The sequence below is a fragment of the Stenotrophomonas sp. NLF4-10 genome, assembly GCF_022359915.1.
GTDB classification, from domain to species: Bacteria; Pseudomonadota; Gammaproteobacteria; order Xanthomonadales; family Xanthomonadaceae; genus Stenotrophomonas; species Stenotrophomonas daejeonensis.
Genome location: NZ_JAKSEE010000003.1, coordinates 2028169 through 2141880, shown reverse-complemented (window position 1 = coordinate 2141880; position 113712 = coordinate 2028169). Strand labels below are relative to the sequence as shown.

Below are 113712 nucleotides of genomic sequence, written 5' to 3'. Positions count from 1 at the left end.
CCCCGCAGGCAGGGGCTACACCCCCGGCGCTCCGTGCATCACGGCGTCGGGGCATGGCCCCGACCTACCCGGATTTTTCAGATCACGAATCACCCATAACGAATCACGGCCTCCATGAACGACCTCCGCATTTCCCTCGTGCAAGGCGACACCCGCTGGCACGACCCTGCCGGAAACCGCGAGCACTACGCCGCACTGCTGGCGCCACTGGCCGGTGTTACCGACCTGGTGATCCTGCCGGAAACCTTCACCAGCGGCTTCTCCAACGACGCCATCGACAAGGCCGAGGACATGGACGGCCCGACCGTGGCCTGGATCCGCGAGCAGGCACGCGTGCTGGGCGCGGCGGTCACCGGCAGCGTGCAGCTGCGCGTCGGCGGCGAGGTGTTCAACCGCCTGCTGTGGGCCACGCCGGACGGCGGGCTGCGGCACTACGACAAGCGCCACCTGTTCCGCTATGCCGGCGAGCACAAGCGCTACGCCGCCGGCCGTGAACGCCTGTGCGTGGAGTGGAAGGGCTGGCGGATCAACCCACAGGTCTGCTACGACCTGCGCTTCCCGGTGTTCTGCCGCAACCGCTTCGACGTGGAGCGGGCGGGACAGATGGATTTCGACCTGCAGATATTCGTCGCCAACTGGCCGTCGGTGCGCGCGCATGCGTGGCGCACGCTGGCCCGCGCGCGGGCGATCGAGAACCTGAGCTACGTGGCGGTGGTCAACCGCGTCGGCACCGATGGCAACGGCCTGCATTACGCGGGCGACAGCGCGGTGATCGATTTCCTTGGCCAGCCGCAGGTCGAGGTCCGCGAGCGCGAGCAGGTGGTCACCACCACCATTTCCGCCGCCGCACTGGCCGCCCACCGCGAGCGCTTCCCGGCGATGCTCGATGCCGACGCGTTCGAACTGGCCGGCCCCGCGGCCGGCTGAACGGAATCCGGACGCGGCGCCGCGCCATCGCATGCGCTGCACCGGCGGGCTGCTAGGCTCGGCGCATCTTCGACGGACGAAGGGAGTTGCAACCATGAAGAGAACAACGACGGCACTGCTGGTGCTGGCCGCGATGCTGGCGGCACCGGCCGCGCAGGCGGCGGGCAACATCGACTGCGAACTGAACTTCAACCTGAGCGGCTGGTCGATCTTCTACAAGACTGCCTCCGGGCAGGGCACCATCACCTGCGACAACGGCGCGTCGATCCCGGTCAGCATCCGCGCCAAGGGCGGCGGCCTGACCGTGGGCAAGTCCAACGTCATCAACGGCCGCGGCAAGTTCACCGGCGCCTACAGCCTGAACGACCTGATCGGCACCTACGGCGGCGCCGAGGTGCATGCCGGCGCGTCGCGTTCGAGCAACGCGCAGGTGGTGACCAAGGGCGACATCTCGCTGGCGCTGGCCGGCACCGGCCGCGGCTGGGACCTGGGCATCGGCTTCGGCAAGTTCGAGATCAAGCGCCGCTGAACCGACGGCGCGGGATACCGGTAGTGCCGGCCGCTGGCCGGCAACTGCAATGGCAATGATTCTGCGGTTGCCGGCCAGCGTCCGGCCCTACCCGGGGGCGGCAGCACTGCAACAAGGCGGGGGCCGACCGTTGGTCGGCACTGCCGGGCCATGTGCCGCCATCGCCCGGCCAACGGCCGGGCGCCACCTTCAAGAAGCCCCCACGTTCAATACAGGATGCGGGTCCGCAGCGTGCCCTCGATGGCCGCCAGTTCGTCGCGGATCGCGTTGGCCTGCTCCTCGGTGGCGGCGATGTCGATGACCACGTAGCCCAGCTTCGGGTCCGTGCGCAGGAACTGCCCGTCGATGTTGAGGTTGTGGCGCGAGAACACCTCGTTGATCTTCGACAGCACGCCCGGCACGTTGCGGTGGATGTGCAGCAGGCGCTGGCTCTGCGCGTGCTCGGGCAGCGTGACCTCGGGGAAATTGACCGCCGACAGGGTGCTGCCGTTGTCGCTGTAGCGCACCAGCTTGGCGGCCACTTCAAGGCCGATGTTGTCCTGCGCCTCCAGCGTGGAGCCGCCCACGTGCGGGGTCAGGATCACGTTGTCGTGCGCGGTCAGCGGCGATTCGAAGCGGTCGCCGTTGCCCTTGGGCTCGACCGGGAACACGTCCACCGCCGCGCCACCGATATGGCCCGAGCGCAGCGCCGCGTCGAGCGCATCGATGACCACCACGGTGCCGCGCGCGGCGTTGATCAGGTGCGCGCCGGGCTTCATCTTCGCCAGCTGCGCCGCGCCGATCATCCACTGCGTGGAGGCGGTCTGCGGCACGTGCAGGGTGACGATGTCCGAGCGCGAAAGCAGGTCGTCCAGGCTGGCGGCCGCCTGCGCGTTGCCCAGCGACAGCTTGGCCTCGATGTCGTGGAAGATCACGTTCATGCCCATCGCCTCGGCCAGCACGCCGACCTGGGTGCCGATGTGGCCGTAGCCGACGATGCCCAGCGTCTTGCCGCGCACCTCGTGGCTGCCGGTGGCGGATTTCGACCAGCCGCCGCGATGGCATTCGGCATTCTTCTGCGGCACGCCGCGGGTGAGCAGGATCGCCTCGGCGATCACCAGCTCGGCCACCGAGCGGGTGTTGGAGTAGGGCGCGTTGAACACCGGGATGCCAGCCAGCTCGGCCGCCTCCAGGTCCACCTGGTTGGTGCCGATGCAGAAGCAGCCCACCGCGATCAGGCGCTTGGCCTGTGCCAGCACCTCGGCGGTGAGTTGGGTGCGCGAGCGCAGGCCGACGATGTGCGCCTCGGCGATGCGCGCCTTCAACTCGTCTTCCGGCAGCGCCTTGGCGTGGTATTCGATCTGCGAATAACCGGCCGCCTTGAACGCATCCACCGCCGTCTGACTGACGCCCTCCAGCAACAAAACACGGATGTCCTGCTTCGGGAACGAGGTCTTCTTGGGCGACATGGCAGTGGCGGCTTGGTGGGGGAAGGGAGTTGCCGACTATGCCAGAAGGGAAGGGGTTTTGTGCACTGCGACAGTTGGTAATGTCTTGATAACCCGAAGGTTTCAGGTGAATCGATTGCGTCCGGTTACGGCTGCTGGACGTGCCGCGTCGTGGCTGTCAGGCTTTCCGGTCCCCCATCATGCCTCTGCCACCGCCATGACCGATCCGCGCCTGGAAACCCTGTTGCAGTCCTGCCCCGGGCTGCGCCTGAAGACCGAGCCGGCGGACCTGGAGCATTACGGCCGCGACTGGACCCGGCGCTGGACGCCGGCGCCGCTGGCGATCGCATTGCCGGGCAGCGTCGAGGAAGTGCAGGCGGTGCTGCGCTGGGCCAACGCGCACAAGGTGGCGGTGGTGCCGTCCGGCGGCCGCACCGGCCTGTCCGGCGGCGCGGTGGCGGCCAACGGCGAGCTGGTGCTGAGCCTGGAGCGCATGAACAAGGCGCTGGACTTCGACGCGGTCGACCGCACCCTGACCGTACAGGCCGGCATGCCGCTGGAAGCGGTGCACAACGCGGCGCTGGAGCACGGCCTGATCTACCCGGTGGATTTCGCCGCGCGCGGTTCCTGCACCATTGGCGGCAACATCGCCACCAATGCCGGCGGCATCCGCGTGATCCGCTATGGCAACACCCGCGAGTGGATCGCCGGGTTGAAGGTGGTGGCCGGCAATGGCGAGCTGCTGGAACTCAACAAGGGCCTGATCAAGAACTCCAGCGGCTACGACTTCCGCCAGCTGCTGGTCGGCTCGGAAGGCACGCTCGGCGTCGTCGTGGAAGCAACTCTGAAGCTCACCGACCCGCCGCCGGCCAGCAACGTGATGCTGCTGGCGCTGCCCAGCTTCGAGGTGCTGATGCAGGTGTTCGCCGCGTTCCGCGAGCGGATGCGGTTGGAGGCGTTCGAGTTCTTCACCGACCGCGCGGTGCACCACGTCACCGCCCACGGCGCGCAATACCCGTTCGCCGAAACCTACCCGTACTACGTGGTCACCGAGTACGCGGTGGCCGACGAGGCCGGCGAGGCCGCGGCGCTGGCCGCGTTCGAGCACTGCATGGAACAGGGCTGGGTGCTCGATGGCGTCATCAGCACCAGTGAGGCGCAGGCGCAGCAGCTATGGCGCCTGCGCGAGGGCATCACCGAATCGCTGGCGCGCTACAAGCCGTACAAGAACGACGTGTCGGTGCGCATCTCGGCGATGCCTGCGTTCCTTGAAGAAACGCAGGCACTGATCGGCGATGCCTACCCGCATTTCGACGTGGTCTGGTTCGGCCACATCGGCGACGGCAACCTGCACATCAACGTGCTCAAGCCCGACGACACCAGCGACGCCGAGTTCCTCGGCCAGTGCGAGCACGTCACCAAGCTGCTGGCGCAGGTGCTGCAGCGCTTCCACGGCAGCATCTCGGCCGAGCACGGCATCGGTCTGGTCAAGAAGCCCTACCTGTCCAGCACCCGTGACGCGGCGGAAATCGCGCTGATGCGCGGGGTGAAGCAGGCGTTCGACCCGAACGGGCTGCTGAACCCGGGCAAGCTGTTCGATTGAGTTTCCAACCCCCTGCATTTCGATGTCCGACTGCCTCACTTCGTCGTGAGCAGGAGTAAAGCGCGGGCTGTCACAAGCGAACACGGCATGTAGTGCAAAATGCGCTACAATTTCGTCATCCACCGGAGAGCGTGCCATGTCCTTTGCCACCGATCGCAGGGATCACCCCTTGTCGATGCGCCTACCCGATGCCGATATCGCGGTGATCGACCGCGCCGCCTATCTACGCGGGCGCTCGCGTACCGATTTCGTGCGCGAGGCGGCGGTGCGTGCGGCCGAGGAAGTGCTGATGGAAGCCATGCCGGTACGGATGACCGCCGAAGGCTTCGAAGCGTTCATCCAGACGCTGTCCAGCCCGGCACAGGCGGTGCCGGAGATGATGGAGGTGCTGCAGCGGCCCGCGCCGTGGGAACGGCAGGGCGAAACCGGGCACGAGGCTTGAGGCGTGGCGCTGTCCGCGCCGGAGCCATTGACCGAAGCCCATGACATGGCTTCGTTCTCCTGTGGCAAGCCGGGGCTGGACCACTGGCTGTGGACGCGGGCGCTGGGCAATCAGCAAAAGGGCTTCACAGCGGTAATGGTGGTTCACGAAAGCCTGCGGGTGGTGGGCTATTACGGCCTTGCCCCGACCGCCATCGTGCCGGGGCGGCTGCCGCGTTCGATCCGCACCGGGCAGCCACCCGATCCGGTGCCATGCCTGCTGTTGGGGCAATTGGCCACCGATACCGGTTGGGCCGGGCAGGGCATCGGTACCGGCCTGCTCAAACATGCGTTGCAGCGCTGCGTGGCGGCTTCCATCCTGGTGGGTGGACGGGCATTGCTGGTGAATGCCATCGACGAGGAGGCCGCCGCGTTCTGGCGGCGGCGTGGATTCGTGGCGACCCGTGATGATCCGTGGATGCTGTTTCGTTCGATGGCGGACATTGCCGCCTCGATCGAAATGGCGGGGCAGGCTTGACGTCGTCTTGGGCCGTGCAAGCTGTTCGATTGAGCCGGCAGCCGCTACGCTTGCCTGCCTTCCCATCGATTCCCGACCGCCGATGATCCGTCCGCTCCTGTTCTGCACCCTGCTTGCCGCCTCCGCTCCGCTGCCGCTGCTGGCCTCCAGCTTCGCCGGCACCACCGCCGGCTCGGCCAGCGGTGCCTCGTCGCAGGGGTCGAGCAGTTCGTCGGACGACGACAAGGTCGTCCAGGCCGCACGCGAGGAAGCCGCCGGTTTCGTTGCCAGCGATGGCCAACTGCGCGGCGCGCGCCTGCAGGCGGCGCTGCTGCACCTGCGCCAGCACGATGCCGATGCCGCCACTGCCAGCGACATGGAACTGGCGCGGGCGATCCTCGCCCGCTGAAATGCGCCTGAGCGCATGGCTGGCCGTCGCGCTGCTGCTGGCCAGCGGCAGCGGCCATGCATTGGAATTGCGGCTGGACCCGGCGGGCCTGAACCCGCTCCAGCAACGGCAGGCCAGCGACTTGCTGGCGCGCGCGCAGGCGACGTTGCCTGAACGCTGGCGCGCCGATCCGCGACATTTTTCGCTGCATTTCGATCCACACCTGCCTGCCGACGTCGCCGGCAGGCACCGGCGCGGCGACCTGCGGCTGTCGCCGAATCTGCTGCAAATGACGCCCGCCGGCGAGACGCACGATCTGGCGCGCGCCACCGTGCTGCATGAAATCGCCCATGCCTTCGACCGCGGCGAAGGCGGCGGCTGGTCGCGGCAAGCGCAGTTCCGCCGCCTTGCCGGCTGGGATCGGCGCGGCGCCAATCCCTACGCATTGCGCAGCCCCGACGACTACGAGCGCCACAGCCCGGCCGAGGCGTTCGCGGTCAACCTCGAGTGGTATCTGCTCGATCCGCAGTACCGCTGCCGGCGGCCGGCGCTGGCGGCGTGGTATCGCCAGCAATTGGGGCCGGCGCCGCTGCCGGAAGCGGCCTGCACCGATGCGCTGCCGCTGCTGGTGGCCGGCACCGGCGCGGCGCAACTGGAACTGGAAACACTGGACCCGACCCGCGTGTACGCGGTGGATTACCTGCTGGCCGGCAGCGGCGACGCGGCGATGAGCCGCTTCGGCCACGCCATGCTGCGGCTGGTGGTCTGCGCGCCGGGCCGCATTCCCGGCCCGCGCTGCCGGATGGACCTGGCTTACCACCGGGTGCTGTCCTTCCGCGCCTTCGTCAACGACGTGCAGATTTCCAACTGGCTCGGGTTGAGCGGTGCCTATCCGGCGCGGTTGTTCGTGCTGCCGCTGGACCAGGTGATCGAGGAATACACCCGCACCGAGCTGCGCGACCTGCAGGCCTGGCCGCTGGCCTTGTCGCCGGCGCAGATCGACGCGCTGCTGCAACTGGCTGCCCGCGCGCACTGGAGCTACGACGGCCGCTACCGCTTCATCGGCAACAACTGCGCGGTGGAAAGCGGACGACTGCTGGATCTGGCGCTGACGCCGCAACGGCGGCGCTTGCAGGCCATCACCCCGCGCGGCGTGTTGCATCGGCTGCAGGCTGCCGGCCTGGCCGACGTGCAACCGCCATCGGCGCGCAGCGGGGACGGCCTGTATTTCGCTTCGGCCCGCGAGGATTACCGGCAACTGCTGCATGGCCTGCAACAGGCCGGGCTGGCGCCGCCACTGCCGCTGGAGCGCTGGCTGGACAGCCCGGCACGGCAACGCGGCACGCTGCCGCCGGACCTGCCATTGCAGCCGACCGCGGCGTGGTGGGTGCTGGAAACCGCCGCACTGCGCCGGGCCGAGCTGCGCACGCTCGCACAGCTGAAGCGACGGCTGGGGCAGGGCGCCCCAGAGCTGCAGGCACGGCTGACCGACTGGCAACACTTCAGCGGCCTGTTCGACGCGCCGGCATCGCTGCTGCCGGCGGCAGGCTACGGCATCGTCCAGCCCGAGGAACTGGCCGCGCTGGAACAGGCACTGGCCCGGCACGGCGAGGAGGCGCAGGCGCGCTGGCAAGGCCTGCACGAAGCCGCCGAACAGGCCTTGCCGCGCGCGCAGCGGCTGGAACTGGAGCAGGCTCGGCAGCGCGTGCAGTGGCTGGCCACGCGCATGCGGCAACTGGCCGCCGCGGCGGACTGAGGCCGGGGACGGGCGGCATCAGCGGCGTTCTTGACCTTGGTCAGGGCGATGGCCGGAGCGCGGCCTAGCATGGAACGCGTTTCCCACGATTGGAGTTCCCGATGAATGCCTCGCTTGATCCCGCTCCCAACGTCCATGTCTTCGATGCCCGCGGCGTGGCCCGCCGCTTCCGCCATTCTGCGATCTTTGGCGCGCTGGGCGCGTTGCGCAACGGCGAAACCATGCGCTTCGTCAACGACCACGACCCGATCCCGCTGCTGGGCCAGCTGACCCAGCGCTTCGGCGAACACCTGTCGATCAACTACCTGCAGCGCGGGCCGGAGGCGGTGGTGATCGACTTCGGCATCCAGGGCCTGCCGGAGGAGTGAGCCGTGGCCTTCCCCGAGTTCTTCGAACAGGCCCCGCGCATCGCCGTGCATGACGCACTGGCGCGCCTCCTCGGCGCCAGCGACGACGGCCGGATCGAATACGGCTACGCCGATGCGGTGAAGCTGGCCGGGCATTCCTGCCCGACCGTGGCCGGGGCCTGGCTGATGGTGCGCGCGGCGCTGCAGGCGCTGTACCGCGGGCAGTTGCCCGAGCGCGGCGGGGTCCGGGTGGATATGGCCGAAGCCGAGGATGCCGGCACCACCGGCGTCGTCGCCCAGGTCTTCACCTTCATTACCGGTGCGGCGGCCGGCAATGGCTTCCAGGGCGTGGGCGGCCAATTTTCGCGCCACAACCTGCTGCGTCACGGCGCCGGGGGCAGCGGCACGGCCCGTTTCACCCGCATCGACAGCGGCGCGGCGGTGGAGGTGGGCATGGACCTGTCCGGGGTGCCGGCCGACGTGCCGCTGCGGCCGCTGCTGGCCAGTGCGCTGGCCGACGATGCCAGCGACGCCACCCGGGCCGAATTCGCCCGGGTCTGGCAGGGCAGGGTGCGCCGGTTGCTGCTCGAACATGCCAACGACCCGGCGGTGATCCAGGTCCGTCCGCTGGCCTGAGCCGGCCTGCGGCGGTCGGCTTGCCGCGCGTGAAAGGCGGGCCGCCGGGCGGGCCGCCTCAATAGTCGTAGTTAAGGGTCAGCCGGTTTTCCCGGTAATCGACACGGTGCCGGCGTTGCTGCTGGACCGCGAAGGCGTTGTGCACGCTCCAGCCCTTCAATGCCCCCTCGAAGCGGTAGCTGGCGAAGACCATGTATTCGCGCTGGCCGATGGACGGCTGGCCTGCGGCCGGGCTCAGGTCCATGTACGACCAGCGTGCGCCCCAGCGCAGTTGCCGGCTGGCCGCCACCTCCAGGTCCAGCGACCACGCATCGCCGGTTCCCAGGTCCTGGGTGCTGGTCAGGTAAGGCTGGGCGAACAGCGGCCCGGAGGTCTGGTAGCTGGCATAGGGCGTCGCCACCGCGCCATTGTGGAAGGCGCCGGCCCGGTGCGGCATGTGGTTGTGGTTGAGCGTGGCCGTCAGCCGGGGGCTGCGCATACCCACGCGCAGGCCATAGGTACGGTTGTCCACCGGCCCCAGCAGGGCCGCGCCCTGTTCGTGCTGGGCGATGAACTGCACGGCCGCGAACGGGCGCAGCGGGCCGTGGCCGGCGGCCAGTTCGGCCTGCCCGAAATACAGGTCGGCATAGTCCAGGTAGCGGATCAGCCAGATCTGGCCACTGGCATCGGCCGCGCCCAGCGTGGTCTTTCCTGCGCCGCCCATTGCCCAGAAGCCGTCGGTGGCGGCATCGCCGGCATTGGGCGGATGGGGCGAGAAGCGGCGGTTGTAGTTGGTGCTGCGTGAGAACGATTCGTCGATGCGCGACTTGTAGCGGAACATGCGCACCGCGGTGAAATGGTTGCCGCCTTCGCCAAGGCGCAGGCGCACGCCCTGATAGAGCTGCGGCACGATGCGGAAATCGAAGCTGGCGGTGAAGGGCACCTCGTCCAGTCGCTGGTTGCCCGCGCGCAACGACAGCTTTTCGCCCTGCCATTGCAGCCAGGTTTCGCCCATCGCGGTGAGATTGCGGCCGAGGTCGCGTTCGCGGCCCGTGCCGGCGTGCACCAGGTTGCGTTGCAGGTAGACGCTGGCGCGCAGCGAAACGCCATGCAGCGGCGCGGTGATGAAGCCGAGCCGGCCGCCGGCCGCGACGGTGTCGCGATCGACGCCTTCGGCGAAGAACGCATTGCCGGTGGCGTAGTACAGGCCGCGCAGGTTGGCGTCCACATGGCCCTGGCCGAACATCTGCCGCAGGTCCTGCGCCGGCTGCGGCTCGGCGGCGAAGGCGGGGGCGAAGGCCGGGGCCAGCAGGAGCGGCAGCAGGTGGCGGAGGGGCGGGGCCATGCCGGCTTATCGGCATGGCACGGCCGATCTTCACAGACGACGACGGCGCCTTGTGGGCGCCGTCGCTTGCCTTGCGGGTATCGCCCGGTCAGTCGGCGCGGCCGCCGAACTCACCGGTGGTGGTGTTGACCAGGATGCGCTCGCCGTTGGCGATGTATTCCGGGACCATGATCTCGATGCCGGTATTGAGCTTGGCCGGCTTCGGGCGCTTGGTCGCGGTGCCGCCCTTCAGCTCTGGCGGGGTCTCGACCACTTCCAGGGTGACGTGCTGCGGCAACTGGATCGCCACCGGCTGCTCGTCAATCACCTGCACGTAGATGCCGGCCAGGCCCTCGGTGATGTAGCCGGCGTCATCGCCGACCACGTCCGCGTCCAGCGTGTACGGGGTGTAGTCCTCGTCGTCCATGAACACGAAGGCGTCGCCGTCCATGTACGAGAAGGTGGACTGGCGGCGCAGCAGCTCGACTTCCGGCAGGTTGTCGTCGGCGTCGAAGCTGGCGTCGAGCTTGTTGCCGCCCGGCACGCTGTACATGATGAAACGGAAGCGGACATTGCCGCCGCGGCCCTGCGGCGAGCTGCGCTCGATGTCGCGGATCTGGTAGACGCCGTTGTTGTATTCGACGACGTTGCCTTTCTTGATGTCGGAGGCTTTCATGCTTGGAAAGTCGGTTGGGGTAAGGGGTGAATTGAAACGGGCGCCTTGTGGGCGCCCGCGGGTGGGTTACTTGGGCGCCAGGCGCACGGCGCCATCCAGGCGGATGGTTTCGCCGTTGAGGTAGGGGTTGGAGATGATGTGGCCGACCAGCGTGGCGAAGTCCTCCGGCTGGCCCAGCCGCGACGGGAACGGGATCGAGGCGGCCAGCGACTCCTGCACGTTGGCCGGCATGCCGTCCACCATCGGCGTCCAGAACACGCCCGGCGCAATGGTCACCACGCGGATGCCGAAGCGCGCCAGCTCGCGCGCCATCGGCAGGGTCATGCCGACCACGCCACCCTTGGACGCGGAATAGGCGGCCTGGCCGATCTGGCCCTCGTAGGCGGCGACCGAGGCGGTGTTGACGATCACCCCGCGCTCGCCGTCGGCGTTGGCCTCGTTGTGCTGCATCAGGTCGGCGGCGGCCTTGGCGACGTTGAAGCTGCCGACCAGATTAACCATCACCGTGGTCTGGAAATTGGCCAGCGGCATCGGTGCCTCGCGGCCGAGCACGCGGCCGGCGCCGAGGATGCCGGCGCAGTTCATCACCATGTTCAGCCCGCCGAGGAACTCGCGCGCGGCGGCCAGGTTGGCGGCCACGCCGGCCTCGTCGGTGACGTTGGTGGTGAAGTAGCGGGCATTGCCGGTGCCAAGTTCGGCCACCGCGGCCGTGCCTTTCTCCTCGTTGAGGTCGAACAGCGCGACCTTGCCGCCGTTGGCGACGAGGAAGCGGGCCACGCCAAGGCCGAGGCCGGAGACACCGCCGGTGACGACGGCGCGGACGGAGGACAGCTGCATCGGGACGATCCTGCGGTGGATGAAAGCGGCAATTCTAGCCGATGGTGGTTCAAAGCCCCCTCCTTCGCGGAGAGGGCCGGTGATGCTGAGCTACCGATCGTAGGTCGGGGCTACGCCCCCGACGCTTCATGCATACAGCCGTCGGGGGCGTAGCCCCGACCTACCAGAAACCTTCTCCTCCCCGTGGCAATGGGGAGGACACGTCACCCCGCCATCGCCTTGCCGACCTTGCTGCCGTTGTCGCGCCCCAGCACCGCTGCCAGCCAACGCCCGGTTTCCGCCAGCGCCGGCAGGTCGATGCCGGTGTCCATACCCATGCCGTGCAGCATGTAGACCACGTCCTCACTGGCAACGTTGCCACTGGCGCCGCGTGCATACGGACAACCGCCGGTGCCGCCAACTGCCGAGTCCACAACGCGCACGCCTTCCTCCAGGCAGGCGGCGATGTTCGCCAGCGCCTGCCCCCAGGTGTCGTGGAAATGCACCGCCAGCGCCGCCATCGGCACTTCCGCGGCGACCGCGCGCAGCATCGCGCGCGCCTTCAGCGGCGTGCCGACGCCGATGGTGTCGCCCAGCGAGATTTCATGGCAGCCCATCGCGTGCAGCGCCCGCGCCACCCGCACCACGTCGGCCAGCGGCACTTCACCCTGATAGGGGCAGCCCAGCACGGTGGAGACGTAGCCGCGCACCTTGACGCCATCGGCCTTGGCGCGCGCCAGCACCGGCGCGAAGCGTTGCAGCGATTCGTCGATGCCGGCATTGGTATTGGTGCGGTTGAACTGCTCGGAGGCGGCGGTGAACACCGCCACTTCGTCGGCGCCGGCCGCCAGTGCGCGCGCGTAGCCCTGTTCATTGGGCACCAGCACCGGGTAGGCGATGCCGGGGCGGCGGTGGATGCCGGCCATGACCTCGGCGGCGTCGGCCAGTTGCGGCACCCACTTCGGGCTGACGAAGCTGGTGGCCTCGATGCTGCGCAGGCCGGTGGCCGAGAGGCGGTCGATCAGCGTGATCTTGTCGGCGGTGGCGACCTGCTGCTTCTCGTTCTGCAGGCCGTCGCGCGGGCCGACCTCGACGATGCGGACGAAATCGTTCATGTCAGTGCGCCGCCCAGCGCGGCGCGCGCTTTTCGAGGAAGGCCGACAGGCCCTCGCGGCCCTCGTCCGAAGCGCGCAATACGGCGATCAATCCGGCGTTGGCGCCGTCCAGCGCGTCACGGTCGGCGCCGAGTGCCAGCACGTCGCGCACCAGCACCTTGGCCGAGGCGGCGGCCACCGGGCCGGCCTTGCCGAGCAGCGCCAGTTGCGCCTGCACCGCCGCGTCTAGCGCATCGGCGGCCACCACCTGGTGCACCAGCCCGATCCGCTGCGCGGTGGCGGCGTCGAAATGCTCGCCGCTGGCGAACCAGCGCCGCGCCTGGCGCGGGCCGATGGCGGTGATGACGTAGGGCGAGATCACCGCCGGCAGCAGGCCGAGGCGGCTTTCGGTCAACCCGAAGCGCGCGCCCTCGGCGGCGATGGCGATGTCGCAGCAGGCCACCAGCCCGACGCCGCCGCCGAACGCGGCGCCATGCACGCGGGCGATGGTCGGCTTGGGCAGTTCGTCCAGCGTGCGCATCAGCCGCGCCAGCTCCAGCGCGTCGCGACGGTTCTCCTCCTGCGAGGCGTTGGCCATCGCCCGCATCCATTGCAGGTCGGCGCCGGCCGAGAACGAGGGGCCTTCGCCGGCCAGCACCACCGCGCGCACCGCCGGGTCGGCGCCCAGTGCTTCGAGGCTGGCGGTCAGGCTGGCGATCAGGCCGGCGTCGAAGGCGTTGTGCAGCTCGGGCCGGTTCAGGCGCAGCGTGGCCACCGCACCGTCGTGGTCCACGCGCAAGGCATTGCTCATCAGGCAGTTCCGCGGATTGTTTGCAATGCAACGAATGATAGCGGGGCGGCCGGCGGGCGCCATGACGCGGCGCGGCGATGGTACTATTGATAACCATTCTTGATTAGCAACATGAGCGCCCATCCAGTGACGTTGTCGGATTTGCCACTGCACGCCGCCGCGCAGGTGGAAGAAGTGCAGGACATGCATGCCAATGATGCGATCGCCCGGCGGTTGCGCGAATTGGGTTTCGTCGGTGGCGAGGACGTGCGCATGGTGGCCCGGGGGCCGCTCGGCGGCGAACCGCTGCTGGTGCAGGTCGGCTTCACCCGTTTCGCGCTCCGGCGCAGCGAGGCCGCGCGCATCCGGGTACGCAACGGAGGCACGGCATGAACGCGGCGACGGCGGTGACCCGGCTGGCCCTGGTCGGCAACCCGAACTGCGGCAAGACCGCGTTGTTCAACCAGCTCACCGGCAGCCGCCAGAAGGTGGCCAACTACGCTGGCGTGACCGTGGAGCGCAAGGAAGGGCGCATGCGCGGGCCGTCCGGCCGCGAATACGCGGTGCTCGACCTGCCGGGCGCCTACAGCCTGCAGCCGGCCAGCCTCGACGAGGCGATCACCCGCGACCTGTGCCGCGGCTTCTACCCCGGCGAGGCCGCGCCAGACGCGCTGGTGTGCGTGATCGACGCCACCAACCTGCGCCTGCACCTGCGTTTCGCGCTGGAAGTGCGCGAGCTGGGAAAACCAATGATCGTGGCGCTGAACATGGTCGACGCCGCGCGCCGCCGCGGCATCGAGATCGACGTGGCGGCGCTGGAACAGGCGCTCGGCGTGCCCGTGGTGGAAACCGTGGCGGTGCGCCGCAACGGTGCCGCCGAACTGGTCAGGCGCATCGACGCGCTGATGCCGCAGCCGGCGGCGATGCAGCCGCCGGTGGTGGAAGCCGGCGGCGACCACCATGCGCAGGTGCGCGACATCCTCGCCAGCGCGGTGAAGATGCCCAGCCGCACGGCGAAGATCGACGATGCGCTGGACCGCTGGCTGCTGCACCCGGTGTTCGGGCTGCTGACCCTGGCGGTGGTGATGTTCCTGATCTTCCAGGCGGTCTACGCCTGGGCCACGCCGCTGATGGACGGCATCGAGGCCGCGTTCGGCTGGCTGGGCGAAATGGTCGGCGAACACCTGCCGGAAGGGCCGCTGGCCAGCCTGCTCACCGACGGCATCATCGCCGGCGTCGGTGGGGTGGTGGTGTTCCTGCCGCAGATCCTGATCCTGTTCTTCTTCATCCTCGCGCTGGAGGAGTCCGGCTACCTGCCGCGCGCGGCGTTCCTGCTGGACCGGATGATGGCCGCCGCCGGCCTGTCCGGGCGCTCGTTCATCCCGCTGCTGTCCAGCTTCGCCTGCGCGGTGCCGGGCATCATGTCCACCCGCAGCATCCAGGACCCGCGCGACCGGTTGGCGACGATCCTGGTCGCGCCGCTGATGACCTGTTCGGCGCGGCTGCCGGTGTACGCGCTGCTGATCGGTGCGTTCATCCCGGAAAAGACCGTGTGGGGCGTGTTCAACCAGCAGGGGCTGGTGTTGTTCGGGCTGTATGTGGCCGGCATCGTCAGCGCGCTGGCGATGTCGTGGACGATGAAGAAGTTCCGCCGCGACAAGAGCGAGCACCCGCTGCTGCTGGAGCTGCCATCCTACCGCCTGCCGCACCCGCGCGACCTGGCCGTGGGCCTGTACGAACGCGGCATGATCTTCCTCAAGCGCGTGGGCGGCATCATCCTGGCGCTGACCATCCTGCTGTGGTTCCTGCTGTCGTTCCCCGGCGCGCCGGAGAGCGCGACGCTGCCGGCCATCGACTACAGCTTCGCCGGCCAGATCGGCCATGCGATGGCGGTGTTCTTCGCGCCGCTGGGCTTCAACTGGCAGATCTGCATCGCGCTGATCCCCGGTCTGGCCGCGCGTGAAGTGGCGGTGGCCTCGCTGGCGACGGTGTACGCGCTGTCGGCGGCCGACGACGATGCCGCCACCCAGGCGCTGACCCCGCTGATCAGCGACGGCTGGTCGCTGGCCACCGCGCTGTCGCTGCTGGTCTGGTACATCTACGCGCCGATGTGCATCTCGACGTTGGCGACCATCAAGCGCGAAACCAACTCGTGGAAGCAGATGGCGTTCGCCACCTTCTACCTGTTCGCCGCGGCGTGGCTGGCCTCGCTGGTGACCTACCAGCTGACCGTGGCGCTGGGAGGCGGCTGATGCAGCGGGGGCTGCTGCTGCAGTACGCGATCATCGCGCTGGCCGTGCTGGTCAGTGCGTGGGTAGTGCTGAAGAAGCAGTTCCCCGGTGTGGTGCGGCGCCTGCGTGGCAGGCTGGCGCTGTGGCTGCTGAAACCGCAGCGCTCGCCGCGCCTGCAGGCGCTTGGGCAGCGGCTGGCACCGCCGGCATCGGGCGGCGACAGCGCCTGCGGCGGCTGCGACGGCTGCGGGCCGAGTCCACCCAAGCAGCATTGACGCCGAGGGACGTGGCGGCGGCTCGTCGATGGGTAGGTCGGGGCTACGTCCCCGACGGCGGAAATCCAAAGCGCCGGGGATGTAACCCCGGCCTACAGCTGTGGACCGAAGCCCCGGTAGTGCCGGCCGCTGGCCGGCAACTTCGCATATCCGGCCTCCTTTCCAACATCCTTGCGGATGCCGGCCAACGGCCGGCACTACTTGTTTCCCGCCGCGCTTGAACGTAGCGTTCCGGGCATGAACCAGACCCCCACGCGTTTGTTGATCCACGGTGCTTCCGGCCGCATGGGCCAGGCCCTGCTGCGGCTGGCGGCCGAAGACCCGTCGTTGCAGGTGGTGGCCGCGGTGGTGCGCAGGCCGCCCGCGCAGCGCGTGATCGACGGCGTGCCGCATTTCGCCGCCAGCGAATTGTCCGGCGTGCCGCCGTTCGACGTCGCCATCGATTTCAGCCTGCCGGAAGGTTTCGACCCGGTGCTGGCGTTGTGCGTGGCGCGCGGCGCCGGCTTCGTCTCCGGCACGACCGGCATCGACGCCTCCCGACAAGCGGCGCTGGACGCGGCGGCGGCCGGCATCCCGCTGGTGTGGGCGACCAACTTCAGCCTCGGCGTGGCGGTGCTGGCCGAGCTGGTCGAACGCGCGGCCGCCAGCCTGCCGGGCTGGGACTGCGACATCGTCGAATCGCACCACGTGCACAAGAAGGACGCGCCTTCGGGCACCGCGCTGACCCTGGGCGAATCGGCGGTGCAGGGCGGGGCCGCGCCGCGCTACGCCAGCCTGCGCGCCGGCGACATCATCGGCGAGCATTTCGTCCAGTTCAGCGGGTTGGGCGAGCGGGTGGAACTGGTCCACCGCGCCAGCAACCGCGACATCTTCGCCCGCGGCGCGCTGCACGTGGCCCGCCAGCTCTCCGGCCGTGCGCCCGGCCGCTACCGGGTGCGCGACCTGGTCGGCGCCTGAGCGGTCGGCCGTCCCCCGCGGGTTCAAATGGTTGCATGACGAAGTGAATGCGCCGCATTGCGGCGCTGGCGCAGGGGCCGCCGTTGCCTTTACAATTCCCGCTCGCCGAATCACGTCAGCCGGACCGGTTTAACACCGCCGTCCGCGCTTTTTTGCAACCGGTTTTTGCCGTGAGCGCAGGCGTGGCTTCGGAGCCCCCTCGGTAGCCAAAGTGAGATTCCCGTGACCCAAGCCGCAATCCTCGTGCTCGAAGACGGCACCGTATTCGAGGGCGAATCCGCAGGCGCGCCCGGCCTGTCCGTGGGTGAGGTGGTGTTCAACACCGCCATGACCGGTTACCAGGAAATGCTGACCGATTCGTCCTACACGCGGCAGATGATCACCCTGACGTACCCGCACATCGGCAACACCGGTACCAACGAACAGGACAACGAGGCGTCGCGGGTCTGGGCTGCCGGCCTGATCGTGCGCGATGTGCCGCGCCGCCCGAGCAGCTGGCGCAACCGGCAATCGCTGCCGGACTGGCTGGTCCAGCGCGGCGTGGTCGCCATCGCCGGCATCGATACCCGCAAGCTGACCCGCCTCCTGCGCGAGCGTGGCGCGCAGAACGGCGCGCTGATGGCCGGCGACGACATCGACGTGGAAAAGGCGCTGGAAGCGGCGCGCAAGTTCCCCGGCCTGAAGGGCATGGACCTGGCCAAGGTGGTCAGCACCGACAAGCCCTATCCGTGGCGTGAAGGCCAGCTTGACCTGGACAAGGGCCAGTTCGTGCAGGCCGAACCCAAGTTCAAAGTGGTGGCCTACGACTTCGGCGTGAAGACCAACATCCTGCGCATGCTCGCCGAGCGCGGCTGCGAACTCACCGTGGTGCCGGCGCAGACCCCGGCCGCCGAGGTGCTGGCGATGAACCCCGACGGCGTGTTCCTGTCCAACGGCCCCGGCGACCCGGAGCCGTGCGACTATGCCATCGCCGCGATCAGGACGTTCGTCGAGAAGAAGATCCCGACCTTCGGCATCTGCCTCGGCCACCAGTTGCTGGGCCTGGCCTCGGGCGCGCGCACCATGAAGATGGGCCACGGCCACCACGGCGCCAACCATCCGGTGCAGGACCTCGACAGCGGCCGGGTGATGATCACCTCGCAGAACCACGGCTTCGCCATCGACGAGGCCACGCTGCCGGCCAACGTCCGCGTCACCCATCGCTCGTTGTTCGACCAGACCATCCAGGGCATCGAGCGTACCGATGCCCCCGCTTTCAGCTTCCAGGGTCACCCTGAAGCTTCCCCCGGCCCCCACGATGTCGCGCCGCTGTTCGATCGGTTCGTCGCGCTGATGGAGAAGAACTGACATGCCAAAGCGTAGCGACCTCAAGACCATCCTCATCATCGGCGCCGGCCCGATCGTCATCGGCCAGGCCTGCGAGTTCGACTACTCCGGCGCGCAGGCGTGCAAGGCGCTGCGCGAGGAGGGCTACCGCGTGGTGCTGGTCAACTCCAACCCGGCCACGATCATGACCGACCCGGAGATGGCCGACGCGGTCTACATCGAGCCGATCAACTGGCAGACGGTCGAGAAGATCATCGCCAAGGAGAAGCCCGACGCGCTGCTGCCGACGATGGGCGGGCAGACCGCGCTGAACTGCGCGCTGGACCTGGCCGACAACGGCGTGCTGGAGAAGTACGGCGTCGAGCTGATCGGCGCCAAGCGCGAGGCCATCCGCATGGCCGAGGACCGCGAGCTGTTCCGCGTGGCGATGGGCGAGATCGGGCTGGAATGCCCCAAGGCGGCCGTCGCCCACACGCTGGAAGAGGCACTGGAAATCCAGACCCGCGTCGGCTACCCGACCATCATCCGCCCGAGCTTCACCCTCGGTGGCAGCGGCGGCGGCATCGCCTACAACCGCGAGGAGCTGGTCGAAATCGTCAACCGCGGCCTCGAACTGTCGCCGACTACCGAAGTGCTGGTGGAAGAATCTGTGCTGGGCTGGAAGGAGTTCGAGATGGAGGTTGTGCGCGACACCGCGGACAACTGCATCATCGTCTGCTCGATCGAGAACCTCGACCCGATGGGCGTGCACACCGGCGACAGCATCACCGTCGCGCCGGCACAGACGCTTACCGACAAGGAATACCAGCGCCTGCGCGATGCCTCCATCGCGGTGCTGCGCAAGATCGGCGTGGACACCGGCGGCTCCAACGTGCAGTTCGGCATCAGCCCGACCACCGGCCGCGTGGTGGTGATCGAGATGAACCCGCGCGTGTCGCGTTCCTCGGCGCTGGCCTCCAAGGCCACCGGCTTCCCGATCGCCAAGGTCGCGGCCAAGCTGGCGGTGGGCTACACGCTGGACGAACTGAAGAACGAGATCACCGGCGGCCTGACCCCGGCCTCGTTCGAGCCGAGCATCGACTACGTCGTCACCAAGATCCCGCGTTTCGCCTTCGAGAAGTTCCCGGCGGCCGACGCGCGCCTGACCACGCAGATGAAGTCGGTGGGCGAGGTGATGGCGATGGGCCGCACCTTCAAGGAATCCCTGCAGAAGGCCCTGCGCGGGCTGGAAACCGGCAAGATCGGGCTGGACCCGACCGGGCTGGACCTGTCCAGCGAGGACGACATCACCACGCTCAAGCGCGAATTGAAGGCCCCCGGCCCGGAACGCCTGTTCTTCGTCGGCGACGCCTTCCGTGCCGGCATGAACGTCGATGACGTCTACGGCCTGTCCTTCATCGACCCGTGGTTCCTCGACCAGATCGAGGACATCGTCGCCGACGAGAAGCAGGTGCAGGCCGAGGGCATCGACGCGCTGGATGGCAAGCGCCTGCGCGCGCTCAAGCGCGCCGGTTTCTCCGACGCGCGGCTGGCGCAGCTGACCGGCACCAACGAGGCCGCGATCCGCGCCCTGCGCCGCGCGCACAAGGTGCGCCCGGTGTACAAGCGCGTGGACTCGTGCGCGGCCGAGTTCGCCACCGGCACCGCCTACCTGTATTCGACCTACGAGGACGAGTGCGAGGCCAACCCGACCGACCGCGACAAGATCATGATCCTCGGCGGCGGCCCCAACCGCATCGGCCAGGGCATCGAGTTCGACTACTGCTGCGTACACGCGGCGCTGGCATTGCGCGAGGATGGTTACGAAACCATCATGGTCAACTGCAACCCGGAGACGGTTTCCACCGACTACGACACCTCCGACCGCCTGTACTTCGAGCCGCTGACGCTGGAAGACGTGCTGGAGATCGTCGAGCTGGAACAGCCCAAGGGCGTGATCGTGCAGTACGGCGGCCAGACCCCGCTCAAGCTGGCCCGTGCGCTGGAAGCCAACGGCGTACCGGTGATCGGCACCAGCCCGGACTCCATCGACCTGGCCGAGGATCGCGAGCGCTTCCAGAAGCTGGTGCAGGACCTCGGCCTGAAACAGCCGCCGAACCGCACCGCCCGCACCGCCGACGAGGCGCTGGCGCTGGCGCGCGAGATCGGCTACCCGCTGGTGGTGCGCCCGAGCTACGTGCTCGGCGGCCGCGCGATGGAAATCGTCTACGGCGAGGCCGACCTGGCGCGCTACGTGCGCGATGCGGTCAAAGTGTCCAACGATTCGCCGGTGCTGCTGGACCACTTCCTCGACGCGGCGGTCGAGGCCGACGTGGACGTCATCTGCGACAAGGACGGCAACGTGCTGATCGGCGGGGTGATGGAGCACATCGAGGAGGCAGGTGTGCACTCGGGCGACTCGTCCTGCTCGCTGCCGCCGTACTCGCTGTCGCCGGCCACGCAGGAAGAACTGCGCCGGCAGGTGCGCGAGCTGGCCAAGGCGCTGAACGTGGTCGGCCTGATGAACACCCAGTTCGCGATCCAGACCGATGCCGACGGCAACGACGTCATCTATCTGCTGGAAGTGAACCCGCGCGCCTCGCGCACCGTGCCGTTCGTGTCCAAGGCCACCGGCGTGGCGCTGGCCAAGATCGCCGCCCGCTGCATGGCCGGCATGACCCTGGCCGAGCAGGGCGCGACCTTTGAGGTGGTGCCGGATTACTACTCGGTGAAGGAGGCGATCTTCCCGTTCGCCAAGTTCCAGGGCGTGGACCCGATCCTAGGGCCGGAAATGCGCTCCACCGGCGAGGTGATGGGCGTGGGCCGCAGCTTCAGCGCCGCCTTCGCGCGCGCGCAGGAAGCCGGCGGCATCAAGACCCCGCCGCTGGGCAAGGCCTTCATCTCGGTGCGCGACGCCGACAAGCTGCGCGTGCTGCCGGCGGCGCAAGGTTTGGTTGAGCGCGGCTATTCGCTGGTCGCCACCCGTGGCACCGCCGCGTGGTTGCAGCAGCAGGGGCTGGCCTGCGAAGTGGTCAACAAGGTGGTCGAAGGCCGCCCGCACATCGTGGACAGCATCAAGAACGGCGAGATCGTCTACATCGTCAACACCACCGAAGGCCGCGCGGCGATCAACGACTCGTTCTCGATCCGCCGCGAGGCCCTGCAAAACCGCATCACCTATTCGACCACGGTGGCCGGCGCCAAGGCGCTGGTGCAATCGCTGGAATTCCGCGGCACCGGCCCGGTGTGGTCGCTGCAGGAACTGCACAAGGAACTGAACGCATGAGAGCCCCCATCACCCTGAAAGGCGCGCAGCGCCTGCGCGAAGAGCTCGAACACCTGAAGTCGGTGAAGCGGCCGAAGGTGATCGCCGCGATCGCCGAGGCGCGCGAGCACGGCGACCTGAAGGAGAACGCCGAGTACCACGCCGCGCGCGAGGAGCAGGGCTTCATCGAAGGCCGCATCAAGCAGCTGGAAGGCGAGCTGTCGCATGCCGAGGTCATCGACATCAGCAAGCTCAACGCCGGCAGCAAGGTGGTGTTCGGCGCCACGGTGACGCTGGCCGACGTGGAAACCGACGAGGAGAAGCGCTACCAGATCGTCGGCGACCTGGAGGCGGACATCAAGCTGGGGCTGATCGCCATTTCCTCGCCGGTGGCGCGGGCGCTGATCGGCAAGCTGGAAGGCGACAGCGTCGCCATCGACGCCCCGGCCGGCCAGCGCGAGTACGAGATCGTCAGCGTCGAATACCTTGATTGATCCGGTAGGTGCGGGGCTTGCCCCGCACGACGCCTTCCCGGTGACGCCACATGCGGGGCAAGCCCCGCATCTACATTGAGTGTCCCGACGGGAAGCAGAGCCAGCCATGACCCACGCCAAAGCCACCCTGCTGCTTCCCGCCCGCAACCGTTTCCCGAACGGTGCATTGCCGGCACAGGTGGCGAATGCCCTCGGTCGTGCTGACCACAGCGAAGGCGAAGCCGGCGAACCGGCGCAGCTGCGCCGGCATTTCGACGTGCGTCCGCAGGCATGGTCCGCCGCCGCGCTGACCCGCCAACACGATGCCAACGACGCCGGCGACAGCCTGTGGCTGCGCGCCGACCCGGCCAACGTGGCGCCGGACATGCAGGGCGCGCGCCTGATGGCATCGGCCGAAACCCTGCGGCTGGAGCAGGACGACGTGGATGCGCTGGTGCCGGCCCTGCAGCCGCTGTTCGCCGGCTTCGGTTTCCGGCTCGACGCGCCCACGCCCTCGCGCTGGTACCTGCGCCTGCCCGACGACACGCCGTTGCCTGCATTCGCCGCGCCGGAAACCGTGCTCGGCGACGATCTGTTCGAACACCTGCCTGAAGGCGAGCACGGCCGCCGTTGGCGCAGCCTGCTGACCGAAGCGCAGGTGCTGCTGCACCAGCATCCGTGGAATGAACAGCGTAGCGCGCAGGGCAAACGTCCGGTCAACTCGCTGTGGTTCTGGGGCGCGGGTCGTCTGCCCGGATCGGTGCAGACCGGGCACGCACAGGTACGCAGCCGCGACGCGCTGCTGCAGGCGCTGGCGCAGCTGGCCGGCGTGCGCGTCGATGGCGAGCATGCCGTCGATGCGCTGGTGGACCTGCGCCAGCTGCGTTCGCTGGAACAACTCACCCGCGATGCCATCACGCCGCTGCTCGACGCCATCGCCCGTGGCGAACTGCGCGAACTGCGGCTGGATTTCGAGGATGGCGCGCAATACCGCATCCATCGTGGCCAGCGCTGGCGCTTCTGGAAGAAACCGCTGGCGACGCTGGCCAATGACTGACGCGTTGAAGATCGTCCGCCGCGCCAGCGTCGAGGGCGGGCAATGGGACGAGCAGACCCTGCCGCTGCTGCGCCGTATCTACGCCGCGCGTGGCGCGCTGTCGCCGGAACAGGCGCAGCCGAAGCTGGCGCGACTGCATGCGCCGGAACTGCTGGGCGGCATGCCGGCGGCGGTGGAATTGCTTGCCGCCGCGATCGCCGGCGGCAAGCGCATCCTCGTCGTCGGTGACTTCGACTGCGATGGCGCCACCGCCTGCGCGGTCGGCGTGCGCGGCCTGCGCCTGCTCGGCGCGCGCGACGTGGTGCACGCGGTGCCCAACCGCATGGTGCACGGCTACGGGTTGTCGCCGTCGCTGGTGGCCGAACTGGCCGTACTGGAGCCGGACCTGCTGGTCACCGTCGACCACGGCATCGCCTGCCATGCCGGTGTCGCCGCGGCCAAGGCGCTGGGCTGGCAGGTGCTGGTCACCGACCACCACCTGCCCGGCGAGCAGTTGCCGCCGGCCGACGCCATCGTCGATCCCAACCTCGGCGGCGACGCCTTCCCGAGCAAGGCGCTGGCCGGCGTCGGCGTGATCTTCTACGTGCTGATGGCGCTGCGGCGGCACCTGCGCGAACAGGGCGCGTTCGCCGACCAGCCCGAGCCGGACCTGCTGGCCCTGCTCGACCTGGTCGCGGTCGGCACCGTCGCCGATCTGGTTGCGCTGGACGACAACAACCGCGCTCTGGTCGCCGCCGGCCTGCGCCGCCTGCGCGCCGGCAAGGGCTGCGTCGGGCTGCGCGCCCTGATCGAGGCCAGCGGCCGCGATGCGCGCCGGCTGACCGCCAGCGACATCGGCTTCGCGCTGGGGCCGCGCCTGAACGCCGCCGGGCGGCTGGAAGACATGGCACTGGGCATCGAACTGCTGCTGACCGAGGATGCTGCGCAGGCGCGCGAGATCGCCGCGCTGCTGGAGGAAATCAACAGCGAACGCCGCGCGATGCAGCAGCTGATGACCGACGACGCCGAGCTGGCGGTGTCACGCGCCTTGCTGGCCGACGATGGCCAATGTCCGGTCGCTGCGTGTCTGTTCGACGCCGAATGGCATCCCGGCGTGGTCGGGCTGGTCGCCTCGAAGATGAAGGACCGGCTGCACCGCCCGGTGATCGCTTTCGCCCCGGCCGAACCCGGCGCGGCGATGCTGCGCGGTTCGGCGCGCTCGATTCCCGGCTTCCATGTCCGCGACGCGCTGGCGGCGGTCGATGCGCGCCATCCCGGCCTGATCGACAAGTTCGGCGGCCATGCGATGGCCGCGGGCATGTGCCTGCCGCTGGAGCGGCTGGACGCCTTCCGCAGCGCATTCGAGCAGCAGGTATTGGCGACGCTGGACCCGGCGTCGCTGCAACGGCAACTGCTCAGCGACGGTGAACTGTCCGCGGCCGAACTCGACTTCCGCCATGCCGAGGCGCTGCGTCTGGCCGGCCCGTGGGGGCAGGGCTTTCCCGAACCCTTGTTCGACGGCCACTTCGAGGTGCTGAAGTGGCGCGTGCTGAAGGAGCGCCACCTGAAGCTGGAGCTGCGCTTGCCGGGCATGGCCGCGCCGCTCAACGCCATCCACTTCGGCGGCTGGACCGGCAACGATCCGGGCCGCCACGTGCACCTGGCCTATCGGCTGGTCAGCGACGACTACCGTGGCGGTGGCGCGATCCAGTTGATCGTCGAGCACTGCGCGCCAGCATAGGGTGGGGCTTGCCCCGCATGGGGGCTTCACCGGTAGAGCCCCGTGCCGGGCAAGCCCGGCACCTACGAAGATGGTAGCGCCCGACCGTTGGTCGTGGCGACGGTGCGCGGCGCCGGGGCATTGTCGCAACCGACCAACGGCCGGGCCATCATTCCTCCGTATGGAGCGAGGCAAGTCGTATCGGCTCAACCTGCGGATTGCGGAGGGGCGATGGCTTTCGCTTGAGGCCAAACAAGGGCCGCAGCCAGCCGGTGCGGCGGATCAGGCATTCGTGCAGCAGCAGGCAGCCGGCAACCGTGCCTGCGACCACCAGCGAGGCTTCGGTGGCCGCACCAAGCTTCACCGGCATCAGCCAGTAGGCGAGGGCGACGATCAGGGTCTGGTGCAGGATGTACCAGGAGAACACCGCCTCGCTGGCATAGGGCAGCCAGCGGAACGGGCGGTCGAGCAGGGCGCGGCCCCAGCCGAAGATCGCCAGCAGCGCCATCCACGTGTAGGTGACGCGGGCGATGCGCTCGATCGTGTACCACGGGACGTGCGGTGCCCATTCCGGCATCGGCCCGGCGGGCGGGTGATGGCCGAGCCAGCGCAGGCCGAGTTCCACGCCGATCGCCACCATCGCCACCCCCAGCGTTCGCCAGCGCAGCCGCCGCGCCCAGTTCCAGAACCCCGTGCGGGTCGCCAGCACGTAGCCCAGCAGGAACAGCGGCAGCGATTCCGCATGGACGGTCCAGTCATCGAACAGGGCATGGGTTTCAAGGAAATGCGGGGCCAGCCAGAGGCGGACGCCCAGCAGCCAGAGGATCGGCAGCACCAGCAACAGAACGGCCGACAGCCGCGTGGGCTCCGCATTCCCCAACCGTTCCCGCACCCATCGCAGCAGTGGAACCGCCGCCAGCAACAGCAGGGTGTAGGGCAACAGGTAGGCCAGGTACCACAGATGGTTCCAGGTCGGCGTGAGCATGCACTGGCCGGCGCGGCACAGCCCGTGGGTGAGGTAGAGCGGGTAGAAGTGCGCGAGGCTGCCGGTGTAGCCGTATTGCGCGATGATCTGGAAGAAGGTCTGCGGCGGCACCACCACCAGCATGCCGAATGCCAGCGGCAGCAGCAGGCGCAGGCTGCGCGATCCGGCGAAGCGCCATCGGCGGCCTTCGATCCCGGCCAGGCCGAGGGCGATGCCGGAGATCATGAACAACAGCGACATCCGCCAGCGGTTCAGCGCGATCATCGGGTACTGCAGCCATTCGGCCTGGTACGTGCTCTTGATATGGAAGTCCCAGTCGGCCACGTAGACCATCGCCGAGTGGTAGAGGATCAGCAGGGAGAAGGCGATGACGCGCAGGGCGTCGATGTCGTGGCGGCGTTGCATGCGGCAGGGCCGGTAGCGGGAGTGCCGCCAGCGTTCGCGTTCGCGGGCCGTCCTGCCACCGGGAAGTGACCGTGCGACAAGGGTTTGGGACAAGTCGTGGATAGAAGGGACGAGCCGGGGGCGGGCGGCGCAGGCCCGCCCCTACAATGCGCGGATGGATCCGACGCCCCCGAACCTGTACCAGCGCTACCGGCCGTGGCGTCGCTCCTTCGAGATCGGGTTCTGGGTCGTCCAGTACCTCGTCGGCGCACTGGCCAACAGCATCACCGTGAACATGGACGTGCGCCGGGGGCATCTGGATTTCAGCGCCTGGCAGCCGGTCGTGTGGGAAACCAGCTCTGCCGTGACGGCGCTGGCGCTGGTGCCGGCCGTGGTCTGGTTCACCCGCCGCTTCCCGTTGCACCTGGATGACTGGCGGCGGCTGTTGCCGCTGCACCTGCTGGGCAGCCTGGCCTGGTCAGTCCTGCATGTGGCCGGGATGGTCGCGATCCGCAAGCTGGCCTATGCCAGCGTCGGCGACAGCTACGACTTCGGATCGTGGTGGCGCGAGTCCGGCTACGAATACCTGAAGGACGTGCGCTCCTACGCCGGCATGGTGCTGACCATCGAGGGCTACCGCCTGCTGCTGCGCCGCCTGCAGGGCGAGGCCATGCTGCTGTCGCTGCCCGACGAGGGCCCGCCGGTGGAGCCGGTGGAGCGCCCCGAGCGCTTCCTGGTGCGCAAGCTCGGCCGCGAATTCCTGGTCGCCGCCGCCGACATCGAATGGCTGCAGGCGGCCGGCAACTACGTCAACCTGCGAGTGCGCGGCCATGACTACCCGCTGCGTAGCACCATCACCGGCATCGAGGCGCGGCTCGACCCGGAGCGCTTCGTGCGCATCCACCGCAGCTACATCGTCAACCTCGCACAGGTGGCCTCGATCGAGCCGCTGGACAGCGGCGATGCCCGCGTCCACCTGCGCGACGCCACCGTGCTGCCGTGCAGCCGCCGTTACCGGGCCAATTTGCGTTCGAGGTAGGGCCGGCAAAACCCGCAGCCGTAGATGCGGGGCTTGCCCCGCATGGGGGGCTTCACCGGCAAAGCCCCGTGCCGGGCGAGCCCGGCACCTACGACGGCGGTAGCGCCCGACCGCTGGTCGTGGCGGCGGTGCGTGGAGCCGGGGTATTGCCGGATCGGGCCAACGGTCCGCACCCATCGGGCCATCGCACCCATGGAATCCATGCGCCAGCCGGCATTCAGTCAGGGTATGCGTGTGAAAGTATGTATAATTTTCGCATACTTTGGAGGGCCGCCAATGGAAGCCACCGTAGCCGAACGCGGGCAGATCACCCTGCCCAAGGCCGTGCGCGACGCGCTGGGCCTGACCAAGGGCACGCTGCTGAAGGTCGAGCTGGACGGCAGCCGCATCATCCTGCGCAAGAGCGTGGACGACGCCATTTCCCGTGCCCGCGGCAAGTTCGCGCTGGATGGCTTCGAGTCCGCGGAAGCCGCCGTGCGCACCGTCCGCGACGAGGCCGGCGAGGCATGATCGCCATCGACTCGGCGGTGCTGATCGAGCTGCTCAGCGACGGTGCGCGCGCCGACGCGGTGGAATCCTGCCTGCGGCAGGCGCTGGTCGGCGGCCGCGTGGTCGTCTGCGGCACCACGCTGGCCGAGATCTGCGCCTCGCTGCGCGGCGGCGCGCAGGTGCAGGAGGCGTTGGAGGAAATGGGCATCCATTTCAGCCCGCTGGAAGCCAAATCCGCGCTGCGCGCCGGCGAGATGCACCGCCGCCACCGCCAGCGCAACGCCGGCGACACCCGCCGCATCGACGATTTCATGGTCGGCTCGCACGCACTGCTGCAATGCGACGGCCTGATCACCTGGAACGACACGTTTTACCGCGACTACTTCAAGGGCTTGAAGCTGATCGTGCCGCAAGCCTAGCCCCATCCTTTACCTGTCCGTACCACCGGGAGTTGTCATGTTGGAAGCCTACCGCCACCACGTAGCCGAGCGCGCCGCCCTCGGCATCCCGCCGCTGCCGCTGTCCGCACAGCAGACGGCCGACGTCATCGAGCTGCTGAAGAACCCGCCGGCCGGCGAGGCCGGGTTCCTGCTCGACCTGCTCACCCACCGCGTGCCGGCCGGCGTCGATGACGCCGCCAAGGTCAAGGCCTCGTACCTGGCCGCCATCGCCTTCGGCAGCGAGAAGAACGCGCTGATCAGCCGCGCGCGCGCCACCGAACTGCTGGGCACCATGCTCGGCGGCTACAACGTCGCCCCGCTGATCCAGCTGCTCGACGACGCCGAGGTGGGCACCATCGCCGCCGATGCGCTGAAGAACACGCTGCTGGTGTTCGACGCCTTCCACGACGTGGAAGAGAAGGCCAAGGCCGGCAACGCCAACGCCAAGGCCGTGCTGCAAAGCTGGGCCGATGCCGAGTGGTTCACCGGCAAGCCGGAAGTGCCGCAGAGCCTGACCATCACCGTGTTCAAAGTGCCGGGCGAGACCAACACCGACGACCTGTCGCCGGCCCCGGACGCCACCACCCGCCCGGACATCCCGATGCACGCGCTGGCGATGCTGAAGAACGCGCGCCCGGACGCCCCGTTCCAGCCGGAGGAAGACGGCAAGCGCGGCCCGATCCAGCAGATCCTCGACCTCAAGGACAAGGGCCACCTGGTCGCCTACGTCGGCGACGTGGTCGGCACCGGTTCCTCGCGCAAGTCGGCCACCAACAGCGTGCTGTGGTGGACGGGCGACGACATCCCGTACATTCCCAACAAGCGCGCCGGCGGCGTCTGCCTGGGCGGCAAGATCGCGCCGATCTTCTACAACACGATGGAAGACGCCGGCGCGCTGCCGATCGAGCTGGACGTGTCGAAGATGGAGCACGGCGACGTCGTCGAGCTGCGCCCGTACGAAGGCAAGGCGCTGAAGAACGGCGAGGTGATCGCCGAATTCCAGGTCAAGTCCGACGTGCTGTTCGACGAAGTGCGCGCCGGTGGCCGCATCCCGCTGATCATCGGCCGCGGCCTCACTGCCAAGGCGCGCGAGGCCCTCGGCCTGCCGGCCACCGACCTGTTCCGCCTGCCGGTGCAGCCGGCCGATACCGGCAAGGGCTACTCGTTGGCGCAGAAGATGGTCGGCCGCGCCTGCGGCCTGCCAGAAGGGAAGGGCATGCGCCCGGGCACCTACTGCGAGCCGAAGATGACCTCGGTGGGTTCGCAGGACACCACCGGCCCGATGACCCGCGACGAGCTGAAGGACCTGGCCTGCCTGGGCTTCTCGGCCGACCTGGTGATGCAGTCGTTCTGCCACACCGCCGCCTACCCGAAGCCGGTGGACGTGAAGACCCACCACACCCTGCCGGAGTTCATCTCCACCCGCGGCGGCATCTCGCTGCGCCCGGGCGACGGCGTGATCCACAGCTGGCTCAACCGCATGCTGCTGCCCGACACCGTCGGCACCGGCGGCGACAGCCACACCCGCTTCCCGATCGGCATCTCGTTCCCGGCCGGCTCCGGCCTGGTCGCCTTCGCCGCCGCCACCGGGGTGATGCCGCTGGACATGCCCGAGTCGGTGCTGGTGCGCTTCAAGGGCCAGCTGCAGCCGGGCGTGACCCTGCGCGACCTGGTCAACGCGATCCCGCTGTACGCGATCAAGCAGGGCCTGCTGACCGTGGCCAAGGCCGGCAAGAAGAACATCTTCTCCGGCCGCATCCTCGAAATCGAAGGCCTGCCGGACCTGAAGGTGGAGCAGGCGTTCGAACTGTCCGACGCCTCGGCCGAGCGCTCGGCCGCCGGCTGCAGCGTGCGCCTGAACAAGGAGCCGATCATCGAGTACCTCAACAGCAACATCGTGCTGCTGAAGAACATGATCGCCGAGGGCTATGCCGACGCCCGTTCGCTGGCGCGCCGCATCGAGAAGATGGAAGCGTGGCTGGCCGACCCGCAGCTGCTGGAGCCGGACGCCGACGCCGAATACGCCGCGGTCATCGAGATCGACCTGGCCGACGTGCATGAACCCATCGTGGCCTGCCCGAACGATCCGGACGACGTGAAGACCCTGTCCGAAGTGGCCGGCGCGCAGATCGACGAAGTGTTCATCGGTTCGTGCATGACCAACATCGGCCACTTCCGCGCCGCCGCCAAGCTGCTGGAAGGCAAGCGCGATCTGCCCACACGCCTGTGGATCGCGCCGCCGACCAAGATGGACGCCAGCGAGCTGACCAAGGAAGGCCACTACGGCACCTTCGGCAACGCCGGCGCGCGCACCGAGATGCCCGGCTGCTCGCTGTGCATGGGCAACCAGGCGCAGATCCGCGAAGGTTCCACCGCGATGTCGACCTCGACCCGCAACTTCCCGAACCGGCTGGGCCGCAACACCAATGTGTACCTGGGTTCGGCGGAGCTGGCGGCGATCTGCGCGCGCCTGGGCCGCATCCCGAGCAAGGAGGAGTACATGGCGGACATCGGCGTGATCAACGCCAACGGCGACACCATCTACCGCTACATGAACTTCGACCAGATCGAGGAATACCGCGAAGTCGCCGATACCGTGGCCGCCTGATCCACGGCAACTGCTGAACGACGAAGCCCGGCGCACGCCGGGCTTCGTCGTTTCCGCCGCCACTGCCAGGTCTGATACCGGCGAGCGCGGCGCGCGGTTGCCGGCCAGTCTCCGCACTCCATCACCAAGGAGCAGGACATGAAGGCATTGCACGGCAAGACCATCTTGATCACCGGCGCCAGTTCCGGCATCGGCCACGCCACGGCGTTGCTGTTCGCCGCCGAGGGCGCACGCGTGGTCCTCGGCGCGCGGCGTGGCGACAGGCTGGAAGCGCTGTCGTCGCGGATCCGGGCCGAGGGAGGTTCGGCCACCTGGCTGGCCGGCGATGTGCGCGAGGAGGCCTATGCGCAGGCGCTGGTGCGGCATGCCGAGGAAACCTATGGCCCCCTCGACGCGGCGTTCAACAATGCCGGCACGCTCGGGCCGCTGCAGCCCACGCCCGACGTCGCGCTGCACGACTGGCAGAACGCGCTGGACGTCAACCTGACCGGCGCCTTCCTCGGCGCGAAGCACCAGATTCCGTCACTGTTGCGCAATGGCAATGGCGGCAGCCTGGTATTCACCTCGACCGTCGTCGGGCACACCACGGGCTTCCCGTGCACGGCCGCCTATGCGGCGAGCAAGGCCGGCGTCATCGGCCTGGTGCATGCGCTGGCGACCGAGTTCGGGCCGGCCGGCGTGCGGGTCAACGCGCTGTTGCCCGGCGGCACCGACACGCCGATGGCACGCGAGATGAACCCCGACGAGGCCGCGCTGGGCGCGGTCGCGCGCCTGCATGCGCTGCGGCGATTGGCCCGGCCGGAGGAGATCGCGGCCGCGGCATTGTTCCTGGTATCGCCGGCATCCTCGTTTGTCACCGGCAGCGCGATGCGGGTCGATGGCGGGGTGTCGGTCCAGCGCGGTTGAGCCGCGCGCTCCGCGGCGGCACCCGCCTGCACCGGAGACGGGTGCCGTCAGCGGTTCGGATCGCGCTCCGGGCTGGGCCGCTTGAGCAGCTTGCGTTGCAGCGAGCGGCGGTGCATGCCGAGCAGGCGCGCGGCGGCGGAGATGTTGCCGCCGGTTTCGTGCAGGGCCTGCTGGATGTGTTCCCACTGCAGCCGGCTGATCGGGGTCATCGCGTCGGGGGGCTCGACTTCCTCGTGCTCCTCGCCGCCGTCCTCGTCGGTTTCGCCGAGGGCGCGCAGGATCATCTGCACCGTCGCCGGCTTGGGCAGGTAGTCGTCGGCGCCGAGCTTGATCGCCTCCACCGCGGTGGCGATCGAGGCGTAGCCGGTGACCAGCAGGATGCGCATGTCCGCGCGCAGTTCGCGCAGCGGCTGGATCAGCGCCAGCCCGGATTCGCTGCCCAGCTTCAGGTCGATCAGGGCGAAGGCCGGCGGCGCCTGCGTGGCCTGTTCCAGCGCGCTGGCGATGTCGTGGGCGGTGACGGTCTCGATCTCGCGCCGGGCGAGGCTGCGTTGCAGGGTGCGCAGGTACAGCGGGTCGTCATCGACCAGCAGGCCGTGGGTGGGCAGGTCGGTCATGCGTTCGCTTCCAGGTTGGCAAGGGGCAGGCGGAAGCCGACGCGGGTGCCGCGGCCTTCGGCCGGGCGCATCCACAACTCGCCATGCAGTCGTTCGATGGTGGCATGCGACAGCGCCAGGCCTACGCCCATGCCGTGGGTCTTGCCGCTGTTGAACAGGGTGCCGGGCAGGGCGGCCTGGTTGGCGTTGAAGCCGGGGCCATAGTCGCGCACCTGCCCGTGCAGCTGACCGTCGTGCACGCGGATGTCGAGGTCTACCTGCGCCTGCCCGGCCTGTTCGCCGGCATCGGCGGCGTTGTTCAGCAGCACCTGCAGCAGGTGGCCGACGCTGGCGTCCAGCGTCAGTTGCAGCGGTGCGTCGGCGTTGCGCTGCAGCTGGACGGTCGGCCGCACCAGCCGCCATTGCTCCAGCACGTTGCCGATGGTGGTGCGGGCGCGGTTGCGCGCGCCTTCGGCCGGCGCGGCCAGCGCCAGCACCCGTTCGCGGCATTGCACCAGCAGCCCGCTCAGGGTTTCCAGGTCGTCGCGCAGTTCGGGGGTGTCGGCGCATTGCTCGGCGATGTCGTCGGTGAGCAGGGTCATCGTCGCCAGCGGCGTGTTGAGCTCGTGCGCTACCGAGGCGGCGTGGGTGGCCAGGGCGACGATGCCCTCGTTGCGGACGAAGCGCTCGCGCAGCAGCGCCAACTGGTTCTCGCGCTCGCGCAATGCCGCGGCCAGCCGCGTGGCGAACACCAGCACGACCACGCTGGACAGCAGGAAGTTGGTCGCCGTGCCCCACAGCAGCAGGTGCACCGCGTCGAGATGGCCGCCGTGCAATGGCCGCCCGAACGCCGCGCTCGCCGCATAGCCGGCCACGCAGGTGGCGGCCACCGCGTGGGTCCAGCGCCGGGGCAGGGCGAGGGCGGCCAGCGCGATCAGGATCAGGAACAGCGAGCCGAACGGATTGGCGATGCCGCCGCTCCAGCCCACCATCCAGGTCAGCATGATGACGTCGACGAGGATGTGGCCGAAGGCGGTCAGCGGCGCCGGGTTGCTGCCGTGCACGCGCAGCTGCACGTACAGGTTGAACAGCGCCAGCGCGCAGACCCCGCTCCACAGCGGCAGTTGCGGCAGGTCCAGCCCCAGCAGCCATGTGGCGATGACGATGGCGATGGCCTGGCCGGCGGTGGCGAGCCAGCGCAGGCTGCACAGGGTGCGCAGGAAGGAGGTGTCCGGGGAATCCATCCGTACTATCGTATGCGCTTGCGGCCCGCGCCGCGCGGGGTTCATGCCGCGGGCGGAAGCGGCGCGCTAAAATGCGCGCCATGCACGACGCCGTCACCCGCCCGACACCGCCCGCCGACGCCAGCGCCTGGCCCCGCCGCATCACCCACGCCGTGGACATCGGCGGGGTGAAAGTGGGCGGCGGCCACCCGGTGGTCGTCCAGTCGATGACCAATACCGACACCGCCGACGTCGCCGCCAGCGTCAAGCAGGTGGCCGAGCTGTGGCGCGCCGGTTCGGAAATGGTGCGGCTGACCGTCAACAATGCCGAGTCGGCCGCGGCCATCCCGCGCATCGTCGAGAAGCTGCGGATGATGGGCGTGGACGTGCCGCTGATCGGTGATTTCCACTACAACGGCCACCAGCTGCTCGCCGGCGAGCCGGCCTGTGCCGAGGCGCTGGCCAAGTACCGCATCAACCCCGGCAACGTCGGCTTCGGCAAGAAGCGCGACACCCAGTTCGCGCAGTTGATCGAATTCGCGATCAAGTACGACAAGCCGGTGCGCATCGGCGCCAACTGGGGCTCGCTGGACCAGTCGCTGGCGGCGAAGCTGATGGACGAGAACAGCCGCCTTGCGCAGCCGCTGGACGCCGCGCGCGTGCTGCGCGAGGCGCTGATCCGCTCGGCGCTGGATTCGGCGCATACCGCGGTGGAGCTGGGCCTGCCGCGCGAGCGCATCGTGCTGTCGGCCAAGGTCAGCGGCGTGCAGGAGCTGATCGCGGTGTACCGCGACCTCGCCAGTCGTTCCGATTTCGCCCTGCACCTGGGCCTGACCGAGGCCGGCATCGGCAGCAAGGGCATCGTCGCCTCGTCGGCGGCGCTGGCGGTGCTGTTGCAGGAAGGCATCGGCGACACCATCCGCATCTCGCTGACGCCCGAACCCGGCCAGCCGCGCACGCAGGAAGTGATCGTCGCGCAGGAGTTGCTGCAGACCACCGGCCAACGCGCGTTCACGCCGATGGTCACCGCCTGCCCGGGCTGCGGCCGCACCACCTCCGAGTTCTTCCAGGAACTGGCGAAGGTGGTGCAGAACCACGTGCGCGAGAAGATGCCGGTGTGGCGCGTCAGCCACCCCGGCGCGGAGAACATGACGCTGGCGGTGATGGGCTGCGTGGTCAACGGCCCCGGCGAATCGCGGCAGGCCAACATCGGCATCTCGCTGCCCGGCACCGGCGAGGCACCGGCCGCGCCGGTGTTCGTCGATGGCGAAAAGAAGGTGACATTGCGGGGCGAAAACATCGCGCAGGAGTTCGTGGCGCTGATCGACGACTACGTCGAGACACGCTATGCGCGCAACGCCGGCTGAGTCGCGCCGCGAGGCCGCCGGCCTGCGCGACTGGCTGGCCCACAACGCATGGCGCATCGCCGTGCTGTTCGTCGGCCTGCTGCTGCCGCTGGCCGGTTTCGTGATGCTCGCCGAGGAAATCCACGAGGCCGAAGCGCTGCATTTCGACGATGCGCTGCTGTGGCGCATGCGCGGGCTGGCATCGCCGCCGCTGGACGCCTTCTTCGTGCTGGTGTCGAAGCTGGGCTACCAGTGGGGCGTGATTCCGCTGGACGTGCTGGTCGTGGCGCTGCTGGCGTGGCAGCGGCATTGGCGCAATGCCCTGTTCGCCGCCACCGCCTTCGTCGGTTCGGCGGTGCTGAACCTCGGCAGTAAGCAGCTGTTCCAGCGTGAGCGCCCGGGCCTGTGGGAATCGATCGCGCCGGAGAGCACCTTCAGTTTCCCCAGCGGGCACGCAATGGGCGCGATGACGCTGGCCGCCACCGTGGTGTTCCTGGCCTGGCCCACGCGCTGGCGCTGGCCGGCGCTGCTGGCCGCCGTGCTGTTCGTGCCGCTGGTCGGGCTGTCGCGCGTCCACCTGGGCGTGCATTACCCCTCCGACATCCTCGGCGGCTGGTGCGCGGCGCTGGCCTGGGTCTGCGGCGTGCACGCGCTGATGTTCCGCCGCCACTGGTCACCGCCGCCCGCGACGCACTGACCCCCGCGCGGCTTGTGCCGCCCGTCCATCATCCCCATGCTGGTGCCATGACCGACAACGCCCTTGCCCTCGCCGAATCCCGCCTGCTGCTGCCCGCCGGGCTGGACGCCAACCGCCTCGAACGCACCTTCGGCACCCTGCTGGGGCCGGGCATCGACTTCGGCGACCTGTATTTCCAGCATTCGCGGCGCGAGAGCTGGAGCGTGGAGGACGGCATCGTCAAGGACGGCGCGCACTCCATCGAACAGGGCGTGGGCGTGCGCGCCATCGCCGGTGAGAAGACCGGCTTCGCCTATTCCGACGACATCCAGCCGGCGGCGCTGCTGGCGGCGGCGCAGTCGGCGCGGGCGATCTCGCGCGATGGCGGCACCTGCAACGCCAATACGCTGGTGCGCGGCAACGGCCGCGCCCTGTACCCGGCGCTGGACCCGGTGGACAGCCTCGGCAACGAGGCCAAGGTCCAGGTGCTCAAGCGCTTGGACCGCTACCTGCGCGCGGCCGACCCGCGCGTGCAGCAGGTGATGGTGAGCCTGTCCGGCGGCGTGGACACGGTGCTGGTCGCGCGCAGCGACGGCGTGCTGGCCGCCGACGTGCGCCCGCTGGTGCGGCTGAACGTGCAGGTCATCGTCGAGCAGGACGGACGCCGCGAATCCGGCTATGCCGGCGGCGGCGGCCGCTACGGCTACGAGGAATTATTCGCGGGCGACCGCCCCGAGGCCTTCGCCCGCGAGGCGCTGCGGCAGGCCTTGGTCAACCTCGACGCGATCCCGGCGCCGGCCGGGGTGATGCCGGTGGTGCTGGGGCCGGGCTGGCCCGGCGTGCTGCTGCACGAGGCGGTCGGCCACGGCCTGGAGGGCGACTTCAACCGCAAGGGCACCAGCGTCTACGCCGGCCGCATCGGCGAGCGGGTGGCGTCGAAGGGCGTGACCATCGTCGACGACGGTACCCTCGACGGCCGCCGCGGCTCGCTGAACATCGACGACGAGGGCACCCCGAGCCAGTGCACCACGTTGATCGAGGACGGCATCCTGGTCGGCTACATGCAGGACACGCTCAACGCGCGGCTGATGGGCGTGGCGCCCACTGGCAACGGCCGCCGCGAGTCGTTCGCGCACATGACCATGCCGCGCATGACCAACACCTACATGCGCGCCGGGCAGCATGACCCGCAGGAAATGATCCGCTCGGTGAAGAAGGGCCTGTACGCGGTGAACTTCGGCGGCGGGCAGGTGGACATCACCAGCGGCAAGTACGTGTTCTCGGCGACCGAGGCCTACCTGATCGAGGACGGCAAGGTCACCGCGCCGGTGAAGGGCGCCACCCTGATCGGCAATGGCCCGGAAACCATGCAGAAGGTGCGCATGGTCGGCAACGACCTGGCGCTGGACGAGGGCGTGGGCATCTGCGGCAAGGACGGCCAGAGCGTGCCGGTGGGCGTGGGCCAGCCGTCGCTGCTGATCGACGGGCTTACCGTGGGTGGTACGCAGGCGTAGGCCGCCTGTCGTGGATGCGGGGCCCGCCCCGCATGGCGCATCCGCGGGAAAGCCTCGTGTGGGGCAAGCCCCATACCTACGATTCGTCGGCCTCGTCATCGACGTCGTGCCCGGCGTCTTCGTCATCCAGTCCGACCGCCGCCTGCGCCGGCAGCATCAACTCGCGCAGCACCTGGTAAATCTCGCGGAACGCGCGCGGCGGCTTGTTCTTCGCTTTTTCCGCCAGCGCATTGCGCACCAATGTACGTAGTTGCTGGCGGTCGGCTTGCGGGTATTCGTCCAGCAATTCGGCCAGCGCCGCGTCGCCTTCGGCCAGCAAGCGCTCACGCACGTGCTCGATGCGATGCATCAGCGCCACCGCGCGCTTGGAGGTTTCGCTGTTGGCCTCCAGTGCGTCGCGGATGGCTTCCAGCACCGCGTCGTCCTCGCGCCGCATCTGCTTGGCCAGGAACGCCAGCTGGCGCTTGCGCGCGCCATGCGCGGTGATGCGCTTGCTGTACTCGATGTGCTCCAGCAGGTCCTCGGGAATCGGCAGGCGCGCCAGCTGCGCGGCGGTCAGCTCCACCAGTTTCTCGCCCAGCGCCAGTACCTCCAGCGCCTCGCGCCGGTTCTGGCTGCGGCTCTCGCTGAAAAATTCGCCGGTTTCCTCGTCACGTCCGCGCATTGCCTTGTTACTCGATTAAAGTTCGTGTGTACCGCAGCCTGCTTTGGAAAGCCCCTCTCCCTCCGGGAGAGGGGTTGGGGTGAGGGTACGGGCGAAGCCTCGTGCCATCAGGTAGTGCGAGGCTTCGCCCGTACCCTCATCCGGCGCTTCGCGCCACCTTCTCCCGAGAGGAGAAGGAAATCATCGGCTTCGGCTGGATTTTCGAAAGGATAAAGCATTGAACACCAACCCCACCGAAACCCGCGCCACCGACGACAGCCTGCAACGGCTGGAGCAATTGGCCGGCATCTCGCAGCGGCTGCTGGAAAAGGCCCGTGCGCTCGGCGCCAGCCAGGCCGAAGTCAGCTGCAGCGAAGACCGCGGCATGGACGTGAACGTACGCCTGGGCGAGGTGGAGACGGTCGAATCCACCCATGACCGCGGCATCGCCGTCACCGTCTATTTCGGCCAGCGCAAGGGCAGCGCCAGCACCGCCGACCTGCAGGAAACCAGCCTCGACGCCACCGTCGCCCAGGCCTGCGCCATCGCCCGCCATACCGAGGACGATCCGGCCGCCGGGCTGGCCGATGCCGCGCTGATGGCGCGCGAATTCCCCGACCTGGACACCTGGCACCCGTGGGCGCTGGACGCACGCCACGCGGTCGACCTGGCGCTGGCCTGCGAGGCGGCCGGGCGCGAGGCCGATGCCCGCATCGGCAACTCCGATGGGGCCTCGGTGGCGACCGCGCAGAGCCTGTCGGTCTATGCCAATTCGCACGGCTTCATCGGCCGCGAGCGCAGCAGCCACCATTCCATCGGCTGCGCGCTGATCGCCGGGCAGGGCGACGGCATGCAGCGCGACGGCTGGTACAGCAGCGCGATCGCCCATGCCGACCTGCAGGACCCGCAGGCCATCGGCCGGCGCGCGGCCGAGCGCACCGTCGCCCGCCTGCAACCGCGCTCGCTGCCGACCGGGCAGGTGCCGGTGCTGTTCGCCGCCGAGGTGGCGCGCTCGCTGGTCGGCCACCTGCTCTCGGCCGTTTCCGGCGGCGCACTGTACCGCCGCGCCAGCTTCCTGCTCGACAGCGTGGGGACGCGGCTGTTCCCGGAGTGGTTCGCGATCGACGAGCAACCGCTGCTGCGCCATGGCCTGCGCTCGACCGCGTTCGACGGCGAGGGAGTGGCCACCCGCGATTCGGCGCTGGTGACCGGCGGCGTGCTGCAGCGTTACGTGCTGGGCAGCTATTCGGCGCGCAAGCTGGGCCTGCACACCACCGCCAATGCCGGTGGCGTGCACAACCTGAAGGTGGCGGCCAACGCCGGCGACCTGCCATCGCTGCTGTCCGGCATGGGCAGCGGCCTGCTGGTCACCGAACTGATGGGGCAGGGCGTCAACGGCGTGACCGGCGACTACTCGCGCGGTGCCGCCGGCTTCTGGGTCGAGAACGGGCAGGTGGCCTATTCCGTGGACGGCGTCACCATTGCCGGCAACCTGAAGCAGATGTTCGCCGGCATCGAGGCGGTGGGCAGCGACGTCGATCCGCGCTCGCACGTCGCCACCGGCTCGATATTGATCGGAAAGATGACCGTGGCGGGCAACGATTGAAGTATCCTTTCGCTGCTGCGGAACCAGCATGATCGGTACGCGGGAGATTGCAGTTCACCACCCACATACGGACCAACAGGAAAAGGGGAGTTTCATGAGCGATTTCGACAACCTCACCACGCCGCCGCCGGCACCGGCACCGGAGGGCGAGGTGCCGCAGGACCAGCGCACGATGGCGCTGCTGGCGCACATCCTCGGCATCTTCACCGGCTTCATCGGCTCGCTGATCATCTGGCTGGTCAACAAGGACAACCCGGAAAAGGGCTTCGTCACCGACCAGGCCAAGGAGGCGCTGAATTTCCAGATCACCCTGATCATCGCCTCCTTCGTCTCCGGCATCCTGACGCTGGTGCTGATCGGCTTCCTGATGCTGGTGGCCATCGGCATCGCCAACCTGGTGCTGTGCATCCTGGCCGCGATGAAGGCCAACAACGGCGAAGCCTACCGCTACCCGTTCGCGCTGCGCCTGATCAAGTAATCCAGCGGCAACGCGAAACGAAAAGGCCCGGGATTCTTCCCGGGCCTTTTTCGTTCACGGCTTTTTGTTTGTGCTTTTGTAGGAGCGACGTCACGACCGGAGCTTCACCGGAAAAGCTTCGTCGCGACTGACGTCGCTCCTGCAAACACAGAAGCAGATGCATGAAACGAAGCCCCGTTTCCGGGGCTTCTTTTCGCATGCGGGTCAGCCGCCGCGCGGGCCGCCACGGCGATTGCCGCCGCCCGGCGGACGGCCACCGGGGCCGCCATTCGGGCGGTTGCCACCGCGCGGGCCACCCGGGCCACGATTGCCGCCGCCGGGACGACCGCCCGCCGGGCGCGCGCCATATGGACTGAACGCCGGGGTGGCATGGTCGGACGGGAAGCTCGGGGCATTGCCCGGATGCCCATAGGGATGCTTGCGCTGGCCCTGCTGCGCACCGGCTGCGGCGCCGGGGCCGCGCCCCTTGCCCTGGCCTTGGCCCTGACCGGCGAAGCCGCCACGGCTCTGGCCGCCACCGGCACCGGGCTTGCCACCCTTGCCGCCACCCGGACGGCCAGTGCCGCGTGCGCCGGGACCGGCGTTGCGGTGGCCGCTGGGGCCGGTGCTCACGCCCTCGGGCACGTACCAGGTACGGAATGCGGCGGGGTTGCCTTCCGGCAGGCTGCGGTCACCCTTGACCTTGCGCTGCTTGAACGGCTTCTGCGACTGCTTGGCCGCCGCTTCGCCACTGACGGTCAGGCCGCCCTTGAAGCCGCCCTTGCCGCGTCCACGGCCGCGGTCCTCGCGCACATTGTCGAAGCGGCGCAGCTCGCGGCCTTCGTCGGCGGTGTTGTGGCCGTTGACGTAGGCATTGCCGTGGCCACCCTCGCGGCCGACGCGCACGGTGGTCTTGGCCGCCCTGCGCTGGCCGATCACCGGCTGCAGGGTCAGCGCCGACGGCGTGCCTTCCTCCAGCTTCAGCTCGGCGCGCAGTGCCTCGACCTGGGCGGCCGGCAGTTCCTGCGACTGGCCGCGCAGCAGTGGCTGCGGCAGGCCGACCTTGCCGTAGCGGGTACGCTTGAGGCGGCTGACCTGGCAGCCCTGCGACTCCCACAGGCGGCGCACCTCGCGGTTGCGGCCTTCCTTGACCACCACGCGGAACCAGTCGTGCGAATCGGTGCCGCCGATGCGCTCGATCTCGTCGAACCTGGCCGGGCCGTCTTCCAGCGCCACGCCGCGGGCGAGGCGGTCGACGATGTTGTCCGGCACCTTCTCCTGGCCTTCCGGGGCACGCACGCGCACCACGTATTCGCGCTCGACCTCGAAGGACGGGTGCATCATCGCGTTGGCCAGCTCGCCGTCGGTGGTCAGCAGCAGCAGGCCGGTGGTGTTGATGTCGAGGCGGCCGATGGCGATCCAGCGGGCGCCCTTGAGCGTCGGCAGCGCCTCGAACACGGTCGGGCGGCCTTCGGGGTCCTCGCGGGTGGTCACTTCGCCTTCGGGCTTGTTGTAGATCAGCACGCGCGCCGGCTCGGTCAGCGCGCTGGCGACGAAGCTGCGGCCGTCGAGGTCGATCCTGTCGCCGCTCTTGACCGACATGCCGGTCTGCGCGGTCTCGCCGTTGACCTTGACCAGGCCGTCGGCGATGCGCTGTTCCAGCGCACGGCGCGAGCCGAGGCCGGCCTGCGCCAGCACCTTGTGCAGGCGTTCTTCCAGCCTGGGCTGTTCGGCGGCGGCTTCGCGCTTGAGCGAGAGCTTGTTCAACGACAGCTTGCGGGGGGTGTCACTCATTCTGTTTGGCTCCGGCCGGCATCTGTCTGCTCGGCCTCTGGTTCGGGATCGGCTTCGTCAACAGCCACGGTCGTCGTCGCGACGGCGTTGTTTCCGGTGTCTTCCACTTCCGCCGCGCGCTCTCCCGGCGCGGCGTCGGGTTCGCCCGTGGGGGCGGTGTCTTCATCGGCATCCCCGGCGGGCGGGGTGGCCTCGGTATCGTCATCGGCTTGACCGGTGGCGTCGGTGTCCGTACCGGCGTCTTCCGGCGTACCCGCGCCGGCGGCCAGCGGCGCGGCCGGCTGGCCGTCGTCGCCCAGCGGCAACTGCGGTTCCAGCTCGCCGATGTCGCGCAGTTCGGACAGCGGCGGCAGTTCGTCCAGCCGCTTCAGGCCGAAATAATCGAGGAAGCCGCGGGTGGTGCCGAACAGCGCCGGCCGGCCCGGCACGTCGCGGTGGCCGACCACGCGGATCCACTCGCGTTCTTCCAGCGCCTGGATGATGTTGCTGCTGACCGCCACGCCACGCACCTGCTCGATCTCGCCGCGGGTGATGGGCTGGCGATAGGCGATCAGCGCCAGCGTTTCCAGCGTGGCGCGGGTGTAACGGGTCTTGCGCTCGGTCCACAGGCGGCTGACCCAGCCATGCACCTCGCGGGTGACCTGGTAGCGGAAGCCGGAGGCGACCTCGACCAGTTCCACGCCGCGCCCGTCGCAGGCCTCGCGCAGCTGTTCCAGGGCGCGTTCGACGCTGCCCGGCGGCGCCGGCTGCTCCTCGGGGAACAGCTCCTGCAACTGCGCCAGCGTCAGCGGCTGGCTGGACGCCAGCAGCGCGCCTTCGACGATGCGGTTGATCAGCGGTTGATCCATGTGTCGGGGATGGGCTCAGGTGGCGTCGGGGGTGTCGTTGTCGTCGAACTCGCTCGAAAACTGCAGCGGTGCGTTGGTGTTGCCGGAAGCCAGCGACTTCACGTAGATCGGCGCCAAAGGCTGCCGTTCACCCTGAACGTCGGGGGCGTGCTCCTGCACGATGTCCAGCAACTGCTCCTTGGCCAGCTCCAGCAGCGCCAGGAAGGTGACCAGCACGCCGAGCTTGCCTTCCTCGGCGGTGAACAGGCTCTCGAAACGGTGGAACCGGCCATCCTCCAGCTGTTCCAGCACCTCGCCCATGCGCTGGCGCACGCTCAGCGCCTCGCGCTTGATCGCGTGGCCGCTGAACAGCTCGGCGCGCTTGAGCACGTCGTGCAGGGCCAACAGCATTTCCTTCAGGTCCACCGGCGGCGGCAGCTTCACCGTGGCGCGGTCGGGCACGAAGGCATGCGCCAGCGTGGTGTCGCGGTCCTGCCGGGGCAGGGCGTCGATGTCCTCGGCGGCCTGCTTGAAGCGCTCGTACTCCTGCAGGCGCCGCACCAGCTCGGCGCGCGGGTCGGCTTCCTCGCCGTCCTCGCTGGGCGGGCGCGGCAGCAGCATCCGCGACTTGATCTCGGCCAGCATCGCGGCCATCACCAGGTACTCGGCCGCCAGCTCGAAGCGCAGCTCCTGCATGACGTTGATGTACTCGACGTACTGCTTGGTGATCTCGGCCACCGGGATGTCGAGGATGTCCAGGTTCTGCCGGCGGATCAGGTACAGCAGCAGGTCCAGCGGGCCCTCGAAGGCGTCGAGAATGACTTCCAGCGCATCCGGCGGGATGTACAGGTCCTGCGGGATCTGCAGTACCGGCTGGCCATGCACCACCGCCAGCGGCATTTCCTGCTGCTGCGGAGCGGTGGGCGGCGCTGGCGGATTCGCGACGGACGCGAGTTCGGAAGTCATCAGGGCGACATCGGGTGTTGCGAGCCTTAGTGTTCCGGGTTCCCGCCCGGAGCAGGGTCCTGCCTTCAGCAATTGCGAATCGTGCGCACCGGCCGGCGCGCGTGCACATCAACAACGCGACATGCCGCTGGGTCAATGCGGCAACGTCATCACGAGGAGGTCGTCATACGCAGGCCGGGGAGGGAGGCGGAACGGTCGGACGGCGGTGGCCTTGCCTGCCGCCGCACCGGGCCGCTACGGGCCGGCTGCGTGCAATGCTGCAAAGAGTAATCGCCCCGGGCCGCCGGTGTCCAGCCTTGGCGCTAGACTGGCCGCCTTCGCATTCATCAGTGGCAAGGAGAGTGGACCGGTGTGGTACGTGATCGAAGGGCGTGACGGCAAGCAGGTGCTGGCCGCGCGCATGCAGGCAAGGGCCGCCCATTTGGAACGGCTGCAGGCGCTGCTGGACGCGGGCAGGCTGCTGCTGGCCGGCCCGTGCCCGGCCATCGACGCCGAGGACCCCGGCGAGGCCGGCTTCAGCGGCAGCGTGGTGATCGCCAGCTTCGACGACCTGGCCGCCGCCCGCGCCTGGGCCGATGCCGACCCCTACGTTGCCGCCGGCGTCTACCACCGCGTGGACGTGCGCCCGTTCCGCAAGGTGTTGCCGTGAGCCGGGTGGAGCGGATCGAGGCGGCCCTGCGCGCGGCCTTCGCGCCGCAACGGCTGGAAGTGGAGGACGACAGCCACCGCCACGCCGGCCATGCCGGTGCACGCGACGGGCGTGGGCATTTCAACGTCAGCATCGTCAGCGAGGCCTTCGCCGGCAAGGCGCCGCTGGCGCGCCACCGCGCGGTCTACGCGGCCCTGGGCGAGATGATGCAGACCGATATCCATGCGCTGGCGATCAAGGCGCAGACCCCGGCGGAAGCGGGGACCTGACCCGTCTTGTAGATGCGGGGCTTGCCCCGCATGGGGCATTCCCGGGAAAACCCGTGCCGGGCAAGCCCGGCACCTGCGAAGCAATCTTGTAGATGCGGGGCTCGCCCCGCATGGCGCTTTGCCGGGAGAGCGTCATGCGACAAGCCCCGCATCCACGGTCCGCGAGGGAGAGACAGATTTGTCCTTGTCGGGACAAAATGCGTCCTCCTCGTGACTTCAGCGTGTAACGAATCGTTTACAACCTGCGTTGGAAACGATTACAGTCGCCGCGACCCCGGCCTGCGGAGGGCACAGCGGTGGCGAAACCGGCAATCACCATCAAGGATGTTGCCCGCGAGGCGAAAGTCTCGGTCGCCACCGTGTCGCGCGCGCTCAACGGCCACGACAACGTCGCCGCGCCGGTGCGTCAGACGGTGCTGGAGGTGGCCCGCCGGCTGCGCTACACCCCGCATGCCGCCGCGCGCAGCCTGAGCAGCCGCAGTACCCAGACCCTCGGCTTGGTGCTGCCGGACCTGCACGGCGAATTCTTTTCCGAACTGATGCGCGGCATCGACGGCGTGGCGCGTGCGCACCGCCGGCACCTGCTGGTATCCAGCTACCACGGCGATCCGGAGCAGCAGGGCGCCGCATTGCAGGCCATGCGCGGGCGGGTCGATGGCCTGCTGGTCATGTCGCCGGGCACCGCCGCCCCCGGTTTCCTGGTGGACAACCTGCCGGCGCTGCCCACGGTGCTGATCAACACGCCGATGCCGGACGGGCAATACCCGGTGTTCGGGATCGACGACCATGCCGGCGCGATGGCCATGACCCGCCATCTGCTCGACCTCGGCCACCGCCGCATCGCCTTCATCGCCGGCCCCGGCCACAACCACGACGCCCGCGGGCGCCTGCGCGGCTTCCGCGATGCGATGGCCGCGGCAGGCGCGGACGCGGAAGGCCGGGTGCTGCCCGGCGGCTTCGACGAGGCCTCCGGGCACCGCGCCGGGCTGGCGCTGCTGCAGGACGGGCCGCTGCCCGATGCGGTGTTCGCGGCCAACGACATGATGGCGCTCGGCTGCCTGTACGCCTTCAACCAGGCCGGGGTGAAGGTGCCCGCGCAGGTGGCGCTGGCCGGCTTCGACGATATCCCGCTGGCACGTTTCGTTCACCCGTCATTGACCACGATGCGGATCAGCATTGCCGATCTCGGCGAGCGGGCGACCTCGCACCTGCTGCAGTTGATCGACGATGGCGCAGCGATGCCGCCCGTCCCCGCCGCGACGATGGTTCCGACCCTGGTCACGCGCGACTCGACGGCTGTCCAAGGACCGCCCTGAGCCGGTGCCCGCCAAGGGCACCGCACCACCGAACCGAATGGCAGCCCTGCTGCCGCACCCGGAGAGCAGCACATGAACCGTCACACCACCCGCAAGACCCGTCCGTCCCGCAAGCTGCTCGGCTGCGCGCTGGCCAGTTGCCTGCTGCTGGGCGCCGCACCCGCGTTCGCGCAAAGCACCGGCGCCACCATCCGCGGCCAGGTGACGGCCGATTCAGCGCCGGCCGGGCAGGCCCGGGTGACCGCCACCAACCTCGCCACCGGCCTGAGCCGCAGCGTGCAGAGCACGGCCAGCGGCAACTACGCGCTGGCCGGCCTGCCGCCGGGCACCTATCGCGTGGACGTCGAGGCCGGCGGCGCGAGCAGCAGCCAGAACGTCACCGTGCAGGTGGGCCAGACCGCGACCATGAACCTCGGCGTCGGCGGCGTCGCCGAAAGCGGGCAGGGCGGGGCGGCCACCACGCTGGATGCGGTGCAGGTGACGGCGCAGGCGCCGATCGAGACCCGCACCTCGGAAATCGCCACCTACATCACCCCGCAGCAGATCCAGGCGCTGCCGCAGGGCACGCGCAACTTCCTGGCCTTCGCCGACACCGTGCCGGGCATGAGCTTCGAGCAGAACCCGTCCAACGGCGCGACCAAGCTGCGCGGCGGCGTGCAGAGCGCCAACAACGTCAACGTCTACATCGATGGCATCGGCCAGAAGAACTACGTCACCCAAGGCGGCCTGACCGGGCAGGATTCCAGCCGCGGCAATCCGTTCCCGCAGCTGGCCATCGGCGAGTACAAGGTCATCACCTCCAACTACAAGGCCGAGTACGACCAGATCAGCTCGGCGGCGGTGACCGCGGCGACCCGCTCCGGCGGCAACGATTTCTCCGGCTCGTTCTTCTGGGACTACACCAACCAGGACTGGCGCGAGCCACGCGAAAGCGAGAAGAACGGCGTCGGCAAGACCCGCTCCAGCGAGAAGCAGTACGGCGCGGCGTTCGGCGGGCCGATCGTCAAGGACAAGGCGCACTTCTTCGTCACCTACGAGGCCAAGGAATACAACGCGCCGCAGGACCTGACGCCGGGCGAGGGCCTCGCCGCGGCGGACCTGCCGCCGGCATGGCGCGACCAGCTTGGCGCGGCCAGCACGCCGTTCAAGGAAGACCTGTACTTCGGCAAGCTGGACTGGTCGATCAACGACGAGAACCTGGTCGACCTGAGCTACAAGCGCCGCGAGGAAAGCGACATCGGCAACGTCGGCGGGCAGAGCGCGCGCAGCTACGGTACCGACGCCGGCGTCGACGAGGACCGCTACGACCTGCACTGGCAGTTCTCCAACACCAACTGGCTCAACGACGCCCACCTGACCTACGAGAAGGCGTTCTGGAGCATGGCGCCGGCCAACTACGGCAACGGCATGGTGCTGACCGACGGCTCGTCCAACGACGGCAAGCAGATCTTCCGCATCGGCGCCGGCAACGGCGGCCTGCAGGACAAGGGGCAGAAGGGCTGGTCGTTCCAGAACGACACCACCTTCTTCGGCTGGGAAGGGCATACCGTCAAGGCCGGCGTGAAGTACAAGCAGGTGGACCTGGACACCACCGAGCAGCAACCCTACAACCCGCAGTTCTACTACGACATCAACCAGGGCGGGGCGGTGCCGTATTTCGTCCGCTTCGGCAGCCCGGCGGCCGGCACCAGCGGCGGCACGGTCACCTCGAAGAACAAGCAGTTCGGCCTCTACATCCAGGACGACTGGGAGGTCACCGAGCGCCTGACCCTGAACCTCGGCCTGCGCTGGGACTACGAGGAAACCCCGTCGTACCTGGACTACGCCACCGATGCCGACGTGCTGGCCGCGCTCGCCACCCAGGACCCGCAGGACGGCGCGGCGGCGGGCCAGACCTATGCGCAGACGCTGGCGCTGGGCGGCATCGACATCAACCGTTTCATCAGCACCGGCAACAACCGCAAGGCGTTCAAGGATGCCATCCAGCCGCGCCTCGGTTTCTCCTACGACTTCACCGGCGACGAACGCCACGTGCTGTTCGGCGGCATCGGCCGCTCCTACGACCGCAACCTGTTCGACTACCTGCAGCTGGAACTGACCAAGGCGACGTTCCCGACCCGCGAGTTCAAGATCAACTCGCCCGGCCATGCCTGCGACCCGGCGGCCAGCGACTGCCTGGACTGGAGCACGCAGTTGCTAGACCGCGACTACCTGATGTCGCTGGTGGATTCGTCGCAGGCCGGCCGCGAAGTGTGGATGTTCGACAACGACCTGAAGACGCCGTACTCGGACCAGATCAGCCTCGGCATGCGCAACACCTTCGCGCTGATGGGGCATGACTGGAACACCTCGGCCACCCTGCAGCACATCCGTTACAAGAACGGCCTGCTGATCATGCGCGGCAACCGCCGCGGCGACGGCAGCTACTACAACGATGCGGGCAGCCCGTGGAGCGGCGCCAACCCGCCGGGGCTGGGCGGGCTGATCCTGGCGACCAACGGCTTCGAGTCGAAGAGCAACGCACTGCTGCTCAGCGCCGACAAGCCCTACACGGCCGAGAGCCCGTGGAATTTCAACGTCGCCTATACCTTCACCGATGCCAAACAGAACATCCACGAGAAGGACCCGGTGTACGGCTGGTACTTCCCGGGCGGTGGCTGGTACGACGGTGCGTGGGCGCCCCGCCACCGGCTGGTGATGAGCGGCTTCACCGACCTGCCGTGGGGCATGAACGTGTCCGGCAAGCTGACCCTGGCCAGCAAGATCAAGCGCTGGGACGTCGACGGCACCGGCGGCTACGAACACCCGCGCAGCTGGGAGCCGGACGGCAACCTCGGCTTCAAGCAGTTCGACATGTCGCTGACCAAGACCTGGGATACCGGCACCGACCTCAAGCTGAAGGTCCGTGCCGACGTGATCAACGTGTTCAACTGGACCAATTGGGGCGGCTATGGCATCAACTGGAATACCGGCGTGATCAACAGCTGGGACCAGTATGCGACCCGCACCTTCAAATTGTCCTTCGGCCTGGACTGGTAAGGCCCGGCGCCCGGCCGCCCTTGGCGGCGGCCGGGGCGCTCGCCTGCCGGCATCGGCATTCTCCAACGGCTCCACCCAACGGAAAGCGTCTTGAGCAACCCGCGCACCACCCAACTGCTGTCGTGTACCGCCGCCGGCCTCGCGCTGGGCCTGCTCGGCGGGTGCGGCAAGCCACCGCCCGAGCCGGCCACTCCCAAGGTGCCGCCACAGGTGATCCTGATCGAGGCCGACCTGCCGCCGCGGCCGATGAAGCCGGAGCTGCCGCCGCTGTTCGACGACATCGAGCGGCGCACCTTCCAGTTCTTCTGGGACACCACCAACGAGCAGAACGGGCTGACCCCGGACCGCTACCCGTCGCGGCCGTTCGCGTCCATCGCCTCGGTGGGCTTCGCGCTGACCGCCTATCCGATCGGCATCGAGAACGGCTGGGTCAGCCGCACCCAGGCGGTGGACCGCACCCTGGCCACGCTGCGCTTCTTCCGCGACGTGCCCACCGGCCCGCAATCCACCGGCAAGGCCGGCTACAAGGGCTTCTACTACCATTTCCTGGACATGCGCGACGGCCGCCGCTACGACAGCTGGGTGGAGCTTTCCAGCGTGGACACCGCGCTGCTGATGATGGGCGTGCTGTTCGCGCAGTCGTACTACGACGGCAACGACCCGCGCGAAAAGGAGATCCGGCAGGTCGCCGACACGCTCTACAAGCGCGTGGACTGGCAGTGGCTGCAACGCAACAAGCCGCTGGTGTCGATGGGCTGGTTCCCCGAGAGCGGCTTCATCCAGCACGACTGGATGGGCTACAACGAGGCGATGATGCTCTACGTGCTGGCGCTGGGCTCGCCGACGCACCCGGTCGGGCCGGATGCGTGGACGGTGTGGACGCGTACCTACGACAACGACTGGGGCGTGTTCCAGGGCCAGGAATACCTTTCCTTCGGGCCGCTGTTCGGGCACCAGTACAGCCACGTATGGATCGATTTCCGCGACCTGCAGGACGCCTACATGCGCGAGCGCGGCATCGACTATTTCCTCAACAGCCGCCGCGCCACCCTGGCCCAGCGCGAGTACGCCATCGCCAACCCGATGCAGTGGAAGGACTACGGCGAGAACGTGTGGGGCCTGACCGCCGGCGACGGCCCGCAGAACACCACCCAGGAATACAAGGGCGAGCAGCGCCAGTTCCGCCATTACTCGGCGCGCGGCGCCGGCCTGCGCGAGAACTTCGACGACGGCACCATCGTGCCCTCGGCGGCGATCTCCTCGCTGCCGTTCGCGCCGGAGGTGGTGATCCCGGCCACGCAGGAAATGCACAAGCGCTACGGCGACTACCTGTATTCCAGCTACGGCTTCCTCGATTCGTTCAACCCCAGCTTCAACTACGACATCCCGCTCAAGACCGGGCGGCTGATCCCGGACCGCGGCTGGGTGGCCAGCGACTACATCGCCATCGACCAGGGGCCGATCCTGGCCGGCATCGCCAACTACCGCGACGAATTCGTCTGGAACGTGATGAAGAAGAACCCGTACATCCGCAAGGGCATGGAGCGGGCCGGCTTCAGCGGCGGCTGGCTGCTGCCGGAAGGCAAGGACTGGCAGCCGTTGCAGAAGGACGAAAAGGCCGCCTCGGCGCGCGCGGTGGGCATCGCCGAGTCGCGCGCGGCCGCCGCGCAGGAGCAGAAAGCGGCCACGCCACGGCCACAGCAATAGGGAATGACGATGCTGCGCCTGGCCACGTTGCTGTGCCTCGCCCTGCTGGCCGCCTGCGCGCGGCCGCAGCAGGGCACCACGCTGCGCTTCTGGGCGATGGGGCGCGAGGCCGAGGTGGTCGGCGAACTGGTGCGCGAGTTCGAGGCCGAGCATCCCGGCATCCGCGTGGAGGTGCAGAACATCCCGTGGACCGCCGCGCACGAGAAGCTGTTGACCGCCTATGCCGCCGACGGCCTGCCGGACCTGTGCCAGCTCGGCAATACCTGGGTGCCCGAATTCGCCACGCTGCAGGCGCTGACGCCATTGCAGCCCTGGGTGGATGCTTCCGATGAAGTCGCGCCGCAGGATTATTTCCCCGGCATCTGGAACACTAATGTCATCGACGGGCAGCTGGTCGGCATACCGTGGTACGTGGACACGCGGCTGCTGTTCTACCGCAAGGACCTGCTGCGCGAGGCCGGCTACGACCACCCGCCGCGCGACTGGGCCGAGTGGGAACGGATGAACGCCGCGCTGAAGCAGCGCATGGGGGCGGACCGCTACCCGGTGCTGATGCCGCTCAACGAGTTCGAGCCGCAGCTGTCGCTGGCGCTGCAGCAGGACGACCCGCTGTTGCGCGACGATGACACGCGCGGCAACTTCCGCAGCCCCGGCTTCCGCCGCGCGTTGGGCTTTTACGCCAACATGTACCAGCAGGGCTGGGCGCCGAAGATGTCCGAGACGCAGATCTCCAACGTCTGGGACGAGTTCTTCCGCGGCTTCACCGCGTTCTACCTGTCCGGGCCGTGGAACATCCGCGAGTTCAACAAGCGCCAGCCGCCGTCGCTGCAGGGCGAGTGGGGCACCGCGCCGCTGCCCGGGCCCGATGGCCCCGGCGCCGGCATCGCCGGTGGCACCAGCCTGGTGGTGTTCCGCTCCTCGCGGCACAAGGAAGCGGCATGGCAGCTGATCGAATTCCTGTCGCGGCCGGCGATGCAGCAACGCCTGCACGCCATCATCGGCGACCTGCCACCGCGCCGCAGCGCCTGGCATTCGCCGCAACTGGCCGACGACCCGCTGGCCGCGGCGTTCCGCGACCAGCTGGAGCGGGTCAAGCCCACGCCCAAGGTGCTGGAATGGGAGCGCATCGCGCAGGAGATGCGCATCGTCACCGAGCAGGTGGTGCGCGGCGGGCTGGCGCAGGACGCCGCGGCCGCGCAACTGGATGACCGCGTGGATGACATCCTCGCCAAGCGGCGCTGGATCGTCGAGCAGCAAGCGCAGGAGACGCCACGATGAAGCGTGGCAGGCTCGCCGGCTGGGTATTCGCCGCCCCCGCGCTGATCGTCATCGGCGTGTTCTTCGGCCTGCCGGTGCTGTCGGCGCTGGCGCTGAGCCTGACCGACTTCGATCTGTACGCGCTGGCCGACCCGCACAACCTGCGCTTCATCGGCCTGGACAACTACCTGGACCTGCTGCGCACGCCGATATTCTGGAAGTCGCTGGGCAATACCGCGTACTTCGTGGCGATCGGCGTGCCCCTGTCGATCGCCGTGTCGCTCGGCGCGGCGATGCTGCTCAACGCACCTGTGACGCGCTGCAAGGCGTTGTTCCGCACCGCGCTGTTCGCGCCGGTGGTGACCACGCTGGTGGCGGTGGCGGTGATCTGGCGCTACCTGTTCCACACCCGCTACGGGCTGGTGAACTGGACGCTGGGGCAGGCGGGCATCGACCCGGTGGACTGGCTGGGCGACCCGCACTGGGCGATGCCGACCATCATCCTGTTCGCGGTGTGGAAGAACTTCGGCTACAACATGGTGATCTTCCTGGCCGGCCTGCAGGCGATCCCGAAGGACCTGTACGAGGCCGCGCGCATCGACGGCGCCTCGCGCTGGAAGCAGTTCCTGCACATCACCCTGCCGATGCTCGGGCCGGTGCTGCTGGTGGTCGGCGTCATCACCGTCTCGGGCTACTTCCAGCTGTTCGCCGAACCCTACGTGATGACCCGCGGCGACCCGCTGCAGAGCACGGTGAGCGTGCTGTATTTCATGTTCGAGGAAGGCTTCAAGTGGTGGAACCTGGGCCGCGCCTCGGCGGTGGCGTTCCTGCTGTTCCTGATCATCCTCGGCGTGACCACGCTGATGCTGCGCTTTGGCCGGCGCAAGGAGCTGGTATGAGCCGCGAGATCGGCCAATCGCGCGGATACGGCTGGTGGGTCAACGGCGCATTGCTGGTATTGGCCGTCGTCAGCCTGGCGCCGCTGGCGTGGATGCTGTCGGTGTCGTTCATGCCCGGCGGGCAGGCGTCGCAGTTCCCGCCGCCGCTGCTGCCCTCGCGCATCACCGCCGACAACTACCGCGAGCTGTTCGCGCGCACCGGCATGGCCGGCAACTTCCTCAACAGCCTGGGCATGTCGCTGGGCATCACCCTGGGCTCGCTGCTGCTCAACACGCTGGCCGGCTATGCCTTCGCCAAGCTGCGCTTCGCCGGCCGCGAGCGGGTGTTCCAGCTGCTGCTGGCGGCGCTGGTGATCCCTTCGCAGGTGGCGATGCTGCCGCTGTTCCTGCTGATGAAGCAGTTGGGGCTGGTCAACACCTGGGGCGGGGTGGTGGTGCCGGCGCTGGCCAGCGTGTTCGGCATCTTCCTGGTGCGGCAGTACGCGCGCTCGATCCCCGACGAACTGCTGGAGGCCGCGCGCATCGACGGCGCCAGCGAGGCGCGCATCTTCTTCCGGATCGTGCTGCCGATGCTCAAGCCGGTGCTGGTGACGCTGGCGATCTTCACCTTCATGGGCGCATGGAACGACTTCATGTGGCCGCTGATCGTGCTGACCGACCAGCAGCACTACACCTTGCCGGTGGCGCTGGCCTCGCTCTCGCGCGAGCACATCATGGACGTGGAGATGATGATGGCCGGCGCGGTCATCACCGTGCTGCCGGTGCTGCTGCTGTTCCTGCTGCTGCAGCGCTACTACATCCAGGGCCTGCTGCTGGGCAGCGTGAAAGGGTAGGAGCGCACCTTGGTGCGCGATGAAACTTTCCCGGCGAATCCCATCGCGCACCGAGGTGCGCTCCTACTAGAATCCTGCGACGCCGTATCAAGACTCCCCGCGATGAAGAACCTCCTCGCCATCTTGCTGCTCCCCACCATCGTCCTCGCCGGCAATGCGCCAGCGGCCGACGGCGGAAGCAGGGTGCTGGCGAAATTCGACGACATCGGCGCATGGCAGCTGATCACCTCGCCGCAGGTCAGCGGCTCGCTGCGGCCCGTGAGCGGCAACAATGGCCGGGCGCTGTGCCTGGATTACGACTTCCACGAGGTCTCCGGCTACGCCGGCATCCGCCGCCCGCTGGATGTGACCTGGCCGGAGAACTACCAGGTGTCGTTCAACCTGCGCGGTGATTCGCCGGCCAACGACCTGCAGTTCAAGCTGGCCGACGCCAGCGGCGACAACGTGTGGTGGGTGAACCGCACCGGCTACGACTTCCCGAAGAACTGGACGCGGGTGAGCTACCGCAAGCGCCACATCGGGAAAGCCTGGGGCCCCGACCCGGACACGCGCCTGCGCCGCAGCGCCTCGGTGGAATTCATCGTCTACAGCAAGGTGGGCGGCAGGGGCACGGTCTGCTTCGACCAGCTCACGTTGCGGCCCTTGCCGAAGGAAGACACCTCGGCGCTGACCACCACCGTCATCGCCGACACCGCCACCGCCCTGCAGCAGCGCATCGCCGACGGCAGGCCGGACACGGTATGGATCAGCGGCGGGGTCAAGCAGCAGACCGTCAGCCTCGACCTCGGCAAGGTGCGCGAGTTCGGCGGCGCGGTGATCCAGTGGGCGCCGGGGCTGGAAGCCTCGCGCTACGTGGTGCAGGCCTCCAGCGACGGCCGCGACTGGCGCAAACTGCGCGACGTGACGGCCGGCGGCGGCGGCCGCGACTGGCTGGCGCTGCCGGAGACCGAGGCGCGCTACCTGCGCTTCGACCTGGTCGACGGCCCCAACTGGCGCTACGGCATCCGCGACATCAGCCTCAAGCCGCTGGATTTCGCCGCCACGCCCAATGACTTCATCCACTCGGTGGGGCGCGACCTGCCACGCGGCTCGCTGCCGCGCGGCTTCAGCGACGAGCAGCCGTACTGGACCCTGCTGGGTCTGGATGGCGGCCGCGAACAGGCCTTGATGGGCGAGGACGGCGCGCTGGAGTCGGTGCGTTCCGGGTTCAGCGTGGAGCCGTTCGTGGTGCTGGACGGCAAGGTGCTGGGCTGGGCCGACGCGAAGGCCAGCCAGAGCCTGCTCGATGGCTACCTGCCGGTTCCCACGGTGCAATGGCAACACGACGATTTCGGCCTGCAGGTCACCGGCTTCGTGCAGGGCAGGGCGGAGCAGGCGCAACTGGTCGCCCGCTACCGCCTGCACAACACCGGCAAGGTGACGCGCGACTACCGGCTGGCGCTGGCCGTGCGCCCATTGCAGGTCAATCCACCGCGGCAGTTCCTCACTACGCCTGGCGGCGTCAGCCGCATCGAGCGGTTGGCGATCGACAACGGCACGGTCAGCGTCAACGGCCAGCCCCGCGTGTTCGCGCAGACGCCTCCGGACACCGCATTCGCCACGGCCTTCGACAGCAAGCTCGCCGTCACCCATCTGGCGGACAAGCGCCTGCCGGGCATGCATGAAGTCCGTGACGCCACCGGGCTGGCGTCCGGCGCGCTGGTCTACGACTGGAAGCTGGAACCGGGGCAGAGCAGGGAAGTGGTGCTGGTGCTGCCGCAGACCGGCACCTGGGCCGCGCCGGCCGCCGGCTTCGACGCCGACACCGCGCAGCAGCAGGTGGCGGCGATGTGGCGGCAGAAGCTCGACCGGGTCAAGCTGCAACTGCCCGAGGCCGGCCAGCCGCTCGCCGACACGCTGCGCACCGCATTGGCGCACATGCTGATTTCGCGCGTCGGCCCGAGCCTGCAACCGGGCACCCGTTCCTATGCCCGCAGTTGGATACGCGATGGCGCGATGATTTCCGAAGCGCTGCTGCGGCTGGGCCGCGGGGATGCGGTGCGCCAGTATCTGGAATGGTATGCGCCGTACCAGTTCGACAGCGGCATGGTGCCGTGCTGCGTGGACGCGCGCGGCAGCGACCCGGTGCCGGAAAACGACAGCCACGGCGAACTGATCCACGCCATTGCCGAGTACTGGCGCCACACCGGCGACGACGCCTTCCTGCAACGCATGTGGCCGCACGTGCAGGGCGCGTGGCGCTACATGGAAAAGCTGCGCCTGGACGAGCGCACCGAAGAGAACCATGCGCGCAACCCCGGCTTCTACGGGATGATGCCGGCATCGATCAGCCACGAAGGCTATTCGGCCAAGCCGGTGCATTCGTATTGGGACGATTTCTGGGCGCTGCGTGGTTACAAGGATGCCGCCGACCTGGCCACTGCGCTGGGGCTGGAAGAAGAAGCCCTCGCAATGGCGGCCTCGCGCGACGAATTCCGCCAGGACCTGGACGACTCGCTGCGCTCGGCGATGGCTGCGCACAGGATCGACTTCCTGCCGGGCTCGGTGGAACTGGGCGATTTCGACGCCACCTCCACCACCATCGCGCTGGCGCCGGGCGGCGAACAGGGCAGGTTGCCGCAACCGGCGCTGGACAACACCTTCGAGCGCTATTGGCAGCAGTTCGTCGCGCGCCGCGACGGCAAGCGTGAATGGAAGGATTACACGCCCTACGAATGGCGCAACGTTGCCGCGTTCGTGCGCCTGGGCTGGCGCGAACGCGCCTGGGAGGCCAGCGAGTTCTTCTTCAAGGACCGTGCGCCGCCGGCATGGAACCAATGGGCCGAGGTGGTCTCGCACACCCCACGCGAACCCTTCTTCCTCGGCGACCTGCCGCACGCCTGGGTGGCCTCGGATTTCGTGCGCTCGGCGCTGGACATGTTCGCCTACGAGCGCGAGATCGACGCCAGCATCGTGCTCGCCGCCGGCGTGCCCACGGCGTGGCTGGCGGGCAAGGGCATCGCCCTGGACGGCCTGCGCACCACCCACGGCCTGCTTGGGTATTCGCTGGCCCGCGGCGACCGGCAGCTGACCCTGCAGATCGCCGCCGGCCTGCAACCGCCAACGGGGGGGCTGGTGCTGCCGTGGCCCTACGAAGGTGCCCCCGGCGCGGCGACCATCAACGGCGAACCCCTCGAGTGGGATGGCAACGAACTGCGGATCATGACGTTGCCGGCCAAGGTGGAGATTGCGATTCCGGCGGAGTTGCGGCGTAGCGAGCGTGGGCGCCGTTGAAGGCTGTCCAGAAGACATCCAATCAGCCATAAAAGCGTGCAATTTAGGCGACGTTTCCGGTAATTTCCGGTCATTTATATACTTCCGATAAGTGATAGACGTCCGAAATTAGCCGGGGCGGTGCTTTTTCAGTGATTTTCGCCCCTTGCGTCACCTCGATGCCCAGCTGCATCGGGTCCATTGCGAATGCCGGTGAAATCGTCCCGGCCGCAATTGCCACCACCAGTGCCGTCGATGCCAGGCGCTTGTAGAGCTTCGCCCACTCGCGTCCCAGCTCGCCCTGGTCTTGCTCCGAATGGATCAGCAGCAGCCACGGGCCGGCGTCCTGTCCGGCGATCTTGGCCAGCTGCTGGATGCGGTCATCAGGGATCGGGCGCTTACCTGTGTTCCATTCGCTGAGCGACGCGACCGTCACCCCGATCTGCTCAGCGAGTCCCCGCATGCTGTTCCTTAATGATCGCTGAACAGCCAGCGCAATAAGCGTTTTAACGTGCATTTTGTCAGGCCTATGCCTTGCAGTGTCAGGCAAATACCATATACTGGGATTGTCTGGCGCAGGCCTGACACCGCCCACCGGCTCCCCCGGCCGGGCCCCTCCGACGGGAGGGGCAGGGGCGGCACCTACGGCACGGGGGCAGGGGGTTACGCCATGTCGGAGTTCGCGGTTCTTGTCTGGAATACGCTAGCGCAAGCTTGGGAAGTCTGGAGCGACGGTTACGACACCTACAGCGCAGCGAATCGGGATGCTGCCGATCTTTGCCACTCGGGCCGCCACGCCATCGTGCGCCGCTCGCCGGTCGTGTTCCCCGCTGCTGCGCAGGTGGCCGCATGATCGCCACCGAAAAGGGCCTGCGCCGCACCGTCGCCAAGGCCATCCGCCTGCATAACGCCTTCATGCTCTTTCGCCGGCTGGGGCTGGAATACTCGGCTTATGCCGCCAAGCGTGACCGTGACAACGCGATGTGGCAGGCCCGCATGGCAAAGCGCCGCATCACTTCGCGGGCCACGTCATGATCGGCCCGTTCCTCTTTTTCTGCTGCGTCGCGCTGATCTGCATCGGTGTGGCGCGGCTGTATGTGTGGGTACTGGACTGGCGCGACGCGCGCCGCCTTGCTGCATTCCGCGCTGAACAGCTGCTGGTTGCGTCCAGGGCGATGTTGAGGCCGCGCCCATGAGCCGCATTGCCGACACCGAACGCGGCGCGCGCATCGCGTTCCGGCATGCCAATGAAGTGCTGGCATCGGCCGATGGCTCGGACCTGTTTCCGCAGCGCCTGACCGCCAAGCAACGCCAACTCTGGCTGGGGATCAAGCGCGTTTCGCAGGAGCATTTGGACGAATGCTCCGCGCTGCGTAGTGCATTGGCAGGGCAGGGTGATGGGCCATGAACGAGCACCACTCGAACCGCCCTTGTTACCACTGCGGGGGCAGCATTCAGACGCTGCGGGCGACGGATGCGCACCTGACGGTCTGCACGTGCTGCGGCCTGCTGATTTGCAAGCGCAGGGATATGCCGAGCTACTCCAGCGCATCCCCTGGCAACAGTTCTGGACGCTCACGTTTCGGCTCAACAAAACAGGGCGTAACGGTGGTGTCCACGAGGAAGCGGCTGATAAAGCGTTTCGCTACTTCGTCAGCTGCATCAACCGCGAACTGTTCGGCCCGAAGTGGGCCACGCGATGGCATGGCGGCATCCAGTGGGCGCGAGGGCAAGAGTTCCACCGCGACGGCCGGCTGCACTTCCACGCCGTCGCAGCAACTGCGACTGACGATTTGAACCGTCTGATGAACCGCTATCAGTGGCACGAGTTCTGGTATCGGGAATTCGGGCGGAACCGAATAGAGGCACCACGCAGCCAGATGGATATCACCGGCTACGTGTCGAAGTACGTAACCAAGGGCGGGACAGTCGATTTCAGCCGGAATTTCGGCGCGTGGCAGCCGCCACCGATCGACTACACCCGCCGACCAGAGCAGGACGCCATGACCGGGGTGTAGGGGCGAGCCCCTACGGTCTGGACAGCGGAACAGCCGGGGATCGATCCACGGCCATTGCAACACCCGCCAGCGGTCTTGGCGGTGCCGGAAGCCGGCCACCTGGACGACATGCCCAGACGGCCGGCGAGGGCAGACAACCATCCACTGAAAACCCGCTTTTGGTTTTCGGATGGTTGGAAACACGGCCTCGCCAGCCGAACCAGCAACACCCGGCGACCGGGCGGACTGATGCAAGCATCGCGCAACGGGGACAAAGCAAGGCTCTACCGACGTCCTCCGTGAGGGGGGGTAAGGGGGGGTCTTAGCTTGACCCCACAGTACCGCCCGAATTTTTCAGCACACCTCACCGCAAGCCGATCAAACCAACGAAGAGAGAAAACGAAATGAACACTCCCAAGATCACGATTCTGTCCGGCGTCGAAACCCGCACCGTCACCACGTCGAAGGGCATGCAGAAGGCCATCTACAGCCAGCGCGCCAGTTTGGAAACGGAAGCCATGCGCATCCAGATCGACGTCGAAGTGGACGGCCTGGATAAGGGCTATGCGGTCGGTGCGGTGAAGGCATGGGACGTCACCAGCGATCTTGTCCCGGGCCGTTTCGGTGTCGAGCTGGCGCGCCGCATGACGCTGGTCGATCCGGCGACGGCGTCGAAGCCGCAACCGCAGCAACCGCAATCCAAGGCGGCTTGATTCGTGGCCGTGCTTGTGCCCGCCTGTTTGGAAGCCGATTTCAACGCGGCGACGGGCGAGTGCACGGCCGTGATCTGGATTCCTCAACCGTCACTGCTGCCGGAACTGGCGGTTGAGGATGCCAATGCCATTGGGTCGGCAATCGCCTACCTGCTGGCCGTGGCGTATGTGTTCCGGCTCATCCGCAAAGCTCTGAAACAGTCCTAGGAGGACAGCATGCAGAAGTTCAAGAACGCCCTGCGGGGCAAGTTGCCGGCCGTTGCCGGTGTGGGTTCGGCCGCGCTGGCCACCGGTTCGGCGTTCGCGTCGGGCGGCGGCGGCGTCGATGTGAGCGAGGTGATTTCCGCAATTTCAGCTGCGGCGGTGCCCATTGCCAGCATCGGCTCGGCGGTGCTGACCGTGCTGGTCGGCATCAAGGTTTACAAGTGGGTGCGTGGCGCGCTGTAACCACCAGGGCGGGAAGGGCCGACACCCTCCCGCCCATCTTTTTCGGGGAACGGTATGGAAGGTTGGATCGTCTTGGTCGCGTGGGTTCTCGCGCTCGCCATCATCTTCGTGGATTTCGACTAATGCGGTGGGTTGCTCGCATTTTCGCCAATGCGATTGCGCGGCGCGTGGCTGCGCTGCTGGTTGCGGCTGCATTGGCGTGGGTGGGTGTCGGCTCTGCTGCCGCTGCTAACTGCAAGCTGCAAAGTGATCATTGCGATCAAGGCGAAGCTTATTCGCAGGCTCTCGCTCACGTTTCTACGCTGCTTGAAAATGAGTCAAGGGAGCGCTGCATTCTTCAGAATGGCACGTCTACTTTCGGTGTTTACTCTGCTGGCACAGTTTCGCCCGGTCGATGCTCGGGCACCCCCACTTGGCATAACGGAACCAATGCGTCTTTCCGCTACGACCAGTCTTGCTCTTCTCGTCCGGATCAAACAACTTCTGGAAGTTTGCAGTGGGCCGGAACAATGGGTAGCGGTGCGCGCGATGGTTCGATCCAGTGTAATCAGGGGTGCGAAACTGGCTATCTGCGGAACTCGGATGGCACGTGGAATGCTACTACTTCGATTTCCGGGCAGGTGTGCAGTGACATTGGCGGCGAGGCAATGTGTGACAAGTTCGCCGCGTCCGGTTACTACTGGAACGCGTATCAGCAGGCATGCGAGCTGCCGCAGGTAGATTGCGACGCTGGTGAAGAGCCAGATGGCGCGGGCGGCTGTCAAAAGCAATCTTGTCCGGCCGGCATGGTGCTGAGTTCGCAAGGTACGTGCGATTCGGAAAAGAACGAGTGTCCAGCCGGTAACGTGAAGGCTCCATCTGGCGAATGCTTGCCCGGTGACGGCCAGTGCGCCCAGGGCGAAGCGCGCGGCAAGGACGGCACTTGCAAGCGTGACGCCGATGGCGACGGCCAGCCGGATGATGGTGAGAATGAGGGGGACACCGACGAAACTTTCGCCGGCGGCGATAACTGCAATGCGCCGCCATCGTGTAGCGGTTCGCCAATCCTGTGCGGTCAGGCGCGCATTCAATGGCGCATTGATTGCAATACCCGCAAGAATCGCAACATCACTGGCGGCACGTGCAACGCAATCCCGATCTGTACGGGTGAGAACTGCGATGCCGTGGAATATACCCAGCTGCTGATGCAATGGCGCACGGCCTGTGCGCTTGAAAAGCTGTCCATCGGTGGTGGTAATGGTGGTGATGGTAGTGGCGAGGATGTTGCAGCCATCCGCAATGCCCTTACAGGTGATGGTGGTTCGCCCGACATTGGTGCCGAAGGTAATCCGGCCGATTCGTGGGCCAGTAGCGGCGGCAATGGGAGTGCGATTGAGCCGGATACGTCGGGCTATGGCTGGGGTGGCGGCAGCTGCCCGAGTCCTCCCGCGATCACCGTTCTAGGTGCTGTCATTCAGTTCGATGCGACGCCTGTCTGCAATTGGCTCGGGCTTGGCAGCTACTTCGTGCTGGGTCTGGCTGCGCTTGCATCGTTGCGCATTGTTGCGTCGAAGGAGGCTTGATCGTGCCGTTTCTTGCGCCGTTGTTGAGTGGGCTTATATCGGGTCTCGCGTGGGTTTTTCGGTCCCGCCTTGGTTCGTGGATTGCTGGCGCGCTGGCGTGGTTTGGGTTGTCTTGGGCAACGCATGAATTTGCAGTTGAACCGTGGATTGACAGCATGCGCCAGCATATCCAAAGCGGCGTTCCGGGGGGCGAGTGGGGCAGTGTGCTTGTCGCTTATCTCGGCATCATGAAATTCGATCAGGCTTGCACCATGATTGCGTCGGCAGTCGCTGCGAAATTCGCCATTGGTGCTGCCAAGGCTTTTTTGGTGAAGAGGGCCTAATATGCCAATTGAGCTTTACACCGGCCAGCCTGGCAACGGCAAAACCGCGCTGATGATGGAGCGGCTTCTCGATGAAGCGAAGCGCGGTGAGCGGCCGATCTTCGCTGCTGGCATTGATGGTTTGCAGCCGGGCCTTGCAACCGTTCTGGACGATCCGCGCAAGTGGAACGATCACGATCCTGATGGCGATCCCACGTGCAACTGCCACGGCGACGGCCAACTGCATGCGCATCGCATCCCGGACGGCTCGCTTATCTTCGTTGACGAAGCTTGGAAGTGGTTCGGTCATTTGCATGATGCAGGTCGGCAGGCGACACCTAAACATGTTCTTGACCTTGCCGAGCATCGGCATCGCGGCCTGGACTTCGTTTGGACTACCCAGCAGCCCAACCAGCTTTATCCTTTCGTTCGGGGTTTGATCGGCTCGCACTCGCACGTGGTCCGCCGTTTCGGAACCAAGATGATTGATGTATTCCGTTGGGGTGAACTTAACGAGGAAGTGAAGTCGTCGGCGAAACGTGGCATTGCTCAACGCACTACGCGTTTGCTTCCCTCTGGTGCGTTCGGTTCGTACAAGTCTGCCGAGGTGCACACAATCAAGCCACGCGTGCCGTTCAAGGTGTTGGCATTGCCGGCGATGGTCGTGGCCGCTGCCATTTTCGTGTTTTTTGCCTATCGCAATCTTAAGCCTGATGCCTACGCCGAAAAGTTGAAGGGGCCGGGAACGACGGCGCAAGCCGGCGTCCCGACCCCTTCAACCGCTGCGCAGGGTGAACAGCCGAGGGAGTCGAGGTTCAAGAACGCCACGGATTACGCCCGGCAACACCTTCCCCGGTTTGGCACCATGCCCTGGACTGCGCCGATCTTCGATGATCGGCAAGTGACGGCCGATCCGCAGCTGGTTTGTATGTCCTCGCTTGGTGGCGCGGATGCATACGGCAATCACTCGGAGCCGTCTTGCACATGCTTGACGGAGCAGGGCACCCGTTACGAATTGAGCCAGCCGGAATGCCGCACGTTGGCCCGGTATGGATCGGTCTACAACCCCTATAAGGAGCGGCGCGAGTTTCAATCCCAGCAGTTCCAGCAGCAGCCCGGAGTTGCGCAGGGTGGGGCGGTGCTGCCGGGTGTTGCTATTGGCCGTGGTACGCGCGTTCAAGGCACGTTCCCATCTAACCCGAGCTATAGCGCCAGCAGTTCAGTGACGCCGGCAACGGGGATCGACCTGTGACCAGTAGCGGCCGCGAATTGGTCAAGTGGATCGCGCTGGTCCTGATGACCGGGGACCACGTTGCCAAGGTGTTTTTCGGCGGATACGTGCCGGTGGTGTCCGAGCTGGGCCGCGTTGCATTCCCTGCGTTCGCGCTGGTCATGGCCTACAACCTTGCTCAGCCGCAGGCGGACGTTTCCAAGTCGGTGAAGCGGCTGGCGCTGTGGGGCGTCATTGCGCAGCCCGCCCACGCTCTGGCGTTCGGCTACTGGCTGCCGCTGAACGTGCTGCTGTCGTTCGCGCTGGCGGCTGCGTGCATCCTGTGCATGCAGCGCGGCCGCTGGTGGCTGCTCGCGCTGCTGGCCGGGCCTGCGCCGCTGTTCGTGGATTATCAATGGGCTGGTCTTTTCTTCGTTCTCGCCTGGTGGTGGGCTCTAAGTTCGCCACCGGTTATTCGAGGGGATAACTCAATCTGGGTTGTCTACTTCCGGGGGCTTCTTGCAGTTGCTGCTTACGGGCCGTTGCTCTTGTATAACGGCAATGGTTGGGCCTTGGTTGCCTTCTTTCTTGTGGGTTGGCTATCCGATCCGCTCAGGCGCTTGCCGGCGATCAGGCGCATGCGCTGGGCGTTCTACGGCTATTACGCGGTGCACTTGTTGCTTCTAGCAGGGCTTTTGCACTTGCACCCATCCATTGTCTACTCGCCGGAACCTCTTGCCGCTGATGCATCGTTCACCGGGCTGTAGCGCTCGTTCTCTTGCTTCTTGCCGCTGGCGTTCCATTTGGGCTTTTCTCCAGCCCATAGGGTCGGGATCATTGATTGCCTTTTGGAATTCCTTCATGGCTTCTTCTGCCTGCCGAGCTTGTTCCTGTTGTACGGCACTGCCGATCACGATCAAGCCGCTACAGGTAACAAGGCCGAACAGGCAAAGCCCGGCGAACACGCCCAGGGCAATTTTCCAGATGATCCCGTTTCCGCCTTGCTGTTGTGGCGGTCGGCTTGGTCCCCGGTAGGATTTGGGCCTGAACTCGATGTTCGTCAGATCGCCCAATTTCGGTTCTTGCCGGTCCATGTTTCCCCCTGAATGGCTTCCTGCGCGCATTCTAGCCGGGGTGCCGGGGCCGAGGCCCCGGCGGTGACGCGATCATCGGAGACGCGTCTATCGACAGGATGTTAGGCCCATGTGAAGTGTTTCCGAGGCAAAGATTTCCACCATGCGGACCTGATTTCTCCAAAGATACGCGCGATAAACCGAAAGATGGCTGCAAATTTCCGCCATTTCGATACTTCCGATAAGTGATAGTTATCGGAAGTATTATATGGTAGAGTCGAAAAACAGCCCTGACCCCGCCTTGTCCACGTCCATGAAATCCGCCGCTCTCGATCTGTTTCCTTCCGCGCTTTTACCCGAACAGCTGGCCAGCAGTGCCGCCGAAGCCGTACGGGAAATCTTCGACGAAGCGGCTTCGGTCAACACCGCGCGCAGCTACCAGACCGCGCTGCGTTACTGGACCGCGTGGTATCAGGGCCGCTACGGTCGCACGATCGAATTGCCGATGCATTCGAGCACGGTCGTGCAGTTCATCGTCGACCACCTGGCCCGCAAGGGAAAAACCGGGCTGACATGGGAGCTGCCGGAGACGCTTGATGAAAAACTGGTTGCGGCCGGACTGAAACAGCGCCCCGGACCATTCAAGCTCAGCACCATCATCCACCGCATTGCCGTACTGTCGGCCGCGCACCAGTTCAAGAAGCTGCCCAATCCCTGCGAAACGCCCGAAGTTCGCCAGCTGCTTGCCAAAGGCCGCCGCGCGGCCCACAAGCGCGGCGAACGTCCGCGCAAGAAGACCGCCATCACCGGCAACGAACTGGAAGCCCTGATCGCCACCTGCGACGACACGCTGGAAGGGCTGCGCGACCGCGCCCTGCTCTACTTCGCCTTCGCCAGCGGCGGGCGCCGCCGCAGCGAAGTCGCCGCGGCCGATCTGGCCGACCTGCGTCGCATTGCCCCGGATGCCTATCTCTACCGTCTGGAACACGGCAAGACGCTGCAGGATGGCCCCAAGGCCAACGCCACGCCAGACAAGCCGATCCTCGGTGTCGCCGCCGATGCGCTCACCGCGTGGCTGGAGGCCAGCGGTCTGCAGGAAGGCCCCATTTTCCGCCGTCTGTGGGGCGACACCATCGGCCCCGGCATTTCGCCACGGGCGGTGGCCGACATCGTGCAGCGCCGTGCAGCGCTGGCCGGACTGGACGGGGATTTCGGCGGACACAGCCTGCGCTCCGGCTTCGTCACCGAAGGTGCGCGCCAGGGCGTCGCCCTACCCGCGCTGATGGCGATGACCGACCACCGTTCCGTCGCCAGCGTGGTCGGCTATTTCCAGGCCGGCAGCGTGACCGACAACCCGGCCGCCAACCTGCTGGCCAGGCGCAAGGCCGGAACCGGGCAGGACAAGGACAAGCCGTAAATCCGAGCGGCTGGATGAAGAAAGCGCCGGCAATGCCGGCGCTTTCTTCTGTCATCGCGAAGCCCGTGGATCAGGCTTCAGGTGGCGTGGCGGGCTGTTCGGCACCGCTCTCCTCCACGGCTTCCTCGTCGGCAAGGTCATCCCCGGATTCCAGCGAGGCATCCAGCCGTTCGACCGCCTGGAGCTTCTCGCCCTTGGACAGTCGGATCAGGGTCACGCCCTGGGTATTGCGGCCCACGCGCGAGATCTCCGAGCCGCGGGTACGCACCAGCGTGCCGCCGTCGGAAATCAGCAGCACTTCGTCGCCGTCGCCCAGCAGCACCGCGCTGACCAGCTTGCCGTTGCGTTCGCTGGTCTGGATGCCGATCACGCCCTGCGTACCGCGGCCCTTGCGCGGGTAGTCGGCCAGCGGCGTACGCTTGCCGTAACCGTTCTCGGTGGCGGTGAGGATGTACTGCACGCCGGCATCGTCCATGCCCGCATCGATGGTCTCGCCACCCTCGCCCGCCAGGCTCTCACCCGAGACGTCCTCGACGCCGTTGTCGTCTTCGTTCTCGTCCTCGGCGCCGCCGGCGCTTTCGGCCACGATCAGGCTGACCACTTCCTCGCCCTTGGCCATCTTGATGCCGCGCACGCCGGTGGCGGTACGGCCCATCGAGCGCACGCGGTCCTCGCCGAAGCGCACGGTCTTGCCGTTGGAAGCGAACAGCAGGATGTCGCGCTCGCCGTCGGTCAGGCCAACGCCGACCAGCGCATCGCCCTCGTCGAGGTGGATGGCGATCTTGCCGCGCGCAAGGCGGAACGCGAATTCGCTCAGCGGGGTCTTCTTGACCGTGCCGTTGCGGGTGGCGAAGAACACGAAATGGTTGTCGTCGTACTCGCGCACCGGCAGCACCGCCTGCACGCGCTCGCCGTTCTCCAGCGCGATCCAGTTGATGATGGGGCGGCCGCGGGCGTTGGAGCCGGCCTCCGGCAACTGGTGCACCGGCAGCCAGAACACCTTGCCGGAACTGGTGAAGGTCAGCAGCGTGTCATGCGTGTTGACCAGCCACAGCTGCTCGATCGAATCCTCGTCCTTGGTCGCCGCCGCACTGCGGCCGCGGCCGCCGCGCTTCTGCGCGCGGTAGGCCGATACCGGCTGGCGCTTGACGTAGCCGGCGCGCGACAACGTCACCACCACGTCTTCCGGCGCGATCAGGTCGAGGATGTCGAGGTCTTCCTCACTGTGGCGGATCTCGGTGCGGCGCTCGTCGCCGTACTCGGCGCGCACGGCCTCCAGTTCCTCGCGGATCACCTGCAGCAGCACGTCCGGGTTTTCCAGGATGCGGATCAGCCCGGCGATGGTTTCCAGCAGCTGCTTGTATTCCTCGGTGAGCTTGTCCTGCTCCAGCCCGGTGAGGCGGTGCAGGCGCATTTCCAGGATCTGCGTGGCCTGCACGTCGGACAACTGGTAGTTGCCGTCGACCAGGCCAATCCCCTTGGGCAGGTCCTCTGGGCGCGACGCCTCGGCGCCGGCGGCGCCCAGCAACGCGCCGACCAACCCCGGCTCCCACACCTTGGCGAGCATGCGCTCCTTGGCCTCGGCAGGGTTGGACGAGGTCTTGATCAGCTCGATCATCTCGTCGATGTTGGCCAGCGCGACAGTCAGGCCTTCCAGCACGTGGGCGCGCGCGCGCGCCTTGCGCAGTTCGTAGATGGTGCGGCGGGTGACGACCTCGCGGCGGTGGCGGACGAACGCCTCCAGCATCTGCTTGAGGTTCATCAACTGCGGGCGGCCATCGACCAGCGCCACCATGTTGATGCCGAACACCGACTCCATCTGGGTCTGCTGGTACAGGTTGTTCAGCACGACCTCGGCCGATTCGCCGCGCTTGACCTCGATGTAGATGCGCATGCCGTCCTTGTCGGACTCGTCGCGCAGCTCGCTGATGCCTTCGAGCTTCTTCTCCTTGACCAGCTCGGCGATCTTCTCGATCAGCCGCGCCTTGTTCACCTGGTAGGGAATTTCGGTGACGATGATCGACTCGCGGCCGTTGTCGGCCACCTCGATGTCGGCCTTGGCGCGGATGCGCACGCGGCCGCGGCCGGTGCGGTAGCCGGCGATGATGCCGGCGGTGCCGTTGATGATGCCGGCGGTCGGGAAATCCGGCCCGGGGATGTATTCCATCAGGCCATCGACGTCGATGGCCGGGTTGTCGATCAGCGCGATGCAGGCATTGATCGACTCGGTCAGGTTGTGCGGCGGGATGTTGGTGGCCATGCCCACCGCGATGCCGGCCGAGCCGTTGACCAGCAGGTTCGGGAAGCGCGTCGGCAGGACCGTCGGCTCCAGTTCCTTCTCGTCGTAGTTGGGCTGGAAATCGACGGTTTCCTTGTCGATGTCGGCCAGCATCTCGTGGCTGATCCGCGACAGGCGCGACTCGGTGTAACGCATCGCCGCCGGGCTGTCGCCGTCGACCGAGCCGAAGTTGCCCTGGCCGTCGATCTGCATGTAGCGCAGCGAGAACGGCTGCGCCATGCGCACCAGCGTGTCGTAGACCGCGCTGTCGCCGTGCGGGTGGTACTTGCCGATGACGTCGCCGACGATGCGCGCCGACTTGTAGTACGGCTTGTTGGCATGCGCGCCGAGCTCCTGCATCGCAAAAAGGACGCGGCGGTGGACCGGCTTGAGGCCGTCACGTGCATCGGGGAGTGCGCGCCCCACGATCACGCTCATGGCGTAATCGAGGTAGCTCTTGCGCATCTCGTCTTCCAGGTTGACCTGGATGATTTCCTTGGCGGTTTCTGCCATTCGGATTCCGTCTTCTGGTAGCGGTCCGGCCCGGCGCGCGGGCGCCCCGGAGGGCCACTGCGCCGATGCTCGATTCAAGCGACGGATTCTATCACAACGGCCGCTTTCACGCCTGTATTTGCAGGGGTTTTGCCTGCATGAACCAAGGATTTAGCAGCCACACCCGGCAGCCTGCAGAGCAGTGGCAAACGGTGTCGGCGGCAAGGCCCCGCCGCACCCGGCTTCAGCCGCCGAACGCGGCCTGCATCGCGTCCCGGTCCGGGTTCTGGATCACGCCCTTCTCGGTCACGATGGCGTCGATCAACCCGCCCGGGGTCACGTCGAACACCGGGTTCCAGGCGGAGATGCCCTCGGCCACGGTGCGCACGCCGCCGACGCCGAACAACTCGCCGGGATCGCGCTGCTCGATCTCGATCGCATCGCCATGCGCGGTGTCCATGTCCACGGTCGAGGACGGCGCGACGACCATGAACTTCACGCCGTGGTGGCGCGCTGCAATCGCCAGCTGGTAGGTGCCGATCTTGTTGGCGGTGTCGCCGTTGGCGCAGATGCGGTCGGCGCCGACGATCACCCATTGCACCGCGCCGGTCTTCATCAGGTGCGAGGCGGCGGAGTCGGCGACCAGGGTGGCGTCGATGCCGTCCTGCTGCAGTTCCCACACGGTCAGCCGCGCGCCCTGCAGCCACGGCCGGGTCTCGCCGGCGAACACGCGCTCGACGTGCCCCTGCGCCACGCCGGCGCGGATCACGCCCAGCGCGGTGCCGAAGCCGGCGGTGGCCAGCGAGCCGGTGTTGCAGTGGGTCAGCACGCCGCTGCCCGGCGCGATCAGGCCGGCGCCGAGCATGCCCATGTGGCGGTTGGCGGCCAGGTCCTCGTCGGCGATGGCCTGCGCTTCCAGCGCCAGCACCTGCTTCCAGTCCTGCCCTGCCCCGGCCAATGCGCGGCGCATGCGCGCCAGCGCCCATGCAAGGTTGACGGCGGTCGGACGGGCGGCGTTGAGCCGCGCCATCGCCGGCTCCAGTGCCTGCAACGCGCTGCCGCCGTCACCAGCCTCGACTTCACGCGCGGCCAGCACCATGCCCCAGGCCGCGGCGATGCCGATGGCCGGTGCGCCGCGAACGGCCAGCGAATGGATGGCCGCGGCCACCGCGTCGCTGTCGTGGCAGGCCACGTGCTCGACGACGAACGGGAGCTTGCGCTGGTCCAGCAGTTCCAGCGCATCGCCGGTCCAGCGGATCGGGCGGATGTGGTCGTAGCGGGCGTAATCGATGGCGGTGGTGTCGTTCATCGCGCCATTGTAGCCGGCCGGAAACCTCGCATCTCCCGGCGTTCCTGCGCTTGCCGGCCAGTGGCCGCCGGGCATGTTCAATCGGCGGAAAACTCGGCGCGGCAGCCCTTGTCCACCCAGATGCCGTTGCGGCTCCAGCCCCAGCTGCGGCCTTCTTCGCAGGGGGCGTTCGATAACTGCTTGACCAGGGTGGCCCTGCGTTCGATGGTCACCCCGCATTCCCGGCGCATTTCGCTCTTCGATTCGCAGGTGACCTGGCGCGGGATGTCCACGAAGCCGGAGCCGTCCTCGGCGCCGACCTCGAACTGCCCCTGGCAGCCACGGCTCACCCAGATCTCGTTGCGCCCATACCCCCAGGTGTGCCCTTCCCTGCACGGCAGCAGCGATTGCTGGCGCAGCAGGCGCACCGGCGCACCGCGCAGCAGGACCGGGCAATTGACCACGCGCCCCTTGGACTCGCAGCGGACGACGCGCCGCACCTTCCGCCCATTGGTGGACGAAGCCGCCACGGCGGAGAACTCCGCATCGCACCCACGGCTGACCCAGATGCCGCCATCGTCCACGCCCCAGCTGGTTTCGCGGATGCAGGGTGCCTCGGAAACCTGCCGGACCAGCTGCACGCCGCGCGATACGTCCATCGGGCAACGCTCCAGGGCGCCATCGGATTCGCAGCGCACCACCTGCACCCCGGCATCGGGGGTCTCGCGTTGCGCCCACGCCAGCACGGGCGCCAGCGACAGCAGCAGGCCACACACACGTTTCATCCGAAGTCCCACCCCGGCAACCATGACGAACATCGCAGGCGGCACAGGCGCGCCCGCTGGAACGATCAGAGCATCAATGCCGACGACATGGCAAGCCGGTACGGCCGCATGCCGGTTCAGGCATGCGCGAAGTCGAAGGCCAGCACGTCGGCGATGCGGCCGGTGCCGGCCAGCGCCATCAGCAGCCGGTCCACGCCCAGCGCCACGCCGGCGCAGTGCGGCAATGCCGGCAACGCGGCCAGCAGCGGTTCGTCCAGCGGCGGCAGCACGTCGCCGCGCGCAGTGCGCACGGCGAGGTCGCGCTGGAAGCGCCGGCGCTGTTCGTCGGCATCGTCCAGTTCGTGGTAGCCGTTGGCCAGCTCCACCGCGCCCAGGTACAGCTCGAAACGTTCGGCCAGCGACGGCTCGCCCGGCCGGACCTTCGCCAGCGCCGCCTGCGTGGCCGGCCAGTCATGGATCACGGTGATGCGGTCGGCGGGGAAAAACGGCTGGATGCGGTGGGTCATCAGCAGGTCCAGCCAATCGTCGCGGGTCAGTCCGTCGGGGGTGATGCCGATGCCGGCCAGCGGCGCGCGCAGTTGCGCTTCGTCGGCGGCAAACGGGTCCACGCCCACCGTGTCGATGAACAGTTCGCGGTAGGTCAGCACCTGCAACGACGCCTCGCGCCCGACCATCGCCAATGCCGCGCGCACCAGCTCGACCGTTTCACCGATCAGGCGATGGTGGTCCCAGCCGACCCGGTACCACTCCAGCATGGTGAACTCGGGGTTGTGGCGGCCGCCGGCCTCGCCATTGCGGAACACCCGGCCCAGTTCGTAGCAGTCGCCGACGCCGGCGGCGAGCAAACGCTTGAGCGGGTACTCGGGCGAGGTGCGCAGCCAGCGCACCGGCGAGCCGGCATCGACGTGGCCGCTGAAACGGGTCTGGAAGCTGTCGATGTTCGGCTCGGTGTTGCCGGCGGCCGACATGATCGGCGTTTCCACTTCCAGCACGTCGCGGCGGGCGAAGAAGTCGCGGATCAGCGCATTCAGCCGTGCGCGCCGGCGCAGGGCCTCGATCATGGCGCACACCTGACCGCCACGGATGGCGGGAATGCCGGTTTTGCAGGAGCAAAAACCGGCCGTGCGCCACCCTGCGGGCGGCTTCGCCGTGAATAACGCCTGTCCTGTCGTTTTTTCATGGCGCACCTCCCTGTGCGCCACCCTTCGGGCGGCTTCGCCGTGAAAAACAGCTGTCCTGCTGTTTTTTTCATGGGTGCAGCCCCTTCGGCACGGCGGCCAGCGGCAGGGTGAGGATGTCGCGTGCATCGTCGCGATAGCCCTCGGACAGGTACAGCGCCTTGGCTCGCGCATTGTGGTGGTTCACTTCCAGCCGCATCACGCTGGCGCCCTCGACGATCGCCCAGTCGCGCGCCAGCGCCAGTGCCTGCCGGCCCCAGCCACGGCCGCGCGCGGCCGGCGCCAGGTACAGCTCGTCCAGCAGCACGAAGCGGCCGCCCTGCTCCACGCTGAAGCACCAGCCCAGGGTGATGTAGCCGGCCTCGGCCACGTCGTCGCCTTCCAGCAGCAGCACCGCGCCGCAGGCCGGTTCGGCCAGCAACTGGCGCAGGCCCGGCTCGACCAGCACCGGGTCATAGGCGATGCGGTCCTCGTCGTAGAACGCGCGCAGCATGGCGATGATGCGCGGGAAATCCGCAGGCGCGGCAAGCCGGAAGCGCAGGTTCATGGTTGTTGTCCGTGTTCGGCGAGAAAGGCGAGCAGGCGCTCTTCGTCCCACACCTCCACGCCCAGCTCGACGGCCTTGTCCAGCTTGGAGCCGGCCTCGCTGCCGGCCACGACGAAGGCGGTCTTCTTCGACACGCTGCCGGCGACCTTGGCGCCCAGCGCCTCCAGCCGCGCCTTGGCGGCATCGCGGGTCAGCCGCACCAGCGTGCCGGTCAGCACCGCGGTCCTGCCGTCCAGTGGTCCGGCCGGTTGCGCGGCCAGTTCCGGCGCCAGTTGCAGCAGTTCCCGCATCCTTTCCTCGCCCTTGAGCAGCAACTGACCGTGGTTGTCGCCCTCCAGCCATTGCGCCAGCCCGCGCGCGGTGTCCTCGGGCAGGCCGGCGGCGACGAAATGTTCCGGCTCGGCGTCGAGTATCTGCTGCGCCGACGGCATCGCCGCCACCAGCTTCTCGGCGCGCAGGCGGGTGATGCCGGGGATCTCGGCCTCGACCAGCAACTGCGCCAGGTCCAGCCCGTCGCGCAGCTTCGCCGATGGCAGGTGGCTGTCGCGGATGCGCACCTGCCCGACCTTCAACAACGCGTCGAGGGCCTGCTGGTTGCCTTCCTGTTCGAAGAAATGGCCGAGCGAACGCGCCACCTCGCCGCCGATGTCGGGCACGCGCTTGAACAGCGGCCACGGCAGCTGGCGGATCAGCTCCAGGTCGCCGAACCATTGCGCCAGCGCCTTGGCGGTGCTTTCGCCGACGTGCTCGATGCCGAGCGCGAACAGCAGCCGTTCCAACGTGGCGTCGCGGCTGGCGTCGATGGCGGCGATCAGGTTGTCGGCCCACCTGGTGGCGATCTTCTTCGTGTTCCATTCGAAGGCCACCGGCAATGCCAATGCCTGCGCGCGCCAGTTGGCGGCGTCGCCGTCAAGCCGGAGAACGGCGTTGAGCACCGCGCCGCTGCCTTCGGCCGGCAGGTGCGGCTTGAGGCTGGCCGCCAGCGCCGACGGATCGGCGGCATCGAGCACCAGCTTCAGGTGCAGCAGCTGGTCACGGCTGAGCCGGTACAGGTCGGCCACGCCGCGGACGATGCCGGCATCGACCAGGGTTTCGATGTAGCGGTCGCCCAGCCCATCGATGTCCATCGCCCGCCGCGAGGCGAAATGGGCGATGGTTTCCTTGCGCTGCGCCGGGCAGCTCAGCTCGCCCGAGCAGCGCCACGCCGCCGCGCCCTCCTCGCGCACGATCTCCGCGCCGCATACCGGGCAGGCCGCCGGCATCGTCCACGGCTGCGTGCCCTCGGGGCGGCGTTCGGCAATCACGCTGACCACTTCCGGGATCACGTCGCCGGCGCGGCGCACGATCACCGCATCGCCCACGCGCACGTCCAGCCGCGCGATCTGGTCGGCGTTGTGCAGGGTGGCGTTGGTGACGGTGACGCCGGCCACCTGCACCGGCTGCAGGCGCGCCACCGGCGTGGCCGCGCCGGTGCGGCCGATCTGGATCTCGATGGCCTCGACCGTGGTGGTCTGTTCCTGTGCCGGGAACTTGTGGGCGATGGCCCAGCGCGGCGCGCGGGCGACGAAACCCATCGCCTGTTGGCCGTCGCGGTCGTCCAGCTTGTAGACCACCCCGTCGATATCGAACGGCAGGCCATCGCGGCGCGCGCCGATGTCGCGGTAGTAGTCGAGCAAACCATCCGCGCCTTCGACCACCCGGCACAGGTCGCTGACCGGGAAGCCCCAGCGGTCCAGCTGCGCCAGCGTGGCCGAATGCGTGGCCGGCAGCTCGCCGCCGCCGACCTCGCCGGTGCCGTAGGCATAGAAGCTCAACGGCCGCTGCGCGCTGACCTTCGGATCGAGCTGGCGCAGCGAGCCGGCCGCGCCGTTGCGCGGGTTGGCCAGCACCTTGCCGCCGTGCAGGCGCGCCTGCTCGTTGTATTTCTCGAAGTCGGCGCGCGGCATGTAGACCTCGCCGCGCACCTCCAGCACCGCCGGCCAGCCTTCGCCGTCGAGCCGGTCGGGGATCACCCTGATCTGGCGCAGGTTGGCGCTGACGTCCTCGCCGGTACTGCCATCGCCGCGGGTCGCGCCCTGCACGAACACGCCGTTCTCGTAGCGCAGGCTGATCGCCAGCCCATCGAGCTTGGGCTCGGCCGAGAACAGCAGCTGCGCCCGGCCAAGGCGCTCGTCGATGCGGCGCACGAAATCGCGTACCTCCTCCTCGCTGAAGGCATTGCCCAGCGACAGCATCGGCACCGCGTGCACCACCTCGGCGAAGCGCGAAGACGGCCTGCCGCCGACCTGGTGGCTGGGCGATTCCACGCTGTCCAACTGCGGGTGCGCCGCTTCCAGCGCTTCCAGTTCGCGCATCAGCGCGTCGTATTCGGCGTCGGGGATCAGCAGTTCGTCGCGCTCGTGGTAGGCGCGCGAGGCCGTGGAAAGCTGCTGGCGGAGCTCGCTGATGCGCTGGCGGGCGGTGGCGTCGGAAGTCATGCGCCGATTTTAACCGCGCGGCGTGATGCATCGGCCACGGCGTAGGTCGGGGCTACGGCCCCGACGTTCCATGTCCGATATGCAGAGCGTCGGGGCCGTAGCCCCGACCTACTCGGGCATCAGGCATGGGGGCCGGTCCCGGCCCTACCAGCGCGGCGGCTTGCTCAGCGGCGGCGCCTGGTGCTGGCGGTCGTAGGCGCGCAGTTCGTCGCGGATGTGGGCGATGCGCTGGCGGCCCAGCGCATTGCGGCTGTCATCCAGCACCACGCCGTCGAGCAGCTCGGCCATGCGCTGCACGGTGGGCAGCATCTTTTCCCAGGCGTCGAGCGCGGTCAGCGGCGCCGGCAGGGTCAGGAAAAAGGCGATGGCCGGGGTTTCCATCTCGCGGATGCGGGCCATGTCGAAGCTGCCCGGCTTCATGATGCTGGCCATGCTGAACACCGGCCCGCGCTCGGGATGGCCTTCCAGCAGCCGGTGGAACACGTTCATGTAGCCGAACACCAGCCCGGTCTTCTCCGCGGCGACCACGATGTCCTCGCCACGCAGCACCTGCCCGGCGCGCGCGGCCACGTACAACGAGACGATCTTGTCGAAATCCTGGTTGGCGCGCTTGCCCAGCTCGCTGCCCCCGGATGGCTCCACTTCCGGCAGCCCCAGTTCGGGCTGGGTCACGTCCCCGTCCGGACCGGCACCTTCCCCGCCTTCGGCGGGTTCGCCATCGCCGTCGCCGGCGAACATCGGCTCGCGGCGCGTCCGCTCGCTTTCGGCAGGCTCGCGGCGCTTGCCCTGCGCCGGCTTCTTCGGCCGGCCGAACAGGAAGATCGCCGCGATCAGCAGCAGCCCGGCAGCCAGGATGCCGATGCGCAACAGAGCCATGTCGGACATGCGGTGGTGTCTCCGGTGAACGTGTTCAGGTCGGCAAAGAATGGCACGTCAGGCCGCGCCCGCCAAACGCGCGGCCTCTTCCAGATCGACGCTGACCAGGCGGCTGACGCCCGGCTCGCGCATGGTCACGCCGGAGAGCTGGTGCGCGGCCTCCATCGTCGCCTTGTTGTGGCTGACGAACAGGAACTGCACCTTCTCGCTCATCTCCTTGACCATGTTGGCGAGGCGGCCGACGTTGGCCTCGTCCAGCGGCGCGTCCACCTCGTCGAGCAGGCAGAACGGGGCCGGGTTGAGCTGGAAGATGGCGAACACCAGCGCCACCGCGGTCATCGCCTTCTCGCCGCCGGACAGCAGCGAGATGCTGGACACGCGCTTGCCCGGTGGCCGCGCCATGATCGCCACGCCGGTATCGAGCAGGTCCTCGCCGGTCAGCTCCAGATAGGCGTGGCCGCCGCCGAACAGACGCGGGTACAGCGCCTGCACGCCGGCGTTGACGCGGTCGAAGGTGTCCTTGAAACGGCCGCGGGTCTCGCGGTCGATCTTGCGGATGGCCTCTTCCAGCGTTTCCAGCGCGGTGGTCAGGTCCACGTTCTGCGATTCGAGGTATTCCGAACGCTGCGAGGCCTCGCCGTATTCGTGGATGGCCGCCAGGTTGACCGGTTCCAGCCGGCGCATGCGCGCATCGATCTGCTGCACCGCCTGTTCCCACTCGCCGATGCGGGCCTCGTCGGGCAGCGTGTTGACCACGTCTTCCAGCACGAAGCCGGCCTTCTCCACCGCCTGCTGCAACTGCTCGGCGCTGAGGACCAGTGCCTGCTGGTCGAGCTTGCGCTGGGAGATGCGCTCGCGCTGCGCCAGCGCCTGTTCGTCGCGCTGGTGGCGGGTCTGTTCCAGCCCGCGCAGTTCGGCGTCGATGCCGTCCAGCTGCGTGCGCGCCTCGGCCAGCACCCGCTCCACGCGCACGCGCTCGCCCAGTGCGTTCTGGTGCTCGACCTCCAGCGCCTGCACCGGGGTATCGCCCTGGTCCAGTTGAGAGTGCAGTTCGCCCAGCCGTGAATCCAGCTGCCCGCGCTGGGTGCTCATGCGCTCCAGCGACTGCGCCAGCGAAGTGATCTGCGCGCGCTGCGATTCCAGCGTCAGCGCCAGCGCATGCATGCTGTCGCGCACGTTGCGCGCGGCGTCGCGGGCCAGGTCGCGGGCCTCGGTCAACTGGCGGCGCTCAGCCTCCAGCGCCTGCCGGGTGGTTTCCAGGTCGCCCATGCTGGAGACGGCGTCCTCCAGCCGCACCCGTGCCTCGCCGGCCTGCTCGCGGCAGTTGTCCAGCGTTTCCAGCACCTGCGCCATCTCGCCTTCGATGCGGTCGATGCGCGCGCGCGCCGATTCCAGCTTGCCGCGCTGGCCCTGCAACTGCCCGGCCAGTTCCGACACGCCGCGATGGGCCAGGTACAAGGTGCGCTGCGCTTCCTCGCGCTGCTGCTCGGCGGCCAGCAACTGTTCGCGGAACGTGCCGAGCTGGCGCTCCAGTTCGCCTTCGCGCTCGTGCAGGCCCTCGATCTGCTCGCGCAGGGTGACGATCTCGCGTTCGCGCAGCAGTGCGCCCTGCTTGGCCGCACCCGAGCGCGACACCCGCACCCAGCCTTCGCCGAGGCGTTCGCCACCGCGGGTGATGACCGAATCGTTCTCGCCCAGCGTGCGTTGCAATTCGCGCGCGGCGGTCAGGTCCTCGGCGCCATGCAGGCGCGCCAGCAGGCGGCGGATCGCCAGCGGCCCCTGCACCCGCGCGGCCAGCGAGGTCGGCACGAAGTCGGCCTCGCCCTCGGCGCCGGATACCAGCGCGATGCGGCCTTCGCCGAGTTCGCCCAGTGCATCGACCAGGGTTTCCGGCGCATCCACCAGCACGCCCTCGATCAACTGGCCGAGCGCGCTTTCCACCGCGTTCTCCCAGCCGCTTTCGACGCTGATGCGCTCGCCGACGCGCGCGGCCGAATCCAGCCCGCGCGCCTTCAGCCATGCCACCGCCGCGCCCTGCTCCTGACCCAGCGCGGCCTGCTGCAGGGTTTCCAGCGACGACAGCCGGCCGCGTGCAGCCTGCGCCTGCTTGCGCACCTCGGCCAGTTCGGCCTGGCTGGCACGCTGCCGTTCCTGCAATGCCGTGGCCGCTTCCTTGCGTTGCTCGACCTGCTCGTTCAGCTCGTCCAGCGCCGCGGTCTGCGACTCGTGCTGCAACTGCAACTGCTCGAATGCCTCGGCCAGCGCGTCAACATCCAGCCCGGCGCGTTCGCCGGCCAGCGCCTCGCGGCGGCGGTCGGCTTCGAGGATCTGCCGGTCGAGGTAATCGACGCGGGTACGTTCCACCTCGCCCGAGCGGGTGGCCTCGGACGCATTGCGGTTGTGCGCCTCCCAGCGCTGCTGCCAGTCATGCAGCGCGGTTTCGGCCTCGCGCAGCCCTTCCTGACGGAACTCGTTCTCTTCCTGCAACTGCTCCAGCTGCGGCTCGGCATCGGCCACCGCCTCGCGCAGCACCACCAGCCGCGCCTCGTCGCTGCCGATGTGCTGGCCCAGCTCGGCCAGCGCCTGCCGGGTTTCGTCGCGCGCCTTGTGCAGGCGCTGCGCCATCTCGCGCTGGTGCTGGATCTGCTGTTCCAGCCGCGCCAGCGTGCTGCCGACCTGGTAGACGTCGGCCTGCGCGCGGGCCAGGGTTTCGGACGCCTCCTCGCGGCGCAGGCGCCCGGTCTCGATGCGGCTCTCGGCATCGCGCTGCTCGGCGATCAGCTGCTGGAGCTTGGTCTCCTCGCGCGACAGGGCTTCGCGCAGGCCGCCCAAACGGCCATCCAGGTTGCGGTATTCCAGCGCCTTCCACTCGGCGTCCTTGACCCGGCGTTCTTCCTGCAGGGTCTGGTACTGCTCGGCCTGCCTGGCCTGCCGGCGCAGGTGTTCGAGCTGCTTGCCGATCTCCTCGCGCAGGTCGTTGAGTCGGTCGAGGTTCTCGCGAGTGTGGCGGATGCGGGTTTCGGTCTCCTTGCGCCGCTCCTTGTACTTGGAGATGCCGGCGGCCTCTTCCAGGTAGACGCGCAGGTCCTCGGGCCGGGCCTCGATGATCTGGCTGATCATGCCCTGCTCGATGATCGAGTAGCTGCGTGGGCCGAGGCCGGTGCCGAGGAACAGGTCGGTGATGTCGCGGCGCCGGCACTTGGTGCCGTTGAGGTAGTAGTTGCTGCTGCCGTCGCGGCTGACCAGGCGCTTGACCGAGATTTCGTTGAACGAAGCGTACTCACCGGCGATGGTGTGGTCGGAGTTGTCGAAGATCAGCTCGACCGTGGCCTGCGACACCGGCTTGCGCCCGGCCGAGCCGGAGAAGATCACGTCGGTCAGCGAATCGCCGCGCAGGCGGCTGGCCGAGCTTTCGCCCATCACCCAGCGCACCGCGTCGATGATGTTGGACTTGCCGCAGCCGTTGGGGCCGACCACGCCGGTCATGTTGGTCGGCAGGTGCAGGGTCGTGGGATCGACGAACGACTTGAAACCGGAAAGCTTGATCGTGGATAGGCGCATGGGGCAACAGGGTTCCAGTGCCGGGCCGGTCGGGCGGCACCGTTGGGTTTTCCGGGGGGAATCAGGGCTTGGGAAACAGCAGTCTGCAGGGAGTATAAGCCCCTCTCCCGCCGGGGCGAGGCCGCACGGCTTGCGCACCAAGAGGTGCGCGTGCGGTTGAGCGCCCACGCCGCTGGCGTGGGCCGGGGCGCGGAGCGGGGGTTGGGGTGAGGGTACGGGCAAAGCCCCGCAATGCCCGCTACACGGGCTTCGCCCCAACCCTCATCCGTCCCTTCGGGACACCTTCTCCCAGAGGGAGAAGGGATAAAAAGAACGGGCGCCTTTCGGCGCCCGTTCCGGTACAGCGTGCTTCCGCGGGGATCAGGCGTCGGCTTCGACGATGACCTTGACGGTGGCTTCCACGTCGGCGTGCAGCTTGATGACGACGTCGTACTCGCCGACGGCACGGAAAGCGCCTTCGCCGAGGATGACTTCGCTCTTTTCCAGCGGCAGGCCGGCGGCGGTGAAGGCCTCGGCAATGTCGCGCGGGCCGACCGAGCCATACAGCTTGCCTTCGGTCGAGGCGTGCGCACCGATGGTGACGCTGGCATCGGCGAACTTGGCGGCGCGGGCCTCGGCCTCGTCGTGGGTGGCCTTGGCCTTGGCTTCGTACTCGGCACGCTTGGCCTCGAAGGAAGCGACGTTGGCCTCGGTGGCCGGCACGGCCTTGCCCTGCGGCACGAGGAAGTTGCGGCCGTAGCCCGGCTTCACGTCGACCAGGTCGCCGAGGTTGCCGAGGTTGGTCACTTTCTGCAGGAGAATCAGCTTCATGGTGGTGCTCCGTTATTCGTTAGCGGGGCGCATGACCCCGCAACGCTTGCTGTCCGAATGGACGGGGAAAGATGCACGGGAGACGGAAGGCGCAATGCCCCGCCTCTCGTTGCCGCACTCAGACGTCGTGGTTGTCCGTGTACGGGATCAGCGCCAGGAAACGGGCACGCTTGACCGCCGTGGCCAGCTGACGCTGGTACTTGGACTTGGTGCCGGTGACGCGGCTCGGCACGATCTTGCCGTTCTCGGTCAGGTACTGACGCAGGGTGTTGAGATCCTTGTAGTCGATCTCCTTCACACCTTCGGCGGTGAACTTGCAGAACTTGCGGCGACGGAAGAACTTGGACATGGGTGTGCTCCTTATTCGGCGGAAGCGGCTTCTTCGCCGGCTTCGTCATTGGTGGAGGAAGTGGCACCCTCTTCGTCGTCGCGACGACGGCGCTCGCCACGCTCGGGCTTGTCGCCCTTCTCGTCCTTGCTCTTCATGATCAACGACTGCTCGGTGTCGGCCTCGTCACGCTTCATGACCAGGTTGCGCAGCACGGCGTCGTTGAAGCGGAAGCTTTCGGTCAACTCGTTCAGCACCGACTGGTCGGCCTCGATGTTCATCAGGACGTAGTGGGCCTTGACCAGGTTCTGGATCGGGTAGGCCAGCTGGCGGCGGCCCCAGTCTTCCAGACGGTGGATGGTGCCGTTGCCGTTCTCGACCAGCGCCTTGTAGCGCTCGATCATGGCCGGGACCTGTTCGCTCTGGTCCGGATGGACCAGGAACACGATTTCGTAATGACGACTCATGTTTTTCTACCTTTCGGATGTGGCCCGCGCGGGCCGGACAGCCCCCCGCCGTGGATCGCGGTGGGGCAAGGACTCCCGCACCGGGGCGCAGGAAGCCGGTAATTATCCACTGGAAAGTGGTTCCAGGCAAGTTCGCCGGGCCGGCGGCATTGCCGGCTCGCGCCCGGCCCTAGCGGTGGGCGGCGTCGGTGGTGAAGCTTTCGCCGCACCCGCACTCGGCCGAGGCGTTCGGGTTGCTGAAGGTGAACGCCTCGCTCAGCCCCTGCTTGCCGAAGTCGATCTCGGTGCCGTCCACCAGCGGCAGGCTGTCTGCATCGACGTAGATGCGCACGCCGTCCTGCTCGAACACGGTGTCGCCCTCGCGCTGCTCGCGCGCCAGGTCGGTGACGTGGCCCCAGCCCGAGCAGCCGGTGCGGGCCACGCCGAAGCGCAGGCCCAGCGCGCCCGGCGTCTGTTCGATGAAACGCTGCACGCGGGCGAAGGCGACGGGGGTCAGGCGGACGGCCATGAGCAAACGACTCCAGCTAATGAGGTGGCAATTATAGGAAAAGCCGGCGGCCACAAGCCCAACGGACCGGAAACACCTCGCCTGCCCGGCCACGCAACCGCTAGAATCCTGCCTCTACAGATCGAGTCGTTCAGCAGAGGATTCAAGTCATGACGGTGGTCAGCGTTGCACATGCCCTGGCCGGGAAGATCCCGGAAGGCGGAGAAGTCACGGTCCGTGGCTGGGTGCGCACGGTGCGCGGCTCGGCCGGGCTGGCCTTCGTCAACGTCGGCGACGGCTCCGGCTTCGCCCCGATCCAGGTCGTGGCCACCGATGCGCTGGCCAACTTCGACGACATCAAGCGCTTGACCCCGGGCTGCTCGGTCATCGCCAGCGGCAGGCTGGTCAAGTCGCAGGGCAAGGGCCAGGGGCTGGAGATCCAGGGCGAGAGCCTGGAGATCGTCGGCTGGGTCGAGGACCCGCTGACCTACCCGATCCAGCCCAAGCCGATGTCGCCGGAATTCCTGCGCGAGGTCGCCCACCTGCGCCCGCGCACCAACCTGTTCGGCGCGGTCACCCGCATCCGCGACTGCCTGGCCAAGGCGGTGCACCGCTATTTCCACGAGAACGGCTACTACTGGATCAGCACGCCGATCATCACCACCTCCGACGCCGAGGGCGCCGGCCAGATGTTCCGCGTTTCCACGCTGGACATGGCCAACCTGCCGCGTACCGGCGATGGTGAAATCGACTTCAGCCGCGACTTCTTCGGCAAGGAAACCTTCCTGACCGTGTCCGGCCAGCTCAACGTCGAGGCCTACGCGCTGGCGCTGAGCAAGGTCTACACCTTCGGCCCGACCTTCCGCGCCGAGAACAGCCACACCACCCGCCACCTGGCCGAGTTCTGGATGGTGGAGCCGGAAATCGCCTTCGCCGACCTGGCCGAGGACGCGCGGGTGGCCGAGGAATTCCTCAAGTACCTGTTCCGCGCGGTGCTGGCCGAGCGCGGCGACGACATGGCCTTCATCGCCGAGCGCGTGCAGAAGGACGCCATCACCCGGCTGGAGGCGTTCGTCAACGCGCCGTTCGAGCGCATCGAATACAGCGACGCCATCGCCCTGCTGCAGAAGTCCGGCCGGAAGTTCGACTACCCGGTCGAATGGGGCCTGGACCTGCAGACCGAGCACGAGCGCTGGCTCACCGAGGAACACGTCGGCCGCCCGGTGGTGGTGACCAACTACCCCGAGCACATCAAGGCGTTCTACATGCGCCTGAACGACGACGGCAAGACCGTCGCGGCGATGGACGTGCTGGCCCCGGGCATCGGCGAGATCATCGGCGGCAGCCAGCGCGAGGAGCGGCTGGACGTGCTCGACGCGCGCATGGCGCAGTTCGGCCTCGATCCCGAGCACTACCAGTGGTACCGCGACTTCCGCCGCTACGGCTCGGTGCCGCATGCCGGCTTCGGCCTCGGCTTCGAGCGGCTGGTGGTTTACGTGTGCGGGCTGAGCAACATCCGCGACGCCATCCCCTACCCGCGCGCGCCGGGTTCGGCGGAATTCTGAGGAATTGAACGTGAGGAGTGAGAGGAATACGAACCCTGCACCCGTGAGCAGCCCCGGCTGTTCTTCGCTCCTCGTTCTCCTTCACTCACCGCTGCCCTGATGGTCCTGTTCTTCGCCCTGTGCTTCGTCGGCGTCGCCATCGCCGGCTTCAGCGCGTTCCTGATCTTCTGGCCGCTGACGCTGGTCCATGTCCGCGACCGCCATCCCGTCCTGGCCAGCGAATTCGGCGAAGGCGCCTTCCTCAAGCCCGGCTGCCTGCGCTGGCTGCTGGCCGGCGGTTTCAAGGCAGTCGCCGACCGCTCGCTGAGTGGCCTCGCCACCCCCGCGCGCATCGCGCTGCTGGTGATGCTCGGCGGGCTGGGCATGGCCCTGTTGTTGTGGATCCTTTCGCAGGTAATCAAATGAACGATTCCGACACCTCCACCGACCAGTGGTGGCTGGCCAGCCTCGGCACCACCCTGGTCTGGGCCCGCCTGCGCGTGCGCCCGGCCGGCACCGCCGAGGTGCTGGACAGCGACGGCACCACCCTGAGCTACGACAGCGAGGACACCGCCCGCGCGCAGCTGTTCGACGCCGAGTTCGTCGCCTTCGACGGCCTGGACGAGGAAGACGCGCTGATGCGCGGCTTCTCGCTGCACGAAGTGCAGCCGCCGCGGGCCGCCAGCGACGAGGAACTGCGCGCGCGCATGGTGCAGTCGCTGGGTGGGCGCGCTTGACGGCCGATGTTCACCCCGCGCGCCTTCGTCGAGCATGACCTGGCCTGGCTGGACCGCCTGCTGGCACGCGACCCGTTCGTCACCCTGCTGACCACCGGCGCCGATGGCCTGCCGGAGCTGACCCGCCTGCCGGTGCTGTACCGGCGCGATGGCGAGCACATCGAGCTGCAGGGGCACTGGGCCCGGGCCAATCCGCAGGCCCGACATGCCGGCATCGCGAAAGTGCTGGTCGATGGCCCGCATGGCTACGTGTCCGCAAGTTGGTATCCGGACAAGGAAGCGGCCGCACGCGTACCGACCTGGAACTACGCCAGCGCCGAGCTGCGTGGCCACTTGCAGCCGTTCGACGACGAGGATGCACTGGCGACGCTGGTCGCCTCGCTCAGCGACCGCTTCGAGGCCAGCGTCGGCCAGCATTGGCGCTTCGAGCCCGAACGCGACGACCAGCGTCGCCAACTGCGCGGCATCGTCGGTTTCCGCTTCCGGGTCGAACAGGCCCAGGTCAAGCTGAAGCTGAGCCAGAACCATCCGGACGCCAACCGGGAGGCCGTGATCGCCGCGCTGGAACGACAGCCGGCCCCTGCTTCCCGCGAACTGGCGCAATGGATGCGCTGGCACCAGAGCACCGGCTGAAACCGGAGCGCTCTCCCACGACGACGCGACCGGGTGTGCCGCGCCATTCCCCCACCCCACCACAGGGACAATCGACAATGAAAGACATCCGCATGCTGCTGCAGAACAACCGCGACTGGGCCGACCGCATCGAGCAGGAAGACCCGGAGTTCTTCAGCCAATTGTCCCGGCAGCAGCACCCCGAGTACCTGTGGATCGGTTGTTCGGATTCGCGCGTGCCAGCCAACCAGATCATCGGCATGGCGCCCGGCGAGGTGTTCGTCCACCGTAACATCGCCAACGTGGTGGTGCATACCGACCTGAACTGCCTGAGCGTCATCCAGTACGCGGTGGACCAGCTCAAGGTCAAGCACATCCTGATCGTCGGCCACTACGGCTGCGGCGGCGTGCATGCCAGCCTCAACGACGTGCGCATCGGCGTGGCCGACAACTGGCTGCGCCACGTCGGCGACGTCGCGCAGAAGCACTCGGCCATCCTCGACGCGATCGACGACCCGACGCTGCGCCATGCCCGCCTGTGCGAGCTGAACGTGATCGAGCAGGTGGTCAACGCCTGCCGCTCGACCATCGTGCAGGACGCGTGGGCGCGTGGACAGAAGCTGATGGTGCACGGCTGGGTCTACAGCCTGAAGGACGGCCGCGTGCGCGAGATGGGCATCGACGTCGGCGGCCAGGAGGAACTGCAGCCGGCCTACGAACGGGCGCTGTCCTTCGTGCCACGCCAAGGCCGCCGCGACTGACCCTTCCCTGCCCGGAGCCGACCATGCTTGCCTCGCCGATCAACCTGCAGGGCTGGATCGAGGAACACCGCCACCTGCTCAAGCCGCCGGTGGGCAACCGGATGATCGACAACGGCGACTTCATCGTGATGGTGGTCGGCGGCCCCAACTCACGCACCGACTTCCATTACGACGAAGGCCCGGAGTGGTTCTACCAGCTCGAAGGCGAGATGGTGCTCAAGGTGCAGGAGGACGGCGCGGTGCGCGACATCCCGATCCGCGCCGGCGAGATCTTCCTGCTGCCGCCGCGGGTGCCGCATTCGCCGCGGCGCCCGCCCGGCGGCATCGGCCTGGTGGTCGAACGCAAGCGCCTGCCGCACGAACTCGACGGCGTGACCTGGCATTGCGAGCAGTGCAACCACAAGCTGTACGAGGAGTTCTTCCACCTCGGCAACATCGAGATGGATCTGCCGCTGGTGTTCGAGCGCTTTTACTCTTCGCTGCAACATCGCACCTGTGAGGAATGTGGCGCGGTGCATCCGTTGCCATGACCCATCCTTCTCCCTCCGGGAGAAGGTGCCCGAAGGGCGGATGAGGGGCGAACGCAGTTCATGATGGTTGAACCATCGTGACTCCGTTGCCCCTCACCCCAACCCCTCTCCCGCAGGGAGAGGGGCTACCTCGCACTCCCAGCGTTACACTGCCGCATCATTCTCGATGCCCATGCAGCAATGAACGACCTCCTGTCCCCGGCCCATGCCGCCGCGCTCGATGCGGCCGATCCGCTGCGCCAGTTGCGCGACCAGTTCCTGATCCCGCAGCACGACGGCGCCGACCAGGCCTATTTCGTCGGCAACTCGCTCGGCCTGCAGCCGCGCGGTGCGCAGGCGATGGTGCAGGAGGTGCTGGACCTGTGGGCGCGGATCGCGGTCGAAGGCCACTTCACCGGCCCCACGCACTGGATGAACTACCACCGGCTGGTGCGCGACTCGCTGGCGCGCGTGGTCGGCGCGCTGCCGGTGGAAGTGGTGGCGATGAACACGCTGAGCGTGAACCTGCAGCTGATGATGGTCAGCTTCTACCGCCCCACGGCCGCGCGCCCGGCGATCCTGATGGAAGCCGGCGCCTTCCCCACCGACCGCCATGCGGTCGAGTCGCAGATCCGCTTCCACGGCTTCGACCCGGCCGCCGACCTGATCGAGGTGCAGCCGGACGAGGCCAACGGCACGATCTCGATGGGCGCGATCGAGCGCGCCATCGCCGAGCACGGCAAACGCGTGGCGCTGGTGCTGTGGCCGGGCGTGCAGTACCGCAGCGGGCAGGTGTTCGACCTGGACGCGATCACCCAACTCGCACGCGCGCAGGGCGCAAACGTCGGCTTCGACCTCGCCCATTCGGTCGGCAACGTGCCGTTGACCCTGCACGATACCGCGCCCGACTTCGCGGTGTGGTGCCACTACAAATACCTCAATGGCGGCCCCGGCGCGGTGGCCGGCTGCTTCGTGCACGAGCGCCACGCGCGCGATGCATCGCTGCCGCGCTTTGCCGGCTGGTGGGGCCACGAGCAGGCCACGCGCTTCCAGATGGCGCCGGAGTTCGTGCCCGAACTGGGCGCCGAGGGCTGGCAGCTGAGCAACCCGCCGGTGCTGGGGCTGGCGCCGCTGCGCGCCTCGCTGGAACTGTTCGACCAAGCCGGCATGCCGGCGCTGCGCGCCAAGTCGCTGCAGCTCACCGGGCACCTGGAAGCGCTGGTGCTGGCGCGCCTGTCCAACGTGCTGCAGATCGTCACCCCCACCGAACCGGAACGCCGCGGCTGCCAGTTGTCGCTGCGCGTGGCCGGTGGCCGTGCGCAGGGCCGGGCCCTGTTCGAGCACCTGCAATCGAAGGGCGTGCTCGGCGACTGGCGCGAGCCGGACGTGATCCGCATTTCCCCGACCCCCATGTACAACCGCCACGACGACATCCTCCGCTTCGTCGCGGAGGTGGAAGCCTGGGCAGGCCTCTGAACCCACGGAACCCTCGACTTGACCGCTTCCCCCCCGCGTCACCTGACCCTGATCGGCGCCGGCCTGGCCGGCTCCCTGCTCGCTATCCTGCTGTCGCGCCGTGGCTGGCGCATCACCGTCTACGAGCGCCGCGGCGATCCGCGTGTCGCCGACTACGAGAGCGGCCGCTCGATCAACCTCGCGCTGGCCGAGCGCGGCCGCAACGCGCTGCGCCAGGCCGGCGTGGAAGAAGCGGTGATGGCACGCACGGTGATGATGCGCGGGCGCATGGTGCACCCGCGCGACGGCGGCACGCCGCAGTTGCAGCGCTACGGTCGCGACGATAGCGAAGTGATCTGGTCGGTGCACCGCAGGGACCTCAACATCACCCTGCTGCAACTGGCCGAGGACGCCGGCGCCCGCTTCCATTTCCACCGCCGCCTGCACACGGTGGATTTCGACGCCGGCTATGCGCGCTTCATCGACGACCGCGACGACAGCCCGCACGACATCCACTTCGACACGCCGCTGGTTGGCGCCGACGGCGCCGGCTCGGCGCTGCGCGCGGCGATGAACCGCAAGTCGCCGCTGGGCGAGCGCACCGAATTCCTCGACCATTCCTACAAGGAACTGGAAATCCCGCCCGCGGCCGATGGCGGCTTCATGATCGAGGCCAACGCGCTGCACATCTGGCCGCGCGGCCGCTACATGTGCATCGCCCTGCCCAACGACGAGGGCACCTTCACCGTCACCCTGTTCCTGCCCAACGAAGGCGACCCCGGCTTCGCCACGGTGCGCAGCGGCGCCGAGGCCGAGGCCTTGTTCGCCCGCGAGTTCGCCGACGCCCTGCCGCTGATCCCCGATCTGCGTCGCGACTGGGAGCGGCACCCGCCCGGCCTGCTCGGCACCCTGCACCTGGACCGCTGGCACCTCGGCGGCAAGGCGGTGCTGCTGGGCGACGCCGCGCACGCGATGGTGCCGTTCCACGGCCAGGGCATGAACTGCGCGTTCGAGGACTGCGTGGCGCTGGCGAACCTGCTGGAAGCGCACGACGACACCGCGCACGCCTTCGCCGCGTTCGAAGCCGAGCGCAAGCCCAACGCCGCGGCGATCCAGCAGATGGCGCTGGACAACTACCTGGAGATGCGCGACCACGTCGCCGATCCCGCGTTCCTGCTGCAACGCGAGCTGGAGCATGAACTGCAGCGGCGCTGGCCGACCCGCTTCGTGCCGCACTACACGATGGTCACCTTCCTGCACACGCCCTACGCGGTGGCGCTGCAACGCACACGGCTGCAACAGCGCATCCTCGCCGAAGCCACCGCCGGCCACGCCACGCTGGAACGCATCGACTGGGCCGCGCTGGAAGCCATCATCCATGCACGCCTGCCAATACTCGAAGGCGCCCATTGAAGACCCTGCCCACCGCAGGTCGGGGCTACGCCCCCGACGCCGCGCACCGGCATGGCGAAAGCCGTCGGGGGCGTAGCCCCGACCTGCGAAACAACGCATCCTTTCCCTGTCTGACGCTGCATTCCTCCGGCCATGCCTGACACCTTCCTGTTCTACGACCTCGAGACCTTCGGCCAGGACCCGCGCCGCACCCGCATCGCGCAGTTCGCCGCGGTGCGCACCGACGCGCAGCTGCAGGTGATCGACGAGCCGGTCAGCTTCTTCGTCAAGCCCGCCGACGACCTGCTACCCTCGCCCATCGCCACGCTGATCACCGGCATCACCCCGCAGCGCGCACTGGCCGAAGGCATCAGCGAGGCTGAGGCCTTCGCCCGCATCAACGAGCTGATGGCGCGCCCGCAGACCTGTACGCTGGGCTACAACACCCTGCGCTTCGACGACGAGTTCGTCCGCCATGGCCTGTTCCGCAATTTCTTCGATCCCTACGAGCGCGAGTGGCGCGGCGGCAACTCGCGCTGGGACCTGCTGGACATGCTGCGGTTGGTGCACGCGCTGCGCCCGGACGGCATCGTCTGGCCGCAGCGCGAGGACGGCGGCACCTCGTTCAAGCTGGAACACCTGGCCGACGCCAATGGCGTGCGCGAGGGTGACGCCCACGAAGCGTTGTCGGACGTTTACGCCACCATCGGCATGGCACGGAAGTTCAAGCAGGCGCAACCGCGCATGTGGGACTACGCGTTGAAGCTGCGCGACAAGCGCTTCGTCGCCGGGCTGCTCGACGGCGTGGCGATGCAGCCGGCGCTGCACATCTCCATGCGCTATCCCGCCACCCGCCTGTGCGCGGCACCGGTGCTGCCGCTGGCCACGCACCCGCACATCAACAACCGGGTGATCGTGTACGACCTGGACAGCGACCCGCAGCCGCTGCTGGAGCTGTCGCCGGAGGAAATCGCGCAGCGCCTCTACACCCGCGCCGCCGACCTGCCCGAAGGCCAGCAGCGGGTGCCGCTGAAGGAAGTGCACCTCAACAAGGTACCGGCGCTGGTCGCGTGGAACCACCTGCGCGCTGCCGATTTCCAGCGGCTGGGCATCGACCCGGACGCGGTCGAAGCCCGCGCCGCACAGTTGCGCGCGGCCGGCCCGCAACTGGCCGAAAAGGTCCGCCGGGTCTTCGCCCGCGAGCGCCCCGCAGACGGCCCGGCCGATGCCGACGGCGCGCTGTACGGCGGTTTCCTCGCCGACGGCGACAAGCCGCTGTTGGCCAAGGTCCGGACCAGCCCGCCGGAGGCGCTGGCGGAACTGGAGAATCGCTTCCGCGACCCGCGCCTGCCGGAGCTGCTGTTCCGCTACCGTGCGCGCAACTACCCGCAGACGCTGGATGCCGGCGAACGCACCCGCTGGGACGACTACCGCCGCCATCGCCTGCTGCAACCGGGTCTCGGCGAGCAGAGCCTGCCCGACTATTTCGCGCAGATCCGCACGCTGCGCGAGGAACACCACGACACCCCCGCTCCCTTGGCCCTGCTCGACGCACTGGAACAATGGGGCCAGCAACTGCAGCCATCGCCATGAGCCGATATTTCAGCGACGCCAGCTTCAAGTTCCTGCGCAACCTCGACCGCCACAACGACAAACCGTGGTTCGCCGAGCACAAGCACGAATACGAGGAACACGTGCGGCAACCGTTCCTGCGCCTGATCGCCGACCTGCAACCCGACCTGGCGCAGGTCAGCACGCATTACCTGGCCGACCCGCGCACCGTCGGCGGCTCGCTGTACCGCATCTACCGCGACACCCGCTATTCCAACGACAAGGCGCCGTACAAGCCGTGGCAGGGCGCGCGCCTGTACCACGAGCGCCGCAAGCAGGTGCCCGCGCCCTCGTTCTATGTCCACCTGCAACCGGGCGCAAGTTTCATCGGCGCCGGCCTGTGGCACCAGGAGCCGGACATCCAGCGCCGCGTGCGCCAGTTCATCTTCGACAACCCCGGCACCTGGAAAGCCACCGCGCATGCCCCGGCGCTGCGCAGGCGCTACGGTTTCGAGGACAGCGAAATGCTGGTGCGGCCACCGCGCGGTTTTCCCGCCGACTTCGAGTTCATCGACGACCTGCGCCACCGCAACTGGGTGCTGCTGCGCCACGTGGACGACGCCGGCATGACCAGCCCGCGCCTGCGCCAGACCATTGCCGCCGACCTCGCCGCGCTGGGCCCCTTCGTCGATTACCTGTGCGCCGCGCTGGACCTGGAGTTCTGAACGGCACGCGACACGATGGCCGCTGCCGGAAAGCTGCATGGCATTGCGCCCTCCGGCCGGCCGCCACCCGAGCGGGAACGCCTCGCTTCGTTGCATCGATGAGGCAACGCCGGCACACCGATGCGTGCATGAACCCGCCAACATCCGCAAAGTGCTAGCATGTCCCACGCAGGCGATGCCTGCTCCGCGCGTTCCGCGCAGCCGCCTTTGCAGTTGCACGCTCCGCTTCCCTTCATGTGGCAACCGCTCGCCGAGAGCGCCCATTGCCCGCATATCCCAGTCGTAATGACGCGTGCATTCGCACGAATGCCGATGCCCCACCCGTTGCGTGGTGGCGATGCGCGTTTCCGCGGCAGCCTCCTGCCGCATTGCCCGCCATGACCCGTACCGCGGACGGAACGGCATGGTGCGAGGAATGAACTGCCGGTTCCATGCAGCTCGTTCATCAGGGCAGCCGCATCGCGCCCGTCCGCGCATCGGGGAACCCCGTCATCCGGCTGGCACCGACATGAGGAAAAGAGATGACATCCATCCGCAAGTCCACCGCCACCGCCCCGAGAAGGACAAGCTCGACCTTCGCTTCCGGCACCCAGCAGGGACACCTGACCCGCGAGCGCATCGCCCGGGACATGGCGGCCTTCGACAAGGCCGGCGGCAAGATCGAAGTGCTGGGCAACACGCCGCTGCGCGGCAGGGACGGCGTGCTGAAGCCCGCTGCGGAAACGCCTGCCGGCACCAGCCAATCCGGCAAGAACTGACCCACTTCCCCGAAAGACGGAGCAACCCACTTGGCCAAGGTCAACTACTCGTTCGAGAAGCGCCAGCGCGAGCTGGCAAAGAAGAAGCAGAAGGAAGCGAAGCTGGCGAAGAAGCGCTCCGGCCGCGACACCGCCTCTCCCGACGCAGGCGAACCGCCGGCATCCGCCTAGTGACGCCGCCGCGCCTGCTCCAGGCATGCCGCCGCCGGGGTCCATGACCCCGGCCGGCCCCAAGCGGTTCCTGCCGCCGGTCAGCGCGAAGCCTGGCCCTCCCATGCCTTCGCCAACCGCCTGAACCCGGCCCGCAACTGCCCGCGCGCGCCCCACGGCAGCCGCGACAGGGCCTCCGCCACCGGCTCCGGTTGCGGCGAGCCGTTCCACGCGACCACCACCTTGTTGCTCATGCCCGGCTCGTCGAGTTTCAGCACACGGCCATCGAAGCTGCGGCGCAGCCGCACCAGGTGCCTGCGGGTATCGGTGTTGTAGAGATTGCCGGCCATCACGCCGTTGGCAGCAAGTGCGGCGCGGCAGTCGTCGTAGAAATCCTGCGTGGACAATGCCGGCGGAATGCCATGCACATCGTAGGCATCCACCAGCAGCAGGTCGAAGCAACCGCGCCGGGTGCGCAGCCAGGCAGCGCCATCGGCGCATTCCACCTGCAGGCGTTCGTCGTCCATCGGGACGTGGAAGACCCCGCGCAGCGCGATCACGTCCGGGTCGCTTTCCACCGCCTCGATGCGGGCCTGCGGCAGATGGCGATGGCAGAACTTGGCCTGCGAGCCGCCGCCGAGGCCGACGATGCCGATGCGCCGCGGGGCCGGCTGCAGCCACAGTGCGGCCAGCATGCTGCGGGTGTAGCCCACGTGCAGCCGCTGCGGGAACCAGCGCGACATGCGCGTCTGGATGGTGTCGCCACAGAATTGCAGTTCGACGTGCCGCCAACTGCGCCGGATGCGGGCGCCGCCGCTCATTCGGTGCGCACGGCGTTGGCGATGCCGTGCGGCACGTGGCCGGCGGCGACGCTGTGGTGCTGGCGGGCGCTGTCGATGTTGTGCTGCGAGTCGTCGAAGAAGATGTCCGCGCCGAACGCTTCCAGGAACGGCCCCTTGTGGCGGCCGCCGAGGAACAGCGCCTCGTCCAGGCGCACGCCCCACTCGCGCAGGGTGCGGATCACCCGTTCGTGCGCCGGTGCCGAGCGCGCGGTGACCAGCGCGGTGCGGATAGGCGCCTGTTCGCCGGCCGGGAACGCTGCCTGCAAGGCATGCAAGGCCGACAGGAAATTGCGGAACGGCCCGCCGCTGAGCGGCTCGTGCGCACGCTCGCGCTCGTGGCGGCCGAACGCCTCCACGCCCTGCTCGCGCGAGATGCGCTCGCTCTCGTCGCCGAAGATCACCGCGTCGCCATCGAAGGCGATGCGCAACTGCCCCGCCGGGTGTCCGGTATCGGTGGGGGCGATGGACATCTCGGCGCCACTGCGCGGCAGGATCGTTGCTGCTGCGATGCCGTGCACCAGGGCGCGCCGCACCGATTCGGGGTTGGCCGACAGGAACAGGTCGGTGCCGAACGGCTTGACGTAGGGCCAGGTCGGCTCGCCGGCGGTGAAGGTGGCGCGGACGATGCCCAGGTCGTGGTGCTGGATGGAATTGAAGATGCGCAGGCCGGTGTCGGCCGAGTTGCGCGAGAGCAGGATCACCTCCACCCGCGGGTCCTCCGCGCTGGTGCCCTGGTTCAGCGCCAGCAGCTTGCGCACCACCGGAAACGCCACGCCGGGCTTGAGCACGTCGTCCTCGTGTTCGCGCTGGTAGGCGGCGTAGGCCTCCAGGCCTTGCTGCTCGAACAGCACATGGCCTTCTTCGAGGTCGAACAAGGCGCGCGAGGTCACCGCGACGGTGAGCAGCCGGGGAGTGTTGTCACCCATTGGGACGGACCTGACGGAATGCCGGATTGATGGAGGGAGTCTAACCGGAAGGCCCGGTAGGTCGGGGCCATGCCCCCGACGCTTCGTGCGCACGGCCGTCGGGGACGTAGCCCCGACCTACGCAGCATCAGAACTCGAACTGCTCGCTGAGGATGCGCTCTTCCAGGTTGTGTTCCGGGTCGAACAGCAACGTCACCTGCCGCTGCCGCGATTCGCGGATGGTCACCTCCACCACGTCGCGGGTTTCGTGCGAATCGGCGGTGACGCTGACCGGGCGCTTGTAGGGGTCGAGCACGCGGAAGCACACCTCGGTGTCGGCCTTGAGGATGGCCCCGCGCCAGCGTCGCGGCCGGTACGGTGCCAGCGGCGTCAACGCGATGGTGTTCGAACCCAGCGGCAGGATCGGCCCGCGCGCCGAGTAGTTGTAGGCGGTGCTGCCGGCCGGGGTGGACACCAGCACGCCGTCGCAGATCAGCTCTTCCACGCGCTGCTGGCCGTTGAGGTCGATGCCGATGTGCGCGGCCTGCCGGGTCTGCCGCAGCATCGACACGTCGTTGTAGGCCAACGAGCCGGTGCTGGTGCCCGACTCGGTCAGCGCGAGCATTTCCAGCGGCCGCAGGTGCGCCGGCTCGGCCAGCGCCAGGCGCTCGACCAGGTCGTCGTCGTCGCGGTAGTGGTTCATCAGGAAGCCGACCGTGCCCAGTTTCATGCCGAACACCGGCTTGCCCTTGTCGCCGTGGCGGTGCAGGGTCTGCAGCATGAAGCCGTCGCCGCCCAGCGGGCACAGCACGTCGGCGGCGTCGGGCTTGTGGTCGCCATAGCGCGCGGCCATCTGCACGCGGGCCTGCTGCGCGGCCTCGGTGTTGCTGGCGAGAAAGGCGATGCGGGGGGACATGGCCATCGTCGGTTGCGGTCGGGCTGCCGAGGATAACCCGCAATGCTGAAGCGTGCTGCCCTGCCCCGTAGGAGCGCACTTCAGTGCGCGAGAGGCTTTCCCGGTGATGCCCCATCGCGCACCGAAGTGCGCTCCTACGGTAACGCGGGCCTTCTTCCGCTGTTGCAAACGGGAAGTGCCGACCAATGGTCGGCACCCACCCTTCATCTTTCTGGAGCAAAGCCCCCCTTCTGTTAAGGGGGGCGCGGCGACAGCCGCGGGGATAGGCAAGCCCGAGGGCGGTGCCGAAAGTTTGCGCTGCAAACTTTCGGGTCGGGCCTGCCACGCAGGCCCGACCACGGGGTCAGACCCCGTGCATCGCCAGTTGGCCAAGACGCTGCACCGCAACCGAGACGGTCGGGTAGTCCAGCGTCTTCTGCTCGGCCAGCTCGGCCAGCATCGCCAGGGTGAAGCGCAGGCTGCTGTCGTCACGGCCCAGCCATGCGGCCACCTTGGCTTCGGCGCTGCCACCCTTCACCGACAACACCTGCCCGGTGAGGACGCGCTGGTGCGAGGCCAGTTCGTCGCGCAGCACGCCGCGGGCCACCGCATGCCAGCGACCGTTGACCTCCAGCGCGTCGATCTGCTCGAACAGCCACGGCATCAGCAGGGCCTCGCCGAGGCGGAAGTGGACCTTGGACACGTCCACCGGCTTGAGCTTGCGGGTGCGGGCCAGTTCGATGATGTCGAACGCCGGTTCCAGGAACTGCAGCTCGGACAGCTGTTGCGCCAGCGCCGCCGGCAGGCCCTTCTCCTTCCATTGCTTGACGCTGGCCTCGTAGGCCGGGCGCTGCGAATCCGGCAGCACGCCCGAGGCGACGCGGATGTCGTTGAACGGCCCTTGGTAACGCTCGACCGCGGCGGTGATGCCCGGCATCGCGCCCGGACGGTTCAGCAGCCAGCGTACGAACGAACGCTGCAGCTTCCAGATCACTTCCAGCGCATCGACCTGCACCGCTTCGGGCAAGGTGCCGTCGAGCGCGTCGATCTGCGTCCACAGCGCACGCGCATCCAGCGTCTCGCGGCTGATGGTGTAGGCCTTGGCGACCTCGGCCACGCTGCGGCCGGTGTCTTCCTGCATGCGCATCAGGAAGGTGGCGCCCATGCGGTTGATGGTCTGGTTGGTCACCGCGGTGGCGATGATCTCGCGCTTCAGGCGGTGGCCCTGCATGCTGTCGGCATACTTCTTCTGCAACGGCTGCGGGAAATAGCGCAGCAGTTCCTTGGACAGGTAGGCGTCCTCCGGGATGTCCGACTCCAGCAATTGCTGGAAGGCGACGATCTTGGAGTAGGACAGCAGCACCGCCAGCTCCGGGCGGGTCAGGCCCTGCCCGCGCAGCTTGCGCGCGGACAGCTCGGCGTCGGACGGCAGGAACTCGATCTGGCGGTCGAGCAGGCCCTGCTGTTCCAGCGTGCGGATGAAGTGCTGCTTGGAACCCAGGCGCTTGGTGCTCATCCGCTCCATCAGGCTCAGCGCCTGGTTCTGGCGGTAGTTGTCGTTGAGCACCAGTTCGGCCACTTCGTCGGTCATCGACGCCAGCAGCTTGTTGCGCTGGTCCACGGTCAGCTTCTTCGCCCGCACCACGTCGTTGAGCAGGATCTTGATGTTGACTTCGTGGTCGGAGGTATCGACGCCGGCCGAGTTGTCGATGAAGTCGGTGTTGAGCAGCACGCCGTTCTGCGCGGCCTCGATGCGGCCGAGCTGGGTCATGCCCAGGTTGCCGCCCTCGCCCACGATCCTGCAGCGCAGTTCGCCGCCGTTGACGCGCAGCGCGTTGTTGGCGCGGTCGCCGACGTCGGCGTTGGTTTCGGCCGCCGACTTGACGTAGGTGCCGATGCCGCCGTTCCACAGCAGGTCCACTGGCGCCTTCAGCGCGGCGTTGATCAGGTCGGTCGGGGCCAGCGCCTTGATGCCGGCGTCGATGCCCAGCGCCTCGCGCACCTGCGGGGTGATCTCGATCGACTTCAGCGAGCGCGGGTAGATGCCGCCGCCCTTGCTGATCAGCTTGGCGTCGTAGTCCGCCCAGCTCGAACGCGGCACCTTGAACATGCGCGCGCGTTCCTTGAACGAACTGGCCGCCACCGGGTTCGGGTCGAGGAAGATGTGGCGGTGGTCGAATGCGCAGACCAAGCGGATGTGCTCGGACAGCAGCATGCCGTTGCCGAACACGTCGCCGGACATGTCGCCGATGCCGACCGCGGTGAAGTCCTGCTTCTGGCAATCGCGGCCCAGCGCACGGAAGTGGCGCTTGACCGACTCCCACGCGCCGCGCGCGGTGATGCCCATGCCCTTGTGGTCGTAGCCGACCGAGCCGCCCGAGGCGAACGCGTCGTCCAGCCAGAAGCCGTGCGCGCGGGCGATGCCGTTGGCGGTGTCGGAGAAGGTCGCGGTGCCCTTGTCGGCGGCGACCACCAGGTACGGGTCGTCGCCGTCGTGGCGCACCACGCCCTGCGGCGGCACGATCTTGTTGCCGACGATGTTGTCGGTGATGTCGAGCAGGCCGTTGATGAAGCGCTTGTAGCAGGCCACGCCCTCGGCGAACCATGCGTCGCGATCGACGGACGGGTCCGGCAACTGCTTGGCGAAGAAGCCGCCCTTGGAGCCGACCGGCACGATGACGGTGTTCTTCACCATCTGCGCCTTGACCAGGCCCAGCACCTCGGTGCGGAAGTCCTCGCGGCGGTCCGACCAGCGCAGGCCGCCACGCGCCACCGGGCCGAAGCGCAGGTGGGTGCCTTCCACGCGCGGGCCGCACACCCAGATTTCGCGGTACGGGCGCGGCTTGGGCAGGTCCGGCACCTTGGCCGCGTCCAGCTTGAAGCTGATGTAGTCGGCCGGGCCGCCGTCGGCGCGCAGGCCGTCCTTGCGCGGCATGTAATAGCTGGTGCGCAGCGTGGCTTCGATCACGCCGATGAAGCTGCGCAGGATACGGTCTTCGTCGAGGCTGGAAACGCCGTCGAGCAGCTTGACCAGTGCTTCGTGCACCAGCGCCATGCGCGCGTCGCGGTTGCCGGCGCGCGCCTTGACCACGCCGTCGAGCAGCTTGCCGGTGGCCGCGTCATCGCCGGCCAGCGCCTTGAACTGCGCCAGCTGCGCGTCCTGCGTCGCCTTGTCGGTGGCCGGGGCCGGGTCGAAGCGGGCCTCGAACAGTTCGACGATCAGGCGCGCCAGCAGCGGGTAGCGGTTGAGGGTGCCCTCGACGTAGGCCTGCGAGAACGGCACGCCGATCTGCAGCAGGTACTTGCAGTAGCCGCGCAGCACCGACACCTGCTTCCAGTCCAGCCCGGCGGCCAGCACCAGGCGGTTGAAGCCGTCGTTCTCGGCTTCGCCGTGCCAGACGCGGGCGAACGCGTCGCTGAAACCGGTGCTGGCGGCGGCCGCGTCGATCGCGCCGACGATCGATTCGACCTCGAAGTCCTGCACGTAGACCGGCGCGTCGTCGACCACCAGCCGGTACGGGCGCTCGGCCATCACCCGCAGGCCCATGTTCTCCATCATCGGCAGCACGTCGGACAGCGGGATGTCCTTGAGCTGGCGGTACAGCTTCATGCGCAGGCCATCGACGCCGTCGCGGCGGATCGGCTGCAGGCTCAGGCGCAGGTCGTCCGGGCCGGTCAGGGCGTCGAGCTGGGCGACGTCGGCGGCGGCGATCTCGGCGCTGGAGTCCTCGATGTAGCCGGCCGGCAGTGCCTTGCCGATGCGCGAGGCGATGCGCAGGCCTTCGCTTTCGCCGTGGCTGGTGACCAGCGCTTCGCGCAGGTCGTCCTGCCAGTTGCGCAGCACGTGGGCCAGGCGCTTTTCGAGGTTGTCGATGTCCAGTTCCAGGTTCTGCCCGGCCTTGGGGCGCACGATCAGGTGCACCTGCGCCAGCGGCGAATCGCCCAGCACCACGCTGGAATCCACGTGCTCGCCCTGCAGTTCGTCGCGCAGCATGCTTTCGATGCGCAGGCGCACGTCGGTGTTGAAGCGTTCGCGCGGCAGGAACACCAGCGCCGACAGGAAGCGGCTGAACTTGTCGCGGCGCAGGAACAGGCGGCTGCGCACGCGCTCCTGCAGGCCGAGCACGCCCATCGCGGTACGGAACAGTTCGTCCTCGCTGGACTGGAACAGTTCCTCGCGCGGCAGCGATTCGAGGATGTGGCGCAGCGCCTTGCCGCTGTGGCTGGACGGGCTCAGGCCCGAGTGCTTCATCACGTTCTCGTAGCGCAGGCGCACCAGCGGGATTTCCCACGGACGGCGGTTGTAGGCGCTGGAGGTGAACAGGCCGAGGAAGCGCTTCTCGCCGATGATCTTGCCCTTGGCGTCGAACTCCAGCACGCCGATGTAATCCATGTAGCCGCCGCGGTGGATGCGCGAGCGGGCATTGGTCTTGGTCAGGATCAGCGCGTCGGCGAGGTTGCCGCTGGTGTTCAGGCCCTGCGCCGCCAGCCCCTTGACCGGGCGCGCGATGGAGGTGTCCTTGCCGCGCATCAGGCCCAGGCCGGTGCCGTTCTGCGCGACCAGCACTTCTTCCTTGCCCTGCTTCTCCACCTTGTATTCGCGGTAGCCGAAGAAGGTGAAATGGTTGTCGGCGGCCCAGCGCAGGAATTCCTGTGCCTCGGCGCGCGCGTCGTTGCCCACCGGCAGCGGGCGGCTGCCGAGGTCGTCGGCCAGCGCCAGCGCCTTGTCGCGCATCGGCGCCCAGTCCTTGACGATGGCACGCACGTCGTCAAGCGCGGCGGCGACGCGCTTGCCCACCGCCGCCAGCGCCTCGGCCGGCTGGCGATCGATTTCCAACAGCATCACCGACTCCGGGCTGCCCTCGCCCACGCCGGTCAGCCTGCCGGCCTTGTCGCGGGCGATGTCGAGTACCGGGTGGCCCAGCACGTGCACGCCGATGCCCTGCTCGGCCAGCGCCAGCGACACGGTGTCCACCAGGAACGGCATGTCGTCGTTGACGATCTGCAGCACGGTGTGGCTGGACTCCCAGCCATCGCCCTTCAAGGTCGGGTTGAACACGCGGACGTTGGCCTTGCCCGGCTTGCGCACGCGCACGAATTCCAGCATGCCGGCGGCCAGCACCGCCCAGTCCTCGGCCGGGTGCAGCCTGAATTCATCGCTCTCCATGCGGCGGTAGAACGCCGAGGCGAACGCCTCCGCCTCGGCCCGGCCGGCGGCCGGGTATCGCGTTCGCAACGCTGCAAAAACCGGCTCCAGCGACAGACCGGCTTCGGAAACACTCGGCTTGGTGGCCGATGGGGATTTCGTTCTTGCGGATTTGGCAGCGTTTTTTTGCGGTTTCATGATTGAGCTTCAGTGATGCTCCAGGGGAGACCGAAATTGTATCCCCCGCAACCACCACGGCATTGCTGCAAGGCCGCAATACAGGCCCTGAAACCGCATCCGGAACACATCCAACCGAATGTTTTCATTGAATATTTCCCATAGGAAAACATTTTGAGGATATTCCCCGGCATTACTGCCAAAGCCACGTTTTCGCGCTGTTTTACAAATTTTGAACTGGACGGTATAGTCCAATTCGTGCACCCAGAGATCTCCGATTCCACGCCCATCGAGGCACGCGACCAGCGCGTGTTCGATGCCGTACGCGAACTGCTGGCGGTGCACGGCATGCACCTGAGCATGGATGCGGTGGCCGCGCACGTGGGCTGCTCCAAGCAGACCCTCTACAGCCGCTATGGCAGCAGGCGCGAACTGCTCGGCCAGGTTGTGCGGCAGAGCATGTCGGCTGCCGCCGCGCCGCTGGCCAGCGGCGACGAACGCCCGCTGCGCGAGGTCCTGCTGGATTTCGCGCTGCGTTATCTGGAACATCGCAACCAGCCCCGCAACCGCCAGACCGCGCAGTTGATCGCCACCGGCGCCGCCGAGTTCCGCGAAGAAGCCCGCTCGCTGTACCAGGGCGGGGCCGAGGCCCTGCGCGGGCAGTTGGCTGAATGGATACGAACCGAGATGGCGCGCGGGCGCATCATCCATGACGATCCGCATTTCATCGCCGAGATGCTGGTCAGCATGATTGCCGGTCAGGATTTCGAACGCCAACGTTTCCATGCCCCCTGTCGCGACGATCCGAAGCAGCGCCGCCGCTGGGCCGAATTCGCCGTCGATGCCTTCCTGCGTGCCTTCCCGGCACCGCCGGCCGGCATCCCCGGCACCCGCTGAACAACCTCCCGGAGCTCCCCCGATGACCTCTCCGCTGCGCATCCTCGCCCTCGCCGGCGCCATGACCCTGGGCCTGGCCGCCTGCAGGAACCAACAGGAACAGCAGGCCCCGCCCCCGCCGGAGGTCGGCGTCATCGAGGCCAAGCCGCAGACGCTGCCGTTGCAGCGCGAGCTGGTCGGGCGCCTATCGCCGTTCCGCTCGGCCGACGTGCGCGCCCGCGTTTCCGGCGTGCTGCTCAAGCGCGTCTACGAGGAAGGCAGCAGCGTCAAGGAGGGCCAGGCGCTGTTCCAGATCGACCCGGCGCCGCTGCGCGCGTCGCTGGCCTCGGCCGAAGCCGCGCTGGCCTCGGCCCGCGCCACCCACGCCAACGCCAAGGCCACCGCCGAGCGCGCCCGCACGCTGGCGCCGCAGAACTACGTATCGCGCTCGGACCTGGACAATGCCGAAGCCGCCGAGCGCAGTAGCGCCGCCGCCGTGCAGCAGGCGCAGGCAGCGGTCACCAGCGCCCGCATCAACCTCGGCTATGCCAACGTCACCGCACCGATCGCCGGCCTGGCCGGCAAGCAGCAGGTGACCGAGGGCGCGCTGGTCGGCCAGAACGAAGCCACGCTGCTGACCACCATCGACCAGATCGACCCGCTGTACGTCAACTTCTCGATGACCGCCGACGAACTGAGCGGGCTGCGCGCCGCACAGGACAAGGGCGCGGTGGCGCTGGCCGGCGACGGCAAGACCACGGTGCAGGTCAACCTGCCCGACGGCACCCCGTACGCGCACGAGGGCACGCTGGACTTCTCGGCGACCACCGTGGACCCGGCCACCGGCGCGGTGTCGCTGCGCGCGCAGCTGCCCAACCCGGAGCACATCCTGCTGCCCGGCTCGTTCGTCAGCTTCAAGGCCAACCTCGGCCAGCGCAACAACGCCTTCCTGGTGCCGCAGCAGGCGGTGCAGCGCGACGCGCAGGGCGGCTACGCGCTGGTGGTCGGCAAGGACGGCAACGTGGTGCGCAAGGACCTGGTGCTGGACGGCCAGCAGGGCGGCAACTGGCTGGTGTCGGCCGGGCTGGAAGCCGGCGACCAGGTGATCGCCTCGGGCCTGCAGAAGGTCAAGCCGGGCGAGCCGGCCAAGCCGATGCCGTGGCAGCCGGCCGCGGCCAAGCCCGCCGCCGTCCCGGCGCAGCCGCAGCAGGACTGACGGAGCTTCCCCATGCCCAAATTCTTCATCGAGCACCCGGTATTCGCGTGGGTGGTGGCCATCCTGATCTCGCTTGGCGGCGTGATCTCGATCCTCAACCTGGGCGTGGAGTCCTACCCCAGCGTGGCGCCGCCGCAGGTCACCGTGTCGGCCAACTACCCCGGCGCCAGCGCCGCCACCGCCGAGAAGTCGGTCACCCAGGTGATCGAGCAGCAGCTGACCGGCATCGACAATCTGGTCTACTTCAGCTCCTCCTCGTCCTCCACCGGGCGGGTGAACATCACCCTCACCTTCGACAGCGGCACCGATGCCGACATCGCCCAGGTGCAGGTGCAGAACAAGGTGGCGCTGGCGACCCCGCGCCTGCCCTCGGAAGTGACCAAGCAGGGCGTGGTGGTGGCCAAGGCCAACGCCGGCTTCCTGATGGCCGTGGGCGTGCGTTCGGACGATGGCACGGTGGACCGCGACGCGCTCAACGACATCGTCGGCTCGCGCGTGCTGGAGCAGATCTCGCGCGTGCCCGGCGTCGGCAGCACCCAGCAGTTCGGCTCAGAGTACGCCATGCGCATCTGGCTGAACCCGGAGAAGCTGCAGGGCTACCACCTGTCGGCCACCGACGTGTACAACGCCATCGGCACCCAGAACCTGCAGTTCTCCGCCGGCTCGGTGGGCGGCGACCCGGCCCCGAACGGGCAGGCGTTCACCGCCACCGTCGCCGCCGAAGGCCGCTACAGCACGCCGGAGGAATTCGAGAACACCATCCTGCGGGCCAACGCCGACGGCAGCGTGGTTAGGCTGAAGGACGTGGCCCGCGTCGCCTTCGGTGCCTCCAACTACGGCTTCGACACCCGCTACAACGGCAAGCCGGTGGCCGCCTTCGCCATCCAGCTGCTGCCCGGCGCCAACGCGCTGGACGTGTCCCGCGCGGTGCGCGCCAAGATGGACGACCTGGCCGGCAGCTTCCCGCAGGGCGTGAGCTGGTTCACCCCGTTCGACAGCACCACCTTCGTCAACATCTCGATCAAGGAAGTGATCCACACGCTGGTGGAAGCCATCGTGCTGGTGTTTCTGGTGATGCTGATCTTCCTGCAGAACTTCCGCGCGACGATCATCCCGACGCTGGTGATCCCGGTGGCGCTGCTGGGCACCTTCATGGGCATGCTGGCGATCGGCTTCACCATCAACCAGCTCACGCTGTTCGCGATGGTGCTGGCGATCGGCATCGTGGTCGACGACGCGATCGTGGTGATCGAGAACGTCGAGCGCATCATGAGCGAAGACCAGCTCGACCCGAAGCCGGCCACGCAGAAGGCGATGGGCCAGATCACTGGCGCGGTGGTGGCCATCACCGTGGTGCTGGCGGCGGTGTTCATCCCCAGCGCGATGCAGCCCGGTGCCTCGGGCGAAATCTACAAGCAGTTCGCGCTGACCATCGCCATGTCGATGGGCTTCTCGGCGCTGCTGGCGCTGAGCTTCACCCCGGCGCTGTGCGCGGCCTTCCTCAAGCCGACCCACAACGACAACCCGAACTGGGTCTACCGCACCTTCAACACCTATTACGGCCGGCTCGAGAAGGGCTACGTCGGCACCGTCGGCAGCGTCCTCAGGCACAGCCCGCGCTGGCTGATGGTGTTCGCGCTGCTGGTCGCGCTGTGCGGCCTGCTGTTCACCCGCCTGCCGGGCAGCTTCCTGCCGGAAGAGGACCAGGGCTATGCGCTGGCCATCGTGCAGCTGCCACCGGGCGCGACCAAGAGCCGCACCGGCGTGGTGTTCGACCAGTTGCTGGGGCTGATGCAGGACGACCCGTCGTTCGAGGGCATGATGCAGGTCACCGGCTTCAGCTTCGTCGGCTCCGGCGAGAACGTCGGCATGGCCTTCATCCGGCTCAAGGACTGGGGCGAGCGCGACGAGACCGCGCCGGAGTTCATCCAGAAGATGAACATGAAGGCCTTCGGCGGCATCAAGGACGCGCAGGTGTTCCTGGTCAACCTGCCCACCGTGCAGGGCCTGGGCCAGTTCGGCGGCTTCGACATGTGGCTGCAGGACCGCGCCGGCGCCGGCCAGGACGCGCTGATGGACGCGCGCAACACCCTGCTCGGCGCCGCGTCCGCCGACAAGTCACTGGTCGGCGTGCGCCCGAACACGCTGGAGAACTCGCCGCAGCTGCAGCTGAAGGTGGACCGCGTGCAGGCGCAGGCGATGGGCGTGGCGGTCAACGACGTCTACACCGCGTTGCAGATGATGCTGGCGCCGGTGTACGTCAACGACTTCTTCTACGGCGGCCGCATCAAGCGGGTGAACATGCAGGCCGATGCCGCCTTCCGCACCGGCCCCGAATCGCTGCGCAGCTACTACGTGCCCAGCTCGCTGAGCACCGACGCCGACGGCCAGCCGGCGATGATCCCGCTCAGCACCGTGGTCAAGTCCGACTGGATCTACGCGCCGCCGGCGCTGAGCCGCTACAACGGCTATTCGGCGGTGAACATCGTCGGCTCGCCGGCACCGGGCGGCAGCTCCGGGCAGGCGATGACGACGATGGAGAACCTGGTGCACGACAAGCTGCCGGCCGGTTTCGGCTACGACTGGAGCGGCATGTCCTACCAGGAAATCCTCGCCGGCAACGCCGCCACCCTGCTGATGGTGCTGTCGATCGTGGTGGTGTTCCTGTGCCTGGCCGCGCTGTACGAGAGCTGGTCGATCCCGGTGTCGGTGCTGCTGGTGGTGCCGGTCGGCATCCTCGGCGCGGTGGTGTTCTCGCTGATGCGCGGGTTGCCGAACGACCTGTACTTCAAGATCGGCATGGTCACGGTGATTGGCCTTGCGGCGAAGAACGCGATCCTGATCGTGGAATTCGCGGTCGAGCAGCGCGCCGCCGGCAAGACCCTGCGCGAGGCGGCGATCGAGGCCGCGCACCTGCGCTTCCGCCCGATCCTGATGACCTCCTTCGCGTTCATCCTCGGCGTGCTGCCGATGGCCATTTCCAGCGGCGCCGGCGCCAACGCCCGCCATTCGCTGGGCACCGGCGTCATCGGCGGCATGCTGTTCGCCACCATCATCGGCGTGCTGCTGATCCCGCTGTTCTTCGTCACCGTGCGCCGCGTGCTGGGCGACAAGCTGGACGAACAGTCGAAGCAGTACATCGAGCAGCACAAGGTGCGCACCGTGCAGCAGGATCGCTGAGCGGAAACGCAGCCCCGCAACGACGAAGCCCCGGCAATGCTGGGGCTTCTTTTCATGTAGGAGCGCACCTTGGTGCGCGATGGAGTTTTACCGGAAAAGCAAAAGCTTCATCGCGCACCAAGGTGCGCTCCTACGGGCCTCAGCGCACGCCGGTTTCGTTGCGTGCGATGACCATGCGCTGGATCTCGCTGGTGCCTTCGTAGATCTCGGTGATCTTGGCGTCGCGGAAATAGCGCTCCAGCGGCATTTCCTTGGAATAGCCCATGCCGCCGTGGATCTGCACGGCCTGATGCGCGATCCACATCGCCGCTTCCGAGGCGGTCAGCTTGGCCACCGCGGCCTCGGTGGAGAAGCGCTTGCCCTGCGCCTTGGTCCACGCCGCGCGCAGGGTCAGCAGCAACGCCGCGTCGAGCTTGCACTTCATGTCGGCGATCTTGGCCTGGATCATCTGGAAGCTGCCGATCGGTGCACCGAACGACTTGCGCTCCCGCACATAGGCCACCGACGCCTCGTAGGCGGCGCGGGCGATGCCCACCGCCTGCGAGGCGATGCCGATGCGGCCGGAGTCGAGCAGGCTCATCGCGATCTTGAAGCCCTGCCCTTCCACGCCCAGCACATCCTCGGGCCGCGCCACGTAGTCCTGGAACTCGATCTCGCAGGTGGCCGAGGCGCGCACGCCCAGCTTCGGCTCGGTCTTGCCGCGGCCGAAACCCGGGCGGGTGGCGTCGATCATGAAGGCGGTGACGCCGCGGGCGCCCTGCGCCGGGTCGGTCATCGCGAACAGCACGATGTAGCGCGCCACCGGGCCGGAGGTGATCCAGCTCTTCTGGCCGTTGATCACGTAGGAACCGTCGGCCTGCTTCACCGCACGGCAGCGCATCGCGGTGGCGTCCGAGCCGGATTGCGACTCGGTCAGCGCGAACGCGCCGATCTCGCGGCCCTCGGCGATCGCGCGCACGTACAGCTGCTTCTGCTCCTCGCTGCCGTGGTTGAGCACGGCGTTGCAGAACAGCGAGTTGTTGACCGACATGATGGTGGCGTGCGCGGCGTCCGCGGCGGACACCTCGACGATGGCCAGCACGCTGGACACCGGGTCCATGCCGGCGCCGCCGTACTCGACCGGCACCTCGATGCCCATCAGCCCGTTCTCGCCGAGCAGGCGGATGTTCTCCAGCGGGTACTCGCCGGTGGCGTCGTGATGTTCGGCGCTCGGCGCGATCTTCTCTTGGGCGATGCGGCGGGCCACGTCCTGCAACATCAGTTGTTCTTCGTTGAAGCTGAAATCCACTGCACCCCTCCCAGGGCATTGCGAAGTTGCGATTGTAACCATCGCAACCGCCGCTGGCCCATGCGCGCCTTGACCTTGCCGCACCGCGGCAGCAGAATATCTCTATATCGCGATAGGTAGATATTTATGGATCTGGAAGACTGGTCGACCCGCCTGAAGGTGTTCGCCGACGCCACCCGCGTGCGCCTGCTGACCCTGCTGGAGCAGGAGGAATTGACCGTGGCCGAGCTGTCGGCCATCACCACGCTGGCGCAGCCGCGTGTTTCCACCCATCTGGCCCGATTGAAGGAAGCCGGGCTGGTGCGCGACCGCCGTGCCGGCGTGTCGGCCTACTACCGCTTCGACGAGGCCGCGCTGGACCCGGCGCAGCGCGCATTGTGGCATGCGTTGAGCACCGGCAGCGACGACCCGCTGCTGCGCCAGGACGCCGAGCGCGTGCCGTCGGTGCTGGCGATGCGCGCCGCCGACCAGAACTGGGCCGACAGCGTGGCCGGCGACATGGAGCGCCATTACTCGCCCGGCCGCACCTGGGAAGCGATGGCGCGCAGCGCGCTGCCGCTGCTGGAAACCGGCGACGTGCTCGACATCGCCTCCGGCGACGGCGTGCTGGCCGAACTGCTGGCGCCGCATGCGCAGCGCTACGTCTGCGTCGATACCAGCGCCCGCGTGGTCGCCGCCGCCAGCGAGCGCCTGCGCAAGCTGCCCAACGTCGAGGTCCGCGAAGGCGACATGCACAAGCTGCCATTCGACGATGGCAGCTTCGACCTCGTGGTGCTGATGCATGCCCTCACCTACGCCAACCAGCCGGCCAAGGCCGTGGCTGAATGCGCGCGGGTGCTGCGCCCGGGCGGCCGGCTGATGCTGTGCAGCCTTGCCCGCCACGAGCACAAGGCCGCGGTGGAAGCCTATGGCCACGTCAACCTCGGCTTCACCGGCAAGGAGCTGCGCAGGTTCGTCGAGAAGGCCGGGCTGGACGTGTCCAGCCTGGAAACCGTCACCCGCGAGAAGCGCCCGCCGCATTTCGAGGTGATCTCGCTGATCGCCCACCGCCCCTGACCCATCGAAGCACCGCCGCTGTCCACGCACCTCCCCCGCCCCAACTTCACGGCCCGCCCCATGCAAGCCCTCCCCTGGCTCCACCCCGACCGCGTCGCCAAGCTGCTGCGCGCCCTTGAGCAGCGCATCCTGATCATCGACGGCGCGATGGGCACGATGATCCAGCGCCACGGGTTGGAGGAAGCCGACTATCGCGGGCAGCGCTTCGTCGATGGCTTCGACAGCGCCCATGTGCACGGCCCCGGCTGCGGCCATGACCTGAAAGGCAACAACGACCTGCTGCTGCTGAGCAAGCCCGATGTCATCGCCGGCATCCATACCGAATACCTGCAAGCCGGCGCCGACCTGGTCGAGACCAATACTTTCAATGCCACCTCGGTCAGCCAGGCCGACTACCATCTCGAACACCTGGTCTACGAATTGAACAAGGCCGGCGCGCAGGTGGCGCGGCAATGCTGCGACGCCATCGAGGCGCTCACGCCGGACAAGCCGCGCTTCGTCATCGGCGTGCTCGGCCCGACCAGCCGCACCGCCTCGATCAGCCCCAACGTCAACGACCCCGGCTTCCGCAACACCAGCTTCGACGAGCTGCGCACCACCTACCGCGAGGCCATCGACGGCCTGATCGACGGCGGCGCCGACACGCTGATGGTGGAAACCATCTTCGACACGCTCAATGCCAAGGCCGCGCTGTTCGCGATCGAGGAAGCCTTCGACGCGCGCGGCGGCCGCCTGCCGGTGATGATCTCCGGCACCATCACCGATGCCTCCGGCCGCACCCTGTCCGGGCAGACCGCCGAAGCCTTCCATGCCTCGGTCGCGCATGGCCAGCCGCTGTCGATCGGCTTCAACTGCGCGCTCGGCGCGACCGACATGCGCCCGCACGTGGAAACGTTGGCGCAGGTGTCCAGCGGCTACGTCAGCGCCCACCCGAATGCCGGCCTGCCCAACGCCTTCGGCGAATACGACGAGACGCCGGAGGAAATGGCCGCCACGCTGAAGGAGTTCGCCACCTCCGGCTTGTTGAACCTGGTCGGCGGCTGCTGCGGCACCACCCCGGCGCACATCAAGGCGATTGCCGAGGCGGTGGCCGGGGTGCCGCCGCGCGCATTGCCACAGGCGCAGGAGCAGGCCGCATGAGCACGCAACCGCATACCCGCCTGTCCGGGCTGGAACCGCTGGTCATCACCCCCGACCTGCTGTTCGTCAACGTCGGCGAGCGCACCAACGTCACCGGCAGCGCGCAGTTCAAGAAGCTGATCAAGGAAGACCGCTACGAGGAAGCGGTGGAAGTGGCGCGCCAGCAGGTGGCCAGCGGCGCGCAGATCCTCGACGTCAACATGGACGAGGGCCTGATCGACTCCGAGAAGGCGATGACCCGCTTCCTCAACCTGATCATGTCCGAGCCGGACATCGCCCGCATCCCGGTAATGGTCGATTCGTCGAAGTGGAGCGTGATCGAGGCCGGCCTGAAATGCCTGCAGGGCAAGAGCGTGGTCAACTCGATCTCGATGAAGGAAGGCGAAGCGGCCTTCATCGAACACGCCAGGCTGGTGCGCCGCTATGGCGCCGCCGCGGTGGTGATGGCCTTCGATGAAGAAGGCCAGGCCGACACCTGCGCGCGCAAGGTGGAAATCTGCACCCGCGCCTACCGCATCCTCGTCGAGCAGGTCGGCTTCCCGCCGCAGGACATCATCTTCGACCCCAACATCTTCGCCGTCGCCACCGGCATCGAGGAGCACGACAACTACGCGGTGGACTTCATCGAGGCCACCCGCATCATCAAGCAGACGCTGCCGCATTGCCACGTGTCCGGCGGCGTGTCGAACGTGTCGTTCTCGTTCCGCGGCAACGAGACGGTGCGGCAGGCGATCCACTCGGTGTTCCTGTACCACGCGATCAAGGCCGGCATGGACATGGGCATCGTCAACGCCGGCGCGTTGCCGATCTACGACCAGCTCGACCCGGAACTGCGCGAGCGCGTGGAGGACGTGATCCTCAACCGCCGCAAGGACGGCACCGAGCGCCTGCTGGAAATCGCCGAACGCTACAAGGGCAGGAAAGGCGAGAAAAAGGCCGAGGACCTGGGCTGGCGCGAAAAGCCGGTGCGCGAGCGGCTGGCGCACGCGCTGGTGCACGGGCTGGACGCGTGGGTCGAGGAAGACACCGAGGAAGCCCGGCAACAGGCCACGCGCCCGCTGGACGTGATCGAAGGCCCGCTGATGGACGGCATGAACGTGGTCGGCGATTTGTTCGGCGCCGGCAAGATGTTCCTGCCGCAGGTGGTCAAGTCCGCGCGGGTGATGAAGAAGGCGGTGGCCTACCTGCTGCCGTTCATCGAGGCCGAGAAGCTGCGTACCGGCGACGTCGGCAAGAGCAATGGCAAGATCGTGATGGCCACGGTCAAGGGCGACGTGCACGACATCGGCAAGAACATCGTCGGCGTGGTCCTGGCCTGCAACAACTTCGAGGTGATCGACCTCGGGGTGATGGTGCCGGCGCAGAAGATCATCGACACCGCGGTGGCGGAAAACGCCGATTTGATCGGCGTTTCGGGCCTTATCACCCCGTCGCTGGAGGAGATGAGCCACGTCGCGCGCGAGATGCAGCGGCAGGGCATGAGCATCCCGCTGATGATCGGCGGCGCCACCACCTCGCGCGCGCATACCGCGCTGAAGATCGACCCGCACTACAAATCGCCGACGATCTGGGTGAAGGACGCCTCGCGCGCGGTCGGCGTGGCGCAGTCGCTGATTTCCGAGGAACTGCGCGGCCCGTTCGTGGCCGCCAACGAGGCCGACTACGCCGAGATCCGCCAGCGCCACCGCAACCGCGGCGACGCCAAGCGGCTGGTGTCGCTGGAACATGCGCGCGGCCAGCGCTTCACCTGCGACTGGTCGCAGTACGATCCGCCAACGCCGAAGCAACCGGGCCTGCACGTGTTCGACGACTGGCCGCTGGACGACCTGCTGCCGTTCATCGACTGGTCGCCGTTCTTCAGCGCGTGGGAGCTGGCCGGCAAGTTCCCGGCGATTCTCACCGACGAAATCGTCGGCACCCAGGCCAGCGAGCTGTACCGCGATGCGCGCGCCATGCTGGACAAGGTCATTGCGGAAAAGTGGCTGACCGCCAAGGCGGTGTTCGGGCTGTGGCCGGCCAACAGCCGCGGCGACGATGTTGTGCTTTCCCTTCTCCCTCCGGGAGACGCTCCGGCAGGAGCCGGAGCGCACGGCGAAGCCGCCCTAAGGGAGAGGCACATGGATATGCCGAATGCAGGTGCCCGAAGGGCGGATGAGGGGCAAGCGGAGTCAGTAATGTCCGAACCACCCGGACTCCGTTCGCCCCTCACCCCAACCCCTCTCCCGAAGGGAGAGGGGCTTCACACCACCCTGCACTTCCTGCGCCAGCAGGTGGACAAGCCCGCCGAGCGCCCGGATTTCTGCCTGGCCGACTTCATCGCGCCCGAAGACAGCGGCAAACAGGACTGGATCGGCGGTTTCGCCGTCACCGCCGGCCTCGGCATCGAGCCGCACCTGGAGCGCTTCCGCGCCGAGTTCGACGACTACAACGCGATCCTGCTCAAGGCGCTGGCCGACCGTCTGGCCGAAGCGCTGGCCGAACGCCTGCACCACCGCGTGCGCACCGAATTCTGGGGCTACGCGGCGGACGAAGCGCTCGACAACGAGGCGCTGATCGCCGAGAAATACAGCGGCATCCGCCCCGCCCCCGGCTACCCCGCCTGCCCCGAGCACAGCGAGAAGCGCACCCTGTTCGACCTGCTCGACGCCGAGCGCAACGCCGGCATGATCCTGACCGAAGGCTTCGCGATGCTGCCGGCGGCGGCGGTGTCCGGCTATTACTTCAGCCATCCGCGGAGCCAGTACTTCGTGGTCGGCCGGGTGTCCAAGGAACAGGTGGCCGACTACGCGCGGCGCAAGGGCGTGGACCGTGCGCAGGCGGAGAGGTGGCTGGCCTCCAACCTCGATTACGACCCCGAATGAAACCCACCCCGCAGATGCGGCGGCATTCGGGCGTGGCGATGCGGTGCGCCCTGCGGTGGCGCACCGCTGCCATTGCCGCGGTGGCTAAAGCCCAGGCCAAGGTCGCGGCCTGGAACGCCGAAGCGACGCCCTGACCCCGGCACCGCAGACGGCGGCCACGGGCGACGGGGCAAGGGATCCCGCCGCCGTTGCATCCATCCACCCGATCCGTTTGGACCCGGCCATACAGGGCACAATAGGCGCCGCGGCAAGACACCGCGCCCTGTCCTCCCGCGCCCCACGCGCACGCCCATGACTTCCGTTGCCAGCCCACGGTCGCCGGTCCCCGTCGCCCGCTTGTCCAGCTTCTATTTCTTCTACTACGCCGCGCTGGGCGCATTCACTCCGTACTGGAGCCTGTACCTGCAATCGCGCGGCATGGGCGTGACCGCGATCAGCGTGATGATGAGCCTGTGGTATGCCACCCGCGTCATCGCGCCCAGCACCTGGACCTCGCTGGCGGCGTTGTCGCCGCGGCCGATCCGCTGGCTGCGCATCGGCTGCGTGCTGACCGTCGTCAGCTTCGCCGGCTTCCTGCCGCCGCAACCGCAGTGGATGCTGTACGCGGTGATGGTGGGTTTCTGCTTCTTCTACAACGCGGTGATGCCGCAGTTCGAGTCGATCACCCTCACCCACCTGGGCAGCGACAGCCACCGCTACGGCATGATCCGGGTGTGGGGCTCGCTGGGCTTCATCGCGGTGGTGATGCTGTTCGGCTGGCTGATCGAGCGCCACGGCGCCGCCGGGCTGCCGTGGTGGATGCTGCCGCTGTTCGTGCTGATGACCGGCACGGCCTTCTGCAACCGCTACGCCCGCCACATCGGCACCCATGCCGCGCACGTGCAGGGCTTCTGGGCGATCGTGCGGCGGCCACCGGTACTGGCGTTCTTCGTCGCCGCCTTCCTCGAACAGCTCTCGTTCGGGCCGTACTACACGTTCTTTTCCATCTACATGGAGCACCACGGCTACGGCGCGGCGATGCTCGGCCTGATGTGGACGGTGGGCGTGGTGTTCGAAGTCGCGGTGTTCTTCCTGATCGCCGGCTTCTTCCGCCGCTGGGACGCCAGCTGGCTGCTGATCGTATCGATGGCCAGCGCCGCGCTGCGCTGGTGGGCCACCGCGCTGTGGCCGGAGAACCTGCCGGTGATGCTGGCCGCGCAGGCCACCCATTGCCTCGGCTTCGCCGCGTTCTTCGCCTCGGCGATGCAACTGCTGGCGCGCTATTTCCCCGGCAACCTCAACGGCCACGGGCAAGGGTTGTTCTACGGTTTCTCGTCCGGGCTGGGCGGCGTGCTCGGCGCGCTGATCGCCGGCCAGCTGTGGCACTTCGGCGACGGCAAGGTGGCCTTCATCGCCGGCGGTTGCTTTGCCCTGGCCGGCGCGTTGATCGCCTTCTGCTTCGTGCCCGAAAGAAAGCAATCGTAGATGCGTGGCTTGCCCCGCATGAGGCTTTACCGAGAAGACCCCGTGCCGGGCAAGCCCGGCACCTACGATGGAGGGCTTGCTTCCAGCGGATTCACCAGACCAGATCGTCGGGGACCTGGTACTTCGGATCGGCGTAGGGATCGTCCCCGGCCGGGGCGTCGGGGTCCACCTTCAACGCCACGGCCGGGGCGAAGACCTGCTCCGCCTCGGCCAGCAGCTCGGCGGTCACCAGGACGTAGCGCCCGTTCTGCTGCAGCACGCCCAGCTGCCCGGCGTTGAGCGCCCTGAGCTGCTCGGCGGTGACGTAGATGCGCTTGATCTTGCCGCCATACGGGAAGTGGCGGGCGATGTCGGCGGCGGGGTCGTTCAACCCCTTGTCCTTGACCAGTTCGTCCAGCTTCGCACGCGCCTCGCGGCGCAGGCGTGCTTCTTCCTGCTTCTGCCGCTCGGCCTCGATGCGCTCGTCCTTTTCCCGCTGCGCGCGGATCGCATAGGCCTTGGCCAGGTCGATGTCTTCCTGCGAGCGCGGCTTGCGCGGGGCCGGTTGCCCGCCACGCACGGGCTTTCCCCCCTGCCCCGGCTTGCCGCCCTGCTTGTTGCCGGGCTGCTGGCCATGCTTGCCCTGCGGGCGGTTGTCGCGGCGCGCTTCGGGCTTGCGTTCAGGCTTGGGGGCGGACTTGAAGCCCAACCCGAGCAGTTGGTCGCGGAGTGTGTCGCTCATGGTGCAGTGTCGGCTGATGGGATAGGTGACGATTGGTGGCGGCAGCCTTTGCGGACGGGCCGCTCCTGCGCCCGCCAGCCCGGCCCCGGCCACCAATCAAGGCGGCGTCAATAATGCGGGGGCGGCGGCTCGCTCGCCGGATCGGCGGAATACAGTGCGTTGCGCACCTTGCCCAGGTCTTCCAGCAACACGCGCAGCACGTCGGCGTTGCGGCTGCCCTGCAGGCGCGCGTCGGCCAGCGCTTCGCTCAGCTCGGCCAGTGCATGCTCCTGGAAGGAAACACGCATTTCCAGTTCGACCAGGCGCGCTTCCAGCGCCTGCTCGCGTTCGTTTGGAAACAACTCAGACATGCAGTGAACGCCCCCGGCCAATGCCGTAATAGGCCAGCCCGGCCGCTTCGATCTCGTCGGGCCGGTACAGGTTGCGGCCGTCGAACACCACGTCGTCGCCCAGTGCCGCGGCGATGCGCGCGAAATCCGGGCTGCGGAACTGCTTCCACTCGGTGACCACGACCAATGCATCGGCGCCTTCCAGCGCATCGTGGGCGGTTTCGCAGAACATCAGGTCCCCGCGCTCGCCGAAGATGCGGCGCGCCTCCTGCATCGCCTCGGGGTCGTAGACGCGCACGTGCGCGCCGGCTTCCCACAACTGCGCCAGCAGGCGGCGGCTAGAGGCTTCGCGCATGTCGTCGGTATTGGGCTTGAACGCCAGCCCCCACACCGCGAAGGTCTTGCCACGCACGCCTTCGTCCTCGCCGCGGTCGTAGTGGCGCTGGATCAGCTCGAACAGGTGTCCTTTCTGCGCGTCATTGACCGCCTCCACCGCATCCAGCAGCCGCGGCACGTGGCCATGCTGCATGGCAGTGCGCGCCAGCGCCTGCACGTCCTTGGGGAAACAGGAGCCGCCGTAGCCGGCGCCGGGATAGATGAAGTGCCAGCCGATGCGCGGGTCCGAACCGATGCCCCGGCGCACCTGCTCGACGTCGGCACCGACGCGCTCGGCGATGTTGGCGATCTCGTTCATGAAGCTGATCTTGGTCGCCAGCATCGCGTTGGCGGCGTATTTGGTCAGCTCGGCCGAGCGCACGTCCATCTCCACCACGCGGTCGTGGTTGCGGTTGAACGGCGCGTACAGGCGGCGCATCACCGCCACCGACCCGGGGTCGGTGGCGCCGACGATGATGCGATCCGGGCGCATGCAGTCGGCCACCGCATCGCCTTCCTTCAGGAACTCGGGGTTGGAAAC

105 protein-coding genes (1 of these 105 only partly in view) are annotated in these 113712 nt (G+C 68.0%); 71 read left to right on the top strand and 34 right to left on the bottom strand.

Going from position 1 to position 113712, the window contains the following annotated elements:
* Positions 1-114: 114 nt before the first annotated feature.
* Together MIC98_RS10050 and MIC98_RS10045 are read left to right on the top strand one after the other, a co-directional pair.
* The gene (locus MIC98_RS10050; protein WP_239737066.1) at positions 115-927 is read left to right on the top strand and encodes an amidohydrolase; all 813 of its coding nucleotides are present in this window, start codon (positions 115-117) and stop codon (positions 925-927) included.
* 94 nt (positions 928-1021) lie between these two features.
* Positions 1022-1456 (top strand): hypothetical protein, encoded by a 435-nt coding sequence (locus MIC98_RS10045; RefSeq protein WP_239737065.1) that lies wholly within the window; start codon positions 1022-1024, stop codon positions 1454-1456.
* 206 nt (positions 1457-1662) lie between these two features.
* On the opposite strand, the gene serA is transcribed toward MIC98_RS10045, so the two are convergent.
* Positions 1663-2904 carry a phosphoglycerate dehydrogenase gene (gene serA / locus MIC98_RS10040; protein WP_239737064.1) on the bottom strand — a complete coding sequence of 414 codons (1242 nt, stop codon included), beginning with the start codon at positions 2902-2904 and terminating at the stop codon, positions 1663-1665.
* A 196-nt stretch (positions 2905-3100) separates the two neighbouring features.
* Between serA and MIC98_RS10035 the strand changes: the two genes are divergently transcribed.
* The 7 genes from MIC98_RS10035 to MIC98_RS10005 all read left to right on the top strand — a co-directional run bounded on the left by MIC98_RS10035 (position 3101) and on the right by MIC98_RS10005 (position 8550).
* Entirely contained in the window at positions 3101-4486 is a 1386-nt protein-coding gene (locus tag MIC98_RS10035) for an FAD-binding oxidoreductase (protein WP_239737063.1), read from the top strand.
* Positions 4487-4622: 136 nt separating this feature from the next.
* Complete coding sequence (locus MIC98_RS10030; protein ID WP_057639818.1) at positions 4623-4928, top strand: DUF1778 domain-containing protein; 306 nt, start codon at positions 4623-4625, stop codon at positions 4926-4928.
* 3 nt (positions 4929-4931) lie between these two features.
* Positions 4932-5444, top strand: coding sequence for a GNAT family N-acetyltransferase (locus MIC98_RS10025; RefSeq protein ID WP_057639817.1), 513 nt, complete (start codon positions 4932-4934; stop codon positions 5442-5444).
* An 82-nt stretch (positions 5445-5526) separates the two neighbouring features.
* A complete protein-coding gene (locus tag MIC98_RS10020; RefSeq protein ID WP_057639816.1) occupies positions 5527-5832 on the top strand; it encodes a DUF2388 domain-containing protein in 306 nt (101 codons plus the stop codon).
* Between the two features lies 1 nt (position 5833).
* Positions 5834-7567: a DUF4105 domain-containing protein gene (locus MIC98_RS10015; RefSeq protein WP_239737062.1), complete on the top strand. Its 1734-nt coding sequence runs from the start codon at positions 5834-5836 to the stop codon at positions 7565-7567.
* Positions 7568-7668: 101 nt separating this feature from the next.
* Entirely contained in the window at positions 7669-7935 is a 267-nt protein-coding gene (locus MIC98_RS10010) for a DUF2249 domain-containing protein (protein ID WP_057639814.1), read from the top strand.
* 3 nt (positions 7936-7938) lie between these two features.
* The gene (locus MIC98_RS10005) at positions 7939-8550 is read left to right on the top strand and encodes a hypothetical protein (protein ID WP_239737061.1); all 612 of its coding nucleotides are present in this window, start codon (positions 7939-7941) and stop codon (positions 8548-8550) included.
* Positions 8551-8608: 58 nt separating this feature from the next.
* Here MIC98_RS10005 and MIC98_RS10000 read toward each other — a convergent pair whose 3' ends face one another.
* From MIC98_RS10000 to MIC98_RS09980, 5 genes are all read right to left on the bottom strand, one after another.
* The gene (locus tag MIC98_RS10000) at positions 8609-9874 is read right to left on the bottom strand and encodes an OprD family outer membrane porin (RefSeq protein ID WP_239737060.1); all 1266 of its coding nucleotides are present in this window, start codon (positions 9872-9874) and stop codon (positions 8609-8611) included.
* Between the two features lie 88 nt (positions 9875-9962).
* The gene (gene yeiP, locus MIC98_RS09995) at positions 9963-10529 is read right to left on the bottom strand and encodes an elongation factor P-like protein YeiP (RefSeq protein ID WP_057639811.1); all 567 of its coding nucleotides are present in this window, start codon (positions 10527-10529) and stop codon (positions 9963-9965) included.
* Positions 10530-10595: 66 nt separating this feature from the next.
* The gene (locus MIC98_RS09990) at positions 10596-11366 is read right to left on the bottom strand and encodes an SDR family NAD(P)-dependent oxidoreductase (RefSeq protein WP_239737059.1); all 771 of its coding nucleotides are present in this window, start codon (positions 11364-11366) and stop codon (positions 10596-10598) included.
* A gap of 203 nt (positions 11367-11569) precedes the next feature.
* Positions 11570-12460 (bottom strand): hydroxymethylglutaryl-CoA lyase, encoded by an 891-nt coding sequence (locus tag MIC98_RS09985; protein ID WP_239737058.1) that lies wholly within the window; start codon positions 12458-12460, stop codon positions 11570-11572.
* Position 12461: 1 nt separating this feature from the next.
* Entirely contained in the window at positions 12462-13250 is a 789-nt protein-coding gene (locus MIC98_RS09980; protein ID WP_239737057.1) for an enoyl-CoA hydratase-related protein, read from the bottom strand.
* A gap of 126 nt (positions 13251-13376) precedes the next feature.
* Here MIC98_RS09980 and MIC98_RS09975 point away from each other — a divergent pair, with 126 nt between their 5' ends.
* From MIC98_RS09975 to recJ, 9 genes are all read left to right on the top strand, one after another.
* Entirely contained in the window at positions 13377-13622 is a 246-nt protein-coding gene (locus MIC98_RS09975; protein ID WP_057639807.1) for a FeoA family protein, read from the top strand.
* Positions 13619-15481, top strand: a complete 1863-nt coding sequence (feoB, locus tag MIC98_RS09970; protein ID WP_239737056.1) for a ferrous iron transport protein B — start codon at positions 13619-13621, stop codon at positions 15479-15481. Before MIC98_RS09975 ends, feoB begins: the two co-directional genes overlap by 4 nt.
* Complete coding sequence (locus MIC98_RS09965) at positions 15481-15735, top strand: DUF6587 family protein (RefSeq protein WP_239737055.1); 255 nt, start codon at positions 15481-15483, stop codon at positions 15733-15735. Before feoB ends, MIC98_RS09965 begins: the two co-directional genes overlap by 1 nt.
* 237 nt (positions 15736-15972) lie before the next feature.
* Positions 15973-16692 carry a 4-hydroxy-tetrahydrodipicolinate reductase gene (dapB, locus tag MIC98_RS09960; protein WP_239737054.1) on the top strand — a complete coding sequence of 240 codons (720 nt, stop codon included), beginning with the start codon at positions 15973-15975 and terminating at the stop codon, positions 16690-16692.
* 222 nt (positions 16693-16914) lie between these two features.
* Positions 16915-18039 (top strand): glutamine-hydrolyzing carbamoyl-phosphate synthase small subunit, encoded by a 1125-nt coding sequence (gene carA / locus MIC98_RS09955; protein WP_239737053.1) that lies wholly within the window; start codon positions 16915-16917, stop codon positions 18037-18039.
* 1 nt (position 18040) lies between these two features.
* Positions 18041-21283 carry a carbamoyl-phosphate synthase large subunit gene (gene carB, locus MIC98_RS09950; RefSeq protein WP_239737052.1) on the top strand — a complete coding sequence of 1081 codons (3243 nt, stop codon included), beginning with the start codon at positions 18041-18043 and terminating at the stop codon, positions 21281-21283.
* Between the two features lie 8 nt (positions 21284-21291).
* Entirely contained in the window at positions 21292-21756 is a 465-nt protein-coding gene (gene greA, locus MIC98_RS09945) for a transcription elongation factor GreA (protein ID WP_211258206.1), read from the top strand.
* Positions 21757-21862: 106 nt separating this feature from the next.
* Positions 21863-22792, top strand: a complete 930-nt coding sequence (locus MIC98_RS09940; RefSeq protein WP_239737051.1) for a phosphoglycerate mutase — start codon at positions 21863-21865, stop codon at positions 22790-22792.
* Positions 22785-24512: a single-stranded-DNA-specific exonuclease RecJ gene (gene recJ / locus MIC98_RS09935; protein ID WP_239737050.1), complete on the top strand. Its 1728-nt coding sequence runs from the start codon at positions 22785-22787 to the stop codon at positions 24510-24512. Before MIC98_RS09940 ends, recJ begins: the two co-directional genes overlap by 8 nt.
* 148 nt (positions 24513-24660) lie before the next feature.
* On the opposite strand, the gene MIC98_RS09930 is transcribed toward recJ, so the two are convergent.
* The gene (locus MIC98_RS09930; protein ID WP_239737049.1) at positions 24661-25881 is read right to left on the bottom strand and encodes an acyltransferase family protein; all 1221 of its coding nucleotides are present in this window, start codon (positions 25879-25881) and stop codon (positions 24661-24663) included.
* 154 nt (positions 25882-26035) lie between these two features.
* Here MIC98_RS09930 and MIC98_RS09925 point away from each other — a divergent pair, with 154 nt between their 5' ends.
* The 5 genes from MIC98_RS09925 to MIC98_RS09905 all read left to right on the top strand — a co-directional run bounded on the left by MIC98_RS09925 (position 26036) and on the right by MIC98_RS09905 (position 31342).
* Positions 26036-26899: a LytTR family DNA-binding domain-containing protein gene (locus MIC98_RS09925; RefSeq protein ID WP_239737048.1), complete on the top strand. Its 864-nt coding sequence runs from the start codon at positions 26036-26038 to the stop codon at positions 26897-26899.
* 276 nt (positions 26900-27175) lie between these two features.
* Positions 27176-27409 carry an AbrB/MazE/SpoVT family DNA-binding domain-containing protein gene (locus tag MIC98_RS09920; RefSeq protein ID WP_239737047.1) on the top strand — a complete coding sequence of 78 codons (234 nt, stop codon included), beginning with the start codon at positions 27176-27178 and terminating at the stop codon, positions 27407-27409.
* Positions 27406-27807 carry a type II toxin-antitoxin system VapC family toxin gene (locus MIC98_RS09915; protein ID WP_057641644.1) on the top strand — a complete coding sequence of 134 codons (402 nt, stop codon included), beginning with the start codon at positions 27406-27408 and terminating at the stop codon, positions 27805-27807. The genes MIC98_RS09920 and MIC98_RS09915 overlap by 4 nt, the downstream gene beginning before the upstream one ends.
* Positions 27808-27844: 37 nt before the next feature.
* Entirely contained in the window at positions 27845-30436 is a 2592-nt protein-coding gene (gene acnB, locus MIC98_RS09910) for a bifunctional aconitate hydratase 2/2-methylisocitrate dehydratase (protein WP_239737046.1), read from the top strand.
* A gap of 138 nt (positions 30437-30574) precedes the next feature.
* Positions 30575-31342: an SDR family oxidoreductase gene (locus MIC98_RS09905; RefSeq protein ID WP_239737045.1), complete on the top strand. Its 768-nt coding sequence runs from the start codon at positions 30575-30577 to the stop codon at positions 31340-31342.
* Between the two features lie 47 nt (positions 31343-31389).
* Here the strand turns inward: MIC98_RS09905 and MIC98_RS09900 are convergent, their stop codons facing one another.
* Together MIC98_RS09900 and MIC98_RS09895 are read right to left on the bottom strand one after the other, a co-directional pair.
* A complete protein-coding gene (locus MIC98_RS09900; protein WP_057641641.1) occupies positions 31390-31959 on the bottom strand; it encodes a response regulator transcription factor in 570 nt (189 codons plus the stop codon).
* Positions 31956-33182, bottom strand: coding sequence for an ATP-binding protein (locus MIC98_RS09895; protein WP_239737044.1), 1227 nt, complete (start codon positions 33180-33182; stop codon positions 31956-31958). Before MIC98_RS09895 ends, MIC98_RS09900 begins: the two co-directional genes overlap by 4 nt.
* Positions 33183-33262: 80 nt before the next feature.
* Between MIC98_RS09895 and ispG the strand changes: the two genes are divergently transcribed.
* From ispG to tldD, 3 genes are read left to right on the top strand one after another with little or no spacing between them, the layout of a single operon-like run.
* Positions 33263-34528: a flavodoxin-dependent (E)-4-hydroxy-3-methylbut-2-enyl-diphosphate synthase gene (gene ispG, locus MIC98_RS09890; protein ID WP_239738123.1), complete on the top strand. Its 1266-nt coding sequence runs from the start codon at positions 33263-33265 to the stop codon at positions 34526-34528.
* Positions 34509-35204, top strand: coding sequence for a phosphatase PAP2 family protein (locus tag MIC98_RS09885; RefSeq protein ID WP_239737043.1), 696 nt, complete (start codon positions 34509-34511; stop codon positions 35202-35204). The genes ispG and MIC98_RS09885 overlap by 20 nt, the downstream gene beginning before the upstream one ends.
* A gap of 47 nt (positions 35205-35251) precedes the next feature.
* Positions 35252-36697, top strand: coding sequence for a metalloprotease TldD (gene tldD / locus MIC98_RS09880; RefSeq protein ID WP_239737042.1), 1446 nt, complete (start codon positions 35252-35254; stop codon positions 36695-36697).
* Positions 36698-36773: 76 nt separating this feature from the next.
* On the opposite strand, the gene yjgA is transcribed toward tldD, so the two are convergent.
* Positions 36774-37361 carry a ribosome biogenesis factor YjgA gene (yjgA, locus tag MIC98_RS09875; RefSeq protein ID WP_239737041.1) on the bottom strand — a complete coding sequence of 196 codons (588 nt, stop codon included), beginning with the start codon at positions 37359-37361 and terminating at the stop codon, positions 36774-36776.
* 217 nt (positions 37362-37578) lie between these two features.
* On the opposite strand from yjgA, the gene pmbA reads away from it, so the two are divergent.
* On the top strand, positions 37579-38946 hold the full coding sequence (gene pmbA, locus MIC98_RS09870) for a metalloprotease PmbA (RefSeq protein WP_239737040.1): 1368 nt from the start codon (positions 37579-37581) through the stop codon (positions 38944-38946).
* A gap of 94 nt (positions 38947-39040) precedes the next feature.
* Positions 39041-39424 carry a DUF4870 domain-containing protein gene (locus tag MIC98_RS09865; RefSeq protein WP_239737039.1) on the top strand — a complete coding sequence of 128 codons (384 nt, stop codon included), beginning with the start codon at positions 39041-39043 and terminating at the stop codon, positions 39422-39424.
* A gap of 204 nt (positions 39425-39628) precedes the next feature.
* On the opposite strand, the gene MIC98_RS09860 is transcribed toward MIC98_RS09865, so the two are convergent.
* Genes MIC98_RS09860 through MIC98_RS09850 form a run of 3 tightly spaced genes read right to left on the bottom strand, consistent with a single transcriptional unit; the run spans position 39629 to position 42990 of the window.
* A complete protein-coding gene (locus MIC98_RS09860; RefSeq protein ID WP_239737038.1) occupies positions 39629-41197 on the bottom strand; it encodes a pseudouridine synthase in 1569 nt (522 codons plus the stop codon).
* Complete coding sequence (gene scpB / locus MIC98_RS09855) at positions 41194-42045, bottom strand: SMC-Scp complex subunit ScpB (RefSeq protein ID WP_239737037.1); 852 nt, start codon at positions 42043-42045, stop codon at positions 41194-41196. Before scpB ends, MIC98_RS09860 begins: the two co-directional genes overlap by 4 nt.
* Before the next feature lie 15 nt (positions 42046-42060).
* Positions 42061-42990, bottom strand: a complete 930-nt coding sequence (locus MIC98_RS09850; RefSeq protein WP_239737036.1) for a ScpA family protein — start codon at positions 42988-42990, stop codon at positions 42061-42063.
* A gap of 349 nt (positions 42991-43339) precedes the next feature.
* On the opposite strand from MIC98_RS09850, the gene MIC98_RS09845 reads away from it, so the two are divergent.
* The 9 genes from MIC98_RS09845 to MIC98_RS09805 all read left to right on the top strand — a co-directional run bounded on the left by MIC98_RS09845 (position 43340) and on the right by MIC98_RS09805 (position 56232).
* Complete coding sequence (locus tag MIC98_RS09845; RefSeq protein WP_239737035.1) at positions 43340-43639, top strand: YciI family protein; 300 nt, start codon at positions 43340-43342, stop codon at positions 43637-43639.
* Positions 43636-43908 carry a BolA family protein gene (locus tag MIC98_RS09840; RefSeq protein WP_057641630.1) on the top strand — a complete coding sequence of 91 codons (273 nt, stop codon included), beginning with the start codon at positions 43636-43638 and terminating at the stop codon, positions 43906-43908. The genes MIC98_RS09845 and MIC98_RS09840 overlap by 4 nt, the downstream gene beginning before the upstream one ends.
* A gap of 296 nt (positions 43909-44204) precedes the next feature.
* Positions 44205-45224 carry a LacI family DNA-binding transcriptional regulator gene (locus MIC98_RS09835; protein WP_239737034.1) on the top strand — a complete coding sequence of 340 codons (1020 nt, stop codon included), beginning with the start codon at positions 44205-44207 and terminating at the stop codon, positions 45222-45224.
* Between the two features lie 72 nt (positions 45225-45296).
* Positions 45297-48263 carry a TonB-dependent receptor gene (locus MIC98_RS09830; RefSeq protein ID WP_239737033.1) on the top strand — a complete coding sequence of 989 codons (2967 nt, stop codon included), beginning with the start codon at positions 45297-45299 and terminating at the stop codon, positions 48261-48263.
* Positions 48264-48413: 150 nt separating this feature from the next.
* Positions 48414-49970: a glucoamylase family protein gene (locus MIC98_RS09825; protein ID WP_239738122.1), complete on the top strand. Its 1557-nt coding sequence runs from the start codon at positions 48414-48416 to the stop codon at positions 49968-49970.
* Between the two features lie 3 nt (positions 49971-49973).
* On the top strand, positions 49974-51248 hold the full coding sequence (locus tag MIC98_RS09820; protein ID WP_239737032.1) for a sugar ABC transporter substrate-binding protein: 1275 nt from the start codon (positions 49974-49976) through the stop codon (positions 51246-51248).
* Positions 51245-52126 (top strand): sugar ABC transporter permease, encoded by an 882-nt coding sequence (locus MIC98_RS09815; RefSeq protein WP_057641625.1) that lies wholly within the window; start codon positions 51245-51247, stop codon positions 52124-52126. The genes MIC98_RS09820 and MIC98_RS09815 overlap by 4 nt, the downstream gene beginning before the upstream one ends.
* Positions 52123-52959 carry a carbohydrate ABC transporter permease gene (locus MIC98_RS09810; protein ID WP_239737031.1) on the top strand — a complete coding sequence of 279 codons (837 nt, stop codon included), beginning with the start codon at positions 52123-52125 and terminating at the stop codon, positions 52957-52959. The genes MIC98_RS09815 and MIC98_RS09810 overlap by 4 nt, the downstream gene beginning before the upstream one ends.
* A 102-nt stretch (positions 52960-53061) precedes the next feature.
* Positions 53062-56232 carry a discoidin domain-containing protein gene (locus tag MIC98_RS09805; RefSeq protein ID WP_239737030.1) on the top strand — a complete coding sequence of 1057 codons (3171 nt, stop codon included), beginning with the start codon at positions 53062-53064 and terminating at the stop codon, positions 56230-56232.
* Between the two features lie 70 nt (positions 56233-56302).
* On the opposite strand, the gene MIC98_RS09800 is transcribed toward MIC98_RS09805, so the two are convergent.
* A complete protein-coding gene (locus MIC98_RS09800; protein WP_239737029.1) occupies positions 56303-56674 on the bottom strand; it encodes a DUF3693 domain-containing protein in 372 nt (123 codons plus the stop codon).
* A 207-nt stretch (positions 56675-56881) separates the two neighbouring features.
* Here MIC98_RS09800 and MIC98_RS09795 point away from each other — a divergent pair, with 207 nt between their 5' ends.
* The 14 genes from MIC98_RS09795 to MIC98_RS09730 all read left to right on the top strand — a co-directional run bounded on the left by MIC98_RS09795 (position 56882) and on the right by MIC98_RS09730 (position 64932).
* Positions 56882-57064, top strand: coding sequence for a hypothetical protein (locus tag MIC98_RS09795; RefSeq protein ID WP_239737028.1), 183 nt, complete (start codon positions 56882-56884; stop codon positions 57062-57064).
* Positions 57061-57246, top strand: coding sequence for a hypothetical protein (locus MIC98_RS09790; RefSeq protein ID WP_239737027.1), 186 nt, complete (start codon positions 57061-57063; stop codon positions 57244-57246). Before MIC98_RS09795 ends, MIC98_RS09790 begins: the two co-directional genes overlap by 4 nt.
* Entirely contained in the window at positions 57243-57407 is a 165-nt protein-coding gene (locus tag MIC98_RS09785) for a hypothetical protein (protein ID WP_239737026.1), read from the top strand. Before MIC98_RS09790 ends, MIC98_RS09785 begins: the two co-directional genes overlap by 4 nt.
* Positions 57404-57619 carry a hypothetical protein gene (locus MIC98_RS09780; protein ID WP_239737025.1) on the top strand — a complete coding sequence of 72 codons (216 nt, stop codon included), beginning with the start codon at positions 57404-57406 and terminating at the stop codon, positions 57617-57619. Before MIC98_RS09785 ends, MIC98_RS09780 begins: the two co-directional genes overlap by 4 nt.
* Positions 57609-58229 (top strand): replication endonuclease, encoded by a 621-nt coding sequence (locus MIC98_RS09775; RefSeq protein ID WP_239737024.1) that lies wholly within the window; start codon positions 57609-57611, stop codon positions 58227-58229. The genes MIC98_RS09780 and MIC98_RS09775 overlap by 11 nt, the downstream gene beginning before the upstream one ends.
* Positions 58230-58612: 383 nt before the next feature.
* Complete coding sequence (locus MIC98_RS09770; protein ID WP_239737023.1) at positions 58613-58921, top strand: hypothetical protein; 309 nt, start codon at positions 58613-58615, stop codon at positions 58919-58921.
* A gap of 3 nt (positions 58922-58924) precedes the next feature.
* A complete protein-coding gene (locus tag MIC98_RS09765; RefSeq protein ID WP_239737022.1) occupies positions 58925-59128 on the top strand; it encodes a hypothetical protein in 204 nt (67 codons plus the stop codon).
* A 9-nt stretch (positions 59129-59137) separates the two neighbouring features.
* On the top strand, positions 59138-59368 hold the full coding sequence (locus MIC98_RS09760) for a major capsid protein (protein ID WP_239737021.1): 231 nt from the start codon (positions 59138-59140) through the stop codon (positions 59366-59368).
* Positions 59369-59490: 122 nt separating this feature from the next.
* A complete protein-coding gene (locus MIC98_RS09755) occupies positions 59491-60930 on the top strand; it encodes a virulence factor TspB C-terminal domain-related protein (RefSeq protein WP_239737020.1) in 1440 nt (479 codons plus the stop codon).
* Between the two features lie 2 nt (positions 60931-60932).
* Complete coding sequence (locus MIC98_RS09750; RefSeq protein ID WP_239738120.1) at positions 60933-61253, top strand: DUF2523 family protein; 321 nt, start codon at positions 60933-60935, stop codon at positions 61251-61253.
* Position 61254: 1 nt separating this feature from the next.
* A complete protein-coding gene (locus MIC98_RS09745) occupies positions 61255-62484 on the top strand; it encodes a zonular occludens toxin domain-containing protein (RefSeq protein WP_239737019.1) in 1230 nt (409 codons plus the stop codon).
* Positions 62481-63209, top strand: coding sequence for a TraX family protein (locus MIC98_RS09740; protein WP_239737018.1), 729 nt, complete (start codon positions 62481-62483; stop codon positions 63207-63209). Before MIC98_RS09745 ends, MIC98_RS09740 begins: the two co-directional genes overlap by 4 nt.
* 18 nt (positions 63210-63227) lie before the next feature.
* A complete protein-coding gene (locus MIC98_RS09735) occupies positions 63228-63548 on the top strand; it encodes a hypothetical protein (protein WP_239737017.1) in 321 nt (106 codons plus the stop codon).
* 280 nt (positions 63549-63828) lie between these two features.
* On the top strand, positions 63829-64932 hold the full coding sequence (locus tag MIC98_RS09730) for a site-specific integrase (RefSeq protein ID WP_239737016.1): 1104 nt from the start codon (positions 63829-63831) through the stop codon (positions 64930-64932).
* Between the two features lie 70 nt (positions 64933-65002).
* On the opposite strand, the gene gyrA is transcribed toward MIC98_RS09730, so the two are convergent.
* The 12 genes from gyrA to MIC98_RS09670 form a co-directional block, all read right to left on the bottom strand.
* Positions 65003-67723 (bottom strand): DNA gyrase subunit A, encoded by a 2721-nt coding sequence (gyrA, locus tag MIC98_RS09725; protein ID WP_239737015.1) that lies wholly within the window; start codon positions 67721-67723, stop codon positions 65003-65005.
* Between the two features lie 223 nt (positions 67724-67946).
* The gene (gene mtnA, locus MIC98_RS09720; protein ID WP_239737014.1) at positions 67947-69011 is read right to left on the bottom strand and encodes an S-methyl-5-thioribose-1-phosphate isomerase; all 1065 of its coding nucleotides are present in this window, start codon (positions 69009-69011) and stop codon (positions 67947-67949) included.
* 77 nt (positions 69012-69088) lie between these two features.
* Positions 69089-69775 (bottom strand): DUF3011 domain-containing protein, encoded by a 687-nt coding sequence (locus tag MIC98_RS09715; RefSeq protein WP_057641619.1) that lies wholly within the window; start codon positions 69773-69775, stop codon positions 69089-69091.
* A 116-nt stretch (positions 69776-69891) separates the two neighbouring features.
* Positions 69892-70836, bottom strand: coding sequence for an EF-P lysine aminoacylase EpmA (gene epmA / locus MIC98_RS09710; RefSeq protein ID WP_239737013.1), 945 nt, complete (start codon positions 70834-70836; stop codon positions 69892-69894).
* A 187-nt stretch (positions 70837-71023) separates the two neighbouring features.
* A complete protein-coding gene (locus MIC98_RS09705) occupies positions 71024-71500 on the bottom strand; it encodes a GNAT family N-acetyltransferase (protein WP_057641617.1) in 477 nt (158 codons plus the stop codon).
* Positions 71497-73977 (bottom strand): NAD-dependent DNA ligase LigA, encoded by a 2481-nt coding sequence (ligA, locus tag MIC98_RS09700; RefSeq protein WP_239737012.1) that lies wholly within the window; start codon positions 73975-73977, stop codon positions 71497-71499. The genes MIC98_RS09705 and ligA overlap by 4 nt, the downstream gene beginning before the upstream one ends.
* Before the next feature lie 144 nt (positions 73978-74121).
* Positions 74122-74862, bottom strand: a complete 741-nt coding sequence (gene zipA, locus MIC98_RS09695) for a cell division protein ZipA (RefSeq protein ID WP_057641615.1) — start codon at positions 74860-74862, stop codon at positions 74122-74124.
* Positions 74863-74910: 48 nt separating this feature from the next.
* Positions 74911-78414, bottom strand: coding sequence for a chromosome segregation protein SMC (gene smc, locus MIC98_RS09690; protein WP_239737011.1), 3504 nt, complete (start codon positions 78412-78414; stop codon positions 74911-74913).
* 360 nt (positions 78415-78774) lie between these two features.
* Entirely contained in the window at positions 78775-79224 is a 450-nt protein-coding gene (rplI, locus tag MIC98_RS09685) for a 50S ribosomal protein L9 (protein ID WP_057642110.1), read from the bottom strand.
* Positions 79225-79342: 118 nt separating this feature from the next.
* Positions 79343-79573 carry a 30S ribosomal protein S18 gene (rpsR, locus tag MIC98_RS09680; RefSeq protein ID WP_002804494.1) on the bottom strand — a complete coding sequence of 77 codons (231 nt, stop codon included), beginning with the start codon at positions 79571-79573 and terminating at the stop codon, positions 79343-79345.
* A gap of 11 nt (positions 79574-79584) precedes the next feature.
* Positions 79585-80019 (bottom strand): 30S ribosomal protein S6, encoded by a 435-nt coding sequence (gene rpsF / locus MIC98_RS09675; protein WP_057642111.1) that lies wholly within the window; start codon positions 80017-80019, stop codon positions 79585-79587.
* Between the two features lie 169 nt (positions 80020-80188).
* Positions 80189-80527 (bottom strand): iron-sulfur cluster assembly accessory protein, encoded by a 339-nt coding sequence (locus MIC98_RS09670; RefSeq protein WP_057640791.1) that lies wholly within the window; start codon positions 80525-80527, stop codon positions 80189-80191.
* A 149-nt stretch (positions 80528-80676) separates the two neighbouring features.
* On the opposite strand from MIC98_RS09670, the gene asnS reads away from it, so the two are divergent.
* The 12 genes from asnS (at position 80677) to MIC98_RS09610 (ending at position 90721) form a co-directional block, all read left to right on the top strand.
* On the top strand, positions 80677-82071 hold the full coding sequence (asnS, locus tag MIC98_RS09665) for an asparagine--tRNA ligase (protein WP_239737010.1): 1395 nt from the start codon (positions 80677-80679) through the stop codon (positions 82069-82071).
* A gap of 99 nt (positions 82072-82170) precedes the next feature.
* Positions 82171-82476, top strand: a complete 306-nt coding sequence (locus tag MIC98_RS09660) for a hypothetical protein (RefSeq protein ID WP_239737009.1) — start codon at positions 82171-82173, stop codon at positions 82474-82476.
* The gene (locus MIC98_RS09655) at positions 82473-82787 is read left to right on the top strand and encodes a hypothetical protein (protein ID WP_239737008.1); all 315 of its coding nucleotides are present in this window, start codon (positions 82473-82475) and stop codon (positions 82785-82787) included. Before MIC98_RS09660 ends, MIC98_RS09655 begins: the two co-directional genes overlap by 4 nt.
* A gap of 6 nt (positions 82788-82793) precedes the next feature.
* The gene (locus MIC98_RS09650; RefSeq protein ID WP_239737007.1) at positions 82794-83420 is read left to right on the top strand and encodes an FMN-binding negative transcriptional regulator; all 627 of its coding nucleotides are present in this window, start codon (positions 82794-82796) and stop codon (positions 83418-83420) included.
* Between the two features lie 77 nt (positions 83421-83497).
* Entirely contained in the window at positions 83498-84160 is a 663-nt protein-coding gene (gene can / locus MIC98_RS09645; RefSeq protein ID WP_239737006.1) for a carbonate dehydratase, read from the top strand.
* A gap of 23 nt (positions 84161-84183) precedes the next feature.
* On the top strand, positions 84184-84690 hold the full coding sequence (locus MIC98_RS09640; protein WP_239737005.1) for a 3-hydroxyanthranilate 3,4-dioxygenase: 507 nt from the start codon (positions 84184-84186) through the stop codon (positions 84688-84690).
* Between the two features lie 180 nt (positions 84691-84870).
* Positions 84871-86145: a kynureninase gene (gene kynU, locus MIC98_RS09635; RefSeq protein WP_239737004.1), complete on the top strand. Its 1275-nt coding sequence runs from the start codon at positions 84871-84873 to the stop codon at positions 86143-86145.
* 18 nt (positions 86146-86163) lie between these two features.
* Positions 86164-87537, top strand: coding sequence for an NAD(P)/FAD-dependent oxidoreductase (locus tag MIC98_RS09630; protein WP_239737003.1), 1374 nt, complete (start codon positions 86164-86166; stop codon positions 87535-87537).
* A gap of 132 nt (positions 87538-87669) precedes the next feature.
* A complete protein-coding gene (gene sbcB, locus MIC98_RS09625; protein WP_239737002.1) occupies positions 87670-89109 on the top strand; it encodes an exodeoxyribonuclease I in 1440 nt (479 codons plus the stop codon).
* Positions 89106-89792, top strand: coding sequence for a DUF2461 domain-containing protein (locus MIC98_RS09620; protein WP_239737001.1), 687 nt, complete (start codon positions 89106-89108; stop codon positions 89790-89792). Before sbcB ends, MIC98_RS09620 begins: the two co-directional genes overlap by 4 nt.
* A gap of 521 nt (positions 89793-90313) precedes the next feature.
* Positions 90314-90550, top strand: a complete 237-nt coding sequence (locus MIC98_RS09615; RefSeq protein WP_239737000.1) for a hypothetical protein — start codon at positions 90314-90316, stop codon at positions 90548-90550.
* Between the two features lie 30 nt (positions 90551-90580).
* A complete protein-coding gene (locus MIC98_RS09610; RefSeq protein ID WP_239736999.1) occupies positions 90581-90721 on the top strand; it encodes a hypothetical protein in 141 nt (46 codons plus the stop codon).
* Positions 90722-90801: 80 nt separating this feature from the next.
* On the opposite strand, the gene MIC98_RS09605 is transcribed toward MIC98_RS09610, so the two are convergent.
* The 4 genes from MIC98_RS09605 to MIC98_RS09590 form a co-directional block, all read right to left on the bottom strand.
* On the bottom strand, positions 90802-91521 hold the full coding sequence (locus tag MIC98_RS09605; RefSeq protein ID WP_239736998.1) for a transferase: 720 nt from the start codon (positions 91519-91521) through the stop codon (positions 90802-90804).
* Complete coding sequence (locus MIC98_RS09600) at positions 91518-92468, bottom strand: 5'-nucleotidase (RefSeq protein ID WP_057640766.1); 951 nt, start codon at positions 92466-92468, stop codon at positions 91518-91520. Before MIC98_RS09600 ends, MIC98_RS09605 begins: the two co-directional genes overlap by 4 nt.
* Before the next feature lie 127 nt (positions 92469-92595).
* A complete protein-coding gene (locus MIC98_RS09595; protein ID WP_239736997.1) occupies positions 92596-93369 on the bottom strand; it encodes an NAD kinase in 774 nt (257 codons plus the stop codon).
* Between the two features lie 337 nt (positions 93370-93706).
* Positions 93707-98686: an NAD-glutamate dehydrogenase domain-containing protein gene (locus MIC98_RS09590; protein WP_239736996.1), complete on the bottom strand. Its 4980-nt coding sequence runs from the start codon at positions 98684-98686 to the stop codon at positions 93707-93709.
* A gap of 237 nt (positions 98687-98923) precedes the next feature.
* Here MIC98_RS09590 and MIC98_RS09585 point away from each other — a divergent pair, with 237 nt between their 5' ends.
* The 3 genes from MIC98_RS09585 to MIC98_RS09575 are packed head-to-tail and all read left to right on the top strand — an operon-like array spanning position 98924 to position 103937.
* Complete coding sequence (locus MIC98_RS09585) at positions 98924-99562, top strand: TetR/AcrR family transcriptional regulator (protein ID WP_345772156.1); 639 nt, start codon at positions 98924-98926, stop codon at positions 99560-99562.
* Positions 99563-99584: 22 nt separating this feature from the next.
* On the top strand, positions 99585-100757 hold the full coding sequence (locus MIC98_RS09580; RefSeq protein WP_239736995.1) for an efflux RND transporter periplasmic adaptor subunit: 1173 nt from the start codon (positions 99585-99587) through the stop codon (positions 100755-100757).
* A gap of 12 nt (positions 100758-100769) precedes the next feature.
* On the top strand, positions 100770-103937 hold the full coding sequence (locus tag MIC98_RS09575) for a multidrug efflux RND transporter permease subunit (protein WP_057640759.1): 3168 nt from the start codon (positions 100770-100772) through the stop codon (positions 103935-103937).
* Positions 103938-104076: 139 nt separating this feature from the next.
* Here MIC98_RS09575 and MIC98_RS09570 read toward each other — a convergent pair whose 3' ends face one another.
* Entirely contained in the window at positions 104077-105225 is a 1149-nt protein-coding gene (locus MIC98_RS09570) for an acyl-CoA dehydrogenase family protein (RefSeq protein ID WP_239736994.1), read from the bottom strand.
* A gap of 126 nt (positions 105226-105351) precedes the next feature.
* On the opposite strand from MIC98_RS09570, the gene MIC98_RS09565 reads away from it, so the two are divergent.
* From MIC98_RS09565 to MIC98_RS09545, 5 genes are all read left to right on the top strand, one after another.
* The gene (locus MIC98_RS09565) at positions 105352-106281 is read left to right on the top strand and encodes an ArsR family transcriptional regulator (protein ID WP_239736993.1); all 930 of its coding nucleotides are present in this window, start codon (positions 105352-105354) and stop codon (positions 106279-106281) included.
* 60 nt (positions 106282-106341) lie between these two features.
* Positions 106342-107421, top strand: a complete 1080-nt coding sequence (locus tag MIC98_RS09560; RefSeq protein WP_239736992.1) for a homocysteine S-methyltransferase family protein — start codon at positions 106342-106344, stop codon at positions 107419-107421.
* A complete protein-coding gene (gene metH, locus MIC98_RS09555; protein ID WP_239736991.1) occupies positions 107418-110282 on the top strand; it encodes a methionine synthase in 2865 nt (954 codons plus the stop codon). The genes MIC98_RS09560 and metH overlap by 4 nt, the downstream gene beginning before the upstream one ends.
* Positions 110279-110416, top strand: coding sequence for a hypothetical protein (locus tag MIC98_RS09550; protein WP_239736990.1), 138 nt, complete (start codon positions 110279-110281; stop codon positions 110414-110416). Before metH ends, MIC98_RS09550 begins: the two co-directional genes overlap by 4 nt.
* A gap of 157 nt (positions 110417-110573) precedes the next feature.
* Positions 110574-111746 (top strand): MFS transporter, encoded by a 1173-nt coding sequence (locus MIC98_RS09545; RefSeq protein ID WP_239736989.1) that lies wholly within the window; start codon positions 110574-110576, stop codon positions 111744-111746.
* Positions 111747-111837: 91 nt separating this feature from the next.
* Here MIC98_RS09545 and MIC98_RS09540 read toward each other — a convergent pair whose 3' ends face one another.
* From MIC98_RS09540 to MIC98_RS09530, 3 genes are all read right to left on the bottom strand, one after another.
* A complete protein-coding gene (locus tag MIC98_RS09540; protein ID WP_239736988.1) occupies positions 111838-112467 on the bottom strand; it encodes a DUF2058 family protein in 630 nt (209 codons plus the stop codon).
* A 107-nt stretch (positions 112468-112574) separates the two neighbouring features.
* Positions 112575-112817, bottom strand: coding sequence for a SlyX family protein (locus tag MIC98_RS09535; protein WP_057639678.1), 243 nt, complete (start codon positions 112815-112817; stop codon positions 112575-112577).
* Positions 112810-113712, bottom strand: the 3' portion of a protein-coding gene (locus MIC98_RS09530) for a UDP-glucose/GDP-mannose dehydrogenase family protein (RefSeq protein ID WP_239736987.1). It continues 447 nt past the right edge of the window; only the last 903 of its 1350 coding nucleotides appear in the window; its start codon lies beyond the right edge, outside the window — the gene reads right to left on this strand; its stop codon occupies positions 112810-112812. Before MIC98_RS09530 ends, MIC98_RS09535 begins: the two co-directional genes overlap by 8 nt.

Excerpts from the sequence above, each read along its gene's own strand:
- MIC98_RS10050 (WP_239737066.1), top strand. The coding sequence starts at position 115 with ATGAACGACCTCCGCATTTCCCTCGTGCAAGGCGACACCCGCTGGCAC.
- MIC98_RS10045 (WP_239737065.1), top strand. The coding sequence starts at position 1,022 with ATGAAGAGAACAACGACGGCACTGCTGGTGCTGGCCGCGATGCTGGCG.
- serA (WP_239737064.1), bottom strand. The coding sequence starts at position 2,904 with ATGTCGCCCAAGAAGACCTCGTTCCCGAAGCAGGACATCCGTGTTTTG.
- MIC98_RS10035 (WP_239737063.1), top strand. The coding sequence starts at position 3,101 with ATGACCGATCCGCGCCTGGAAACCCTGTTGCAGTCCTGCCCCGGGCTG.
- MIC98_RS10030 (WP_057639818.1), top strand. The coding sequence starts at position 4,623 with ATGTCCTTTGCCACCGATCGCAGGGATCACCCCTTGTCGATGCGCCTA.
- MIC98_RS10020 (WP_057639816.1), top strand. The coding sequence starts at position 5,527 with ATGATCCGTCCGCTCCTGTTCTGCACCCTGCTTGCCGCCTCCGCTCCG.
- MIC98_RS10015 (WP_239737062.1), top strand. The coding sequence starts at position 5,834 with ATGCGCCTGAGCGCATGGCTGGCCGTCGCGCTGCTGCTGGCCAGCGGC.
- MIC98_RS10010 (WP_057639814.1), top strand. The coding sequence starts at position 7,669 with ATGAATGCCTCGCTTGATCCCGCTCCCAACGTCCATGTCTTCGATGCC.
- MIC98_RS10000 (WP_239737060.1), bottom strand. The coding sequence starts at position 9,874 with ATGGCCCCGCCCCTCCGCCACCTGCTGCCGCTCCTGCTGGCCCCGGCC.
- yeiP (WP_057639811.1), bottom strand. The coding sequence starts at position 10,529 with ATGAAAGCCTCCGACATCAAGAAAGGCAACGTCGTCGAATACAACAAC.
- MIC98_RS09990 (WP_239737059.1), bottom strand. The coding sequence starts at position 11,366 with ATGCAGCTGTCCTCCGTCCGCGCCGTCGTCACCGGCGGTGTCTCCGGC.
- MIC98_RS09985 (WP_239737058.1), bottom strand. The coding sequence starts at position 12,460 with ATGAACGATTTCGTCCGCATCGTCGAGGTCGGCCCGCGCGACGGCCTG.
- MIC98_RS09980 (WP_239737057.1), bottom strand. The coding sequence starts at position 13,250 with ATGAGCAATGCCTTGCGCGTGGACCACGACGGTGCGGTGGCCACGCTG.
- feoB (WP_239737056.1), top strand. The coding sequence starts at position 13,619 with ATGAACGCGGCGACGGCGGTGACCCGGCTGGCCCTGGTCGGCAACCCG.
- MIC98_RS09965 (WP_239737055.1), top strand. The coding sequence starts at position 15,481 with ATGCAGCGGGGGCTGCTGCTGCAGTACGCGATCATCGCGCTGGCCGTG.
- dapB (WP_239737054.1), top strand. The coding sequence starts at position 15,973 with ATGAACCAGACCCCCACGCGTTTGTTGATCCACGGTGCTTCCGGCCGC.
- carB (WP_239737052.1), top strand. The coding sequence starts at position 18,041 with ATGCCAAAGCGTAGCGACCTCAAGACCATCCTCATCATCGGCGCCGGC.
- MIC98_RS09940 (WP_239737051.1), top strand. The coding sequence starts at position 21,863 with ATGACCCACGCCAAAGCCACCCTGCTGCTTCCCGCCCGCAACCGTTTC.
- recJ (WP_239737050.1), top strand. The coding sequence starts at position 22,785 with ATGACTGACGCGTTGAAGATCGTCCGCCGCGCCAGCGTCGAGGGCGGG.
- MIC98_RS09930 (WP_239737049.1), bottom strand. The coding sequence starts at position 25,881 with ATGCAACGCCGCCACGACATCGACGCCCTGCGCGTCATCGCCTTCTCC.
- MIC98_RS09925 (WP_239737048.1), top strand. The coding sequence starts at position 26,036 with ATGGATCCGACGCCCCCGAACCTGTACCAGCGCTACCGGCCGTGGCGT.
- MIC98_RS09920 (WP_239737047.1), top strand. The coding sequence starts at position 27,176 with ATGGAAGCCACCGTAGCCGAACGCGGGCAGATCACCCTGCCCAAGGCC.
- MIC98_RS09915 (WP_057641644.1), top strand. The coding sequence starts at position 27,406 with ATGATCGCCATCGACTCGGCGGTGCTGATCGAGCTGCTCAGCGACGGT.
- acnB (WP_239737046.1), top strand. The coding sequence starts at position 27,845 with ATGTTGGAAGCCTACCGCCACCACGTAGCCGAGCGCGCCGCCCTCGGC.
- MIC98_RS09905 (WP_239737045.1), top strand. The coding sequence starts at position 30,575 with ATGAAGGCATTGCACGGCAAGACCATCTTGATCACCGGCGCCAGTTCC.
- MIC98_RS09900 (WP_057641641.1), bottom strand. The coding sequence starts at position 31,959 with ATGACCGACCTGCCCACCCACGGCCTGCTGGTCGATGACGACCCGCTG.
- MIC98_RS09895 (WP_239737044.1), bottom strand. The coding sequence starts at position 33,182 with ATGGATTCCCCGGACACCTCCTTCCTGCGCACCCTGTGCAGCCTGCGC.
- ispG (WP_239738123.1), top strand. The coding sequence starts at position 33,263 with ATGCACGACGCCGTCACCCGCCCGACACCGCCCGCCGACGCCAGCGCC.
- MIC98_RS09885 (WP_239737043.1), top strand. The coding sequence starts at position 34,509 with ATGCGCGCAACGCCGGCTGAGTCGCGCCGCGAGGCCGCCGGCCTGCGC.
- tldD (WP_239737042.1), top strand. The coding sequence starts at position 35,252 with ATGACCGACAACGCCCTTGCCCTCGCCGAATCCCGCCTGCTGCTGCCC.
- yjgA (WP_239737041.1), bottom strand. The coding sequence starts at position 37,361 with ATGCGCGGACGTGACGAGGAAACCGGCGAATTTTTCAGCGAGAGCCGC.
- MIC98_RS09865 (WP_239737039.1), top strand. The coding sequence starts at position 39,041 with ATGAGCGATTTCGACAACCTCACCACGCCGCCGCCGGCACCGGCACCG.
- MIC98_RS09860 (WP_239737038.1), bottom strand. The coding sequence starts at position 41,197 with ATGAGTGACACCCCCCGCAAGCTGTCGTTGAACAAGCTCTCGCTCAAG.
- scpB (WP_239737037.1), bottom strand. The coding sequence starts at position 42,045 with ATGGATCAACCGCTGATCAACCGCATCGTCGAAGGCGCGCTGCTGGCG.
- MIC98_RS09850 (WP_239737036.1), bottom strand. The coding sequence starts at position 42,990 with ATGACTTCCGAACTCGCGTCCGTCGCGAATCCGCCAGCGCCGCCCACC.
- MIC98_RS09830 (WP_239737033.1), top strand. The coding sequence starts at position 45,297 with ATGAACCGTCACACCACCCGCAAGACCCGTCCGTCCCGCAAGCTGCTC.
- MIC98_RS09820 (WP_239737032.1), top strand. The coding sequence starts at position 49,974 with ATGACGATGCTGCGCCTGGCCACGTTGCTGTGCCTCGCCCTGCTGGCC.
- MIC98_RS09815 (WP_057641625.1), top strand. The coding sequence starts at position 51,245 with ATGAAGCGTGGCAGGCTCGCCGGCTGGGTATTCGCCGCCCCCGCGCTG.
- MIC98_RS09810 (WP_239737031.1), top strand. The coding sequence starts at position 52,123 with ATGAGCCGCGAGATCGGCCAATCGCGCGGATACGGCTGGTGGGTCAAC.
- MIC98_RS09805 (WP_239737030.1), top strand. The coding sequence starts at position 53,062 with ATGAAGAACCTCCTCGCCATCTTGCTGCTCCCCACCATCGTCCTCGCC.
- MIC98_RS09800 (WP_239737029.1), bottom strand. The coding sequence starts at position 56,674 with ATGCGGGGACTCGCTGAGCAGATCGGGGTGACGGTCGCGTCGCTCAGC.
- MIC98_RS09795 (WP_239737028.1), top strand. The coding sequence starts at position 56,882 with ATGTCGGAGTTCGCGGTTCTTGTCTGGAATACGCTAGCGCAAGCTTGG.
- MIC98_RS09790 (WP_239737027.1), top strand. The coding sequence starts at position 57,061 with ATGATCGCCACCGAAAAGGGCCTGCGCCGCACCGTCGCCAAGGCCATC.
- MIC98_RS09785 (WP_239737026.1), top strand. The coding sequence starts at position 57,243 with ATGATCGGCCCGTTCCTCTTTTTCTGCTGCGTCGCGCTGATCTGCATC.
- MIC98_RS09780 (WP_239737025.1), top strand. The coding sequence starts at position 57,404 with ATGAGCCGCATTGCCGACACCGAACGCGGCGCGCGCATCGCGTTCCGG.
- MIC98_RS09775 (WP_239737024.1), top strand. The coding sequence starts at position 57,609 with ATGGGCCATGAACGAGCACCACTCGAACCGCCCTTGTTACCACTGCGG.
- MIC98_RS09770 (WP_239737023.1), top strand. The coding sequence starts at position 58,613 with ATGAACACTCCCAAGATCACGATTCTGTCCGGCGTCGAAACCCGCACC.
- MIC98_RS09760 (WP_239737021.1), top strand. The coding sequence starts at position 59,138 with ATGCAGAAGTTCAAGAACGCCCTGCGGGGCAAGTTGCCGGCCGTTGCC.
- MIC98_RS09755 (WP_239737020.1), top strand. The coding sequence starts at position 59,491 with ATGCGGTGGGTTGCTCGCATTTTCGCCAATGCGATTGCGCGGCGCGTG.
- MIC98_RS09745 (WP_239737019.1), top strand. The coding sequence starts at position 61,255 with ATGCCAATTGAGCTTTACACCGGCCAGCCTGGCAACGGCAAAACCGCG.
- MIC98_RS09730 (WP_239737016.1), top strand. The coding sequence starts at position 63,829 with ATGAAATCCGCCGCTCTCGATCTGTTTCCTTCCGCGCTTTTACCCGAA.
- gyrA (WP_239737015.1), bottom strand. The coding sequence starts at position 67,723 with ATGGCAGAAACCGCCAAGGAAATCATCCAGGTCAACCTGGAAGACGAG.
- mtnA (WP_239737014.1), bottom strand. The coding sequence starts at position 69,011 with ATGAACGACACCACCGCCATCGATTACGCCCGCTACGACCACATCCGC.
- MIC98_RS09715 (WP_057641619.1), bottom strand. The coding sequence starts at position 69,775 with ATGAAACGTGTGTGTGGCCTGCTGCTGTCGCTGGCGCCCGTGCTGGCG.
- epmA (WP_239737013.1), bottom strand. The coding sequence starts at position 70,836 with ATGATCGAGGCCCTGCGCCGGCGCGCACGGCTGAATGCGCTGATCCGC.
- MIC98_RS09705 (WP_057641617.1), bottom strand. The coding sequence starts at position 71,500 with ATGAACCTGCGCTTCCGGCTTGCCGCGCCTGCGGATTTCCCGCGCATC.
- ligA (WP_239737012.1), bottom strand. The coding sequence starts at position 73,977 with ATGACTTCCGACGCCACCGCCCGCCAGCGCATCAGCGAGCTCCGCCAG.
- zipA (WP_057641615.1), bottom strand. The coding sequence starts at position 74,862 with ATGTCCGACATGGCTCTGTTGCGCATCGGCATCCTGGCTGCCGGGCTG.
- smc (WP_239737011.1), bottom strand. The coding sequence starts at position 78,414 with ATGCGCCTATCCACGATCAAGCTTTCCGGTTTCAAGTCGTTCGTCGAT.
- rplI (WP_057642110.1), bottom strand. The coding sequence starts at position 79,224 with ATGAAGCTGATTCTCCTGCAGAAAGTGACCAACCTCGGCAACCTCGGC.
- rpsR (WP_002804494.1), bottom strand. The coding sequence starts at position 79,573 with ATGTCCAAGTTCTTCCGTCGCCGCAAGTTCTGCAAGTTCACCGCCGAA.
- rpsF (WP_057642111.1), bottom strand. The coding sequence starts at position 80,019 with ATGAGTCGTCATTACGAAATCGTGTTCCTGGTCCATCCGGACCAGAGC.
- MIC98_RS09670 (WP_057640791.1), bottom strand. The coding sequence starts at position 80,527 with ATGGCCGTCCGCCTGACCCCCGTCGCCTTCGCCCGCGTGCAGCGTTTC.
- asnS (WP_239737010.1), top strand. The coding sequence starts at position 80,677 with ATGACGGTGGTCAGCGTTGCACATGCCCTGGCCGGGAAGATCCCGGAA.
- MIC98_RS09660 (WP_239737009.1), top strand. The coding sequence starts at position 82,171 with ATGGTCCTGTTCTTCGCCCTGTGCTTCGTCGGCGTCGCCATCGCCGGC.
- MIC98_RS09655 (WP_239737008.1), top strand. The coding sequence starts at position 82,473 with ATGAACGATTCCGACACCTCCACCGACCAGTGGTGGCTGGCCAGCCTC.
- MIC98_RS09650 (WP_239737007.1), top strand. The coding sequence starts at position 82,794 with ATGTTCACCCCGCGCGCCTTCGTCGAGCATGACCTGGCCTGGCTGGAC.
- can (WP_239737006.1), top strand. The coding sequence starts at position 83,498 with ATGAAAGACATCCGCATGCTGCTGCAGAACAACCGCGACTGGGCCGAC.
- MIC98_RS09640 (WP_239737005.1), top strand. The coding sequence starts at position 84,184 with ATGCTTGCCTCGCCGATCAACCTGCAGGGCTGGATCGAGGAACACCGC.
- kynU (WP_239737004.1), top strand. The coding sequence starts at position 84,871 with ATGAACGACCTCCTGTCCCCGGCCCATGCCGCCGCGCTCGATGCGGCC.
- sbcB (WP_239737002.1), top strand. The coding sequence starts at position 87,670 with ATGCCTGACACCTTCCTGTTCTACGACCTCGAGACCTTCGGCCAGGAC.
- MIC98_RS09620 (WP_239737001.1), top strand. The coding sequence starts at position 89,106 with ATGAGCCGATATTTCAGCGACGCCAGCTTCAAGTTCCTGCGCAACCTC.
- MIC98_RS09615 (WP_239737000.1), top strand. The coding sequence starts at position 90,314 with ATGACATCCATCCGCAAGTCCACCGCCACCGCCCCGAGAAGGACAAGC.
- MIC98_RS09605 (WP_239736998.1), bottom strand. The coding sequence starts at position 91,521 with ATGAGCGGCGGCGCCCGCATCCGGCGCAGTTGGCGGCACGTCGAACTG.
- MIC98_RS09600 (WP_057640766.1), bottom strand. The coding sequence starts at position 92,468 with ATGGGTGACAACACTCCCCGGCTGCTCACCGTCGCGGTGACCTCGCGC.
- MIC98_RS09595 (WP_239736997.1), bottom strand. The coding sequence starts at position 93,369 with ATGGCCATGTCCCCCCGCATCGCCTTTCTCGCCAGCAACACCGAGGCC.
- MIC98_RS09590 (WP_239736996.1), bottom strand. The coding sequence starts at position 98,686 with ATGAAACCGCAAAAAAACGCTGCCAAATCCGCAAGAACGAAATCCCCA.
- MIC98_RS09580 (WP_239736995.1), top strand. The coding sequence starts at position 99,585 with ATGACCTCTCCGCTGCGCATCCTCGCCCTCGCCGGCGCCATGACCCTG.
- MIC98_RS09575 (WP_057640759.1), top strand. The coding sequence starts at position 100,770 with ATGCCCAAATTCTTCATCGAGCACCCGGTATTCGCGTGGGTGGTGGCC.
- MIC98_RS09565 (WP_239736993.1), top strand. The coding sequence starts at position 105,352 with ATGGATCTGGAAGACTGGTCGACCCGCCTGAAGGTGTTCGCCGACGCC.
- MIC98_RS09560 (WP_239736992.1), top strand. The coding sequence starts at position 106,342 with ATGCAAGCCCTCCCCTGGCTCCACCCCGACCGCGTCGCCAAGCTGCTG.
- metH (WP_239736991.1), top strand. The coding sequence starts at position 107,418 with ATGAGCACGCAACCGCATACCCGCCTGTCCGGGCTGGAACCGCTGGTC.
- MIC98_RS09550 (WP_239736990.1), top strand. The coding sequence starts at position 110,279 with ATGAAACCCACCCCGCAGATGCGGCGGCATTCGGGCGTGGCGATGCGG.
- MIC98_RS09545 (WP_239736989.1), top strand. The coding sequence starts at position 110,574 with ATGACTTCCGTTGCCAGCCCACGGTCGCCGGTCCCCGTCGCCCGCTTG.
- MIC98_RS09540 (WP_239736988.1), bottom strand. The coding sequence starts at position 112,467 with ATGAGCGACACACTCCGCGACCAACTGCTCGGGTTGGGCTTCAAGTCC.
- MIC98_RS09535 (WP_057639678.1), bottom strand. The coding sequence starts at position 112,817 with ATGTCTGAGTTGTTTCCAAACGAACGCGAGCAGGCGCTGGAAGCGCGC.